The sequence below is a fragment of the Halomonas sp. JB37 genome (assembly GCF_002332255.1).
GTDB lineage: Bacteria > Pseudomonadota > Gammaproteobacteria > Pseudomonadales > Halomonadaceae > Vreelandella > Vreelandella casei.
Window position 1 is genome coordinate 3,560,745 of record NZ_NRGW01000001.1, and the last position, 113,674, is coordinate 3,674,418.

Here is a 113,674-nt window from a genome sequence, read left to right on the forward strand (position 1 = left end):
GGTCACTGTCATAAGCTATTATCCAGTTACAAGTCGTCTTCGATAATGACGAGCGATACCTGTCGCTCCTGCCAACCTTCCTGCTGAGTAAGCACCTGTTCGGTGAGATACAGTGCTTGCACGTCTATTTGTGCAATTCGCCCATCGTTAGTGCCCATGTAGTCGCCTTCTTTAACACTGGTCACGGCGCCATCGGGCGATGCAATTAACGCTACTCGGCGCCCCGCCATTGCCATCGTGCCCACCAGATGAAGCTCTTGCAGAGGAAATTGCTCTAATGGCTGCGAGGCACGCTGTGGGTTCGGCGCTTGCACACGGCCGCTGCGCTGATTGCCATCCTCAGCTGTCGCCTGTGGCACCAAAAAGGGGCTGCGCTGATTGCTATATAAGTAGTCTAACGAAGCGCTTTCAGGCTCTAGCACGCTTATTGATGGCGGCTCGCCTACCGGCGACTGTCGGATATCAGACAGCGTCTGGGCCAATGGGTCTAAATCAGGCTCCACACACCCCATCAGCAAGGCCGCTGAACTCAACAACATCACCATCGGCGCGGCATGCTTCACAAGTCGCTGCTGTTGCCTTGGCGTCATAGCACTTCGGCCCCCTCATCCAGTGGCTGAACACTGTTTTCGGGATAGCGATAGGTGCGGGCAAGGAGCGACAGCTGCAGCATATCGCCGTGCCCCTCAACGGGCGCCAAGGTGAAGTCATGCTGGGTTACCATGCGTGGCAGTAACGCGATATCGGCGATAAAACGCGCCAGCTGGTGATAGCCGCCGCGCACCTGAATATCCAGCGGCTGCTCTATATAGTGCGGCTGCTCCAACGCAGGGCGCAGCCAGATAGTGTCAATTATCAGGCGGCTATCCGCCGCGGCATCACTGATACTATCGAGCAGTGAGGGGATTTCCGCATCGCGGGGAAGCATCGTGTGAAAGTGCGCCACCTGCGCTTCTAAGACGGCCAACTGGTCACGCCGTTCCGGCAAGAAGGCGGCTTCAGACACTCGGCTGCGGTATTCACTTAACAGCCGGACTTCCTGGCGCTGCGCGGCCATGAAGGCATCGCGCTGTTCACTCACCGTTAGCCATAGCATCACGCCCAACGCCACTAGCAGCGTTACACCGCAGCTCAAAACCTTTAATAGCCACGGCCAGTTACCGGCTTCTTTGACGTCTAACCCTCGCCAGTCAATCTCGCGCAAGCGTTGCCATTCAATGGCCCAGTGGTCGCGCTGAAAACTCATAGCGCCGCCTGTTCAACGTCGAAATGAAACACGCGGCCCGCGCCGTCCTGCTCACTCTCCAGCGCCGAAAGCACTGGCACGCCCAAGCCCGATAGTGCGGCAATACGACGAAGCTGCTCGGACACCTGCCGGGCGCTGCCCGCAACCGCCGTTGCGCTGATGCTATTATCGCTTCTCGAGAGCCGCTGATAGACCACGCCGCTCACGACGCTATTCGCCACGTTATTAAACAGGTGCACGGTATCGGTGCGCGTAGACTGCAGCGCTTGAAAAACGGCTATTTGCTCGTTTAGCCGCGCAGCATCGCGCTCCACGCGCGATACGCTGTCAATATCCGCATGCAGACGCTCAATGTGGCTGCTAATAAGCGCGTTGCGCTGCTGCTGAGCGGCCAGCTTAAGCTGATAAAATTGAGAAATGAGCAGCCCAATCACCACGCCTACTAGCAGCATGACCGCCACAGCGACATAGTATTGTCGCGTTCGCCGCTCACGCTGTGCCTGCCGCCAAGGCAGCAGATTAATAGCCATCTTCACAGGCAGACTCTCATTGATTCACCCTCATCGCTAAGCCACCGGCGGTTAGCATCGTCGGCGCATCATTCATCAGGGCTTGAAGATTTAAACGTTTATTGACCTGCATGTGCTGAAAGGGATTAGCGATGGTGACCGGCGTACCGCTATGGTTAGCAATACGTTCAGCCAGGCCAGGCATGACGCTTGATACACCGGCCAAAACGATATGTTGTATTGGCTGCTGATGCGCCTTTATGTGGTAGCGCTGTAAGGCGCGCATAACCTGCTGAGCAATGGCTTCGAGTAAAGGGCTAGTTAGCGGCCTATCGTCAAACGCCGTACTGCGGCTATAGACAACATGCTGGCCATGCAAGACGTGAAAAACATGCGTTGCAGCGTCAATATCGACGACGCCAATACAGGCCACACCAGCATCGCCAGCTGAATCACCTGCGTGCGCTTGGCCACGCAATTCACCCAGCGAGCGCGCCAAAGCAAAGGTGTCAACGTCCACAACCGCAGGCTCAAGACCTACGCGCTCTAACGTCTCAGCAAGCTGGATAACGTCGCGCTGGCGACAGGCCACCAGGCCCACCTGCTGCTGCCCTTCATCAAGCGGCGCAGGGCCCTGGCATTTAAAATCAAAAGCAACGTCATTGAACGGAAAAGGAACATGGCGGTCGTATTCGGCCATAATGCGTTCTTCTATCTCGTCTTCACGCAGCTCGATAGGAAAACTCAGCGTTTTAGTGATGGCCGCACTCGCAGGAATGGCGACGGCGGCTTGACGCGTATGGGGTTGCGCATGGTCTAAAGCGCGTTTCAGCGTACTGGTAACGTCATTAATGTCACGAATACGACGTTCAATTATCGTACTTTCGCGCAGCGGTTTAACGGCATAACTGACTACTTGGTAACTACCGCGGCACTGCGCTAGCTCCAGCAGTTTTACACTCGCCGACGTAATGTCTATACCGATCAACCCTTTATCGGATTTCATAAAGCGCATAGTAGGTCAAGCTCCACCTGCTGATCACGTGAATCGAGGTTACCTTATTTTTAATTAAGACTCACGCGAACGAACTTACAACATATCAACACTGGTGGCCGCCGCCTCAGCTTCCTATAATGGCAGCCAATTACATGATGCGGCCGTTCAAACGCCGATCTTTTTATTCTCTCCAGGGTGCTCTTTGTTCATGACGTTTCTTCGAACCCTTATTGTGTCGCTATTTTTTCTCATCGTGTCATTGGTCGGCGCCACCGTGCTGGCCGTGGTGGCTGCGGCTATTTATTTTGCGCCGGGCTTACCCGACGTTCGTCAACTGCAGGACTTTGAGCTGCACACTCCGCTGAGAATCTTTACGCAAGACGGTAAGCTGATTGGCGAATTTGGTGAGGAGCGGCGCGTGGCGGTCGACTTCGATGAAATTCCGCAGGATATGGTCAATGCCTTGGTCGCTGCCGAAGACACCAACTATTTTGATCATGCCGGCGTCGACCCTCGTGGCTTAGCCCGGGCCGCAGTGGAGCTGGTTAGCAGTGGTGGGTCTATCCAGTCAGGCGGCTCGACCATCACCATGCAGGTCGCCCGTAACTACATGCTGACACTGGATCAAACCTTTACACGTAAGATTCGTGAAATTCTGCTGGCGCTGCAAATGGAGCAAGTGCTCAGCAAAGAAGAAATTTTCGAGCTTTACGTTAACAAGATTTTCTTGGGCAACCGTGCCTATGGCATCGCAGCTGCCTCTGAAACCTACTACGACAAGCCACTGGCTGAATTGACTCTCGCGCAAACGGCGATGATTGCGGGGTTACCCAAAGCGCCCTCTGCGTTCAACCCTCTGGCGAATTCAGAACGCTCGCTTATTCGACGCAACTGGATTCTCTTTCGCATGCGCGAGTTAGGCTATATCGACGAGAGCACCTATCAATCGTCGGTTCAGGATCCGGTGACTGCCCGCCGTCACTACACGCAAACCGAAGTTGATGCTGACTACGTTTCAGAAATGGCGCGTCAGTACGCGGTTGAGCGCTTTGGCGATGACGCCTATACCGGCGGCTACCGCATCTACACCACTATTAATAGCGAGCTACAGCCCTTTGCTCAAAAAGCACTCGCCGATGGTCTGACCGCCTATGACCTGCGCCATGGCTGGCGCGGGCCAGAGCAGCGTGAAATTGCTGCCAGCTTAGTCGAAGCGCAAGAGCAAACCGCAACTCAAGGCCTTGAAGAGGAGCTTTCTGAGTCACCCGAAATTCGTCAAACCGCCCGCCAGGCCGCCCAGCGTAGCCAAACGGAAGTCGAAGGGATTGATGGCGACGTCAGTAACTGGGTTCAAGTACTTGAACGCACGCCCAACTACGGCCTGCTGAAACCCGCCATCGTAGTAGAAAGCAGCGGCCGGGAAATGAAAGTACTTACCCGCAACGACGGGCTACAAACGGTCCCATGGGCGGGTTTAAGCTGGGCACAAAAGTACCTTAGCCCACGCGGCCGTGGGGCAGAACCCAGCTCGGCGGATCAAATTGCCGTCCGTGGCGACATGATTCGCGTGATTAAGAATGAAGATGGCTCACTGCGTCTTTCTCAACGCCCGGATGCCGAAGGCTCGCTGGTCGCCCAAGACCCGCGCACCGGCGCGATTCTCGCGCTTCAAGGTGGCTTTGACTTTAACGCCAGCAAGTTCAATCGCGCGGTACAGGCTCAGCGCCAGTCAGGCTCTATCTTCAAGCCATTCATTTATTTGGCGGCCCTTGAAGATGGCGAAATGAATGCCGCAAGCGTGGTCAATGACGCGCCGGTAGTACTCGACGACGGCAGCAACTCTTTATGGCGCCCGGTGAACTCTAGCCGAGACTTCCAAGGGCCGATGCGATTACGCCCTGCGCTGGCTCGTTCACGCAACCTAGTGACTATCCGCGTCCTGCAGACGATGGGCTTAGATCACACGATTAACTACTTGGAAGGCTTCGGTTTTGCGCCAGGCCGGTTGCCACACGGATTGGCTTTAGCGCTAGGCAGCGCGAGCTTAACGCCCATGGAGATGACCAACGCCTACGCCGTTCTTGCCAATGGCGGCTTCCAAGTGGCGCCCTGGTTTATTGAACGCGTTACCCGCAACGATGATCGCGAATTGATTGATGAAGCGACGCCTCAAGTGGCTTGCCCAAGCTGTGCAGAGGATCAGGAAACGGTAGAAATTGATGGCCGCGAATACCCCATCGCCAAACGGGTAGCCGACCCGGCCGCCGTTTATATTCTGCGCGACATGCTGCGTGACGTTATCACCTCGGGCACTGGCCGCGGTGCACTAAGCCTGAACCGTGAAGACATCGTGGGCAAAACGGGCAGCACGAACAGCCTGCGCGACGCATGGTTCGCGGGCTTTAACAGCGATCTCGTCACCACGGTGTGGGTCGGTAAAGACAGCAACGAAACCCTCGCTGAGTATGGTGCCGGTGCCGCCTTACCGATTTGGGTAGAGTTCATGGGTGATGCGCTGGAAGGCACGCCGCTTGCCGTGCCAGAACGCCCTGATACGATTGTGACTGCGCGCGTTGATCCGGATACTGGCCGTCGCTTAACTGACGACCAGCCAGGCGGCCTCACCGAGCTGTTCCATCGTGATCACTTGCCGGACTACCAGCAGCGCCGCATCAGTCGCGAGCTGGAAGAAGCCAGTGGCTCGCAAGGCTCAGGCACAGCAGAGTCAATCTTCTAACGCTAGCGGATAATCCCTACGCCACGGCGCAATAGCGAAAAGGCCCGGAGAGAATATCTCCGGGCCTTTTTTTATTACTTACTCAGCGTCTTTGCGGCTATCGCCATTAGTTATTAGCCATTAACGACAGGCGCTTGCGGCTGGCGCTTACTGGCCAGCCAGTTAGCGCCAATTACCACAATCATCACCACAACACCGGCAATCTCGGTCATCAGGTTAGGATAGAAAACGCCAATAATCGCCGCCGTAATCGCCAGGCGAGGTAGCCACGACATACGGGTAAACAGATACCCTTCCAAGGCCGCTGCAAAAGCACCTAATGCCAGGATGGCGATGATGCCGTTCCAGATGACAACGGGCACAGGCCCACCCATGATGATTTCCGGGTTGAACACCATAAACAGCGGAATCAGGTACAGCCCTTTGGCAAACTTCCACGCCTGGAAGCTCGTTTCCATCGGTTTACTGCCGGCTATCGCCGCCCCGGCAAAACCTGCCAAGGCGATGGGCGGCGTCACGTTAGAGTCCTGGGAGTACCAGAACACCACCAGGTGAGCGACCAGCAGCGGGATCCCAAACTCCTGGGTAAGCGCCGGGCCAACTAGCACAATCAGCACGATGTAGCTCGCCGTTACCGGCAGGCCCATGCCTAGTACTAAGCTTGCCAAGAGCACCATCAGCAGCGCGAGCAGGATATTGCCGCCAGAGAAGGCCAGCATCATCGACGAGAATTTCAGGCCTAAACCGGTTAAACCCACAACGCCAACGATAATACCGGCAACCGCGCAGGCCATTGAGACGGACACCGCGTTGCGCGCACCGAGTTCTAAACCTTCAATAAGCTTGGCAAATCCCGCGCGGATAACGTTTTTAATCGACGTCGACGTTACCGGCTGACCCTGGCTCGGCGCCACAAAGAAAAACCACAGCGCATAGCGCAGTACCGCCACGGCTACCATGGTGACCACCGCATAGTAGCCCACGCGCATAGGCGACATACTCAGCGCCAGCAGCCAGACCAGCACGGCTAGCGGCAGCAAGAAGTGCCAGCCATCTTTCAGAACTTGGCGCATCTGCGGCAGCTCTTCTTTCGGCAGCCCCTGCATGCCTTGCTTAAGAGCAATGATGTGGACAAACAGATAGACCGTCGAGAAATACATAATCGCCGGCAAAATACTGACTTTCACAATGTCCAAGTACGGCGTATTGGTGTACTCGGCAATCAAGAAAGCACCCGCTCCCATCAACGGCGGCATAATCTGCCCACCGGTTGAGGCCGCGGCTTCAATCCCCCCCGCCTGTTTGGCTTTGTAGCCCAGTTTTTTCATTAGCGGAATAGTAAACGCGCCGGTGGTAACAACGTTGGCAATCGCGCTGCCGGAAATAGACCCCATGCCCGCAGAGGCTAGCACCGCAGCCTTGGCCGGCCCGCCGCGCTGGCGACCGGTGGCGGCATACGCCATGTCTATAAAGAACTTACCCGCACCGGTACATTCCAAAAAAGCGCCAAACAGTACAAAGATAAAGATATAGGTGGCCGCCACGCCGAGCGGCAGGCCGAAGATGCCCTCTTGGCCCAAGTAAAGCTGGCCAGCCACGCGGTCAATGCTATAGCCGCGATGTTCCAGGATGCCCGGCATCCACTCGCCCAGCCACGGCAGCTCGCCCCGCGGCCCGGCAAAGGCATACACAATGGCAATCAAGCCGATCACGGTCATGCCGAAACCCACCGCGCGGCGGCTCGCTTCTAGCACCGTCACGGTCGCAATACAGGCGACCAGAATATCGGTACTGCTCCAAAAACCTGCTCGGCTGAAAATCTCATCCAGGTTGAACACTAAATAGCCGCCGGTGACGATCGCCCCGGCTAGAAATACGAGATCAACTCCCCACCCAACGACGCCACGTTTACTGGTGGGGCCAAAGGCTGGAAACATTAAAAATGCCAGCATCATGATCAATGCCAGGTGAATACTGCGCTGATAAAACAACCCTAACGGCTGGATACCTGCGGAATACAGCTGAAAAAGGGAAAGTCCCACCGCCACAATGGTGATCAACCACAGCACCATGCGGGGTTGAATCACATTACCGCCTGGTATTACGGTCGGCGGTTGATTGGATTCGTTCATGAAGTCCTCGGAAGCGTTAACTAATGTCGTTTTTATTCACGCGGGGAGGCGTGAGGAGCGGCTAGCTGAATGGTCACGCGCTGCCCAGCGGCGAGGGCGCTCAAGCTTACCTGAGGATGCTCGCCGTCTGGCCACACCACTCGATGATTGACGGCAGGCGAGCCGACTCTCAATAGATAGCGATTATTGGCGACAGGCTCGTCAATCGCATTAATCCAGTAACCACCTTCACCGTCTGAGACCTGCTCTCCACGGCCAAAGATATGCCCAAGCCCTGCAGCGAAGTCAGGTTGATGGCTACGTTCTAACTGCATCACGCCTGCCGCATTTCGATAGCAGTCAAGTACGGTGAAGTGCTCAACAGAGTGCTGCCACTTAATACACCAGCGGCCGCCAAGAGGGACCGTTTCATCCACCAAGACGTCGCCTTGTTCGGTTGTCACTGCTAATCGCATAAACGCCGTCGCCGAAGCGGGGGAAGCCCCCACTTCGGCGAATGGTAAACATGCAATCAGTAGCGCCACCAGTCGATGTTGCCACTGCATGGTGGTGTCCTTTAGCCGTTACGGACGCAAGCGATCCGGGATATCAGCGCCAACTTCTTCGAAATAACGCAGCGCACCTGGGTGTAACGGCACCGGCGTAGAGTCCATAGTGAACTGAACGGTGGTGTCATTAGCCGCAGGGTGAACAGCAATTAGCTCGTCGGTGTTTTCAAACAGCAGTTGGGTAAGCTGATACGCCAACTCTTCGTCCATATCGGCATTAACCACCAATACGTTAGGAATACCGATCGTCTGAACCGCTTCATCCATGCCGTCATACATACCAGCGGCTAGCTCATAGGGTGCAAACACCTCTTCTTCTGCCTGCGCGTTAGCGATCTCTTCGTCAGAGAAGCCAATAAGACGAATATCACGCGTGGCGGCTAGATTAAGAATTGAACTGGTGGGCGGCCCTACGCTCCAGAAACCAGCGTCGATATCGCCATCGCGAATAGCATCGGCGGTTTCATTGAAGTTAAGGCGCTGAGGCGTAAAGTCTTCATAGTCAACGCCATTGGATTCAAGCAACGCACGCACATTAAGCTCAGTGCCGCTGCCCGGTGCGCCCACAGAAACGCGCTTACCGGCCAAATCTGCAATCGATTTAATATCCGACTCTGCTAGCGTAACCAGCTGCACGGCATTGGGATACACAGAGGCCAGCGCACGGGTATTTTCGACCTGACGCCCGTCAAAGTCACCGGTACCGGTGTACGCCTGATAAACCGTATCAGCCAGCGCCAGCGCTAAATCCGCGTCGCCGCGCATGATCAGCCCCATATTCTCAACCGACGCGCCAGTAACTTCCGCCGTCGCCTGAGCCCCTTCGATATGGTTATTGATCATTTCGGCGAAACCACCGCCGATAGGGTAATACACGCCGCCGGTGCCACCGGTCGCAATTGAAAGTTGTTGGGCGCTAGCGGGTAGCGCGACCGCGAGCAACGATGCGGCAGCTGCTGTGGTGTATAGAGAGCGTAGAGTTCGCATGAGCATTTCCTCCGTCCTGCTTGGACTTATAGGTATGGTTGACGATAAAGGAGGTTTTGGAGCCCCAGCGCCTGCCGGGCAATCAAACGGCTAAGCAAACGCGGTGGAGGAGAAGTTAGCACGGCTTAAGCGTTAGATGCTAATTGGCCATTATTAACGTTTAACGACATCACAACGCCCACAACCGCGAGCAATGTCAGCATGGTCATCAGAAATAATCCGCCGACAACAATACTGAAATACGTTAGTAATCTCTTAACCTCTGCCAAATAGTTAATATTTATTGATAATAGCTGACAATCTTTCACAATGTACCGCTACTCGCTCAGGAGCCATACTGAAATGGAACCCGATAGTCAAACGCCAACCTTTAAGGAAAAAAACATTAGCGCGCCAAGCGGTCCCCGTCAAAATTTAGCCATCAGCGCTTATCGTCAGCTTAAGCATGACATTATTCGCGGCTGCTATGCGCCGGGACAAAAGCTGTTAATGACACACCTTAAAGAGCATTACGGCGCGAGCACCGGGCCGCTGCGCGAAGCGCTCTCCCAACTGGTGGCAGACCGCCTAGTGGTGGCGATTAGCCAGCGGGGCTATCGCGTGGCTCCGATGTCGCTGGCCGAGCTCAACGATATTTACGATGCCCGTGCCCAGATTGAAGGGCTGATTCTGCGCCTGGCCATAGAGCGCGGCAACGACGACTGGGAAGCCACGGTGCTGGCTACCGCTCACCTATTAGCGAAAGTCACCGACATCAACACGCCCGATGACCTTCTCGAAATCTGGGACCAGCGCCATAAAGCCTTTCACACCGCGATTGCCAGCGGCTGCAACTCCCCTCACCTGCTGCAGATGCGCAACACGCTGTTTGATCAGGTAGAGCGCTACCGCCACCTGTGGCTGCAAGAAACCGTGATGTCGCCCCAGGCGTTAGAACTTAAGCGCCAAGAGCACTCAGCGCTGGTGGATGTCATCTTAGCCCGCGACACCGCTCAGGCCGGCACCCTGATGCGCGACCACCTGATGACACCGGTTCCGATTATTACCCGCGTTCTCAAAGCGCGCGGCATCGAATAAGCATGTCGGTTTAAGCGTGTCACTTCCAAAATAAATTCTGCGTTTTAAAAAAATGTAGATATTTTAAATTAACGGCGATACATTGGCCTTATGCTACTTTGCAGCCAATCCATTGCTGTGGGCGATTTATAGCGCCTGCATAACGAATCGAGGAATTTACGCCATGACGCATTTTAACTGGGACGACCCGCTGCTACTGGAACAACAGCTGACGGACGAAGAGCGCCAGATTCGTGATGCAGCCTATGATTACTGCCAAGAAAATCTTCAGCCCCGCGTGCTAACTGCCTTCCGCGAAGAGCGCTTTGATCGTGAAATCATGAGCGAGATGGGCGAACTTGGCCTGCTTGGTGCCACCGTTTCCCCAGAGTACGGCGGCGCGGGCGTTAACCACGTCGCGTATGGTTTGATTGCTCGTGAAGTTGAGCGCGTTGACTCTGGCTACCGCTCAGCCATGAGCGTGCAGTCTTCGCTGGTGATGTACCCCATCGAAACCTACGGCTCTGAAGAACAGAAGCAAAAATTCCTGCCCAAGCTTGCCAGCGGCGAGATGATTGGCTGCTTTGGCCTGACCGAACCCGATCACGGCTCAGACCCGGGCGGCATGATTACGCGCGCAGAGAAAGTCGACGGCGGCTATCGCCTAACCGGCGCCAAAATGTGGATCACCAACAGCCCTATTGCCGATATCGCGGTGGTATGGGCCAAGTCAGCGGCTCACGACAACCAGATTAAAGGCTTTATCGTTGAGCGCGGCACTGAAGGCTTCAGTACGCCCAAAATTGAAGGCAAAGTATCGCTGCGCGCCTCGATTACCGGTGAGATCGTACTAGACAACGCCTTCGTTCCTGAAGAGAACCTGCTGCCTAACGTCAGCGGTCTGAAAGGCCCGTTTGGCTGTTTGAACAAAGCCCGCTACGGCATCGCTTGGGGCGTCATGGGCACCGCTGAGTTCTGCTGGCACGCCGCGCGTCAATACACGCTGGACCGCAAGCAGTTTGGCCGTCCGCTGGCTGCTAATCAGCTCATCCAGAAAAAACTGGCCGATATGCAGACCGAAATTACCCTGGGTCTACAGGCAGCGCTGCAGGTTGGCCGACTGATGGATAGCGGCAACTGGGCGCCGGAAATGGTCTCGCTGATCAAGCGTAACAACTGCGGCAAAGCGCTGGATATCGCTCGCCAGTCCCGTGACATGCACGGCGGCAACGGTGTTTCCGACGAGTACGGCGTCATTCGGCATATGGTCAACTTAGAGTCGGTGAATACGTACGAAGGTACTCACGACGTGCATGCCTTGATTCTAGGCCGTGCGCAGACGGGCATTCAGTCGTTCTTTTAATAGACTTAGGCTTAATAGAACTCTGAACAATAGCCTTTAATCGTCATTAGCCAAGGAAGCAGCTGTTATGAGCAAGCCTCTATTAAGCGAGCCAACCAAGCCTCTGGCCGGGATTAAAGTACTCGATATCTCTCGGGTGCTGGCCGGGCCATGGTGCGGACAAATGCTCGCGGACATGGGGGCGGATGTGATTAAGATTGAGCGCCCGGGCAGTGGTGATGATACCCGCCACTGGGGCCCTCCTTGGCTGGCTGGCACAGAAGAGTCGGCGTATTACCTGTGCGCTAACCGTGGCAAGCGCTCAGTAACCGTCGATATGGCCAAGCCCGAAGGCCAAGCGGTGATTAAGCAACTTGTCGCTCAATCGGATGTGCTGATAGAAAACTTTAAAGTGGGCGGTTTAAAGCGTTACGGCCTGGATTACGCGAGCCTGCAGGCATTAAACCCCAAACTGATTTACTGCTCAATTACCGGTTTTGGTCAGGAAAGCCCCTACGCCCACCGCGCGGGCTACGACTTTATGATCCAAGCGATGGGCGGCATAATGAGCCTGACGGGTAAGCCAGACGATGAACCCGGCGGCGGCCCGGTCAAAAGCGGCGTAGCATTTACCGACATTTTTACCGGGCTTTATGCCGCCAACGCGGTGCTTGCGGCGCTTTATCAACGCCGTGATAGCGGCGTTGGCTGCCACATTGATATGGCGCTCATGGATGTGCAGGTCGGCGTGCTCGCCAATCAGGCGCTTAACTATCTAACCTCGGGCAATGTGCCTCAGCGATTAGGTAACGCTCATCCTAATATCGTGCCCTATCAAGCCTTTGCTACCCAGGACGGCCATATTATTGTCGCTGTGGGCAATGACGAACAGTTCAAGCGCTTTTGTACCGTGCTTTCACTGCCAAGCTTGGCTGAAGACCCGCGCTTCGCGACTAACGGCGCACGGGTTAACCAGCGCGCATTGCTGGTTCCACAGCTGGAAGCGGCACTGGCCCAACGCGGCACCGATGAATGGCTCGCTGCCTTTGAAGCGGTAGGCGTACCCTGCGGCCCGATTAATACGCTAGACCGAGTATTTGACGACCCCCACGTCAAAGCTCGCGGGCTTAAGCAAACCCTGCCCCACGCCCAGGCAGGCCACGTAGATTTGGTAGCCAACCCCATTCGTTTCAACGGTAAGCAAATGAGTGCCTCAACGGCGCCACCGCACCTGGGTGAACATACCGAAAACGTATTGGATGAGCTCGGCATTACACCAGAGCAGCGCACCGCTCTTCGTGAGGCGGGCATTATTTAGCCCGCACTGATGAAATATCTTCCCCTTTGTGGCGCCTCACCAGGCGCCTTTTTTGTGTCTATTTGGGCATGCAACCATTATCGGTAAAAAAATTAATTATACTTTAATAAAAAACATATACATAGCGCATGAGTGGTGTGATTTATTGTCATGAAGTGGCTGCGTAAGATAGATTTACCGTCAATTTGCGCTACCCTATTAGTGTTGTAATGTGCTCATCAATCTATCCGTGACGAACCTATTTTTGGGCGGCGGAAAACAAGTAATATCATGCAAGGGAGAAAACATTGGCTCATTCCAATCCCTCTCGCGGTTCTGGCGGATTTTTCGCCAAATTCGTGGGGGTTATAGTTGCACTTGTCGGTCTCGCTCTTGGCGGCGGCGGGCTCTATCTGGCAATACTCGGCGGCTCCTGGTATTACCTAATCGCCGGTGCGGCAACGCTCGTAGCTGGGACTCAGCTGATCCGAGGGCACGTGTCCGGCGCTTACATTTTCGCGCTTGTCTTTATTGGCACTTTCCTTTGGGCCGCGTGGGAATCGGGACTTAACTACTGGCGCTGGATTCCCCGCCTGGATGTTGTATTGATCCTGGCCATTCTAGTTGCCTTAGTGGCCCCTTGCCTAAGAGGTGGTCCCGGGCGCAAATCCAGCTTCTCCGTTGCGGGCGTGATGGTATTGGGACTGATCATAGCCGGCGCGTTGGCATTCCTACCCGGCCGTGGTTATCAGCACTTTGCCGATGTACCCGCAATGGCAGAAGGCTCGCTGGCGACTGACATGGGCGATGCCCAACCTGCAGATGCCCCCGCTGACGAGGACTGGGTTGCCTACGGCCGTGATTCCGCTGCGACGCGCTACTCTCCGCTCGAGCAGATCAACCCTGATAACGTAGGCGATCTCGAAGTGGCCTGGGAATATCGCACTGGCGACTTACTCGACCACCGGTGGGGTGCTGAGACAACACCACTAAAAATCGGTGATAACGTCTTTCTGTGTACTTCGCGCAACATTTTGATTTCTCTTGATGCAGCCACTGGTGAAGAGAACTGGCGCTACGATCCGGTAGTTTCTGAAGACTCCATCCCCTACACCGCCGCTTGCCGGGGTGTGACCTACTACGAAGTGCCCGAAAACTACGCTGCTCCGGAGAGCGATGATAACGCTGCCAGCCAGGGTGAGCAGATCGCGGCCGGTGGCGAACAGGAAGATGGCGAAGACAACGCGCCACAGGACGAAACGCCGACTCCCGTCGCCACCAATGACGATCAGGCCTGCCGCACGCGCATTATCTCCGGCACCCTAGACGGTCGCCTGATTCAGGTCGATGCCGCTAACGGCGAGCCCTGTACAGATTTCGGTGACAACGGCCAGGTCGATATAAAGCACAATATGGGCGAGACGCCACCAGGCTACGTTGCCATAAACTCGCCGCCTGTCGTCGTCAACGATGTCCTTGTGACAGGACACCAGGTGCTCGATGGCCAGCGTCGCTACCCACCCTCCGGCGTGATTCAGGGCTATGACGTGGTGACCGGCGAGCAGCGCTGGGCCTGGGATGCAGGTCGCCCCGACCAGAGCGAACCGCTGACCGGTGATGAAATCTATACGCGCGGTTCGCCCAACATGTGGACGATCGCCGCCGGTGATAGCAGCCTAGGGTTGGTCTATCTGCCGATGGCCAATGCTGCCGGCGACTACTGGAGCAGCTCGCGCACCGAAGAAGAAAACGAGTGGGCAGCGTCCATGGTCGCTCTTGACGTGGAAACGGGCCTGCCTGCATGGCATTTCCAAACGTCTCACGTTGATGTCTGGGATTATGACCCAGGCTCCCAGCCTACAATGATCGACTTCCCCACCGACAATGGTAATGTGCCAGCGCTGGTGATGCCGACCAAGCAAGGCGAGATCTACGTCTTCAACCGCGAGACTGGTGAGCTGCTGGGCGGCGGTGCGGAAGAGCGCCCGGTACCGCAAGGTGGTGCCGAGCCCGAGATGCGCAGCGAAACGCAGCCCTTCTCGCTGTATGCTACGTTGCGTCAGCCGGATATCACCGAGAAGGACATGTGGGGCATGTCGCCCTTTGATCAGCTTTTCTGCCGCATTCAGTATCGCCAGGCAAGCTGGGAAGGTATGTACACCCCGCCGACTGCTGACCAGCCTTGGGTTCAGTACACCGGCTATAACGGTGGCTCCGACTGGGGTAGCGTTGCGATCGACCCGCGCCGGGGCGTGATCATTGCTAACTACAACGACATGCCCAACTATAACGAGCTGGTGCCGCGTGACGTTGCCAATGAGCGTGGCTGGGTTCCGCGTGAAGAGCTGGATGAAGATACCGGCGGCGCCGAAGGTGCGGGTGATCCGCAGGCCAACACGCCCTATGCGATCAACGTGAACGCTGGCTGGCGCGTGCCCTTTACGGGGATGTTGTGTAAGCAACCTCCTTATGGTCATATCCGCGCTATAGAACTTGCGACCGGTGACACGCTGTGGGATCGACCGTTCGGTACCGCGCGTGCCAATGGCCCTTGGGGCATCCGTTCCGGCCTACCGATCGACATAGGCACGCCCAATAACGGTGGCTCCGTGGTCACGGCCGGCGGTTTGATCTTCATCGCTGCGGCAACTGATGATCTTATCCGGGCAATCGATATCGAAACGGGTGAAACCGTGTGGCAAGCTGCGCTACCTGCGGGCGGCCAGGCCAACCCGATGGTTTATGAAGCCAACGGACGACAGTATCTGGTGATCGTGGCGACGGGCCACCACTTCATGGAAACCCCCACCGGCGACTACGTGATCGCCTACGCTCTGCCGGAGCAAAGCGATTCCTGATCGCTCACTTCGCTAGCGGTAACACGAGATCGCCCCGACCAAATGGCTGGGGCGATCTCTTTCATGGCAAACCTTTTTCGCCGAAAAGCGTGAACAACTACTCAACCGTGCTCAACGGCGAACAAAGAGCAAGCCTGTCGCTTTTGCATACTATATACGTGCTCTATTACCTACTATGCTGAAAGAACAACCCTCATCAACAGGAAATGAGCTATGAGCAGTAATGCCGAACTCAACGAGCTAAAACATAAATACGTTGCCGCGGGCGCCGCGAGCCCGGCGACGGCCTTTGCCGATCGTGCTGAAAATGCTGAAATCTGGGACGCTGACGGCAACCGTTTTATCGACTTTGCAGGCGGCATTGGCGTGCTCAACGTAGGCCATCGCCACCCTAAAGTGGTCGCCGCGGTTAAAGCCCAGCTTGATAAGCTAATGCACACCTGCCAGACGGTTATGCCTTATGAAGGCTACGTCAAAGTCGCCGAAAAGCTCAGCCACCTCGTTCCGGTACGTGGCCATGCCAAAGTAATGCTGGCTAACTCCGGCGCCGAAGCGCTGGAAAACGCCGTTAAAATCGCGCGCGCCGCTACCGGTCGCTCCAACGTGATTTGTTTTGACGGCGGCTACCATGGTCGCACCTTCTTCACGATGGCGATGAACGGCAAGGTGGCGCCGTATCAGAGCGACTTCGGCCCAATGCCGGGCACCGTTTTCCGCGCACCCTATCCAGTGCCTTACCACGGCGTTAGCGAAGACGAAGCCATTCGCGGCTTAAAGATGACGCTAAAAACGGACGCCAACCCCAAAGACACTGCGGCGATTGTGCTTGAACCGGTACTCGGTGAAGGCGGCTTTTATCCGGCATCCACCAGCTTTTTGACCAAGATCCGTGAAATCTGCGATGAGCACGGCATTTTAATGATCATCGATGAAGTGCAGTCGGGCTTTGGCCGCACCGGTAAGATGTTTGCCATCGAACACAGCGGCGTTGAGCCAGACATCATGACCATGGCCAAGAGTATGGCCGACGGCATGCCGATCTCTGCCATAGTGGGTACCGATAAAGTGATGGATGCCTCTGGCCCTAACTCCCTAGGCGGCACTTACACCGGCAGCCCGACTGCCTGCGCAGCCGCGCTGGCGGTGATGGAAGTGTTTGAAGAAGAGAACATTCTTGAGAAGAGCCAAGCCTTGGGCGAGAAGCTTTCAAAGCGCTTCACCGAGTGGGCAGGCAAGTTTGAATGCATCGACCACGTGCGCAACATGGGCTCAATGGCGGCGTTCGAACTGGTATCGAATAAAACAGACCACACGCCGAATGCCGAGCTGGCCGCAGCGCTGTGTAAGAAAGCCCGCGAAGAAGGCTTGATTCTGCTTTCCTGCGGCATGTACGGCAACACTATCCGCTTTTTGATGCCGGTCACTATTGAAGACGACGTACTCAACGAAGGGCTGGATATTATTGAGTCCTGCTTGGAGTCGCTGACCTAAGCGCTATTAGCGTACAAGCAAATGCCGCCCAAATCTGGCGGCATTTATTTTTTAACGCGGCCGGCGATCGCCTTCAATAAAATTCGCCGTAAATACCGCTTTACCGTGGGTCTCAAACGACCACTTCATCACCTCACCCAACGCCGTCATCACAGCATCGAACTCCCCAAATACCTGAGTGCTCATACGGTTCAGGTGTACTTCTAATCCAGTCGCTTCCAAGCGTTTGACGACTTCTTTTACTACCGGCTTAAAATCATCGGCCAGTGGGTAATAGCTAAGCTGTACGGAAAGATACATAACGCCTCCTTACGTGGCTCTTTACATAGTATGTGACGTTTGCCCGACGCTGGATAAACGCTGCCAGGCCGCCAAAATGGCGGCACGGGTTTCATCCGGATGCTCCATCGGGAACATGTGCGTACCCGAAACCTCGCTTACCGTTAGGCCCTTGCGCTTTAAACGCTTGATGCGCGACGCCGTTAACAAGTGTGACTCTGTGCCCGCCACTAATTCTATCGGCACGCCCAGCCGCTTGGGCAGCCGCGAAAGGTGGTCAGGCAGGTGGCGAAAAATTTCCACCTCAATCTCCGGATTAAACGTCAGCTCCGCGCTGCCGTCATCTAACAACCGCGTCCCTGCTTCAATGTAGTCGTTGAGCGCTTCCGGGGTAAAGCGGCGAAACAAGCCTCGGCGACCGAGTGAGCTGGCCATTATCTCGCGGCTGGGCCACGCGGTGCGCCGCCCCAGGGTTTTACCGGCAGGCGTGACTCGATCAATAAATCCAAACCGCTTGGCGGCTTTCATGGCCCAAGCATCCGTTCCGAGCATCAACGGAGGGTCGAGCATGATCACACCGCAAAAGCGCTCAGGCTGCTTATCCGCAGCCATGGCCATCAAGGTACCACCCAGCGAATGGCCCACGCCTAGCAGCGGCGTATCGCCTTCCGGCAGGTAGCTAAGCAGCTCATCCACCAAATTACCCCAGTTATGATTAACGGGGTAATCCGGATGGTGGCCCAGGCGGTCTACGGGATGAAGATCAAACGTTTCTGCCAGCGGGTCTAGCAGGCTGCGATAACTTAGCCCTGGAAAACCATTGGCATGGGCAAACACTAAACGTGGGCGTGAAGTCGTCTCAGCAGGCATGGCATGGCTCGTCGATAAGAGTAAATCAGCAATGGCTTGGCCATCTATCATATGTCTGTTTTATCCTGCCCCTCACAGAGCGTCAATCCACATAAGTGTTAACGTGCTAATTAAAATAGCGGCAGCTGATGCTCTTGACTGCTTTCCGCCAGCCGATACCCCACGCCCAGCAGGCGTACCGGGCGTTCACCGCGGGCCCAGCCAATCTTCAGTAAGGTTTCAAACTGGTCAAGATTAGGCGCTGGGTCGGCATGTTCGACGGTGGTTTGAGTGAAATCGCTAAATTTTACTTTAACGATCAGTCCTCGCACCGCCAACGGCGGGTCAAGACGTGCATAGCGCCGCTCTAAATCCTCGATCAGCGCGGGCAGCTCACGACGGCAGGCGTCGAGATTAGGCAAGTCTTGTGCGTAGGTTTGCTCGGTACTGACCGATTTACGCTCACGGTGCGTTTTCACCGGCCGCTCATCTCGCCCCCAGCTTAGCTCATGCAGGCGCCGGCCAAAGCGGCCAAAGTGTTCGACAAGTTCGGTCAGTGAGCGCGTGCGTAAATCGGTACAGGTTTGAATACCAAGCCCGGATAGCTTTTCTGCCGTGCGAGGGCCAACGCCGTGAATTTTCTTGACCGGCAGCTGCTGCACAAAGCTATCAACTTCATCCGGCGTGATCACACATAGCCCGTTGGGCTTGTTCCAATCGCTGGCGATTTTAGCCAGAAACTTATTGGGCGCTACCCCTGCCGAGACCGTAATGCCTACTTCGCGGCTAACCCGCTCGCGGATCGCTTCTGCCATGAGCGTTGCGCTACCGTGATGCAAGGTGATGTCTGAAACATCCAAAAATGCCTCATCCAAAGACAGCGGCTCAATCAGCTCAGTGACGTCGCGATAAATCGCGAAAACTTGGCGGGCAACCTCTTTATATTTGGCCATATCGCCGCGAATTACGGTCAGATGCGGGCAGCGCTTGAGCGCCTGCCCCATCGGCATGGCCGAATGGATACCAAACACGCGAGCGGGATAGTTACAGGTAGCGACCACGCCGCGCTGCTCAACGCTGCCGCCAATGGCAATCGGAATGTCTCGCAGCGCGGGGTTATCGCGCATTTCCACCGCTGCATAAAAGCAGTCACAGTCGCAGTGAATAATTTTGCGCACCGGCTACCCTTCCAACTGTAAAAAAACACAGTTTACCACAAGAAACGCCAGCTCAGGTGCCGCAAAATGTCCTGAGAACCTGCTCGTTTTCTGTGGCAGGCGCCGCTAAACGGCGGGCTTCAACCGACCCATCAAACGGCTTCGTTACCACCGCCAACAGAGTGTGGAACGGTGCAAAGTCACCGTCGTAAGCAGCATTGATCACTTCCTGAACTCGGTGGTTACGAGGAATAATGACAGGATTGGCACGCCGCATCGCGGTAAGGCGCTGGCTATCTTGGCTGGCGCTCTGCTCGGCCTGCCATGTCTCTAGCCAAGCGGTTAACTCGTTAGGCTGAGTCGTTAGCGCCAGCAGCGCCTCACGGTTCTCATTACTCAAAGAGCAAGCGTAGCGAGTAAGCGCATCAAAAGTCGCGGTCATATCCATGCGCCCCTGATGCATATGGCTTTCGAGGCCTTTCATCAGCGGCACTGCCTGCTCGCTTTCTGGTGAGAGGCCCAGTTTGTCAGCATCCAAGCGGCGCTGCTCTTGTTGAAATAGCGTATCGAAATGGCGAAGTGCGGCAGTGGCCTGCTCTACCAGCGCATCGCCCTGCTCATTCATGAGCGGCAGCAGCGTTTCAGCAAAGCGAGCCAAGTTCCACTGCGCAATCGCGGGCTGATTGGCAAACGCATAGCGCCGCCCTTGGTCGATAGAGCTATACACTTTTTGCGGATCAAACTGCTCCATAAACGCACAGGGGCCGTAGTCGATGGTTTCACCGGCAATGCTGCAGTTATCGGTATTCATCACGCCGTGGATAAAGCCGACGCTCATCCAGCGCGCAATCAGCAGCGCTTGGCGGGCGACCACCGCCTCTAATAGCGCTAGATACGGATCTTCCGCACTGGCGGCATCCGGGTAGTGGCGGGCAATGACATGATCCGCCAGCGCTTTTATTACGGCACCGTCTCGACGAGAGGCGGCAAACTGAAACGTGCCCACGCGAATATGGCTGCTCGCCACGCGAGTAAATACCGCCCCAGGTTCAGACATCTGCCGCGCCACTCGCTCGCCGCTAGCTACCGCTGCCAGTGCACGTGTGGTTGGTACGCTCATCGCCGCCATAAACTCGCTGACCAGATATTCACGCAGCACGGGGCCTAGCGGCGAACGGCCGTCGCCACCGCGGGAAAACGGCGTACGGCCGCTGCCTTTTAGCTGTACATCGCGGCGTACACCGTTCTTATCAACCACTTCTCCCAACAACAGCGCACGGCCATCGCCCAGCTGCGGCACAAAGTTGCCGAACTGATGGCCCGCATAGCCCAACGCGCCCGGCTTAGCACCGGGCATGGGCTGATTACCGCTGAACCATTGGGCTAACGTGGCAGATTCAGGCACTTCTTTAGCGCCCAGCATCTGGGCAAGTGGGGCATTAAAAGCAATCAGTTCAGGGTGAGCCACGGGCGTTGCCTGGCTTTCAATCCACAAGGGTTCAGGTAACGTAGAATAGAAATGTTCGAATGACAGCACGATAGGCTCCGCTTTTAGTGGCTGTGGTTTGCTAATACCCTAGCACTCTACTCAAGTTAACGCCGACATGAAGTTGTTAGAAAATGCCTAATGCTAAACAGAACGTGCTAACGCCGCTCACACGGGATTTTTATAACCGCGACACGCTAGAGGTCGCAAGAGACCTGCTCGGCTGCTGGCTGGTGCGTGAGATTAATGGCGAACAGATGGCCGCGAGGATTGTTGAAACCGAGGCCTATTGTGGGGCTGAGGACTCCGCCTGCCATGCCCACCGCCGCCGCTCACCGCGCACGGAAGCGATGTTCGGGCCACCCGGCCACGCCTATGTGTATCTTGTTTATGGCATGCACTGGCTGCTGAACGTGGTAACGGAGCCAGACGGCTCGCCCTGCGCGGTATTGATTCGTGCGGTTGAGCCCACCGCCAACGAGGACGCCATGCGCGCTATCCGCCAGGCAACCGGTAAGCAGCTGAGCAATGGCCCTGGCAAGCTCACGCGCGCGCTCAGCATTAATAAAGCGCTGTATGGCCATGATATGACCCAGCGCGATCAGCTCTGGATTAGCGCCGCGTCGCATCACGAGCCCGTTGCTAGCGGCCCACGCGTGGGCATTGATTACGCCAAGCCCGAGCACCGCGATGCCCCGTGGCGTTTCTGGTTGGAAGACAACCCGTGGGTGTCTAAAGCGCGCTAGCGCGCACCCGCTGACAAAGTGGGCTGCAAACAACGAACCGCCTGTTCAAGCACCGGCGTTAGCGGCGCACGCCACTGATGCGTTAACAGCGCATCGGCACGGGTGACGCCCAGTGACAGCGACGCCAGCGGCATGCCTCGTTCATGGGCGGCACGGCAGAAGCGGTAGCCGGAAAACACCATCAACGAGGTGCCCACGGCCAGCACGGCATCCGCCTTGGCCATGGCCACCTGCGCTGCCAGCCGCCGTTCGGCGGGCACCACGTCGCCATAAAACACCACGTCAGGCTTTAAGATGCCGCGACAGCGCGGGCAGTCGAAAATACGAAAAGCGCTGAAGTCCGTTTCCAGATCAGCATCGCCATCCGGCGCGTAACCCGCCTGCAGATCAGCAAACGTTGGGTTCATTCGCGCCATTTCGGCATGCATCGCGTGGCGCATCATTTGATAGTCACACGCCATGCACTTCACCATATCCGCGCGGCCATGCAGGTCGATGACGCGGCGCGAGCCTGCACGCTGATGCAAGCGGTCAACGTTTTGCGTCACCAGCTGCTGGATGTACCCTTGCGCTTCCAGCGCGGCTAGCGCCCGGTGTGCACCGCTGGTTTGCGCTTCACGTAGCGCCCTGAACCCGATCAGCGCACGCGCCCAATAGCGCTGACGCACGCCGTGAAACGTCATAAAGTCACCGTGCTGTACCGGCGGCGGTCGCTTCCACTGCCCCAGCGCATCGCGATAGTCCGGAATGCCGCTGTCGGTACTCACGCCGGCACCGGTAATCACCCACAGCTTGGGGTGCTGCTGTATAAAGTCAGCTAGCTCTTTGCCCGACTGAGCAACGTTTTCTGCAATGTCCACGGCCTGCGTCAATCCTTCACCTCTAGGCAATGTTGCTCAAATTCAACGATACTGTATAGCAACAGCGGGCCACGCAACTCGCCCTTGAACAGTTATTGTGCACCCAGGAGAGACTCTTATGCAGCACGATCATGACATTATTATTGTCGGCGGCGGCATGGTGGGCGCGGCACTGGCAGCACGCTTAGGCCATACGGGGCTAAGCGTTGGGCTTGTGGAGCAAGGCGATGCGCCCACCGCGCCCAGCGGCGACTATGACCTGCGCATCTCATCACTCAATGCGCGCTCGCTGGCCTTTATCAAGGCAAGCGGTACCGCTCTGCCGCAAGAGCGCAGCTGCCCTTTTCGCCATATTGATGTCGCCAATCAGGACGGCACCGGCCATTCGCTGTTTTCCGCTGAAGAGAGCGGCATGGAAGACTTCGGCATCTTTATCGAAAACCAAACGCTGCAGTACGCGCTATGGCAGCGGCTGGAACAGCTGCCTAGCGTTAGCTGCTACACCCACTGCGCGCCGATTAGCACAGGAACGGCCAGCAATGCCCGCACGCTGGAGCTAGATAACGGCACAACCCTTAGCGCGCGCTTAATTGTCGGTGCTGACGGTGCGAATTCTACGCTGCGTGCGCTGGCAGGCATTAGCGTGACAAGCTACGACTATCATCAGCGCGCGATGATCATTAACGTAGAAACCGAGCTACCCCAGCAAGACGTAAGCTGGCAAGTTTTCACCCCCACCGGCCCGCTCGCGATGCTGCCCTTACCCGGCCAGCGCGCCTCGTTGGTGTGGTACGACAGAGACGAAACTACCAAAGCCCGCGAACAGCTAGACGATGACGCGCTAAAAACGGCGATTGAAACGGCCTTTCCCAAACGGCTAGGCGGAATTACTCGCATCGTGGCACGGGCAAGCTTCCCCATTAAGCGCCAACACGCGCAGCGCTATATTGGCACACGCTTAGCGCTGATTGGCGATGCGGCGCACGTGGTGCATCCACTAGCGGGGCAAGGTTTAAACATCGGCCTGCACGACGCCGACACGCTGGCCGAGATCATCATCAAAGGCCGCGACGCTGGCGACTCGATCAACCTGCTCCGCTTTGAGTGCCAGCGCCGCGTGGCCAATCAAGCCATGATCGCTGCTACTGACAGCTTTCATCACCTGTTTACCGGCGCCAAGCCCCTGCGCCAACTAGGTGATTTAAGCCTGCAGATTGCCGAACGTTTCCCGCTGGCCAAGCGCATGATGATGCAGCAAGCCAACGGGCTGAATCCGTTTAAAATGCGCTAAATCGCATGGTGGAAGATTAAAAGCGCAGCCATCAATGCCTGCCTATTTCACATCGTAGGAAAAAGTCTCTATGCCACTCGAATAGCCGTCGAAGTTGGAGTGGCATGCCGCAAAATACAGCTCAGCGGCGCTTTCCATGGCACCGGGCACGGCGGTCTCGGAATTTAAGATTAATGCTTCCCCAGAAACTGACGGTGCCGTGTGTGAGCATGTCACATTGACAACCTCGGGTTCTACGTTCCAATTGATCGCGACGCCATCGGGTGACGCGGGGGAATCCTCTCCGTCCTTAAGCCTTGAGTCACCGCTAAGCAGCGTTACTTCCAGTGTTTGCTCTGTCTCTGAAGTGCTAATGGACTTAACGGAAAGCCATTTATTCCAAGCGCAGCCGCCCATTCGACAACTACTCAGCGTGACCTTTCCCTTGGGTTTAAGAAGTGGGGAATAGAGTTCGTTGACGTTGGCTGGCGAAGAGGATTCAGCCCCAGCTTGAGCACCTTCAGCCGGTGCGGAGACTTGCTGGTTGGGAGTCGATTGATTACAGCCAGCAAGTAAAACGATCAGAGCGAATGCAGCAGTTCGGATAGGGAACATATTTTTCTCTATATATAAAAGACGCTAACAATGATTATACGCAAGGCAACATAATCTCAATCAGCGTATCAGCATGCGCATTAATTGAGCTGCTGATAGGACTCTATCTCATTGTTTTAGTTCTAGGAAAATAACGTTCCGGCGGCTTCGTGCGGGCGCCGCCTTGGCCATTGCCGCCCAGTGGGGAACAGTGATTACTTGTCATCTGATGGTATTTGCAGATGATCATCTAAAAACGCACAAATCACCGGGATAATGACATTGCCATGGGTTTCCAAGGCAAAATGCCCCGTGTCGTAAAAGCGAATGTCCGCCTGAGGAATATCTCGCTTCCAGGCTTGTGCCCCCGGCGGTAGAAAGAAGGGATCATGCTTTCCCCATACCGCGAGCAAGGGCGGCTGATACTCGCGGAAGTAGGCCTGAAATTCAGGATACTTGGCAACATTGGTGGCGTAATCCAACAATAAGTCGAGCTGAATATCCGCCATCCCCGGCTGGGATATCTGAGCCCCTTCCAGCGTATAGGCATCCGGTGCTACAGCACTTGTATCGCTAACGCCCTCCACGTACTGCCATTTGATTGACGCCGGCGTCGGAAAGTCGCTAAGGGCATCACGATTCGCCTTAGAAGGATCCTTCCAATACGTCAGGATAGGCTCCCACCCTTCTGAAAGTCCCTCCTCATAAGCATTGCCGTTTTGCGAAATGATGGCAGTGATTTTTGACGGATGAGCCACCGCCAGACGCCAGCCCACAGGTGCACCATAATCGTGAACGGCAATAGCGTAGCGATCGATCTTCAACTGCTCAGTAAATTGATCAATCGTCTTGGTTAGGTTGGCAAAGGTGTACTCGTACTGTCCCCTTGGTGGTGATTGAGTGAAGCCAAAGGCGGGTAAATCCGGTGCCACTACGTGATATCGATGGGCAAGCGCCTCAATCACATCGCGCCACATATACGAGGACGCAGCGAATCCGTGCAGCAACAACACTGTCGGTGCCGCCCGATCACCCGCTTCACGATAGAAGATGTCGACATCACCCACTTTCTCGAAACGATAGTGAACCTGCCCAGCCTTGGCTGTGAGTGCTTCCTGCGTATTAGTCATATTTTCAGATGTCATGGACAACCCCCTAGATAACCATTAATAACTATTTTTGCAGGTTATCCAAAATAATAGTAACCTGTCAACATAGAAATTAAAGGTTACTAGACATGCCGTCAGAAATTGCGCCACCGTTTATCGCAAGCAATCTCGCCCTCGACTTTATGAACACGCAATTTGGCGTAGCAGACGAGCGCCAAGAATGCCTGGACGATGACAGCAGTGTCGTTGCGTGGCTTCAACAGGCGGGCGTGTTGGCCGAATACCGTGAAAGCCCACCATCGGGGATAGCGCAACTCGCTAGAGAATTACGCAACAACATGCAGGACCTTCTTACCTCTGCCCAGCAGGGCCGAGCCGCGGACCCCGCCGTGGTAAATCATGTACTGGAGCGGGGCTACCCCGTTGAGAAGATCGAATGGCAGTCAACAGCATCGGTATTTCAAAAAAAAACCTATCAGCGCAACATGGAAAGCGAGAGCCTGTTGCAGCCTGTCGCACGGGCGTTGGTTCAGCTGCTTACCGAGGCTGACTTGCAGCTCGTTAAACAGTGCGAAGCCTCGGACTGCGTTCTTCTGTTCCACGATCAAACAAAATCTCACCGGCGCCGCTGGTGCAGCATGGCGTCTTGCGGAAACAGAATGAAAGCGGCCGTGCATCGCGCTAGAAAGAGAGAGAAAGCCGACAAGAAGTAACAGATGGCACTTTGTTTAAGAAGGGAAAACCACCACGTCATCCTCCTCTTGCCATGGCTGAAACTTGGTCATGGCCTGCAGAAAGAATGCGTGCTCCAACCAGTTTTCTAACCACCGCTGTAGGTGCGGGTAAGGTAGGCTGTAAAAAACATCGCGATCCACATGGGCGAATTGGCGGACAAAAGGCATGATGCCAATATCGGCAATGGTCGCGTTATCCCCCAGAAGATAAGGCTTTTGAGTCAGCAACGTCTCTAGCACCTGTAAAAAAGCCTCACCCCGTTGCCGGTACTCCGTCTGGGTCATTTCGAGATGACGGTCGGCATATTTATAACGATCCAGCCAATGTTTAAATTCATTATCGTTTTGCTCGATCAAAGCGTTGGCCTGAGTCAAAACCTCTGCGTCTAACAGCCCCTGCGGATCTTGTTGCTCAAGCGCCCACACCATTATTTCTCGGCTTTCCTCGATTACAGCACCATCAAAAAGCTGTAAAACAGGCACAGTGCCTTTCGGACTAATCGCTAGCATCTGGGCCGGTTTGTTTTTCAATATTATTTCCCGCAGCTCCACCTGCAACTCAGCAAACAATAAGCCGAGACGGGCACGCATGGCATAGGGGCAGCGACGAAAAGAGTACAGGCGATGAAGTGAGGGCGTCATGGGTATTTTTCGCAATTGAATCGGGATCAGTAGACTCAGCATCTCTGCTCATTCTAAACATGATGATCAGCTTTGGATAACACTCAAGGCAAGCGCTAAGCTTTGCGGTAACGTAGGAGTCACGAAGCAGTGAAGAGACGGTCCGACAGCGGCGACTAGTTAAATTGCGATCGTTCATATTCCAGACCATGTCATATCCGGAGAATGATTATGGTAACCAATAACCTTGGTGAGTTTATTCGTGTACCAGGGCTTAGAGTAGAAAATTGAATTTAAGACGGCCATTCAACCACAGCAGGTACCACTACCCATGATCAAAACAGCGTTAGCCCTAAGCACAATCATACTCATCAGCGGGTGCAGCAGTGAGAGCGAACCCCCTGCATCAAGTGCCTCTACTTCAGATACTGCAACCGAGCAAAGCCAGCCCGATTATGAGACTACCGATCAATGGGTCGGCCGTTGGACTGGGGTCGAAGGGCTATTTCTGAAAATCAGCAAGGACGAGCCTGCAGACCCCGGCCATTATCTACTTGAGATGCAGTACGGCCTGGATGCCGAGCAAAGCGGAACGTTTGAAGGCCAAGCTACAGACGAAGGCATTAGCTTTAGCCGCGATGACGGTCAACAGCTGCTCCGCGCGGGGGATGGCGAAGCCACCGGCATGAAGTGGCTAGCGGAAAAAGAAGACTGCCTGGTAGTAGCAACAGGTGAAGGCTATTGCCGCGACTGATCTGTCGGCGATTCTTCAAGGGGCGGTGCGATGAAATCGATTATTCGCCCGCCACTTCAGAAAAGTGACCCGATTTATCGAGCGTGTACTCGCCAAAATCCTGCGCTAGATAAAGCGAGCCCGAATAGACGCTCTGAGCCTCCGCTCTGATGTCCTCAATGGAAGGCGACGCATGGGGGCTGGGCTGATAACGGGGGCTGAAGTGCGTCAGCACTAGGTTGGGAAGCTGTACCGTTTCAGCAAACGCGGCGACAAGCTTGGCGTAGCTATGCCCGACATCACCGGCCTTCTGGGCCATCTCTTCGGTGTAGGTGGCTTCGTGTACCAGCACCTGGGCATCTTCGCAGGCATCTACAAGCAGTTCAGGCCGGTCGTTGTCCCCAGCGATCACCACCTTCCTTGGCTTGTTCTTGAAGATTAAGTAGTCATGGCTTTTAAGCCGTTCACCCGCGAACTCAACATCAAACCCTTGCTTCAACTGCCCCCACAACGGCCCTCTCGGAATCCCCTTTTGCGCTAATTTCTCAATATCCAAGGCAGCGTCGATCTTTCGCTCCGTAAACCCATAGGCATAGGACGCCACCCGGTGTGAAAGCCTGAAGGTGGCCACCGCCATGTTCTCAAACTCAACGCTGGGCAGCTCATCCGAGGCGATAAAATCCACGGCGAAGGGCAAGCAAAGCTGCGTGACCTCACAGGTAGCCTCCAACCAGGCTTTGATGCCTGCGGGCGCCACAATGGTAAGCGGTTCTTCCCGGCCACCCATGGCCGCACTCGCCAGTATGCCCGGCAGCCCATAGCAGTGGTCGCCGTGCACATGAGTAATCAAGATGGCTTTCAGTGAATGGAACGATAGTTTCGTGTGCAACACTTGATGCTGGGTGCCTTCGCCACAATCAATTAAGTACCAGCCCTTCCCTTTACTCTCTCGCAAAGCGACGCCGGAGACGTTTCGGGCTTTAGTGGGTACACCGGCGGAGGTTCCCAGAAACAGTATGTTCATATCTTGTTTATACTCTGTTATTCGTAATCGCTTGTGCACACGCGTGGGGCCAAGGCGCTGGGCCAGTTAGCTAAGTTAACATGCACAGGCGTCAAATCATCGCAGTCGCGTCAGTGGCATAAGTGACTACACTGATCATGCAACTCATTCTATGTATAGGAAATATCTGCCATGGAAGCCACGAACGAGAAAGTCTTTATCAGCCCTGCCCGCTATGTTCAGGGTGAAGGTGTAACCGCACGCGCCGGTCACTATATCTCGGCACTCGGGAAAACGGCGCTGCTTATTGCCGACGACGTTGTCTGGAAAATTGCGGGCAAGGAGCTCAGCGCTAGCCTAGAAGGCGAAGGCGTGAGTTTCGAGCGCGCGGTGTTCGAAGGTGAGGCTTCTAACCGCGAAATCGACCGTCTCGTTGAGCTTGGCCGCAAGCAGCAGGCGAAAGTCATCATTGGCTTTGGTGGCGGTAAAACAATCGACACCGCTAAAGGCGTGGCCGAAAAGCTAGGCGCGGCCTGTGCCATACTGCCCACGACCGCCTCCACCGATGCGCCCACCAGCGCCCTATCGGTCATCTACAGCGACGATGGCGAGTTCGAATCCTATCGCTTCTACAGCAAGAACCCCGACCTGGTGCTGGTAGATACCGGCATCATCTGTAAGGCGCCGCCGCGCTTTTTGGCCTCTGGCATTGCCGATGCGATGGGCACCTGGGTCGAGGCGCGCGCCGCCATTCGCGCCAACGCCAACAACATGGCGGGCGGCAAAGCCACCCTGCTGGGCGCGACCATTGGCCAGAAGTGCGAAGAGATTCTATTCGAGCACGCCATGCTGGCCTATCAGGCCAACCAAGCACAAATCGTCACGCCCTCGTTCGAGGCGGTGGTGGAAGCCAATACCCTGCTCAGCGGTTTAGGCTTTGAAAGCGGCGGCTTGGCCGCAGCACACGCTATCCATAACGGCTTTACCGCCCTGCACGGCGAGATTCACAACCTAACCCACGGCGAAAAAGTGGCGTACGGCACGCTCGCGCAGCTGATTCTCGACCAAACGCCACAGGCGGAACTTGAAGAGTATCTGGATCTCTACCTCGCGCTGGGCCTGCCGGTGACCTTGAAAGCACTCAAACTTGACCAGGCAAGCGAAGAAGATCTTTATCGTGTAGCCGAGGCGGCACTGAAGGAAGGCGAATCAAGCCATAATCTGGCGTATGAGCTGACGCCGCGGCAGATCGTCCACGCTATTAAAGCGGTGGATGTGCATGCGCGAGCGTTTATGGAAAAAGTTGGCCTGAGCGAGTAAGGCCTGAAAGGCGGAGTGCTTCGGCGCTCCGCCCTGGTTGTACTTTCCCAGCCGCTACAAGCCACCTCAAACACATAAACCAGCGCATAGTAAAAATGCCACGCGCTTTGAATCCCTCTTAAAAGATTGTTATGTCCATGATCAAAGCTTTACTCAACATCTGGTTCCGGTAAAACAGGGGGCGTACTGTCCATATACGTTAGGAAGTCTTCCCAGATGTCATGCGTTCGCTGTTTCGTTAACCGGGTACGGCACGTAATTCCCATGACGCCTCGAATGGTCCCATCGCGCCATTGCGTATAGACAGAGCCGCAATGGGCAGCGGCATACGCCTGCCACTGCTTTTGAGCCACTTTGATAGCATCGACTAACACAGGGTCAACCGCGTTATGTTCAACGCTCGTTTCCAGATAGTGGGTGAGGTCATCCTCGGCGACCTCTAACTCGATAGCCGCGCACCGATTGGTCTCAAGCGTATTCATTATATTATTGCAATCAAGCTCCTCGTCGTCAGCAACGGCTGATAACGACATGGCAGCAAGAACTAATAGTAAACACTTTTTCATTTTTTCCCCGAAAGCACATAACGTACTGGCTAAGCTGCCGCAGCATAGCGCTACGAGAAGAACTTGTTGGGCTAATTTTTCACGTTTCCGTAGCAGTAGTCACTGTGCACATGGGTAATCAAGATGAATTTCGCCGCATTTTCGACTGGTTTGGAGCCCAGCTAAAAACCAGTCCGGCAACATGTGCTTTCCACAGCCAAAGGCTAATTATAATTTAATTATTCTGGACATGGCGTGCTTTCCCCTGGATTAAGAATGACTTCGTATTGAGTCTGGAAGTCATTGCCGCTATTCCACATTGTAGTGTGTGTTTCAAAACCTACTTTTACGACGCACCAATTCCAAAAAAACACCTCCGAACCGTGAATCATTAGAGATTCAGCGCGCCACTCCTTAATTTTTGGAAAGCTTGCCTCACCTCTATAACTGGTTTTATCCATCATCCTGCTTTGTTCAAAACCATAAGGATAAGAGCTCGATATTAAATATACCCAAGCATTCTGAATGGGCTTTCCTTCACCATCAGTTACGAGAACTTCAGCCTCCGGCTGAAGAGTTTTGTTTATTGGATAAACAACACAGCCTGATAGCAATAGAGTAATCGCTAGTATTATTAATTTCATGTGTGATTAGCTATAACGTTTTACGTAAGGGGCGACCGGAGCCGCAGGCGGAGGGAACCACAAGCGCAGCTTGTGGCCATACCTCTCAACGAAATTGTTAGGCGAGTGGGTTACCACTTATTGAACTCAGCGTTAGGTATTTGCAATGCGGACAAGGATGGCACTGACGACTGAACCAACGCAATACACTCCCTAAGCGACAAGATTGCTTGAAGTGAGCCGCTCTTGTCTTTGACAATAAAGTCGATGAGAACAGAGCCATCCCCATTGACGTAGAACTGCAAGGTTTCATCAAACTGATCAATTAGCCCGAGATGGTTTCCGGGGTGGTTCAACACTCCATTCATTAGCACCTTTATCTCAGGAAAGTCGTGATATGACTGATCTTCCGGCATCCCGAGACCGAAACCTTCGGGGCGCGTATCTTCAAAAAACAACACAAACCCGGGGCGATTTTTTTCAGGCCATTCCGCCATTACTGATGTTCCTTTCTGTCACCTAACGCCCGCATTTGCGGCTGATTTGGAGCGCAGCGGAAAAGCAGTCCGACAACATGGGCTTGTCAGGTGATTTGCCACGCTCGTAGCTACAGATATTTCCCAAAATATTCACCTACAGCCTTATGACAATATTTGTCTTCACCTCGCCAATATTCAACAAAAACCCAGTCATTCCTACCTTTAACGGGTCGATCGTAGCTGCCAGGCTTTAACACACCAATACTGGCTAAAATTTCAATTAATACCTGTCTTTCCGCTTTGCTAGACTTTACGACACCAGCCAATCTTTTTTCCAGAGCACTAGGATAATCTGATGGTTCCGAGAACTCGATGGTTTTCAATATTTCCTTGAAACAATAAATATCTTCATCATCAGGTTCAGGGATATCTGTATTTGCAAATTGGTTTAAGTCAAAGTACGTGTACAAGATATCACCATGGCGGACACCACCCCATTTAATACGCTCAAAATTCAATACGTTTATATCAGTGTCATCATAGTTCTGACGACCCACTACCCCGTATTGGCAATCCCTGCACACCCCGCAGGTATAAGAGTGTGAAGTGAGCTTCCCATCAGTATATGAAGTACCGGAGATAACTGGTATATATTTATGCACTGGTATTTTTTTGGCAATTGAATATGAAGATAAAGAAGATCTCCAGTCCAAACGGCGAGATGTCAGACTACTTAAAAAACCTTTAGCAATTTTCTCTCGTGATATTTCACTAACCAAGTTTTCAATAGCTTCTATGCACGCATCATGAGAAATTGAAATTGGATCAAACATTAAACCTTGTGACTTAGCGTACTCAAAGTTGTCACCAGATAGGACTCTATCTTTGGAGTCAATCCATCCATTCTTCCAGTAGGTGGAGAATAATATTTTCTTCGCTTTCTTATCCATACTCTATTTTTTCACCTAATGCCAAGCTAAGTGGCGCCGCTTGTGGCGTCCTTGCTTGAGCTTTTTGTTAAGGTTTTGTACGGCCAATATCGCTTAGATGATAGAAAACTAAGTACAATCGACCAGAAAATTATTGCAAGCAACAAAATGCTACCAAAAACGCCTGAAGCACCACCGCTAGGGAAAATAAGATGCATTGGCAAATAGTCGATTAGCCCCACCCCAAGAAGCCCCGGAGCGATAATTATGTACCCCGGTATTGCTAATACCATACCTATAGCATTTGCTTCATACACTGATGAAACAAATGAACCAGCTAGAACAAACAGGTAGCCAATCATTCCCAACACTATGCCGGAAGCAATTCCGATTAGAATTCGCATTTCTTCCTCGATAACGTTTGGTTAAGGGGCGGGCTTTAGCGCATCCCAGTGAGCGTAGCGAACGGCTTGAACCACTTGTTAGACGGTGCCAATTATAACCCTCACTATTTATTAGGGAAGTATTCAAGTATCTCATCGCCCGCATCATCAAATAGGCCAGTGGAACGCCAGCCTAGGTGTCGATAAAAGCCATATGAACGAGCTTTCGGGTCGGATGAGCATCCGAGGAAAAGTCTTTCAAACCCTAAAGAGCGGAAAGACTCCATCATTTTATCTAACAGTACTTTGCCAATACCTTTGCTTTCATACTCTGGTAATAGTGCCAAGACAACAATTTCTCCAGCTTCGCTATCACCGAAGCAATAGCCAATAATCCTCCCTTCACTAATACCAACGTAACCAGGTAAGGAGCCATCGCTAATTCCTGCTTTCCAGCTATCTAAAGTAATACCGAGTTCTTCCAATTGTTCGATAGAGAAAGCATTTTCTCTCGTCTTTCCTCTCAAGGCGATGCATTCGGCCGTATCCTCAGGCGTTGCTATCCTGTATGAAACATTCATTAGGGTCCCCATGTTTATTTCTTGGTTGTAGATCTAACGAGGCTGTAGAAAAACCTGATTTAGAGTCATCTCCACCGCCTGTTTCTCTAATTTTCTTCACCCTACCAATAATCTGGCTGGGGAGTATTAATATCGGCATTCAGCCACTAAAGTGCGCGCCTAACGCCAGTTAAGAGGGCTATGTTGCTCTTATGAAGCGACATATCCCGCTCCTGGCCCTTCAAGACGCAGCCAAATGACCATAATTCGCTAACCTCTCAAACTAGCGGTTGGCGTTTTCCTCGGCCACCTTACGAAGCGCATCGACAAGCACGTCAGTTGGCTGGGCACCGGAGATCAGGTAGCGACCATCGAGGATAAATGCCGGCACGGCGCTTACCCCTGCCTCCATGAATTTCTGCTCTGCCGCTCGAACGTCATCCGCGTATTGATCGGAGCGGGCGATGGCCTCGGCAGTGTCACCGTCAAGCCCAACCTCGATGGCCTTCTCACGCAAAACCGCTGGGTCGGCAGGGTTTTTCGCCTCACCGAAGTAAGCCTCGAACAGTGCCAACTGCAGCGCCGTCTCTTGATGCTGCGTTCCGGCCCACGCCAGCACGCGGTGGGCAGCAAAGGTATTGTTCGCCCGACGCTCCAGGGCACCACGGAAATTCAGCCCAAGCTCATCGGCCACCGCCATAATCTCGCGCTGGGACTGCTCCATGGTAGCCGCATCCTTGCCGTACTTGCGGCATAAGTGCTCCAAAATCGGCTCGCCTTCGGGCGGCATATCCCGGTTCAACTCAAAAGGCTGCCAGACCAGCTCAACGTCGATCTCTCCATCGAGTGTCTCTAATGCTTGCTCTAAGCGCCGATAGCCAATCGCGCACCACGGGCATGCCACATCGGACACCAGGTCGATTCTTACCTTCTGCATTTTTTACATCCCTTCGACATATCCCAGAATTCGATCACACTAAAGAAAGCATGTTACGTGTATGTAGTGAGTAACGGCAGTACTGATTAAGGAGGCCACCATGGAAAAAGCAGCTGTGTTTAAAAGCAACCGAAGTGAAGCATGGGATAGCTGGTTTGATGGCCAAAGTGTCACCGCAGACTTTATGAGTGAACGCGAGCAGCCAACCGAACAGGAGCGCGAGGGGTTTTGATGCTTAAGTACCTGCTTGACACCAATATCTGCATGTTCACCATCAAACATAAACCTCCCCATGTTCGTGAGACCTTTAACCAGCATAGCGACCAGCTCTGCATCAGCAGCGCGACTGGACGTTCTCGACTACGACCCCAGCGCCGCCTACCACAGTAGCGAGCTGGCCAAAGCGGGCACGCCCATCGGCCCATACGATCAGATGATTGCCGGGCATGCTCGTTCAAGAGGCCTGATTCTGGTAACCAATAATCTAGGTGAGTTTAGTCGCGTACCTGGCCTTAGGGTCGAGGATTGGATTTAAGCCCACTCTACATACACCACTTCCTCACTAAATCGTCATTGCTTTAAGTAACCGCCTTCCCAGCCGCAGCGTTAGGTCGAAACACGAAGAGACTACTCGCCTGCCACTTCAGAAAAGCGGCCCGCTTTATCCAAGGTGTATTCGCTAAAATCCCGCGCCTGGAAAAGCGAGCCTGAATAGGCATTCTCGGTTTCTTTGCGGATATCTTCGATGGAAGGCGATGCATGGGGGTTGAGCTGGAAACGGGGGCTAAAGTGCGTCAGCACCAAATTGGGAAGCTGTACGGTTTCGGCAAAAGCGGCGATCAGTTTGGCGTAGCTATGCCCGACATCACCGGCCTTCTGGGTCATCTCTTCGGTGTAGGTGGCTTCATGCACCAGCACCTGCGCGCCCGCACACGCCTCAAACAGCAAGTCAGGCTGGTCATTGTCCCCAGCGATCACTACTTTTCTCGGCTTGTGCTTGGATATCAGGTAGTCATGGCTTTTTAACTGCTCGCCCGCAAACTCAACATCAAATCCTTGCTTCAACTGCCCCCACAATGGCCCTCTCGGAATACCCTTTTGGGTCAACTTTTCAATGTTTAAATCGGCGTCGACCTTTGTCTCCGTAAACCCATAAGCATAGGACGGCGCTCGGTGTGAAAGCCTGAACGTGGACACCGCCATGCTCTCAAACTCAACGCTGGGCAGGCCGTCCGAGTCGATAAACTCCAAAGCGAAGGGCAAACATAGCTGCGTTGCCTCACAGGTAGCCTCCAACCATGCTTTGATACCTGCGGGCGCCACAATGGTAAGCGGCGCTTTCCGGCCACCCATTCCCGCACTCGCCAGTATGCCCGGCAGCCCATAGCAGTGGTCGCCGTGCACGTGGGTAATAAAGATGGCTTTCAATGAATGAAACGACAGCTTCGTGTGCAAAACCTGATGCTGGGTGCCCTCACCACAATCGATCAGATACCAGCCCTTCCCCTTGCTCTCTCGCAAGGCGATGCCGGAGACGTTTCTGCTTTTGGTGGGTACACCGGCGGAGGTGCCTAGGAACAATAAATTCATATCCTATTTGTACTCTCGCTTTGGGAACAAGGCGATGGATTGCCAGTCAGCTCAATTTAAACAGTCATGCTTTTACGATGATGAGTAGCCGTACCTCAATGCAGTTAAGCCCTGCCAACATCCGCCAAGCTTAGGGACGCCGCTTGCAACTAAAGTATTAGTGCATCTACTACTGGCGCGGCTTTGTAGTGTGGACGAAGCCGAAACAAAAAACCGTCGCCTTATTTACATTGTTAGGTTTTGAATCCAGGTGGGATGTCCCAAAGTTGTATCTCAATATAGAGTTCAAAGTCCGTTTCCCAATATCGCTCATAAGGAACCATCTGGTCATTGTCAGGAACTCCAAACCGGTCAAAGAGCTCACTCATCTCGCTAAGCAGAAACACTTGATTGAAGTAAGGCTTATCGTCTCGGGATAACGCAATAAAGCTATCCGGATAGGTCAAGGACGTTGTTTCAGGGTCAAGCTTCGATAGAGGTATTTTTAGCTCACTTTGGTCAGCGTTCAAATTACGAAACCAAGGAGATTCTCCAAGCACGAGATAATAGGGATGACGACGGCGCGGCTTACCTCCTCGCGCAACGAAAAGTTCACGCAGCCGTGCTTCAACCTTTGTGCGAACTTCAATTTAGTTCCTGCCGTAGCGACGTCGATAGCCGGGATCACGCTGATGACGCGTCAGAAGATCTAAGAAGATTGGATCTTCTGAGCCCGCGGGAAGTTTGGAGAGACTCCGAAATGGGCCAATCTCAGGTAAATAGTAGTGGGTAGTAATTTCTGGAAGTCTCATCTCAATATCACGCCTGACAGTGATTCTGCGCGCCACTGCAAAACTTCAATCAATGCGCCGCGCGTTTATTGAAGTTTTACATCCAATCGACGGCAGCCCATAGCAGTGGTCGCCGTGTACGTGGGTAATAAAGATGGCATTCAAGGAATGGAACGACAGCTTCGTGTGCAACACCTGATGCTGGCTGCCCTCACCACAATCGATCAGGTACCAGCCCTTCCCTTTGCTCTCTCGCAAAGCGACCCCAGAGACGTTTCTTTGCTTGGTGGGCACGCCTGCGGAGGTGCCTAAGAACAGCAAATTCATAGTTTGTTCGTAATCTATTTCGGACTTGCTTTAGGAACAAGGCGGTGGATTGCCTGTTAGTCGTTCATAAAGTATCTACGAACTCTTAGACTGGTATCTTCCGGCATTGGCGTAATGTGTAATAATCGTTAGATGCTTATCGGTAGTCAGCAAAGTTTCGATTTGACCGCTGCAATTTAACTTAATGCGGGACATAAGCGGAGGGGTGAACACCTGCCGTCACCCCGTCCGTTCAATAAACTTGCTAGCGCTATCCCACTCCAGTAAAGAAATGGACAAATAGAAGATTGGCCACGATACCTGTAACGACACTAGTAAATATGGAGACGCAAAACATTACCCAATCACGTTGCTGCTGCTCTAAGAACTTTGCCCGGTGCTTTTCTGCCTTCTTTGATAGGGTAACAAAACTATACGGTCTTTTGCTTGCCGATGACTCGACCCATCCTGCCAAGAGCATCGATACAATAAGCGCTAGAACCAAAAATCCTAGAGTAACGAAGGTGAAGCGCGTCCAAACTCCAGATACCAAAATATCCATAAGAAAGTCAATCTGGGATTGCAGGTACTCGGTGCTATCTTGATTAACAGTCCGCACATTCTGAAGATTCTCAGTCTGGCCTCTCACAAACCGAGAGGAAGCCCCAAAGGCACCGCCTATAGCCCCAAGAAAGAAAAAACTTCCTACAAAGAAACTGATACGGCGGCTATGTCGCTGAGCAAAACGAGCAAGTAAGCCCTCAACCCGCAAGAGTGATTCTACATGGCCGGAAAGAAGGGATTCGATGTCGATCCCCCAAGTGCGGTCAGTATGCCTCACTCTAAGCATGACCCCTAATTGCCCTAGCATGCGCAGCCCACTTAAAGTATCGAAGTTAACCACGATACCTCGCCGTCTGTTCATGTCGCTGATAAATGACAAATCTATGTCTTGCTTTTCGGGAGTTTTTTTTATTTTGAAACTTAATCAAGTAGGACCAAGACAAGACAACCCCAGTCGAGACGAGCGGCTTAACTTCAGTGTAATGCTCCATTTCATCCAGCCCATTCAATAACACTGACGAGCTATCCTCATATAATATTCGGATCGTGAAGTGCACTAAAGAGGCTTCATTCTGCTGCCTAACCCGTTGATCAACGAGATGAAAGGTATTAATCACATCCTGTCGCGAAACGTCGAAAGGCCCAGAAAAACCTTTTTCAATTGTTTGAGGCTTTCCAAGCAGACCCGAAACGAACTCACCGAAATCCTCAGGAGTACACGGAAGCATGATTCCGTAGCCGTTTCCCCTACCCTCTAGCTGTACGTCATGACTCATGAATATCTTACCGTCTTAGTTCTTAGGCGCTAACACTGATTATACATCTAGCGATATAACCTCAGTGAGTGCCGATACATTTATTGAGGTTATCCTGCCTTCATAACTGACTCTAACCCTCCGCTCTTAGGAAGCAAAGCATATTTTGGCAGCGTAAACAAAATTCTCTCTGTTTCTTGCTTCTAATTCCCGCAATACTTTAATTCCATCTCTAGCTAACACAGAGGAAAGACCGATTGAAACGAGCGAGGTGACAGTAACTCCACAATAAATAAAACATTAGGTAGCTAGTTTTATGGAGAAATTGCTACTGACAATTTTGTGAATGAACGCTTGCAGCCCAAACTCAATTGCTCCTAACAGAGTGCGACACACCACATCTCCCCACCAAACCACTGCTGCTTGAGCCCCCGCTGCTTTTCCAACATTAACGTCAGATACTCACGCAATGGATGAGCAGATGGCAGCGCAGCAAGGTGCTTGCGCAGCCTGCGCTGGTAAGAAAACTGTTCAGCAGGCACATGCAGCGGAGTAGCATGTTGGGTGAGCCATTTGATGTCGGGCAAGAGCAAGTGAGTAGCATTGCTGTCGAGGGCTAGCGTCACACCTTTAACATCGAAGTCACCGGCATAAATATGTGGCCTACCGGTTTTATGCCACGCATCGGCCAGCAAGGCGAAGCCGCCGCCGTAGTGGCTGTCGCCGCGGTAAACTATCAGCGGGTTAACGTAGTCGCTTAGCACTGGGCTATCGGCTGTAAACGCATAGAAGCTGTCGAGGTTTTCGACTTGAATTAAAGCGCTGAATGCGCTTAGTTTTAGCGTCTGAATATCCACATCGCGAATAGTGCTCGGCGGTTGTGCAAGCCCGTGTACGAACAACGGCGAGGCTTCCGGCGGTAGGCTGATTAATACCCGCCGTGCGCGGGGGCTTTCGCGGTTGGTTTTGTCTTCTTCTACGCCTTCTTTTGCCTGGGCGCCGCTGGCCAGGCCGCTTAGCGAGCGGCCCAGTGGCGCTATTTTTGCGCTTTCGAGTACGCCATTAATCTGTGCCAACAGCGCGGCATCAAAGCGCAGCGTTTTACCGCTTAGCCGCGCGGCTAGGTCAATATCATGCTGATGGCACCAGGCTACCATGTCGTCTACCCACTGGCGGCGCGGGCGCACTACCGTGGGCTGCTGACAGAGCAAGCGGGCGACTTCATTAAGCCCGGTGCGCGCGCGGCTGGGTAGGTTCATACCGGTACAGCCAACTGCAGTTCAACGTCATGAATCAGGCGCAGGTGATTGAAGGTACTCGCCTGGCTTTCCTGCTGTTTGAACCGAAATGCGCGCTGGTCGTTGCGCGGCAGGCCCTGGTATTCGGCAATCACCTGGAACAGCCAGATTTCATCCGGCCACTCCAGCGGGCTTTCTTGCAGATACTCAAGGGCGCTGACCGGCTCCGCCTGAGGCTGATCGATCACGCTTAGGTAGAAGTGCTCGACATCCTGTTTGAGCGCCTGCTGCCGGGCGGCGGCCATGCTAATTTGCTGGGCTTGAGCAGGGGCCGCGGCTTCTACTGACTGGGTGGTATGGCGCGGCTGGGGTAGCTGGTGCAGCAGCTCAGCCAGGGCTTGGCTGTCGAGGTTGCGGTCCAGCGCCGGGGCGGCTGCGGCGCTTAGCGGTGCGGCTTGATTCACCAGCGAGGGCACGTCGCTACGTCTTGCATAGTTGCTCGGTACAAAGCCGGGATGTTCGCGCATAAACGCCGCCATGCCGCTAATCAGGCGGCTGCGCGCCTGCTGCTTGCGAAAGCGCGCCATGAGTTCGATCAAGCGCCGCTGCACTTCACGCAGGCCGGTGTAGTGGTTACTTAACTGCTGCTGAAGCTGGCTGATCAATAGCTTGCGGAGGCTGCCGTCGCTGCCCACCAGTTCGATCAGCTCGTCGAAGTCGATCAGCGCTAGGCCATCCAGCAGGCGGGCGATCTGCTTTTGGGCGCGGTCGTTTTCACGGATTTTATCGTTGAGCTGGCTGACGAAACCGAAATCACTGTTCAGCCGCTGCCATAGGCTATCAATGGCATCGGCGAAGCGGCCGTTAAGGTCATCGACTTCCTGGCGCAGGCGCATCAGTTGCTGCTCCAACCACCAGTGCTCGCCACGGCTGCGCGCTTCGCGATAGCTGTGTACCAGGGAGCGAATCAGCTCCAGGGTTTCGGCTACATCGGCGTTGACGTGGCGGCGGGTTTCGTCGGCGAGCATCTCGGCGATCAGTTCGCGCACTTTGGGCGCTAGCTTCACGCCGCTCTGCTCATCCGGCCGCCATAGAATGCGCGCCGCCAGCAGCTTACGCAGCGCGCTGTCGCTGAGTGATTCCAGCGGCACTTCATCGCGGGTGTAGGCCTGCATCAGCGCTTCAGAATGCTTGCCCAGCAGCGCCAGCCGTTCACTGCCGGTTTTTAGCAGGCGGCTCTCTAGCTCACTCAAAGCAGCGCCTCCTGCTTGCCCTCTTCACCTTCGGCATCAATCGGCAGGTTCTCTTCATCGCGGATAAAGCGCACCAAGTCCACCAGGTAGTCGATCTTGCCGGTGACCACAAACACCTGCCGCTCTGAGTGCGGCTGGAGCAGGTAGCCGTGCTCTTTCAAGCGCTTGAAGACCTGCTTTACCTGGGCATCTAACTGGTCACTTTGCGAGCCAAAAAAGCTGTCGGTCGCCAGGCGTTCCAGGCGTTCGCGCAGGCTTTGGTTGTCTTCACACTTGGCGCTGAATTCCGCGGGTTTGAGGACATCGCCGGGGGCGGCCAGGGTATCGCGGCCCAGCGCCTCTTGAACCAGTTGCAGCCACTCCAGCAGCGGCAGCAGGCTATTGAGCGTATCGCCGAGCTGGCGCGAGAGCTGATCCCGGGAGCTGTCGTTAAGCTGCCGCCAAGCCAGAAAATAGACGCTGCCGTCTTCATTACTGGCCAAGCGGCGGTTCAAAGGGCGCAGATAGGCGTCAATCGCCTCGCGGGTCTCTTCATTGGCTAGGTGCCGATAGCCGCTTTCATCGCTCACCGGGCAGACAAACTCACCGGCCAGCAGGCGCTCAAGCAGTGGGCCATGTTCGATCATACCGTCACCTCCTGCTGACGCTCCTGAAGCCGCTCGGCCAAGCGGCTTAAGCGCGGTTCAATGCGCTTTAACACCCGCTTGTTGGGCTGGGTGTCATCGCGGTCAATCAAGTAGCGGTTGGCGAACAGCAGCAGCACGTCCGATTCAGGGTTGGGGAACGCACCTACAATGTGAATACGATTGCTGTCGCAGGCATCAAACAGCTTTTCGACGTTGTGGTACGCCAGCGTGCCAATCTCATCAATCGGCCAATGGATGGCGATTTCCGCATCACCGCGCAGCAGGCGGGTGAAGGCGAGCAGAAATTTACACAGAATCAGATACGCCATGCCGTGGCTAGAGGATTCCAACAGCTGGCGGTCGTTTTTGATAACCAGATCCGTGCCGCCTTCGTTGAGATGCAGCTCCAGGCGCAGCAGGCTTTCAAAGCTGTACTGCTGGTCGCTACGCAGCAGATCGACCACGTCCGCCAGGGTGTTTAAGTAGTCGTCGCTAGGCAGCGTTTGGCCGGATTCGCGCCATTCTTTATAGCGCTGGGCAAACAGCTTCAGCGGCTCCCAGAAGCCCAGCTCATCGATAGTCGACTGGATGCGCACTTCGGCCTTGCTGATGCCTTCCAGGCGCAGGTCATCGGCGACTTCTTCAGACAGCCGACGGCTCTGGGCGCTGATGCGGCGGTTCAAATCGCGGAACACGGTAAAGAACTTATCCAGGTCGTCGCTGAGATTGCGCCCTTCCTGAATCAGTTGCTGCTGTTGGTCTTCGAGCAGTTTGAGCATGTCGCGCAGTAGCGGTAGCTGTAGGCGCGGGTTGTCGCTTTGCAGCTTGCTGCGCTCACTTTCCAACGCTTCGGCAAAGCCGCTGCTGGCGTCTTTAATCAGCTGGCTTTCGACGTCTAAACAGCCACGGCGCAGCTGCTCAATCTGCTGGTGGCGGCTGCCTAATGCCTGTCGGGCGCGCTCAATGCGTTCTTCCACATCACCCAGCGCTTGGGTTGGCACTTGGCCGTCAGGTTCAATAGCCAGGCTTTCTAGCTGCGAGAGCAGTGGCTTCAACGCTTCCAGGCAGGCATGTTCGCTTTCACGCTGGGTTTTAAGCCCGCTTACAGCACTCTGGTGAGTTTTACGCGCGGCCTGAAAGTCGTTTTTGAGATGCTCTTTATCGCGTGCCAACTGCTGGTCGGCCTGCGCAAGTTCGGCTTCTTGGGCGACAAGCTGCGGCTTGTGCTGCCCCCACTCGACGCGCATAAAGCGCGTGTAGTCGGTGAGCTCATCCTGCCGCGCGGCGGTCGTGCGGATGCGCTCGTCCTGGCTCGCCAGGCGCTCTTTGGTGGCTTTGAGCTGGGCCGGGTCGACGCCTTGCTCGGCAAGCTCTTGGCTAAAGGCGTCCTCAAGCTCAGCGCGCTGGCGCTGGTGTTCAGCGTTAGCATCGCTAAGCTGCTGTTTATACTGACGCAGCTGGGCATCCAGGCTGTCTACCTGGCTTTGGCCGTCAGCTTTTAACTCTAACAGCTGGCTTTGCTGCGTTTCGCCAAGCGCCGCAAGTGCCTGCTGTTTTTCTTCACGCAGTGCGGCTTGCGCCTGCTCTTGGTTGGCTAACGCGGCCTGATGGGCGGCGCGGCGCTCCTGCTGGTGCTTGGTTTGACGCTCCTGCTGCTGGCGGCGCGCCTCTAGCGCAAACTCGACTTCCTGCTCGGCGCGCCGATGCGCCATGCGGGCCTGATCCTGGGCTTCATCGGCCTGCTGTACGCGCTCGTTGTGCTGCTTAAGCGCTTTTTCGGTTGCTTGACACTCTGACTGCACGCGCCGCTTGGCGGTATCCGCCGCTTCAATCGCGGCCAGCAGGCTGGCTTCATCCTGGGCGTAGCTCGGCAGGGCAATGGCAGAAAGATCTAATACCAATCCAAACAGGTCGTCGCTAGCGCCTTCGGCAAGCCGTGGGGCTAAATCGCGCCGCTCTAATAGCTCTGGGGCAACGACCTTGCCTAGCTGCTGCTCCCAGCCGGGGCGATGGTAGCGCAGAAAGTGGCGCAGGCTGCCCTGCTCGGGGTCACGCTGCTGATAAAGCGCAAAGCTGCGCTGCTCGGCGCGTTCAAGCTGTTGGCGAAGCTGCACCAGCTGCTGCTCAGCGGCGTCGCGTTCGCGCTTGCGGGTTTCAAACTCACGGCGTAGCCCGTCTAGGGTTGCGGCCGCCCCGCTGCGCTCCTGCTGGGCTTGGTCCAAGCGCGCCTGGGCAAGCTCCGCGTCGTTGGCCTCTTCCGTGGTTTGGCTGGTCAGTGAAAGCTGGGCTTTCAGCTCGGCTAGCTGCTCAACGCCTAGCTCTAGCTGGGCCTGATACTCGCCCTCAAGGCGCTGGCGCTGCTGCTGATAGCGCTCATTGAGCTTCTGCTCCGCCTCCCACTGCTGTTCGCGGCGCTGGGCTTTTTCTTCCACCAAGGCGTCGATCAGCTCCTGGGCTTCACGGGTTTGGCGAGCTAACGACTCTGAGAGTTCGCGCAGCCGGCCATCCAGTCGCGCCTGGCTCTCTTTCACCGCGCCCTGCATTTCATTTAAGTGGGCCTGCAGCTGATCGCGCTGTTCGCGCCACTGGGGCAGCGCGTTGATATCGCGCTCCAGGGCGGGCATGTCCGCGTCAGAGTAGCGCTCAAACTGGGTTTGCAGATCATTGAGACGGCGCTGGGTGTGCTGTAAATCGCTGACCACTTCGCTATGGCGGTCGTTAAGCTCATCGCGCGCCTGGGCATAGCCGCTTTCACGCTGCTGAAACTCGCGCTGATGGCGAGTAAGTTCAGCGTCCACGTCGGCCATACGCCGCTCTGCCCGCTGGCGGTCATCTTCAAGCTGAGGCTTTAGCTGCCATAGCGTGGCGTCTAAATGGGCTAGCTCGCGGTCGATACCGGCCAACCGAGCCAGCGATGCCTGCAGCGGCTCTAGCCGCATGGATTGGCGCATCTGGGCAATCCACTCGCGCGCTTTGGTATTGCGAATGCGCGTGACCGGAAGCTCAACGCCGTCTTCTTCAAAAATAGCCGCCAGCATGGTTTTGAGGGTGTCCATCTTGCCCTCTTTGGCATGCACCGCGGAAACCAGCTTTTCGATATGGCGAATGCGGCGCTCGGGTTTGACCAGGCTAAACTGCGCCGCGATTTGGCGCAGTTTGAGGCCATCGCGGCTGTTGCCATGCAGCTGGGTAAAGTCGTTTTGAATCACCGAGCGAAATTCAGAGGTCGCGCCCAGCTTGGACGACACCGGCGTGCCGCTGCGACGCAGGCCGCTGGCCCACTGGCTGTAATCCAGCGCGGCCACGCCCGCCTCGCTTTCAACCAAGTAATCTTCCGGCTGATAGGGCCCGCCAACAAAGCGGTACTCGACCCCGCCTTCGGCTTTACGCGTGAGCACCGCCTGGCAAACATTGCCCGCTTCGCGACGATATTCGTACACCAGGTAGCTATTGCGATGAGGCAAATAAAACGCATCGAACTTCATGCGGGTTTTCGGCACGACCTTATTAGGCAGTTCGCCGTAAAACACCGGCACCAACCGCTGCAGCGTGGTTTTGCCTGAGGCATTGGTGCCACAAATATTGGTGTGTCCGTCCACACTCAGTTCCACCACCCCTTCCAGGTGGCCGTGAATCATCACGATGCGTAGCAGGTGGGCCATGCCGTGTCCTTTCGTTTGCTGATCGAATCGTTTTGCTGATCAAAGAAAGCGACTATCTTGCCAGACACATTGATAGCTTGTCTTACTCTTATCGAGCGTTTGGATTCGGCATTGCCACCAGTATCAAGCGGTACCCAGCAACCCTGCAAAAAAACTCACCGCGTTGGCTTCCAACCCTTCAAGGTAATATCCGCCTTCCTGCACCACCAGCGTAGGTACATTCAAGCCGGCTACTTTACGGCCTAGCTCACAAAACCCTGGGGTTGAAACAGTCACCTTGGCTTGGGGGTCAAGCGCGTAAATGTCGAATCCCAGCGCCAGCACTATCGCATCGGGTTCAAATAGCCGAATGGCCTGGCAGGCTTGTTCCAGGCGATCAAAAAACACCGATTCCGGTGAACCGTGGGGCATCGGCAGGTTGAGGTTGTAGCCCAGCCCGGCACCCTGCCCACGCTCGTCTTCAAAGCCGGTTACTGCGGGGTAAAAGTTGGTGGTATCACCGTGAATCGAGATATACAGCACATCGTCGCGCTGGTAGAAGATTTCCTGAATACCCTGCCCATGATGCATGTCAGGGTCTAACACCACGATGCGCGGGTAGCGCGTTTTAAGATGCTGCGCGGCAATGGCGGCATTATTGAGAAAGCAAAAGCCACCGGCGGAGTCGATGCCTGCGTGATGACCCGGCGGGCGCGATAGCGCATAGGCAAACCGATCGCCCGCCAGCAAGGCCTCGGCACCGGCCACCGCGCTTTGCGCTGACCAGTAAGCCGACTGCCAAGTATGTTGCCCAACCGGTGCGCTGCCGTCTGCCAGGTAGCGTGCGGCTTCTGCCAAGATGCCGCGCAGGGCGTTGGGCGAGCGCACGAAGATATTGGAGATCACCTCTTCCCCCCAGTCTTCTTCAAGCTCATGCCAGCGCCGATAAGCACTTTTAAGAAAACGCAGATAGGCAAACGAATGGACCGCCCTTAGCGGCGCCACGCCGTAATCCAGGGGTTCCTGGACATCAAAACCAAGACGTTTAGCGGCTGCCAGTAGCTGCGTGGCGCGCTCGGGCACTTCCTGGGGCGTGCGCATTTTCCCGCGGGAGAAGTAGGTTTGCGGCTGATGGAGCAGTTGCTCAGCGTGGAAGAATGTTTTCATCAGTATGCCACCCCTATTTCGCCCACACCCTTTACTACGGAGTCGCGGGCCACGCCGATATGGTAGTCAATTGCCTCGCGGCAAGCCTCAGGGCTGCCGCTATCCAGCGCATCGAGCAGTTTGAAGTGGCTGGTCGCGATGGTGTCGGGGGCTTCATGCGTTTTGGTAATTAAGGTAATGCATAAGCGCAGCTCGTGACTCAAGTCGTTAAAGGCGCGCAGCAGCCGCTCGTTGCCCGCGTAGTGCAGCATTAAACGATGAAACTGCAGATCCTCTTCAATACGGCGCGTGCCGTCGTTACCGATGGCGGCCTCACAGAGCACCTCTACCTGTTGCTTTAGCGCGCGCTGGGCATCGGGAGTATAGCGGCCGACTAGGCAATGGATCGCATGACGCTCCAGGCACAGGCGAAAATCAAAGACATCTTCGAGTTCAACGGCATTCAACGCCCTAACAAAGAAGCCGCGCCGGGGTTTTGATATCAGCAGCCCGCGGCTTTCCAACAGGCGCGCCGCCTCTCGCACCGGTGCACGGCTAACGCCCAAGTCGCGGGAAAGCTGCACTTCTGAAAGCCGTTCACCGGGTAAAAAATGCTGCTTAACAATCGCTTGGGTCAAGTAGTCGGCAACTTGCTCGGCTAAGTTTTGCTGTTGAATAAAGGCCTTGGGAGGCACCGTTGATGAGACCATAAACGTTACTCATGGGGTATGACGCGTTTTCTTCAGTATGACGAAAAAAAACTCCTTGTCGACGAACGATTGCCGACTGTCGACAGTTTTACCACATGCTGCTATTTTCAAAGAAGGTCTCTAACAAACACTACAACTGGGCCTTAAACGCCACGCCTCGCTCGCCTAACGACTACGTAAACTCATTACGTGCTAATAACTGAGGAGCAGGAAACATGAAAAAAACTTTAGCGTTGGCTATTTCCGCTGCAGCACTCGCCTTTACCTCTGCCGCCCTGGCCGAAGACCCCAAAGCAGGGGGAACCGTTAACACGATTATTCAGCCAGAGCCGCCAGGCTTGGTGCTCGGTATGGTGCAAAATGCCCCCACGCGCACCGTAGCGGGCAATATTTACGAAGGGCTCATACGCTACTCCACTGATCTTGAGCCGATGCCGCAGCTGGCAGAGTCATGGGACGTCAGTGAGGATGGCCGGACCTATACCTTTCACCTGCGCGAAGGCGTTACCTGGCACGATGGCGAAGCCTTCACCGCAGATGACGTGGTGTTCTCTGCCGATGTATTCCACCGCGAGTTAAACCCCAGCGCGCGGGCCGTGTTACAACACGTTGAAAGCATTGAAGCCACCGACGACCACACCGTGGTCTTTACCCTGATTCAACCCTTTGGCCCGTTCCTGCTCTCGTTTGAAGCGGGCACGTTCACCATGGTGCCCGAGCACCTTTACGCCGGCACTGATTTCCGTAATAACGAGCACAACGATCACCCGATTGGCACTGGCCCGTTTAAGTTCGCTAACTGGGAACGCGGTACGGTTATCGAGCTAGTGAAAAACGAAGACTATTACGAAGACGGCCTGCCCTACCTGGACGGCATTAACTGGCACATCATTCCTGACGGCGCTTCCCGCGCAGTCTCATTCGAAAATGAGAGTATCGATGTGCTGCCTAGCGGCACCGTCGAAAACTTCGACATTCCTCGCTTAGCGCAAATGGATAATGTTTGCATGACCGAAGAGGGCCACGAGTACTTCAGCCCCTATTCGATGCTATGGATGAATAACCGCGAAGGCCCCACCGCGGATAAACGCTTCCGCCAAGCGGTGATGTATGCCATGGACCGGGAGTTCGCCCGCGATGTGCTGTGGAACGGCCTGGGCAAAGTACCGCTTTCTGCCTTTGGCTCTAACGCGCGCTTCCAGAATGAAGATTTAGAACCTTACAACTATGACCCAGACCGTGCCCGTGAGCTGCTAGAGGAAATGGGCTACGACGGCGAAGAAATCACCATTCTGCCACTGCCTTACGGTGAAACCTGGACCCGTTGGGCCGAAGCCGTGCAGCAAAACCTACGCGAAGTGGGCATTAACGTCAGCACTCAAGCCACCGACGTGGGCGGCTGGAACCAGCGCTTGGGCGACTGGGATTATGACTTGGCCTTCACTTACCTGTACCAATACGGTGACCCGGCGCTGGGCATTTCACGTACCTATCTTTCTGACAATATTGCCAAAGGGTCGCCCTGGAATAACGTAGAAGGCTACGAAAATGCACGCGTTGACGAGCTGTTTAATGAAGCAGCCACTGCTTTTCCTGACGCAGAACGCGAGGCGCTTTACCGCGAAGTTCAAGAAATCCTTCATGAAGATGTACCCGTTGGCTGGCTGATGGAGCTAGGGTTTCCGACGCTATACCGCTGTGATGTGAAAAATCTGGTGACGTCTAGCGTAGGCGTTAACGACGGCTTTAAGGATGCCTGGCTAGACCGCTAGTTTTTAGCTAATGCCTAGCCCCACCCAGGCATTGCGCGCTGGGTGGGCGTTTCAGCTACGTCAGGAATGTGCCCATGGTTTACGCTCGCTTAATACTCATGCGGCTTTTTAAAGCCGTTATTGTACTGTTTTTAATCGTTATTTTTAATTTTTTACTGATTCAGCTAGCCCCCGGTGACCCAGCATCCATTCTGGCTGGCCAAGCGGGCGCTGCAGACCAAGAGTTCCTCAATCAGCTGCGCGAGCGCTTCGGCCTCGACCAGCCGATGTATGTTCAACTCTGGCGCTACGTGTCGGGCATTGCCATGCTCGATTTCGGCTACTCCTACCGCCTGGGCGTTCCGGTGTTTGACCTGATTATGGCGCGCCTGCCCGCTACGCTACTGCTCACCGGCACGGCCTTTGTGCTTTCGTTAGTACTCGGCATTGTCGCGGGTTCGATGGCGGCAGCGCGGATTAAAAAGCCCTCTGGCTCGATCATTATGGCGCTGGCGCTGGTGTTTTATGCCACGCCGCTGTTCTGGGTCGCGCTGATGTCAGTGGTGGTGTTTTCGGTTTACTTGGGTTGGCTGCCGGCCTACGGCCTTTACACCGTTGGCGCAGGCCATACCGGCTTTGCACTGGCGCTTGATGTCGCTAAGCATCTGGTACTTCCTGCCACAACCTTAGCGCTGTTCTTTATGGCGATTTATACCCGAATGACGCGCACATCCATGCTTGATGCCGCTCAGCAGGATTACGTTAAAACCGCCCGGGCCAAGGGCTTAAAACCGAGCATTATTCAGCGCCGCCATGTGCTGCGTAATGCGCTGCTGCCGATTATCACGTTAGCAGGCCTTCAAGCGGGGCAAATGGTCGGCGGGGCGATTCTGACCGAAACCGTGTTTGCCTGGCCGGGCATTGGGCGGTTGATGTTTGAAGCGCTAGAGCAGCGCGACTACAACCTGCTGCTGGGTATTTTCTTCTTCTCGGCGGCCTTGGTCATCGTCTTCAATATCATCACTGATGTGGTGTACAGCCTGGCTGATCCACGCATCAAGAAGGGGGCCGCATGAGCTTTTTCGCACGCTTCGCGCAAAACCGTGGCGCCCTCGTCGGGCTGACTATTCTGCTGGCGATTATCGCGATGGCCATACTCGCCCCGCTGCTGTTTCCTGAATCGCCCTGGCGTATGGTGCAGCGGCCCTTTCTGCCACCGCTCTCGCAAGATGGGTTTCCGCTAGGCACCGACACCATGGGTCGCAACGTGGCTTCCGGCTTAATGCACGGCGCCTGGGTATCGCTATTGATCGGACTCGTTTCGACTAGTGTGGCGCTGCTTATTGGCGTTCCACTGGGTGCGATTGCCGGTTACTACGGCGGGTTAGTTGACGACATCCTGATGCGCTTTACCGAGTTTTTTCAGACGATTCCCAACTTCGCCCTGGCGATCGTGCTGGTAGCGATTATGCAGCCCAGCATCACCTCAATAGTGCTGGCGATTGCGATTGTCAGCTGGCCACCGGTGGCCCGCTTGGTGCGCGCTGAGTTTATGTCGCTGCGCAACCGTGAATATGTCGAAGCCGCGCGCTTAGTTGGCCAATCCAATAGCACTATTATCCTGCGCCAGATTCTGCCCAATACGCTGTCGCCAATTATCGTACTGGCGTCATTAATGGTGGCCACCGCTATCTTGTTGGAATCGGCGCTGTCGTTTCTTGGTTTGGGCGATCCTAACGTGATGTCCTGGGGCTATATGATTGGCGCGGCACGCACGGTGATTCGTCAGGCGTGGTGGCTAAGTTTCTTCCCTGGAGTCGCCATATTGCTCACCGTGCTGGCGTTAAATCTGGTCGGTGAAGGGCTAGATGATGCGCTAAACCCCAAACTTTCCCGCGAGCGCTAGGAGCTTGTTATGAATGAAGCTTCAACAGAAACCGTACTTAGTATTCGCGATCTCAATATTGCGCTACCTAAGGGTGCGGATCGTGCCCTGGCGGTTGAGAATGTTAGCTACGACGTAAAGCGCGGCGAAATCATGTGCGTGGTCGGCGAATCCGGCTCAGGCAAATCGATGGCTGCCAACGCCGTGATGGGGTTGCTGCCCAAGGGCGTCAACGCCACTCAAGGCGAGATAACGTTTGAGGGGCTGAACCTACTCACCCTGACGGAAAAACAGCACCGTGCCCTACGTGGGCTAAAAATCGGCATGATCTTCCAGGAACCCATGACCGCCCTTAATCCGCTGATGCGGGTAGGCGCACAAATTGCCGAAGTGTTTGAGGCCCACGGCCAATTCACCGCAAAAGAGCGCCAGGCGCGAGCGCTGGAGCTATTAATTGAAGTCGGCATACCCCAGCCCGAAAAAGCCATTCGCGCCTATCCGTTCGAGCTTTCCGGCGGACAGCGCCAACGGGTGATGATCGCAATGGCACTGGCGTTGGAACCGATTCTACTGATTGCCGATGAGCCCACCACGGCGCTGGATGTAACGACCCAGGCGCAGATTCTGGAACTGATTCGCGATTTGCAAAGCCAGCGCGGTATGTCGGTGATGTTTATCACCCACGACTTTGGCGTCGTCGCTGAAATAGCCAATCGCGTCTGCGTGATGCGCCACGGAAAAATAGTGGAGCTAGGTGATGCGAAAGCGGTGCTGGAGAATCCTCAAGATGCCTACACCCAGGCGCTGATCGCAGCGATTCCCAGCAATGCGGTACCGCCTCACCGCGAGACCAGCCAAGTGGCCCCGCTGCTGGAGATAAAGCAGCTCAATAAAGTGTTTCGTTCCCGGGGCGGCTGGCTTAAACCCTCCCGAGAAGTCCGTGCCCTTGAGGATGTATCGCTTACCCTGGCGCGGGGTGAAACGGTGGGTATTGTGGGCGAATCCGGCTCGGGAAAATCTACCTTGGGTCGCTGCGTGGTGCGACTTGAGAATCCTGACAGCGGCGAACTGCTGCTAGATGGCGTGAATCTTTCGCAGCTTAAAGGCGATGCGCTGCGACGCGAACGCCACCGAGTGCAGATGATTTTTCAAGACCCTTACGCCTCGCTCAATCCGCGCACCAAAGTGGGCATGGCGGTTGCCCAGGGGCCGATTGCCAACGGCACGTCAAAAGCGGCGGCGCTCAAGCAGGCAGGTGAACTGCTGGAGATGGTCGGCTTGGGCGCCGGGGCGGCAGAGCGCTATCCGCATGAATTTTCCGGGGGCCAGCGCCAGCGGATTGGCATTGCCAGAGCGCTAGCATTGAACCCAGAGTTGATCGTCGCGGACGAAGCCGTCTCAGCGTTGGACGTGTCCATTCAGGCTCAGGTGTTGGAGCTGCTGGAAGAACTGAAGCAACGCCTCTCTTTGTCGCTGCTCTTTATCACTCACGACCTGCGGGTGGCGGCGCATATTTGCGATCGTATTGTGGTGATGCAGCATGGCCGCATTGTCGAGCAAGGCAGCGCCGAGCAGATCTTTCTTGCTCCCCGCGAGGCATATACCCAGGCCCTGCTCAAAGCGATTCCAGGGCGTGTGGCTCCCGTAGCGGCTACGGCGTAGGTTTTTAAAGTGGTGTCGTTCATAATCGAATAGTTAAAAACTAATATTCAAAACACTAATGTAGTAAACCGAAAAGATGAGCTAAGGAACCCTCATGCAGATAACCCTGGAGGCGCTGCGCGCCATTGTTGGCCCGGCCCACGTATTAACGGGTGACGATGTGCATGGCCGCCGCGTGGACTGGATGACCGGCGCGCCCTGCCAGGCGGGAGCGATTATTCGCCCCGCAGACACCGAGCAGGTAGCGGCGGTCATGCGCGCTTGTTATGAGGTGCAGCAGCCGGTAGTCACTCACGGCGGATTAACCGGATTAGTACATGGCGCTGAAGCAAGCCCTGACGAGCTGGTCATTTCCCTTGAGCGCCTGACGGCTATTGAAGAGATCGACCAGATCGGCGGCACGCTCACTGTTCAAGCCGGAGCACCGCTGCAGCGGGTTCAAGAAGCAGCGCGAGAAGTCGGCCTGCAGTTTCCGCTTGATTTAGGCGCCCGAGGCAGCTGTACGATCGGCGGCAATATCGCCACCAACGCAGGCGGCGTGCGGGTGATTCGCTACGGCATGATGCGCCAGCAGGTGCTCGGCCTGGAAGCGGTGATGGCCGATGGCCGTGTGGTTAGCTCGATGAATCGCATGCTTAAAAATAATGCCGGTTTTGATTTAAAGCAGCTGTTTATCGGCAGCGAAGGCACCCTGGGCATTGTGACGCGCGCCGTGCTGCGTCTGCAGCCTCCTACACCCAGCGAGCAGACGGCGATGGTTGCCTGCCCTTCGTTTGAAGCGTTAACCGGCCTGCTCAGCCATATGGGCAAAGCGCTAGGCGGAAGCCTGGGCGCCTTTGAAGTCATGTGGCAAAACTACTACCGCCTGCTGACGGAAACCATGGGGCGCCATACGCCGCCTATTGCTACCGAACACCCTTTTTATGTGATTATTGAGTCACTGGGCAGCGATGCCGAGCGCAATGCCAGCCAGTTCAGCGAAGCACTGGAAAGTGCGCTAGAGAGTGAATTGATTGTCGATGCGGTGATCGCGCAATCCCACGCCCAGCGCGATGGGCTGTGGGCCATTCGTGAAGATATTGAAGGACTGGTTAAAGGCATGTCACCGGTTTTCACCTTTGATGTCAGTCTGCCGATTGCCGATATGCAGCGCTACACCCTCGCGCTGGAAACGCAGCTAACGCAGCGCTGGCCAGAGGCGCGGCTAGTGGTGTTTGGCCACTTAGGCGATGGCAATCTGCATATTTCCGTGAGTACGGGCAACGATGCCATCGAAATTCGCCGTGAAGTCGAAGCCATGGTTTATGAGCCGCTGACCGCACTTGGCGGGTCGGTGTCCGCTGAACACGGCATTGGCCTAGAAAAGCGCCCGTGGCTAAGCACCTGCCGTGCCAGCGCCGAGATCGAGTTGATGCAGACCCTCAAGCAAGCGTTAGACCCGCTCAATTTATTGAATCGCGGTAAAGTGCTTTAACTACACGCCCAACGCTGATCATTACGACTGTTTTTGAGACCGCTTTTAGGAACCGCTATGCCCCGCTATCCCGAACACTTAACCAGTGAAGGCCCTGTTAACCCGTTTCCTGGCATCAAGGTGTTAGAGCGCCGCATCGGAAAGGAGATTCCTCATCGATTGGGCTCTAACGAAGGCCTGGACATGCCACACCGTGCACTGCGCGAGCACTTTGGCGATGCCCTAGCCGAACACGTTTACTGCTACGGCGATGCCGAGGCGCTCGGCGTGCGCCAGCGCCTGAGTGCCCAGCATGGTATGGCACTTGAAACGCTGCTGGTCGATGCCGGCGCCGACAGCCTTATTGCCCTGGCCCTGCGCACGACCTGTGAACCCGGCGCGGCCGTCATCTGCACCGCCGGCACCTACCCCACCTTTGGCTATTTTGCGCTTGGCCAGGGATGCCGTTTGGTTGAGCCCAGCTACGTTGAGGCGCCTGGCGTGCTGGCGCCCGACCTCGAAGCGATGGTCGCTGCAGCGCATAAAGAAGATGCACGACTGGTGTACTTAGCCAATCCCGACAACCCCAGCGGCCACTTACACAGCGACAGCGCGATCGTGCAGCTGCGTGAAGCGCTGCCCGATACTTGCTGGCTGTTGCTAGATGAAGCCTATGGGGATTTTCGCGACGATGCTAACAGCGAGTTTGCTGCCCAAGCGCTGCCCGGCGTGATACGCCTGCGGACGCTCTCCAAGGCCCATGGCCTGGCTGGCATGCGCATTGGCTACGCCATCGCTGACCCTGACGTGCTGGCGATGATGATGAAAGTGCGCATTCACTATGCGGTGTCGTCGTTAACACTAGTGGCCGCGGAAGTGGTGCTCGACCATCCTGACGAAGTCGACCACCACGTGGCCGATGTGAAAGCGCGCCGCGAGCAGTTGGCAGCGCACTTTCGCGCGCTGGGTGCCGACGTACTGCCCAGCGCCACGAACTTTGTTGGCATCCGCCTACCCAGCGCCGAACTCGCCGCAAAGGTGCACCAGCAGCTACTCGCCGAAGGCGTGTTAGTGGCTCGATTGGCACACCCGGCGCTTGCCAACATCATTCGTATTACCGCCGTGCAAGCAGCGCTGAAACCAGGGAGACTAGCGGCATTAGAGGCTGCGATTAACGCTTAAGCCTGCGTTAGCCAATGACCAAACTCATCCAGCTCGCCACGCACCGCCTGACGGTATAAGCCTTGCAGCTGAGCCGTCACGCTGTCTGGATGGATGGGTTCATTGGCCGGTGGCGCCCCAGCGCGGGCGCCAATACGCCGCCCATCCAACTCGCGCAGCGGCAGTATCTCAGCGGCGGTGCCGGTTAAGAACGCTTCATCAGCGGTATATAGCTCATCGCGGGTAATCCGCCGCTCACGCACTTCAATGCCCAGCACTTTTTGCGCTAACTGAATCACGCTATCCCGAGTAATGCCCTGCAGGCACGACGTCACTTCCGGCGTGTGCAGTACGCCATCGCGCAGCAAAAAGACGTTAGCCGCCGAGGCCTCGGCCACATAGCCTTCTGGGTCAAGCATAATAGTTTCATCAAACCCGGCTTTCACGGCGGTATTGAGCGCAAGCATCGAGTTAACGTAGTGCCCGCTGGTCTTGGCCCGGCATAGGCTGATATTGACGTGGTGACGCGCCCAGGAAGAGGTAAGCGCCCGCAGCCCATGGGTGGCCGCCTGAGGTGAAATGTACGGGCCTAAATCCCACGCTGCCACCATCAGGTGAGTGCTGAGCCCCTGAGCACGCAGACCCAAGCCTTCTGAGCCTAAAAACACGGTGGGCTTTAGATAGGCGTTAGTTAGGCTATTTTTGCTCAGGCACTCGCGCTGAGCAGTGATGATGTCTGCCTCGCTAAACGGCAGGGGAATGTCCAACGCATGCGCGCTTTCTGCCAGGCGGCGCGTGTGTTCAGCGACGCGAAACAGATGCGTGCCCGTAGCGCCTGCATAAGCACGCACACCTTCAAAACAGCCCATGCCGTAGTGCAGGGTATGAGTAAACAGGTGAACCTTAGCGTCGCGCCACTCACGCCATTCGCCGTCTAGCCAAATCCAGCCATCGCGATCATCAAGCGGTGTCATCGTTTTGCGTGCTCCCACTGTTGGCACCAGCCTTCAATTAAGGCCTGCTGGTGCGGTTGCAGGGCCTGGTAACCCCACGCGGCAATTTCTTCGTTTTGCGGATCGGGTACGGTCGTCGTACTGCCCGCCAGGGTTTGGATAACCGCGTGACCGCATAGCGGCACGTAGCCCTCCGAGTAGCCGCCTTCGTGTATCACGACAAGCTTGCCTTCGCAGCAGCGCTCGGCCAGTGCTTTCAGCTGAGCCGTCATGCGGGCGAACGCTTCGCTATTGAGCAGCATTTTACCTAGCGGGTCTTTGGCGCAGGCGTCATAGCCGCAGGCCACCACGATCAATTCAGGCGCAAAGGCTTCCAGCGCAGGCAGTACCAGCGTTTCCATGGCGTGCGCGTAGGCGCCCAAGCCACAGCCCGGCGGCAGCGGTAAGTTAAGGTTGGCGCCGAGGCCGGGGCCTTCGCCCTGCTCGTCAAAGCTACCGGTATCCAGCGGGTAGTTAGCCGCTTGATGGAGCGACACCGTGAACACGTCAGGCTCGCTGTAAAAGGCGGCCTGCTGTCCGTTGCCGTGGTGAACATCCCAATCAAGTATCGCCACGCGCTTCATCTGCCCTAAGGCGCGGGCGCGCATCACCGCCACGGGAATGTTGCCCAGCAGGCAAAAACCGCGGCCTTGATCAGCTTCTGCGTGGTGGCCAGGCGGGCGGCATAGCGCGTAAGCGTTGCTTACGTCGCCCAGCGCTACCGCCTCAACAGCCGCCACCGCCAACCCCGCCGACTGAGTAGCCGCCGCCCAGCTGCCGGGCATAAAGGGCGCACAGTCGCCACCGTTACCGCCTTGGCTTTTGTCGCCCGCCTGAAGCATATTTAAATAGCGCGGGGTGTGAAAACGCAGCAGATCGTCAAACGTCGCCGCCGGTGGTTTCACGACGTGAAGTTCGTCAATCAGCCCGCTGGCTTCAAGAATATTTTTTAGCCGGCGTTTGCTCTCAGGGCTTTCAGACGCTGCCTGGGGCTGTAAAAACTCACCGGGTGCGGAAAACACGCCTATGGCCCCTTGGTCATGCCAAAAGCAGCGCTCATGCCAGTAAAAGCCGGTTGCCTTCATGGCGCAAAGCCCTGCATAAAGGCGGCTAAGTTGACGCTTAAATGCTCGGTAGGGTAGCCACCTTCCTGAATAATCACCGTGGGCAGCGACAGTTCGGCTAAGCGCTTGCCCACATCGACAAAGGCGTCGGTTTCCACGTTCAGGCCGGCTAACGGGTCGTCTTTATGGGCATCTAACCCCAGCGCCACTACCACTGCATCGGGTGCATAGCTCTGAAGATGATCAATTAACACCGCCAACGCATCTAGAAAGACCTCGCCATCGCTTCCGACGGGCAAGGGCAAATTGACGTTGGCGTCTAAGCCCTCGCCACAGCCCTCTTCATCGGCGCCGCCCCAAAAGAACGGATAGAAATCGCTGGGGTCGGCGTGCAGCGAACCGGTCCACACGTCACTGCGGGCATAAAAAATATCCTGAGTACCGTTGCCGTGATGAAGATCCACATCAATGATCGCCACCTTGGCAAAGCGCTCACGCAGCACCGTGGCTGCCAGCGCGGCGTTATTGAGTAGGCAAAAGCCACCGGCGCGCTCAGGCCCAGCGTGATGGCCCGGCGGGCGGCAAAGCGCGTAGGCAGTAGGCGCGCCGTTAAGCACTTCTTCTGCAGCAGCTTCAGCCGTCGCGGCGGAGGCCAGCGCGCCCTGAAAGCTTGTGGCACTGAGCGGGCAGGCCATATCGTGCAAATGCCAGCCCGCTTGGCCAATCGGATGGCGCGGGTAATGGTGGCCGCCCCCGCAGGGGTGAATATTCGGCGCAACAAACTCCGCTGCATTGGGCAGCGCCTGCCAGCGCGTGTAAATGGTCTCCAAAAACTGCAGGTAGCGCGGCGTATGAATCTGCTCTAAGCGCTTACGCAGCCGAGGAGAATCCGCTGCGCTAGGCGTTGTCAGCGTAAGCCCTACACTAGCCAAACCTTGCGAGAGCAGCTCCGCGCGCACCGGGCCTTCCGGTGACGGCGCGGGCTGCCCGCGCAGTAAAAACGTTGGCGGTGCATGAGAGGCTTGGTCGGGATGGTAAAAGCATTTCATGATTAAGTTCGCAATCCTTAGGTTCTTGACGAGAACGACCTGAACTCGCTGACGCTTCGTACAACCCCTGGTAGCCGATTAGAGTAAAGAAGGAATCCAGGTGGAAAGCGCTGGAAATGCGGCTAGTAGCACAATCACCACCAGAAACGAGACGTAGAACGGTAGCGAGGCAATAATTGCCCGCTCGTAAGGCACTTCGGCTATTCGCGCGGCGGTCATTAGCGTCATCCCTACCGGCGGCGTCACATTGGCGATATTCAGCACCACAATCATCAAGATAGCGAAGTGCAGCGGATCAAAGCCAAGCTGAATCATCGCTGGGACTAACACCGGGGCGATCACGACTAACGCAGGCAATACATCCATCACCGTGCCAATGATTAACAGTAGCAGGCATACCAGCATTAGTTGCACAAAGGCCATATCGCTAAAGGTGGTAATCAAGCTTGCGGCGTCTCGGGCAATACCCGAGCGCGTGACAAACCAGCCCAGCACCGCAGACGTTGCCAATAGAAAAAACACTACGCCTGAAAAGCGCACGGTGGTCACCAGCGAGTCCCATATTTTTCGCCAAGTAAGATTGCGATAGAACACGGTGCCAATGATGATCGCATAAACGGCCGCAAAGCCCGAGGCTTCCGTAATCGTTGTAAGCCCGGAGAGAATACCGCCCATGATAATCAGCGGCACTACCATCGCCGGAAGTGCGACCAATAGAGCGATCATTGCGGCCTTAAACGGCGTCGGGGCCTGCTTAGGATAGTTACGTTTCCAGGCTAGAAAAAAGCTCATTCCTAGCAGAGCTAATGCCATTAACAGCCCAGGAATAATCCCCCCCGCAAACAGGTCAATCACCGAAATATCCCGCAGCAGCGTGGCGTACACCACCATAACAACGCTGGGGGGAATGATTGGCCCAATGATCGATGAACAGGCGGTGACGGCAGCAGCATATTCGGCGTCGTAACCCTGCTTTTTCATCTCAGGGATCATGATTTTACCAATCGCCACGGTATCCGTGACGGCGGCGCCGGTCAGGCCAGCAAAAAACACCGACACTGAAATATTCACATGGGAAAGCGATCCGCGCACACGGCCGAATAAGGCATTGTTAAACGCGATCAGCTTATGGGTTAGCCCGCCTTGGTTCATCAGTTCAGCGGTAAAGATAAAATAGGGAATGGCAATCAATAGAAACCCAGAAACGCCCGAGAACATACGGTCGGCAATAATGCCCAGCATGCGTTCACCGCCTAGCGCGAAACCACCCGCTAGCCCCGACATCGCCATCACCACCGCAACGGGCGCACCAATAAATAACAGCAATACGAATACTAAAATCGCGGGCGTCATGAGCGGCTCTCCCCGTCATTGATTTCAATGAGTTCGTCAATCATCTCGCTCTCATCCAAAAAGTGCTCTAGCAAGGAGAAGCCATGCACCAAGTGGAGCAGCATAATGACGCCGCTAATCGGCACCACAATGGCGGTCACCTTACTGGGGATACGGATTTGGTCGGAGACCATGTAAACCTGGGTGGCGTTAGTGAAGTAGCCCCAGCCATACCAAACCAGCATTAGTGCAAACAAACCAATCACCGCCAGGCAAAGCCCCGCTCCAATTTGCACTAGGATTTTTGGCAGGCTGCGTATCAGCAGCGTCATGGCCACATGCTCGCCATAGCGCAGCGAAATGGTCATGGAAAGAAAACCGATCCACGGTAGAAATAGGCGTGCCAGCGAGTAGGTCCAGCTCAGCGTGCTGCCCGTTGCTAGCTTATAAAGAAAGGCGGTAAACGAGATCCCCAACATTGCCAGGATACAGCCCACACAGACCACAATGGCCACCTGATTGATGCTATCGCTTAGGCGGCGCAAAGGTTTTAATACACCCATCACCATCCCTCACGCTAGAGCGCATAACAGCCGCTCCAGCGTTGGTTAAGAATTAGCCGTTAATGACCCAGCGGTTATTGACCATAAATGCGGTAGTCATCGTCAGCCACTTGCTGGCCGACACGCGCGACTTCATCAAGCAGGCCCTGCACGCGGGTCTCGTCCATACCAAAGTCATCGACGATCCACGTTTGCCATGCCGGGCGGGCAATATCGGCCATGCGTTCACGCTCTGAATCAGGCATTAAGTAGCATTCGACGAAGCGTTCACAGGATTCCACCCAGCTCGTTGTTGCCAGCGCTCCTGACATACCGTGACTCAGCTGAATGGCTTCGCGCGCAGAGCTAATCAGCACCTGCTGGTAGTCTTCAGGCAACGACTGATACCAGGACTCGCTGACGACCCACGGGGCGCTGTTATACACATGCCCGGTAAGCGTGGTGTAGTCGGTGACGGCATCAAAGTTAAACGTGGTGTTGAGCACCGGCGCATTGAACTGGCCATCGGCAAGACCGGTTTCCAGCGCAGTGATCAGCTCGCCCCAAGGCAGTGGCGTTGCAGAGGCGCCTAGCGAGCGCATAATCGCGACGTGGGCGGGGTTTTCTTCGGTGCGAATATTCAGCCCTTCTAAATCTTCGACGGTCTTAATCAAGTGCACGTTATTGGTAAAGGCGACGAAACCACCACCGTCATCAAAGGTGCCCAGGTAACGCATATTGGCCGCTTCAATCGTGCCGGACATAAAGTCAGCGAACCACTCGCTGTCAAAAAAGGTCCATGCTTGGCGCCAGTTAGTAAACAGGAACGGCGCCGTGACCATTTGATAGTCTTCGTAAAATGATGACATCGCGCCTGCGGTAATAATCGTCGACTGCAGTGTGCGCCCGCCCTGCACTTCCGAACCGTTCTCAACTTCTGAACCTAGCTGACCGCCGCCGAAGATATTGACCTCAAGGTCGCCGTCGGTACGTGCTTCCACCAGGTTTTTAAAATGCATCAGTGCCGGATAGATTTCGTTGTTACTCATATCTTCCGGAATCTGAGTGGCAATCACCATTTCATAGGACTGCGCTTGGGCATTGACGCTGGCAATGGCCAAGGGCAGTGCTGCCAGGGCGGCAATTAGTAAGGATTGATTCGTTTTCATAACACACCTCGTTTTGGTTATTAGTCGGTCTTCGTTATGACTGGCGTTGTGACGTAACAGGCTGTTATATCTAGCGTCTTATTATCAGCATCAGCCCGTTACGTTATTTATGCAGCGTTATTCGGGCAGTGATTCCCATACCTCAATAGCCGCAGCTAAATCTTCAAGTGAGGCACCCACCGATTTGAATAACGTGATGGCGGCCTGATCAGAGCGTCCCGGCTTTGTGCCGGACAGCACTTCGGCAAGTTCAGCCTTAATATCGTTAAAGCGAAAAGCGCCTTCTTCTATCGCTTGAAGGATATCGCCCGCCTCGCCTTTAGCACCGGCATAGGTATCCACAAATACCTGTGCACGGCGCACACACTCAGCGTCGGTTTCACGCATCTGTGGGCGAAAAGCGCCGATCAAATCAAGATGCGTCCCCGGCGTGAGCCACTCGCCTTTGATAATCGGCTGAGTCGAAAGCGTGACGCAGCTCACGATGTCAGCTTGCGCGACGGCTGAGGCCAAGTCTTCAACTACCTGTGTTTCAAAGCGCCCAGCGTATTCGTCGGCAATCGCCGCCGCCTTGCTAAGGTTGCGCCCCCAAATCATCACGCGCTTGATCGGGCGCACGCTGGTGTGGGCCTCAATCACCATGGGTGCCAGCTTGCCGGTGCCCACGACCAGCAGCGTTTCTGCCGACGCATTCGCCAGCGCTTTAACCGCCAGTGCAGACGCTGCCGCGGTACGGCGACGCGTTAGCTCGCTACCATCAATACAGGCCAACGGCTGCCCGTGTTTACCTTCGCTGAGCAGGTAAAGCCCCGAAATAGCAGGAATACCGTGATCGGCGTTTTGTGGAAACACGTTGACCATTTTAACGCCGATATAGCCCGCTGTTTCCCAAGCGGGCATGAGTAGCATCGTGGCTTCGCCGTCAGGACGGTGCATCGCATGATGATGACGGGGAGGAGACTCAATGCCCTCTACAAACGTCGTTTGCAGCCGCTTGATCAAGCCATCCCAGGTTAGATGGCGGGCGACCTCCTCGGCAGAGATGACCCGCATATTAGGCCTCCGGCAGTGCGGCAATGACCATAATTTCGACCTTCCACTCAGGCTTAGCGAGGTTCGCTTCAAGCGCGGCGCGCACGGGTGGGCGGCCGGGAACGACCCACGCATCCCACGCGGCATTCATTTGATCGAATTCAGCCATGCTGGTCACCCAGATCTGCGCTGAGATCAAGTGTTCTTTAGAAGTGCCGGCTTGAGCGAGCAGCTGGTCGATGCGCGCCAACACTTGCTCAGTCTGGCCGCGCATATCCGCAGTAGCATCGGGGGGAACCTGGCCAGCAAGGTAGACGGTGCCGTTATGAATGGCGACTTGGCTCATGCGCGCATTGCTGTCTTGGTAAGTAACGCTCATCGGGTCTCTCCGGTAAAATAAGGTCTTAAGAGACTAAAGCGCTACTGGGAAAATTACTTGCCCGACACTGCGATAGATTTGCCCGCAAGTCATGCAAACAAGACAAAACGCGGCAAGCAGTGGGGATTAACGATCAGAGGAAGGGCCTAACGATCTGAAGAAGGAGAAAGTTCAAAGTAGCGGCGATAGGCGCGGGAGAAACTGCCCTGATCACGAAAGCCCACTAGCATGGCGATATGCCCAAGACTCAGCGTGCTATGCCGCACTAGGTTTCGGGCATGCTCTAAACGCCTACGCTGCACGTATGCCAGCGGCGTGACGCCGGTAAGCTCACGAAAACAGCTGTGAAAATGCCCCGGACTCAAAGCGCATAAAGAAGCCAGTTGATCCACACGGACGTCATCGGCCAAGTGCTGGTCCAACCACGCATCTAAGCGCGCGAGATCCAGGCGTTCACTAATGCAGTGCTGCCCCAACTGCGCGACGGCCGTCGGCGTAGCATCCTGCAAATACATATAAAGCGCGCGCAGTAACAAGATCGCGATTTCATTTTGTAATGCAGGGCACTGTTCCAACTGGTGCGCCAAGGCGTGGGTCAGCTGATTTAGCGCCGGCGGAACGCTGAAAAAACGCGGCTTATCGAAAAGGCGCTCAATTTCGCCGCCTTGTTCGATTAGCGCCAAGTGCGCAACGGGAATATCCAACACAAGCGTACGATTGCTGCCATCGCCTTGAAATTCATGATGGCGCGAAGAGGGAATCAGGCAGCCTCGGCGGGCAGTTACCCGCTCCCCCTGCCCTTCCATCGAAAGCTCAGTCACGCCGCAGGTCGCCAGGATAAGCTGATGAAAATCGTGAGTATGAGCCACCTGCTCTTGGGCGAGATTGCGGCTATACAGCTCAAAAAGGGCCATGGCGAGAGTCCGTCTTTCATCGAATGCGATTCATTCACTATAAAACGGCTAGGCAGGAAAAAGCGAACAAATGCATTGTCTCAGACGAGAAAACGCAAATGGCGGGCACTAACAAATTGAAACCACTAAAAAGGGCCTAGCGATGAACGCTAAGCCCTTAGTATTTGGTGCCGGTAGCCAGACTCGAACTGGCACACCCGTAAAGGCGGCGGATTTTGAATCCGCTGCGTCTACCAATTCCGCCATACCGGCAATGGATGCGCATTATACGTAAAAATTGAGGTAGGTCAATCGCATCGACTGACTTTATCCAGCCAAAGCGCTATCCTATGTCGCCTGTTTGATCAACGTTAAGAGTCATACGCCATGCAGCGCGCGGATTTTCATTACGAGCTACCCGACGAGTTAATTGCTCGCTACCCTTCTGAGCAGCGTAGCGACTGCCGTCTGCTGTGCGTGGATGGGCAAAGCAGCGCGCTAGAGCATCGTCGTTTTCCTGATTTGCTGGCACTTCTGGAACCTGGCGACCTGCTGGTGTTCAACGATACTCGCGTGATTCCCGCGCGCCTGCACGGCCACAAGGCAAGCGGCGGAAAAATAGAAATGCTGCTTGAACGCCCGCTGGATGCTCACCGCGGCTTGGCGCATATTCGCTCTAGTAAATCACCTAAGCCCGGAACGGAATTGATTTTTGAAGGTGATGTTCACGCTATCGTAGAAGGCCGCCGCGACGCGCTGTTCGAACTGCGATTTTTAGGCGACACGCCGATGATTGCGCTGCTTGAAAAACACGGCCATATGCCGCTGCCGCCGTATATTACCCGGAAAGATGAGATCAGCGACCGTGAGCGCTACCAGACCGTGTACGCCCGGCGTGACGGTGCAGTAGCGGCACCCACCGCAGGGCTGCACTTTGACCAGCCGCTGCTGGACGCCCTCGCTGACAAAGGCGTTAATCGTGCCTTTGTGACGCTGCATGTGGGCGCCGGTACGTTTCAGCCAGTGCGCGTGGATAATATCCTTGAGCATCACATGCACAGCGAGTGGATTGAAGTCTCTGAGGCTACCTGCCAACAGGTGCGTGACACCCTGGCGGCTGGCAAGCGGGTTGTGGCCGTGGGGACGACGAGCGTGCGCTGCCTGGAAAGCGCCTGCCAAAAAAGCAGCGATGGGCAGATCGCGTCGTACAGCGGCGATACCGACATTTTTATCTATCCCGGTTATCAATGGCGCTGTGTGGATGCTTTAATTACCAACTTCCATTTGCCTGAATCCACCCTGCTGATGCTGGTCTCTTCCTTTGTAGGCTACGACACCATCATGCACGCCTATCAGCAGGCGGTGGCCGAGCGCTATGCATTTTTTAGCTACGGCGACGCCATGCTATTGACCCGTTAGTAATTGCTTTATCAACCTTGCACAAGCCGCGCCAAACGAACGAGATTAACGAGTTATTTTTATGCGAAACGAATGTTTTATGCGCTTTGAGCGCCTGGCTGAGGATGGCCGCGCACGCCGCGGTCGCCTGCACTTCCCCCGCGGCACGGTTGAAACACCTGCGTTTATGCCGGTCGGCACTTACGGAACGGTAAAAGGCATGACGCCCGACTCGATTAAAGAGACCGGCGCTGAAATCATCCTGGGCAATACCTTTCACCTGTGGCTGCGCCCCGGCACGGAGGTGATTGAAGCCCACGGTGACCTGCACGATTTCGCCCAGTGGGACAAGCCGATTCTCACCGACTCCGGCGGCTTCCAAGTCTTTTCGCTGGGCAAAACGCGTAAAATTACCGAGCAGGGCGTGCACTTCCGCTCGCCGGTCGATGGCAGCAAAGTCTTTATGGGGCCGGAAGAGTCCATGGCTGTTCAGCGCTCGCTGGGTTCCGATGTGGTCATGATTTTTGACGAATGCACGCCCTACCCGGCGACCTTTGAGGAAGCCGAAAAGTCCATGGAGCTATCGCTGCGCTGGGCCAAGCGTTCACGTGATGCCCACGGCGAGTCACCTTCTGCTCTGTTTGGCATTATTCAAGGCGGCATGCATCCCGAGCTTCGCGAACGTTCGCTGAAAGGGTTGCTGGAAATCGGCTTTGACGGTTTAGCGATTGGCGGGCTTTCCGTCGGCGAACCTAAAGAAGAGATGATCAAGGTTCTCGACTACCTGCCCACCTGGATGCCCGATGACAAGCCCCGCTACTTAATGGGCGTCGGCAAGCCTGAAGACCTCGTGGAAGGCGTGCGCCGCGGCGTGGATATGTTCGATTGCGTCATGCCTACCCGCAATGCGCGTAACGGCCACTTGTTCACGTCAGACGGCACGGTCAAAATTCGTAACGCCAAGCACCGCTTTGACACGCGTCCGCTTGATGAAGAGTGCGATTGCCATACCTGCCAGCATTTCTCACGGGGCTATTTGCACCACTTAGACCGCTGCAATGAAATGCTCGGCTCAATGCTAAACACCATTCACAACTTACGTTACTACCAGCGTGTAATGGCTGATTTGCGCGCGGCAATTGAAGCGGGTACATTGACGGCCTTTGTGGAAGGTTTCTATGCTCGGCGCGGCCTGCCGGTGCCTCCCCTAGCGTAAATTTAACGAATTAATCGCCACGTGCCTTGGCGCGTGGTTTAAACTGTTTGGCTATATTTTTCTAAACCATGTTTTTTAGACCCATGTTTTCTAAACCTAAGCTTTTCTAAACCTAAGCTTTTAAACCACGCTTTTCTAACTCAGGAGTTCTCTGCAATGCTGGATTTCTTCATCTCACCAGCCCATGCCCAAGAAGCCGCCGGTGGCGGTGGTATTGCGCAAATCGTCATGCTGGTCGGCTTCGTACTGATTTTCTACTTCCTGCTGTGGCGCCCGCAAGCCAAACGTGCCAAGCAGCACAAGCAGCTGGTCACTAATTTGGACAAAGGTGATGAAATTGTCATCGGCGGCGGATTGGTGGGTCGTATCTCTAAAGTGAGCGACGAATTCCTGACCATCGAGATCTCTGAAGGCACCGAAGTTAACGTGCAGAAAAATGCCGTTGCTGCCGTACTGCCTAAAGGCACTATCAAGTCCATCTAATGCTTTCAACACCCCTGCCGACACAGTGCCAGCCACCCCGGCAGGGGTGACATGGTATGAATGATGGTGAACTTTGCTGTGCACGGCATGTCTGTGCACAGCATTCCGTTTGTAATTGAAGGCAGGGCTTGCATGCTCAACCGTTACCCCCTGTGGAAGTATCTGCTGATACTCGTCGTCCTGGCGGTCGGCCTTATCTACTCGCTTCCCAATCTATTCCCCGAAGATCCCGCCGTCCAAATCAGCAGCGCCCAAGGCGACTCGCTGGACGAACGTCAGATTAACCTTGTTGAAGCCGCGTTAACTGAAAGCGACATTGACATCAAGGCGATCGAAGAAGAAAACGGGCAGTGGCTCATTCGTCTACGCCATGACGATGACCAGCTCAACGCTCGCGATATTGCCACTGACGTACTCGGCAGTGATGCCACCGTGGCATTAAATCTCGCTGAAGCGACCCCGAGCTGGCTGCAGTCATTTTCTGCTTCGCCTATGACGCTAGGCCTGGATCTACGTGGCGGCGTGCACTTCTTGCTTGAAGTGGACATGGAGGCTGCACTAACCCAGCGCCTTGAAGTCAACGCCAGCGCCATGCGCGAGCTGCTGCGCAGTGAGCGTATCCGCTACCGCAATACCGACGTAGAAGATCGCTCACTCTCGATCGACTTTGCCAGCGCTGAAGACCGTGATACGGCACGCCGACTGATCACTCGCGACTTTCCTGACTTTGAGTATTCCAATGCAGGCGATGGCCGCGCATCTAGCCTAGTCATGACATTAAGCGATCAATCTGTCAGCAGCATCCAGGACTACGCGATTAACCAGAACTTGACCACCTTGCGCAATCGGGTCAACGAACTGGGCGTTGCGGAGCCTATGGTACAGCGCCAAGGCCCCAATCAAATTGTGGTTGAACTGCCTGGCGTTCAGGATACCGTTGCTGCGAAACGCATTGTCGGTGCAACCGCCAACCTAGAGTTTCGCTTAGAGGCGCGTAACGACACGCCGGTTAACGAAACAGAAACGCTGACGTTTCGGAATGATTCAGCACGCAGCGCTGAGCTAATGCGTGATGTCATCATTACTGGTGACAGTGTTTCCAGCGCTAGCAACAGCTTTGATGAAAATGGCCGCCCCCAGGTCAACATCAACCTAGACGGCACCGGCGGCACGCTGATGAACCGCGCCACGCGCACCAACATTGGTCGCAATATGGCGGTGCTGTTCATTGAGCATAAAAGCGAAGATACCGTGGTGGTCGACCCGGAAACGGGCGAAGAAACGCTTGAGCGCGAGCCTTACGTTGAGCGCGGCCTGATTAGCTTAGCCACGATTCAAAGCGCGCTAGGCAACAGCTTTCGTATCACCGGCTTAGACTCACCAACGGAAGCTTCCGAGCTTGCGCTGCTGTTGCGTTCTGGCTCGCTAGCAGCACCCATCTACTTTGTGCAAGAGCGCACGATTGGACCAAGCCTGGGCGCTGAAAACATTGAGCGAGGCCTGCTGTCGGTTCAGATCGGCCTGCTGCTGATCGTGATCTTTATGCTGGTACGCTACAAAGTCTTTGGCGTGTTCGCCAACATTGCCCTGGCGCTGAACTTAACGCTGCTGGTTGCGGTAATGTCGATGCTGGGCGCGACGCTGACACTGCCAGGCATTGCCGGCATAGTGTTGACGCTGGGCATGGCGGTGGATGCCAACGTGCTAATTTTTGAGCGAATACGTGAAGAGCTGCGTAACGGCTTATCGGTTCAGCAGGCGATTCAAGCAGGCTATGAACGCGCGTTTACCTCGATCGTGGACGCCAACATCACCACGCTGCTTGTGGCTATCATCCTATTTTCGATTGGCTCCGGCCCGGTTAAAGGATTTGCGGTCACGCTTTCTATCGGTATTTTGACATCGCTGTTCACCGCGCTAATGGTGACTCGCGCCATGGTCAACCTGGCTTATGGCAGCAAACCCGTCAAAAAGCTGTGGATTTGAAAAGCATGGATTTAATTCGTGTGCTTAGCCCAGAACTTAAGAGGTGGTAATGAAACCCCTATCACACCTGCGAATCGACTTTATGGGACGGCGCAACATCGCGTTTGCCGTTTCCGCCCTGCTATTAATTGTGTCGATTGGCGCCATCCTATTCCAGCAGCTCAACCTGGGATTGGACTTTACCGGCGGCACGCTGATTGAGGTGCGCTACGGCGCAGCGCCCTCACTCGATGCAATTCGCGTGCTGCTCGAACAAAGCGGCTTTCAAGATGTTTCCGTGCAGACGTTTGGCGGATCGACAGAAATTTTGATTCGCCTACAGCAAGCGTTTGACGCTGACGTAGGTGCCGAAGTCGTTAACCTACTGCGAGCGAGTGGCGATAGCGTGAACCTTGTTCGCGCTGAATTCGTTGGCTCACAGGTAGGCGACCAGCTACGCGACCAAAGCGGCCTAGGCCTACTGGTAGCGCTGGGCGTCGTCATGGTCTACGTGGCGCTGCGCTTTCAGTATAAGTTTGCGATTGGCGCTTTGCTGGCCCTACTACACGATGTCGTGATCGTAGTGGGCGTTTTTGCCCTCTTTCAGCTCGAGTTCGACCTTACCGTACTGGCGGCCATTTTGGCGGTGATCGGTTACTCGCTGAACGACACGATCGTGGTTTATGACCGCATTCGCGAGATGATCCGAACCTCTCGAATCGATGATATGCCGCAGATCTTTAACGAAGCGATTAACGCCACGCTTTCCCGCACACTGGCAACATCGGGCACCACCATTTTGGTACTGCTCGCTCTGCTGCTACTGGGCGGGGATATGATCGAAAACTTTGCCATCGCGCTGCTGGTTGGCATCGGGGTTGGCACGTTCTCTTCTATCTACATTGCCGCGGCGCTACTGCTACCGTTGAAGCTGTCACGAGAAGACCTGATACCGACCAAAAAAGAGACCGACGAAGAAGAGGAAGAGCTGCCTTAACGGCACCCTTTCTTAACTGAGTATCTCGAGCCTACAAAAAGGCCCCTGCTGGTTTCCCAGCAGGGGCCTTTTTTATTCGATGCACTGACATGATTCGCAGCGCCTAACTTATTCGAAGTGCTTAACTTATTCGAAGTGCTTAGCTGGGCAGTGCGCTTTAAAAGTGCGGCGTCAACTGCTTAACCAGCGCCTTATAAAGGCGTGGACCAGCGGCCATCAGCAGCCCTTCTACTTTTACCGTCGGCTGGCCGTCAGGTGTACCCATTAGGGCGCCGGCTTCTTTCAAGAACAGTGTACCCACCTGCATATCCTGCTCTTCCAGACCCAGCACGAAGGCGCTGTCAACGCGGCCACAGGCGAGTTCACACAAATCCAAGAGACCGCTTCCCGTCGCCAGCAATGTTTCTACCTGCGGGGCGAGCTGCTGGCTAACGGTTAAGTAAGCAGGTAAATGACGAGTGCGCAGCCAGGCTTCCGGTAGGCTCATCGCCATGCGCGTACCCGTAATGGCAGTGGGCTTGCTAACGCGCATGCGTTTGTCATTGTGCTGAGCGCCGCGACCGCGGCTGGCGATATATTCATCGTCGCCGAACGGGGAAATAATCACCGCGTGCTCGGGACGACCTTTGATAAGACACACCACTGACAGTGCAAAGCCCGTACCGGCAACGGCTAAATTGGAATAGCCGTGCATTGGTTCAATTTTCCAGACGACATCCGCACCTTCGCCTTCACCCGCTCTATGCGGTGTAAAGCGGCCGGTAACACCGTGCTGGGGATAACCGCGTTCCAACTGCTGAACAATCGTTGCTTCGGCCTTGCGCGCCGTCTCATCGAGCAGGCGATCAAGGTTAAATTCTTCGTGAGCGTTTTCAATACGTTCGCGTACACGCATAAAATGTTCAACAGCGCCGCGTGCAGCACGCAGCGTAAATTGGACCATAGGATTCATGATCGGGCCTTGTGACAGTGATGTTAAAGAACGGGGTGTAAAGCAAACAACAGAGCGCTAAGCGCAGGCGCGTATAGTCGCCTTTGGGGCGCAATTCTAGCAGACCGTTCTCGGGCATGCCATCGACTCATGCTAGACTGCGCGTTTTACACCTTATTGATCACCGAGCACTATTTACCGGGCCCTATCATGCTTGAGCGCATTCGCATTGTTCTAATTGGCACTAGCCATCCTGGCAACATCGGCGGCGTGGCACGCGCCATGCACAACATGGGCTTAGCAGATTTAGCTCTCGTCGCCCCCCGCTGTGAGGTACTGACTCAGGACAGTATTTCCCGCGCATCAGGGGCTGATCACCTGCTTCATCAAGTGCGCGTACATACAACGCTAGAAGAAGCGGTGGCTGACTGCACCTTAGCCGTTGGCGCCAGCGCACGCTCGCGTACGCTGCCCTGGCCAATGCTCTCTCCGCGAGAATTAGCGGGCCGACTGCCCGCAGAGTGTCAGCCCGAGGGTGCCCGCATCGCGCTGGTCTTTGGGCGCGAAGACAGCGGCCTTACCAATGCTGAGCTGCAGCGGTGCCATGCCCATGTGCATATCCCCACCAATGCTGATTTTAGCTCACTCAATTTGGCAGCGGCGGTTCAAGTGCTGGCTTATGAGTGTCGTATGGCGTGGCTTGGCCAAGCCGATACGCCGCCCGCGGCAGCTGTCGATGAAGAAGAGCTGGCAACGCATGCAGAAATTGAGCACTATTTTGAGCATTTAGAACGTACGCTAGTTGACATTGATTTTCATGACCCGGCCCAACCGCGACAGCTAATGGCGAGACTGCGCCGCTTATACTTGCGCGCTCGCCCTGAGCGCATGGAAATCAATATTTTGCGTGGAATCCTATCGGCTACCGACAAAGCCGCCGGCAATCCACGGCGTTAGCGCTAACCGACGTAGCTTGAAGTCATCGGCAGACGCCCCAACATCGCAGTATCCTCTAAAATTCGTTGTCGCACCCAAGGACTTCTTATGTTTCAACGCCTGCGTGAAGACATCAACAGTGTATTTGAGCGCGACCCCGCCGCACGCAACTTTCTTGAGGTGCTGACCAACTACCCTGGCCTGCACGCGCTGCTGCTACATCGTTGCAGCCACTGGCTGTGGAAGAAAAATCTCAAATGGCTGTCACGGACGCTATCAACCTTCTCGCGCTGGCTGACCGGCATTGAGATTCATCCAGGCGCTACCATTGGGCGACGCTTTTTTATCGACCACGGCATGGGCGTGGTGATTGGTGAAACCGCTCTAGTCGGCAATAACGTGACGCTGTATCAAGGCGTCACGCTCGGCGGCACCAGTTGGAACAAAGGCAAACGCCATCCAACGCTTGAGGATGGCGTTATTGTCGGTGCTGGCGCCAAGATACTCGGCCCCTTTATCGTGGGTGCCGGGGCCAAGATTGGCTCTAACGCAGTGGTCACCAAAGAAGTTCCCCCTGGCGCTACGGTCGTCGGCATTCCGGGCAAGATTGTTAAGCGCGCCGACCCCGATGTAGAAGAAGCCCTGGACGTCGACCCGGCTCGCCGTGAAGCCATCTGCCAGAAATTTGGCTTTGATGCGTACGGCGTTAGCCAGGACATGCCAGACCCCGTTGCACGCTCGATGCAGGCGATGCTTGATCATATGCATGCGGTGGATGAACGCATCGAACATATGTGTTCGACCTTGCGCAAACTAGACGGCGACTACCGCGAAGGTCGTTTGCCTGCGCTACGCAACGAAGATTTTGCCGACATTCTGGATGAACATGATAGCGCCTGCTCTAGCGTCGAAAAGCGCTCAACGGCGCCCTCTGTTAACGATTTAGGCAGCGGGCCAACAGCGCCGCCACCGAGTAATAGTTGACCAAAGCACTCAGGCTTTCCCATAATGGCGACACATTTGCCGTTAGCGCTGAGGGTTCAGCGTCGAGGTGCTTGCCATGCGCTTGACCACCAAAGGCCGTTACGCCGTTACCGCCATGCTCGACTTAGCGCTGCATGCCCATAACGGCCCGACCAGCCTAAGCGATATTTCCCAACGCCAAGAAATATCGCTCTCCTATTTAGAGCAGCTGTTTGCTCGCTTGCGCCGCGCTGGCTTGGTTGACAGCGTGCGCGGGCCGGGCGGCGGCTACTTGCTGTCGCAGCCGCCAACAGCGATTAGCGTATCGAACGTCATTGACGCGGTAAATGAAAGCGTTGATGCCACACGCTGCCGAGGGCTTTCAGACTGCCAGCAGGGCGACACTTGCCTGACCCACCATTTATGGTGCGAGCTGTCTATTCAGATTCGTCACTTTCTTGACGAAATGACCCTGGCACAACTGATGCTGCGTCCTGATGTCATAAAGATAGCAGCGCGACAGGATCAGCGCGCTGACGCCGGCATTCTGGTCTCATCGCCTTAGCGCCAGCCATTCATTAGCGCTTCTTGTGTCGTTATTATTAATAAACCGCCGGTACCTTAACCATGACCACGCCTACGCTGCCAATCTACTTAGATTATGCCTCCACCGCGCCGGTTGACGTGCGCGTGGTAGAGGTCATGCAGCGCTACCTAACGGTTGACCAGCTGTTTGCCAACCCCGCATCGCGCAGCCACATGCTCGGCTGGCAGGCGGAACAGGTGGTCGAGCAGGCGCGCCGCCAGGTGGCCGATGCCATTGGTGCCGATCCTAGAGAGATTGTTTGGACCAGCGGTGCCACGGAAGCGAACAATTTAGCGCTGACTGGCTTTATGCGCGCTAATCGCGAGCGCGGCATGCACCTAGCAACCTCTACAATCGAGCACAAAGCGGTGGTTGATACCGCTGCCGCGCTTGAAAAAGAAGGCTTTGAGGTGACATGGCTAACGCCAGGGCGCGATGGCTGCATTCAGCCTGAGCAGCTGCGCGCTGCCATGCGTGACGACACCACGCTGGTCTCGTTAATGGCCGTAAATAACGAGCTGGGCAGCATTAATGATATCGCCGCGCTGGCGGGCGTCGCCCATGAATTTGGCGCCGCGTTCCATACCGATGCGGCGCAAGCAACGGGGCGCATCTCGCTCGACGTGGTGGCTCAGCAAATTGACTTGATGTCGCTTTCTGGGCACAAAACCTACGGCCCGAAAGGCGTAGGGGCGCTCTATGTTAAGCGCCATCCGGATATTCGCATTGAGGCACTCATTCACGGCGGCGGCCACGAGCGCGGCATGCGCTCCGGAACGCTGCCGACCCATCAAATTGCGGGAATGGGTGAAGCGCTTGCCTTAATGCAGCAACAGTTCGATGACGACAACGCGCATATCCGCCGTTTGCAGCAGCGCTTTTTAGCCGGACTACAAGGCGTAGAGGGCATTTTTGCCAATACGCCGCTCGATAGCGCTGTGCCTAACATTCTCAACTTGGCGTTTGAAGGGGTCGACGGTGAATCGCTGCTGATGGCGCTGCGTGACGTCGCTGTATCCACCGGCTCAGCATGCAACTCGGCCAGCGTCGATCCTTCCTACGTATTGCTTGGCATCGGCACGCCACGCTCGCTTGCGCTTTCATCGCTGCGCTTTAGCTTTGGCCGCTTCACCACCGAAGCCGACATTGATCATGCGCTAACGCTCATTCGCCACGCGGTGAGCAGTTTACGTGCACCGCCACGTTAAGCGGCTGACACTTTTTAAGGAGGACGCCCCATGGCAACACTTAACATTACACCGGCTGCCGCACAGCAGATCCGCCATGTGCTTGACGAGCGCGGCCAAGGCCTGGGCCTGCGGGTTTCGGTCAAACCTAGCGGCTGCTCAGGCTTTAGCTACGTGCTCGACTTCGCCGATACAATCAGTGAAGAAGAAGTGCATTTTGAAGCCCACGGCGCCAGCGTGTACGTTGCGCCCGATGCTGTAGAGATGCTCAACGGCAGTGAAGTGGATTACGTTAGCGAAGGACTCAACCGCTTCTTCCGGTTTAATAACCCTAACGTAAAAGATGAATGCGGCTGCGGCGAGAGCTTTACCGTTTAAGCTATGTGCAGCGAGGTTTCATCACCGGTATTCATCCCCCGGCTTAAGCGCTATAATCGCGCCCCTGGATATCTGAGTTCAGGCAGCCGGGGCATTCCCGTGCGCATTTTAAATGCGCTTACTGCTGAACCACATTAGCCAAATCATTTTGTCTTGGCCGCCCTGGGTTTCTGAGGCGGCAATTTTTGCTTAATTCTTTTTCAAGAACTCAAGGAGACCATTCGCATGGCTACTGAACGCACTCTTTCTATTATCAAGCCTGACGCCGTTGCCAAAAATGCTATCGGTGAGATCATCGCTCGCTTTGAAAAAGCCGGCCTGAACGTAGTAGCGGCCAAAATGGTACACCTTTCTGAAGAGAAAGCTGGCGGATTTTACGCCGAGCACAAAGAGCGTCCTTTCTTTAAAGACCTCGTTGGCTTCATGACCTCTGGCCCGGTTGTGGTTCAAGTACTTGAAGGCGAAGGCGCCATCGCTAAAAATCGCGACTTGATGGGTGCCACTAACCCGAAAGACGCCGCTGCTGGCACAATTCGCGCCGATTTCGCGGAAACAATCGACGCCAACGCTGTCCATGGTTCTGATTCTGCAGAAAGCGCTAAGCGCGAAATTAGCTACTTCTTCGGCAACGACGAAATTTGCCCGCGCTAAGTCTGACTTTTAGCGCCGCCGTATCGACTTTCGTTGCCGGCCATTTTGCGGAGGCTACGCCTCCGCCCTTCTCTTTAACGCTGACCGCCATGACCACCACTGTAGCCCAACATACGCCCGCTCCTCGTTCTGATGCCGCCAGCACACCTGCTGTCAAAGCGTCACCTGAACGCCACAACCTGCTCGGCATGTCCCGCGAGCAGATGGAAACGTTCTTTTTGTCGATTGGCGAAAAGAAATTCCGTGCTGCGCAGCTAATGAAGTGGATTCATCAAGAGGGTAGCGATGATTTTGCTGCCATGACGAATCTCTCCAAACCGCTGCGTGAAAAACTGGCGCGGGTAGCAGAAATTCGTGGCCCTGGGGTAGTCTATGAAGGCACTTCCAGCGACGGCACCCGCAAGTGGGTACTGGAAGTAGAAGATGGCAGCTACGTAGAAACGGTATTGATTCCGGCTGAGAACGGCAAGCGCCGTACGCTCTGCGTCTCTTCTCAGGTCGGCTGCTCGCTGGATTGCAGCTTCTGCTCCACCGGCAAGCAAGGGTTTCAGCGCAACTTAACCGCGGCTGAAATCATTGGCCAGGTGTGGGTCGCTCAGCGTAGCGTTGGCCCGCGCCGTGATACGGCTAATCGCCCGGTAACCAACGTCGTCATGATGGGAATGGGCGAGCCATTGCTCAACTTTGATAACGTTGTGCCGGCCATGAAGCTGATGCTTGACGATAACGGCTATGGCCTGTCTAAGCGCCGCGTGACACTGTCGACCTCCGGCGTTGTGCCGATGATCGACAAGCTCGGCGATGAAATAGACGTTAGTCTGGCCATTTCGCTGCACGCCTCAACGGACGAGCTGCGCAATACGCTGGTACCCATCAATCGCAAATATAACATTCGCGCGTTGCTGGATGCCTGCCATCGCTACCTGTCCAAAGGCCCAGACAATCGGCAGATCACCATAGAGTATACGCTGATCAAAGACATCAATGATCAGCAGGAGCACGCAGAGCAGCTCGCCGCTTTGCTTAAAGAGCTGCCGTGTAAGATTAACCTGATTCCGTTTAATCCGTTCCCTAATTCCGGGTACGAAAAACCGTCGCGCAACCAGGTTATGCGCTTTCAGCAGTGGCTTTACGATGAAGGCTACAATGCAACGGTGAGAACAACTCGCGGTGAAGATATTGATGCCGCCTGCGGCCAGTTAGTTGGGCTCGTGAAAGACCGTACTAAACGCAGCGCGCGCCATATCCAGTCGGTACAGCTTGATGCCGACTAACGCAACGGGTACAAAACAGGGCTTGGCTTGACTTCCGCCTAGCGCGGCGCTTTGATGGTCACGGTTTTTATTGTCACGGCGTTATGCTCTATTTGCACTGTTATTAGTCGTTGGACGTTCACCACGAGAGGATTGATATGATCGCTCACCGCAAGCGCCAACACCCAATTCGGGTGCACCTGCTGACCGTGCTTATCGGCAGCCTGTGGCTTGCTGGCTGTGCTTCATCCAATACGGTTTCACCCCAAGCTAACCCAGCAGCAGCCGATGCCTATACGCAGCTTGGCGTCGCTTATCTGGAGCGCGACAATCTTCCCCGCGCGCTTAATGCACTGGACCGGGCGCTCGATATTGCCCCTCACCATGCAGAAGCGTTGCAAGCGCTAGCATTGGTTTACCAGCACCAGGGCGAAAATGCACTGGCCAACGACTATTTTCAACAAGCGGTTAACGCTGAACCTGACTTTACACGCGCCCGTAACAACTATGCGGCGTTCTTGTATGGCCAGGGCCAGTTTGACCCCGCCTGTGAACAGCTAGAAACTGCATCCCAGGATGCCCAGTACGCCAACCGGTCCCAGCTATTTACCAACCTGGGGCAGTGTTATGTGGCGCTGGAAGAATTTGATGATGCACGCGCCAGGTTGCAGCGTGCGCAAAGTATTGATCCGCGCAATGCGCGCGGTTATTTAATGTTAGCTGAACTCGAATATTCGCAGGGCAATTACGCTCAGGCCTGGGCACCGCTGCAATCTTATTTACAGCTCGCTGAGCCCGACCAAGCGGCGCTAGAAATGGCGGTTGATATCGCCCATGCCCGCGGCGACCATAGCGTCGCCGCCGACTACCAGCGCCAGCTTGGCACCGACTGATTGACGCCCTGATCACCGCTTATTTAATGAAGGATGCTCAGCCATGAGCGATACACAGTCACAAGAAAGCGTCATTAATAGCACCAACACCGTTTCTCCCGGTGAGCTTCTCTCCCGCCAGCGAGAACAGCTTGGCGTGCCGCTCGCCGATGCCGCCCGCGCACTGAACCTGCGCCCGGCCGTGGTCAACGGGCTAGAGCAAGATAACTACCAAGAAATCCCCGTAGCCGCCTATCGCCGCGGCTACCTGCGCGCCTACGCAAAATATCTCGGCATGGATGACCGTCTCGTGCTTGAGGCTTATCAGGCCCGCCATGGCAGTATCGATGCTGAGCGCAAGGTCATCCCGGTGTCGACTACCCGGCCGCCTTCCCGCATTGGCGCCTGGCTGTTCAAACTCGTTACTCTGCTGGTCATTGTTGGACTAATCGCGGTAACGGTAATGTGGTGGCAAAGCCGTGGTGGCAATGAACCGCCCGGCCTTGGTTCTTCGTCCACAGAAGAGACGGTGAATGCGCCAGCAGAGCCGCCGGAAGCAGAAAGTGCCGCCGTCGAGCCCAGCATTACCAGCGGCGATGAAAACGCAGCACCGGCTTCCCAAGAGCAAGCGGGCGGCGCCGATACCGTCGCGGTTATCGACCCGCCGACGCTGGTCGATACCGATGACGCGCCGCCGGCAGAAACCGCAGCGGTAGAAAGTGATCCTGAGGACACCGCCGACGCAACAGCCACGACGAACGCCAACGCTCTTGAACTAACGTTCAACGAGCAGTCGTGGACCGAAATTTTTGACGCCACCAATCAGCGCATTTTTGTTGGCCTGCAAACGCCCGGCACGTCCACCAGCGTCGAAGGCCAGCCCCCGTTTCGTTTAACGATAGGCAATGCCACCGGTGTTGAACTGCGCTACCAGGGTGAGGAAGTTGACCTTCCCGCCCAAGCCGGTGCCAATAACGTAGCCCGATTTACCCTGGGAGAGTGACCCGCCCTATGCACGCCCCTTCTCCGATTAAACGCCGTTTTTCCCGCCAGATTCACGTTGGTAACGTAGCGGTTGGCGGTGATGCGCCGATTTCTGTCCAGAGCATGACCAATACAAACACGCTTGATGTCGCCGCCACGGTGGCACAAATCCAGCAGCTGGAAAAAGCCGGTGCGGATATTGTGCGCGTCTCAGTGCCTGACATGGACGCTGCGGAAACCTTTGGCCAAATCAAAAAACTCGTCAACTTGCCGCTTGTTGCCGATATTCACTTTGATTACAAAATCGCCCTGCGCGTTGCTGAGCTTGGCGTAGACTGCCTGCGCATTAACCCTGGCAACATTGGTCGGGAAGATCGCGTGCGGGCAGTGGTTAGCGCAGCCCGGGATAACGGCATTCCCATTCGCATTGGCGTTAACGCCGGTTCTTTGGAAAAAGACCTGCAGAAAAAGTACGGCGAACCGACGCCGGCCGCGCTGGTTGAATCGGCCATGCGCCATATTGATCATCTCGATCGTCTCGACTTTCAAGAATTTAAAGTCAGCGTAAAAGCCTCGGATGTGTTTATGGCGGTAGCCGCCTATCGCGACCTTGCTGCACGCATTGAGCAACCGCTGCATCTGGGCATTACCGAAGCGGGTGGGCTGCGCTCAGGCACCGTCAAATCATCGATTGGCCTAGGCATGCTGTTAATGGATGGCATTGGCGACACCATCCGCGTCTCGCTGGCGGCCGACCCGGTAGAAGAGATCAAGGTCGGCTTTGACATGCTCAGAAGCCTCAAGCTGCGCGCTAAAGGCATCAACTTTATTGCCTGCCCCAGCTGTTCGCGCCAGAACTTTGACGTTATCGACACCATGAACCAGCTGGAAGAGCGGCTGGAAGACGTCATGACGCCGCTCAATGTATCGGTGATTGGCTGTGTGGTTAATGGCCCAGGCGAGGCCAAAGAGACCGATATTGGCCTTACCGGCGGCAGCCCCGCTAACTTGGTTTATATCGATGGAAAACCGGCCAGCAAGCTACGCAATGACCATCTGGTAGATGATTTAGAGCGACTGATTCGCGACAAAGTACGCGAAAAACAGCAGCAGCAAGATGACATGATTGCCCGCAGCACTTAAGCGCTGGGGTGTACTGCCAAGCCCGCCAGAATGAGTTTCACACCAAGACTCTGAACGCGCGGCGCCTAAAGGCAGACTAAGGAGTTTTCATTGAGCAAGACTGGCGTTAAAAAGATTCAAGCCATTCGTGGCATGAACGATCTGTTACCCAGCGATAGCCCGCGCTGGCAATTTTTTGAAACCAAAGTGCGCCAGCTCATGCTGCGTTACGGCTTCAACGAAATTCGCACGCCTATTGTTGAGCAAACGGCGCTGTTTGCACGCTCTATCGGTGAAGTGACCGACATCGTTGAAAAAGAGATGTACACCTTCGACGATCGCAACAGCGAGAGCTTGACCCTGCGCCCGGAAGGCACCGCCAGCTGCGTGCGCGCGGCGATGGAACATGGCCTGCTATATAACCAAACCCAGCGGCTGTGGTACCAGGGGCCCATGTTTCGCTACGAGCGCCCGCAAAAAGGCCGCTATCGTCAATTTCATCAAATTGGCGTCGAAACCTTTGGCTTTGACGGCCCTGATATAGATGCCGAAGTGATTCTTCTCTCTGCCCGCCTATGGCAAGAGCTGGGCCTGATGGAACACGTCACCTTAGAGCTCAACTCGCTGGGTTCATCTGAGGCGCGCGCGGCCTATAGAGACACGCTGGTTGCCTATTTTGAGCAGCACCGCGACGTTCTGGATGAAGACTCTTTGCGCCGGTTGACCAGTAATCCGCTGCGTATTCTGGATTCTAAAAATCCGGCAATGGCCGACATGCTGAATGCGGCACCGCAGTTGATGGATCACCTGGATACTGAATCACGCGAACATTTTGAGCAGCTCACTAAGATACTTGAGGCGGCGGGCATTCCCTACGTCATCAATCCACGCCTTGTGCGCGGGCTTGATTACTACTGCCGCACCGTATTTGAGTGGACCACCACAGCGCTGGGCAGCCAGGGCACCGTGTGTGCAGGTGGGCGCTATGACGGCCTCGTCGAACAGCTAGGCGGCAAACCGACCCCCGCGGTAGGCTTTGCCATGGGCATTGAGCGGCTAATTCTGCTGCTTGAAACCCTGCAGTTAATTCCCGACGATGCGCTTGGCGGCTGTGACGTCTTCTTACTGCCAATGGATGATAACGCCACTCTGGCGGCAATCACCCTGGCCGAGCAGCTGCGTAGTGAGCTTCCCACACTTCGCCTGCAGCTTCACTGCGGCGGCGGTAGCTTTAAAAGCCGTATGAAGAAAGCCGATAAAAGTAACGCCACCATGGCCATACTGCTCGGCGAAGATGAAATTGCTGAGCAGTCGGCGACGCTCAAATTTCTACGCGATGACCGCGAACAGCAGCGAGCGTCTTTTGCAGCGCTAGGCGATACGCTACGCGAACTGTTAGCCATTAATGCTTAACGCCCAGCAGGCACAGGGTGCCTGTTCGTGCATACCCACTAAAATAGGAGGCCGCCCGTGGCGGAGCTGAGAAGCGACGAAGAGCAGCTAGACGCAGTCAAGCGCTGGTGGAAAGAAAATGGAATCTCCTTGGTAGCAGGCGCGGTCCTCGCGGGAGCGGGCGTATTCGGTTGGCATGCTTGGCAAAATTATCAGCAGGGCCAGTCAGAAGCCGCATCCATGCTCTACCAGCAGATCGTTAACATGACCACGAACAATGAGCTTGCCGATGACGACGTGGCCAGCGTACGTGAGATGGTCAGTGAGCTGAATGAAGAGCATGGCAATACGCTGTATGCCGAACTTGCCTTGTTGCTCGATGCGCGTTTAGCCGTGCAGCAAGATGATTTGGAGGGCGCCAAAGCCTCCTTAGAAAGCGTTGCCAATGACTCCTCTCGCCGCTACGTGCAGAGTCTTGCTTGGCTGCGCTTAGCGCGAGTAGAGCTTGCCGACGGCAACCCCGATGAAGCGCTCACGCTGCTAGAAAAGCCGATTAGCGATGCGCTGGCTGCTCAGCGAGCAAACGTGCGCGGTGATGCGTTCGTTGCCAAAGGCGACACTGATGCTGCTCGCGATGCATGGGAAAACGCCATGGAGCTTGCCCAAACGCAAGACCAGCCGCTTTACGGCGTGCAGTTCAAGCTTGACGATCTCGGCGCTGAGGAGGCGACACAATGATTACCAAACACATGATGCGAGCTGGTTTAGGCGCTCTGACGTTGGCCCTGCTAGTTGGTTGTGCCAGTAAAGGCGAGCCTGCCTACACGCCGAAAGAACTGCGCAGTTTCAATGAAACCGCGTCGCTGGACACCCAGTGGCGGCGCAACATTGGCGATGGTTTAGGCCATGCACGCTACCCTATTGCGCCTGCTCGTGAAGGCGACAGCGTCTTTGCCGCTGACGCCAACGGTGTTGTGATGGCAATGAATGCAGACAGCGGCGACGTTGAGTGGAAAATAGATATTGAAACGCCTATTTCCAGCGCGCTAACGGCGATTGCTGGCCAGGTTTATTTAGCCGGCAACGGTGAAGTGATCGCGCTGGATCAGCGTGATGGTAGTGAAAGCTGGCGCGCTCGGGTATCCAGTGAAGTGCTGGCCGCGCCACAGGCTAACCAGCAGCTGCTGATCGTGCAAAGCGTTGATGGTCAAATCACCGCGCTGGACCGCGCCACGGGCGCAGAGCGCTGGGCATACACTAGCTCACAGCCGTCGCTAACGCTGCGCGGCACCGGTACGCCGATGGTGATTGATCCTGTCAGCTTTATCGGTTTAGCGAATGGCCGCTTAGCGACGTTGGATAACCGCACCGGCCAGCCACTTTGGGAGCTGCAGGTCGCCACTCCGCGTGGGCGTAGCGAAGTAGAGCGTCTGGTAGATCTTTCCGGCCAGCCGATTATCACCCCCGATGGTCGCCTGTTTGTTACCAGCTATAACGGCCGCGTCGTCGCACTGGAAGCCACCCAAGGCGACCTGCTTTGGGAAGCAAACCTTTCCAGCCGCCATACGCCGCTGCTGGTCGGTAACTTGCTTTATATCGTCACCGATGACAGCAACGTTGTAGCGCTAGATGCAGACAATGGCCAAGAAGTTTGGCGCAACGAAGATTTAGAAGATCGCTGGCTAACCGCTCCTGCGTTTGCCGGTGGCCGCATTGTGGTCGGTGATTTTGAAGGCTACCTTCACTTGATCGATGCACGCGAAGGCGACATTGTCGGACGTACGCGCGTGCACAAATCAGGCATTAGCGTGCGCCCCGTCACTGAAGGCAGCACCATTCATGTCCAGGCCAACAATGGTCGCCTGGAAACCCTGGAAGTCACTCCATGACACCCGTCATTGCTTTAGTCGGTCGCCCCAATGTGGGCAAATCGACGTTGTTTAACCGCCTAACGCGTTCGCGTGATGCACTCGTGGCCGATTTTCCGGGCCTCACCCGCGATCGCAAATATGGCAACGGCATGCTGGGCGATAAAGTCTATACGGTGATTGATACCGGCGGCATCAGCGGTGACGAAGAGGGAATCGACGCCGCGATGGCGGAGCAGTCACTCGCGGCTATTGATGAAGCCGATATTGTGCTGTTTATGGTCGACGCGCGCGCCGGCCTCATGCCCGCAGACCAAGCGATTGCTAACCACCTGCGGGTTAATCAGAAAAAAACCTGGCTGGTAGTGAATAAAACCGACGGCCTAGAAGAACATTCGGCCATGGGCGACTTCTGGTCATTAGGGCTTGGCGACCCATGGCCGATTGCCGCCGCACACGGGCGCAATGTTTCTACGTTAATCGACGTGGTGCTTGAACCGTTTCCCGAGCGCGATGCCAGCATTCCTGCCGACACCGGCAGCAAGGGCGTTCGCATTGGTGTGATTGGCCGACCTAACGTCGGCAAATCAACCCTCGTCAATCGTCTGCTCGGTGAAGACCGGGTGGTGGTTTTTGATGAGGCTGGCACGACCCGTGACTCTATCGAAATTCCTTTTGAACGCCGCGGCAAGCCCTATGTATTGATTGACACGGCGGGCATTCGGCGGCGCAAGAACGTCCGCGAAATCACCGAAAAATTTTCTATCATCAAAACCCTAGATGCGATCAAAGAATCGCATGTAGTGATCATGGTATTGGACGGTTCCAGCGGCTTGGTTGAGCAGGATTTGCACCTACTCGACTATGTATTGACCACCGGGCGCGCGCTGGTACTGGCGGTGAATAAGTGGGATGGTCTAGAGAGCGAAGCCAAGGAGAAAATGCGCGTTGAGATCAAGCGCCGCCTAGGTTTTGCTGACTACGCAGAGCTGCACTTTATCTCCGCTCTGCACGGCACTGCGGTGGGTGATCTTTACCCCTCGATTGACCGTGCCTTTGACGCGGCCAATGCCCACTGGTCGACCAATCGCCTAACGACCCTGCTGCAGGATGCGGTAAGCCAAAACCCACCCCCGATGGTACAGGGGCGACGGATTAAACTTCGTATGGCGCACCAGGGCGGCAGTAATCCGCCGATTATCGTGGTACATGGCAATCAAACTGAGTCCGTGCCAGAAGCCTATCGCCGCTACCTCACCAACACTTTCCGTAAAGTGCTGAAGGTTCGCGGAACGCCGATTCGCTTTGAGTTTCGTTCGGGCAGCAACCCGTTCGACCACATGGCGGGGGCCAGTGACAAAGAGAAGGCCAAGAAACGCGAGCTTAATCGCACCAAAGAGGCGCGCAAGAGCCGTCGCTAATGCGCTAACGTTTTACCTTGTGATTCACATTCGCCCGCTTGCATCGTCAAGCGGGCGTTTTGCCTTACTCGCCTTACGAGGAATGTTATGTTTAATGCTGCTCTGCGCTTTCGCTGGTTAGTCATGCTGGGCCTTGCCAGCCTGCTGGCCGGCTGTCTTGCCCTACCCCAAACAGGGCTATTTGCGTTTCGTTTGGCGATAAATTCGCTGGGCATTGAAGATGTGCGCATTGGCCCATACAACATCAAAGCAGGGCTAGATACCAGTGATCTAACCAGCCTGATCGCCTCTAGTCTCGGTGCGGGAAGCCTACCCATACAAGCCACCGTTGCCATGGGCCTGGGGTTGCCCGCGGGCATGCCACCGGTCGAAATGTCAGGCTTTCGCTGGACGCTAGATATGCCCGGCGTTGACCCTGTTCAGGGCCAATATAAGCAAGACGTTACGCTGACCTCCGGCGACGATGCTAACTTACGCCTGCCAGTTGCCTTTGACGTGCTAGCCACCGACACTCAGCGCATGGCCCCCATGCTTGAGCTTGCCAGCCAATTAGCCACTCAAGGCGAGCTACCAGCCGGCAGCCAGTTGGCGATTACGCCAGGGGATCTACGCGGGCTAGGTATGCGGCTTCCCGCAGGGTTATTGACTCCGACCATTCGTCTGAACGTGGGCGCTGATGGTCAGCTAATACCGCAAGGATAAGCTATTTCAGTCAAGGGCCTTACGTGGCGATGCCGTTCAGCATCAATACTTACCCTTTAGGTAGGTTATGATAGCAAGGATTGATTGACTGCTTTCAGCGGCTATCTTATGAACAAGAAACTCATTCGTCTAAAAGGAAAACGTCTTATGCGCTGGCTTCGCCCTTTTACTATGACCGCTTTATGTGTGTCTATCGCTGCTTGTACCACCTCGCCCACAGGACGTTCGCAGCTGCTATTGATGTCTGACAGCGAACTTAACGAAATGGGCAGTCAGGCGTTTGCTCAGTACCAGCAAGAGCTTCCCGCTGCCAATCAAACTAGCCAACGCTACGTGCAGTGTATTGCCGATGCTGTTATCGCTGCACTCCCCGCCGAGCAGCAGCAGTTAGACTGGCAAACCCGCGTATTTAAATCCGAACAGCCCAACGCCTTTGCATTGCCCGGCGGCTATATCGGCGTGAATACAGGCATGCTGGACGTGGCCACTAGCCAGGATCAACTGGCATCGGTCATTGGGCATGAAGTCGGCCACGTGCTGGCAAGCCACGCTAATGAGCGCGCCTCCACTCAGAACGCCACATCGCTAGGCTTATCGGCTATTTCCAGTGCATCAGGCATGCAGTCCGCCGGCGGCCAACAGCTGATGGGCGTACTGGGCATGGGTGCCCAGTACGGTATCGTGCTGCCATTCTCTCGGGCGCATGAAAGTGAAGCCGACGTGATTGGTTTGGATCTGATGGCGCAAGCGGGCTTTGACCCACGTCAAAGCGTGACGCTATGGGAAAACATGCAGGCCGCCACCGGCGGCGGCGCGCCCCCTGAGTGGATGTCGACTCACCCCGGCCAAGGTAATCGGATTGAAGGCCTACAAGCCAATATGGATCAGGCTCTGGCTACCTATGAGCAAGCCCGCAGCAATGGCCGTAAGCCCAACTGCCCGCGCCCTTGATAGCCTGCGTTTAAAAAAGCGGGGCCGGATTAGTTATCCGGCCCCGCTTTTTTTATAGCCCATTAACGACGCGTGCTAAACCTTATTGAAACGATTTATCACCTGGGCTGCTTGTAACGTAAACTATGTATAGTTGAGCGATTGGCGCAGCCTTTCACGCACGGGAGCCGTATCCGGACGCACGTTTCGCCACAAAAAAAATGACTCTGCGGCCTGCTCGACCAGCATGCCTAAGCCGTCTAACAGCTTAGCGCCACGTGGCCCAGCCCATTGCAAAAATACCGTCGGCTCTGCACCGTACATCATGTCGTAGGCCCAGGCATGGGTATTAAACAACGCATCAGGTAGCGGCGGTAAAGCGCCTGTAAGGCTAGCGCTGGTGCCGTTAATCACTACATCAAACGTCCCGGCAATCGTGTCAAAACTACCGCCAGTGATAGGTCCCAGATCAGCAAAATCGCGGGCCAACTGTTCAGCCTTGGCGGCGGTACGGTTGACCACAATGACTTCGCTGGGCTGTTCGGCAAGCAGAGGTTCAAGTATGCCGCGCACAGCACCGCCTGCCCCCATGACCAAAATCCGCTTTCCCGCTAACGCCACCCGGTGATAGGCCAGATCACGTACTAGCCCGATGCCATCGGTGGTGTCGCCGTAGGTGCGACCATTGTTTTCCACTATTAGCGTATTCACCGCTCCGGCTCGGGCGGCTCGATGGCTCAGCGTATCGCATAGTTCAAAAGCATCGCCTTTGAACGGCACGGTAACGTTGGCACCGCGCCCTCCCACCTCAACAAATGCTTGCCAGGCACCCGCAAAACCATCGATTGGCGCCTCTTGGGCAGTGTACTCAACCGCTTGCTGCGTTTGGTGAGCAAACTCGGCGTGAATCAGCGGCGACTTGGAGTGTTTGACTGGATTTCCAAACACGCAGTAGTAATCGGTCATAACGGCGCTTCAATAGAGTTTCGGTGAGGCACGCCCTCGGCGGCTTCGTTTAGCCAGTCCCGGGGGTGTAAGAAGTTTTGCAGATCAGCTTCAGCGCTGCCTGGCTCGGGCGTAAAGGCGTATTCCCAGCGTGCGAGCGGCGGCATCGACATCAAAATAGATTCTGTGCGCCCACCGCTTTGTAGGCCAAACAGCGTGCCGCGGTCCCACACTAAGTTAAACTCCACGTAGCGACCGCGCCGATAGAGCTGAAAATCACGCTCGCGCTCACCCCAGGCATCCTGCTTACGGCGCTCTACAATAGGCAAATAAGCATCTAGGAAGCTGTCACCCACCGCTTGCTGAATGGCAAAGCATTCTGCGAAATCGCCTTCGTTTAGGTCGTCGAAAAACAGCCCGCCCACGCCGCGCGTTTCATCACGATGCTTCAAGTAGAAGTACTCATCGCACCATGCTTTGTAGCGTGGATAAACATCGTTTCCGAACGGGTCGCAGGCCGCTTTGGCGACGCGATGCCAATGCTGTACGTCTTCCACCACCGGGTAAAAGGGCGTCAGATCGAAGCCGCCACCAAACCACCAGACCGGCGGCTCTCCGGCTTTCTCAGCGATAAAAAAGCGTACGTTGCCATGGCTAGTAGGCACATGTGGGTTTTCAGGATGCAGCACCCAGGAAACGCCCAGCGCATGAAAGCTGCGCCCGGCAAGCTCAGGCCGCGCGGCGGTGGCCGACGGCGGAAGCTGGGCACCGTAAACATGCGAGAAATTGACGCCGCCCTTTTCAAACACGCCACCGTTCGTTAACACCCGGGAACGGCCACCGCCGCCCTCTTCACGATTCCAGCTATCTTCTTTGAACTGACCCTCGCCATCGGCTTGAGCTAAGCCTGCACAGAGCCGACCCTGCAAATCCAGAAGATAGCGTTTAACGTCATCAAGATGCTCGTGGGCCACGGTAACTCCTGGGTAGTGAATAGTGATTGGAGAATAGTAAGTAGTGGGAGCGCCGGTTAAGAACGCATGATTTTACCGGTGGCTAAGTCTCTAATGGTACTGGGCTTGGCATTGCCACCTAGCTCGCCTTGCACCAAATGGGCCACTTCAGCACCAAAGATGCTGGTGATCTCAGCGGCGCTCATCGCAGGCGGCTCTCCCGAGCGGTTGGCCGAGGTTGACACCAGCGGGCCACCAAAGGCTTCGCACAGCGCTTTCATCACCGGGTGGTCGGTCACGCGGAGCGCTACCCGCGTATGGGCGCCACGCACGAGCCCATGACTACGACCGCTATCAGGCACTAACCAGGTATTAGGTCCAGGCCAGCTAGCGGCCAGAGGCGCGTGCATAGTAAGCGGCAGCTGGCTTAACCAAGGCTGAAACTGTTGGATACTGGCGGCAACAAGGATGAGACCTTTTGCGGGGTCGCGCTCTTTCATGCGCATAAGATGCGCCAAGGCTTCGTCATTTCCAGGGTCGCAGCTAAGCCCCCAGACAGCTTCCGTAGGGCATGCAATCACGCCCCCGACACGCAGCGCGCTAATCGCAGGGGTTAGATCGGTCGCCAGGCTCATGGTCTCTCCTCACCGTCAGGGCTAACGTGCCTTTAATGGCTTTATCCTATCATGGGCGCGGCAGCCGTACCCAGCCTCCGGCTTGCTGGGTTACCCAGCCGTCTAACTCCAGCATCAGCAACCTTTGCTGGCAATCGCTGACCGTCACACCGGTTGCGTGCACCAGTAAATCAATAGGCGTTGGCGTAGCCGACAGCGCCTCTAGTAGCGTATCCGGTAGCGCCTCCGCGCTAGTCGGGTTACCTTCCAACGCCCCCAAGCCCGGTTGAATGGCATCCGGCTCAGGGATAAACGCCCCCGCCCAGTGGCCAAGATCAGCGATGATATCGTCAACGCTACAGGCCAACGAGGCACTTCCCTGGCGCAATAGCGCAAGGCAACCGCTTGCCTGCACGTTATGCAGTGAACCGGGTAGCACGAATAATTCACGATTCTGCTCTAACGTGAGCCGCGCACTGACCAGCGAGCCGCTTTTTTCGGTTGCCTCGACCACCAGCGTGCCGAGGGCAAGGCCGGTGACGATTCTATTGCGACGAGGAAAGAACGCTGGCCGCGCTACCGTGCCAGGCGGGTGTTCCGACAGCAGCAGCCCGCCAGGTACCTGGCTGAGCTGTTCGTGCAGGTCACGATGTGAGGCGGGATAAATCACATCAACGCCGCAGCCCAGTACGGCGATCGTGCTGCCGCCCGCCTTCAGTGCTGCACGCTGAGCAACCCCGTCCACGCCGAGCGCCATGCCGCTGACCACGCACCAGCCACGACGCACTAAGTCACGGGCAAACGTTTGTGCATTGTGGCTGCCTTCGCCGGTCGGGCGGCGGGTTCCCACGATGGCAAGCTTAGGCCCTTCCAGTGCGTCAAGGTCGCCCTGGGCCCACAGCACCACCGGCGGATCGGCGACTTCATTCAACAGTGCCGGCCACGCGGGGTGGTCGCGGTGCAGCACATGCCGATTAGGGGTGTTTTTCTGCCATGCCAGCGTGTCATCAACCACCTTTTGCAGCGGGCTACGAGCAGGATGCTCAAGCCACACACGCAGCTCTTTGGCTGCGCGGCTCGGCAGCGCTGCCAGCCAGCCTTCCGGCCACTGAGGCTGACGGGCAACCAACTGCGCAATCCGCAGTGCGCCCATACCAGGCAGCGCATTGATAACCAGCCATTGCTGCGTTTTCATACCTCCTCCTTACTCACCAACGTTGCTGCTTCCCGCCTAATTAACGAACCGATGAAGAGACGTGATCACCGACTTCCAGCACGCGCGATGCCTGCATTACCAGCCCATAGCTGACGTGATCAAAGGGCTTAAACACCAAAACGCTGCCCGCCTCGGTACTGGGCAGCTGAATCATCTCCTCGCTTCGCGGATCGCTAACCCGCTCACCCTGCTGCTCAACCTGCAGCACGTGGCCTGGCTGCAGACCATCAAGGCGGCCCAGATCCAGCGTAACGATTTGCAGGCGCCCAATAAAGCGCACGCCATCAGGCACGGCAATGATGCGCCCTTCCACTGACGTTAATGGCGCACGCGGGATCAGCTCAGTACTCAGCGCAGGCTCTGGTAGCGGTAAAACAAGATCGTTAACCCGCACTTCCTGATGGGAGCTAAGCACTTCAAGCTGCACAATGTCGCCGTCATCGCTCACATGCCGAGCAATGCCGACGTTAATAAGTTCGATGCCTAAGGGCGCGCCATCCAGCGTTTGATAAGGCGCTGACTGGCGGTAAATTCCCACTTGAGCGTGGCGTGGGACGTCGCCTCTCACATAGAGCTTATCGCCCGCGCCACTCATCAAGCGGCGATCCTCACCGGCGACAACGTAGGCCAGCTCGTTGATGTCTTCAGCGCTATTGACCACGCGATGCTGTCGTAAAAAGGCTTGCGCTACGTCTATCGAAACAGGCACCTGAGGTGAAAGCGTCACTACCCGCTGGCCATTCTCAGCGGCACAAGCAACGCCTACTAGCAACGCGGCACTCAGCGACAGTGCGCCAAAAGCGCGACGAGAAAGGTGTTGTTTTATCGCCATCCTGCTCTCCCCGGTGCGATGATGATGTAGATGATGAAACGCTGTGAGCAGTGGGCGCGCATGCCCAGAAACGTTGACAGCATGGTATAGTGGCCCATCATAAAGTACTTAGGCTGGACGACGCTGCTCACGGCCTAGTTTGACTTAATTTAGACTCAGCATAACGGTGATTGTAACGCCATGGCCAAACTTCCTATTCTTGAATTCCCCGATGAGCGCCTGCGCACCAAGGCCGCTGAGGTGGAAACCGTCGACGATGAGGTACGTACGCTTGTCGACGATATGCTGGAGACCATGTATGACGCTCGTGGTATCGGTCTAGCCGCCACTCAGATCGATGTCCACCGCCGTGTCGTTGTCATGGATGTCAGCGACGATAACTCCCAGCCGCTGGTGCTCATTAACCCGCGCTACACCCCGATAGGCGACGTGAAAGAGCCGCTGTCGGAAGGCTGCCTGTCGATCCCGGAATATTACGCCGAAGTGCCGCGCTATCTTAAAGTGCAGCTCAACGCGCTGGATCGCAACGGCGATGCCTACGAGTTAGAGGCAGAAGGCCTGCTGGCACACTGCATTCAGCACGAATATGACCATCTTGAAGGCGTGCTGTTTGTTGACTACCTGTCGCCACTTAAGCGTGATCGCATCCTCAAAAAAATGCAGAAACGCCATAAGCAAATGCAGGACGCCTAACGTTTTCTACTGATACTTTACATAAGCTAGGTAACCTCCTCTTTATGTCACGATTGCGCGTTGTTTTTGCCGGCACGCCTGAATTCGCCGCTTCAAGTCTTGCAACGCTGCTGGAAAGCCAGCATGACGTGGTGGCGGTTTATACGCAGCCCGACCGCCCTGCCGGGCGTGGTCGCAAACTCACGCCCAGCCCGGTGAAACAGCTGGCGTTGGAGCACGACCTGCCGGTGTATCAGCCTCAGAGCCTAAAAGAGCCCGAGCCTCAAACCGAACTGGCCGCGCTTAATGCAGACATCATGGTGGTGGTCGCCTATGGGCTGCTGCTTCCTCAAGCGGTGCTGGATATACCACGATTAGGCTGCATCAATGTGCACGCTTCGCTGCTCCCCCGCTGGCGCGGCGCGGCGCCCATTCAGCGGGCCATTGAAGCGGGTGATAGCGCCTCCGGCGTGACCATCATGCAGATGGATGCTGGCCTGGATACTGGCGCGATGTTGTCAGAAGTGCGCACGTCTATCACGTCGCACACCACGGGTGGTGATTTACACGACCGCCTCGCGACTCAAGGCGCGAACGCCCTTATGCACGTGCTGGACTCCCTGACCACCGATAGCGTTCATGCCACACCACAGCCTGCAGATGGCGTCACCTATGCCGCCAAACTGAGCAAGGCCGAAGCGGAGCTCGATTTTGCTCAGCCGGCTCAGCTGCTAGCCCGCAAAATCCGCGCGTTCAACCCCTGGCCTGTGGCCTGGTGTGCCCTGGGAGATGAACGCCTTCGGCTGCTGATGGCGAGCGTGGAAGAAGGCGACCATGCCGCCCATGCCCCAGGCACCCTGCTAGACCACGGCGATGATCACCTGAGGATTGCCTGCGGTGTCGAAGGTCGCGAGGTGCTATGCGTGAGCAGCGCGCAGCTGCCCGGCGGTAAAGCCATGGCCGTACGCGACTTATTGAATGCGCGCCACGCGCGTCTTGCCACCGGCACTCGCCTCGGCGCTCGTATTGACACTCGTTTTGGTAAACCAGCAGCACAGTCCAGCGAAGGAAACTCACGATGAACCAAAAGCGCTCCCCACAAAGCGGCGGCAGTGGCCAAGAAGTACGCGCCGCTGCAGCGCGCGCGCTGGCCCCGGTGCTCAGCGACCAAGGCTCACTGGCTGGATTAGATGATCACAGCGTAGTGGCTCGCGATCGCGGGCTGCTAAAAGAACTTTGCTTTGGCACCTGTCGCCGCTTACCGCGTTTGGAAGCCTTAGCCAGCGTGCTGCTTAAGCAGCCGTTTAAGAAGCGCGACAGCGATGTTCAAGCGCTGCTACTGATCGGTATTTATCAACTGCTGTACATGCGCATTCCGGCCCATGCGGCCGTCGGTGAGACAGCGGGCGCTGCACGCCTACTCAACAAAGAGTGGGCCACTCGCGTTTTAAATGGCTGCTTACGCCGCCTGCAGCGCGAGTCCGAAGCGCTCCAGGCGCAGGTAGACCAGGATGAGAACGTCGCGCTAGAACATCCGCCTTGGCTGCTCAATGCGCTGCGTCAGGCATGGCCTGAGCAGTGGCGCGACATCATTGAGGCCAACAACCACGCAGGCCCGATGACATTAAGGGTGAATCAGCATCACAATGACCGTGAAGCCTATTTAGCCCTACTGACCGAACAAGGCCTGACGGGTCAGCTATGCCTGCATGCCCCCGACGCTATCACTCTGGAAACGCCCTGCGACGTCACGGTACTGCCCGGTTTTGAAGACGGCCACGTTAGCGTTCAAGATGAAGCGGCCCAGCTGTCGGCGGCGTTACTGGGGCCCGCGCTTGCGCCACGCCCCGGCGCTCGCGTGTTGGATGCTTGCTGTGCACCCGGCGGTAAAACAGCCCATTTGCTTGAGCAGTTTGATATTCAGCTGACCGCAATTGATAGCGATAACCAGCGCCTAGCGCGCGTGGAAGATACGCTAAGCCGTTTAGGCGTTGAAGCCGTGCTGCAACATGCCGATGCCACCGAGCGCGAGTGGTGGAGCGGCACACCGTTTGATGCCATTTTGCTCGATGCGCCTTGCTCGGGCACTGGCGTTATCCGACGCCATCCGGATATCAAAAAACTGCGCCGTAAGGACGATATCCGCTCGCTGGCCAAGCTTCAGCGTCAGCTGCTAGACAATCTTTGGCCCATGCTGCGCGAAGGCGGCACGCTGCTGTACGCCACCTGTTCTGTGCTGCCGGAAGAAAACGCTGAACAGATTGAGGCGTTTCTTGCTCGCACCCCCGATGCCCACGTTACGACGCCTAACGACGTCGCCTGGGGCATTGTCAGCGGTGCAGGTCGTCAATTGTTTCCTGCCGTGAGCAGTCACGATGGCTTTTTTTATGCCAGACTAGAAAAGCGCACTGCCTAGCCGTGGCTACGTTGTTATCGCCCTAGCCTGAGCAGTGAATTTATGACAAGGAAGGAGATATCATGAGTCATCATACCTACAAGCATGTAGAGCTAACCGGGTCTTCCGAGAAAGGCATCGAGGAAGCAGTACAAAACGCTCTGGCCAAAGCATCGCAGACGATTGAACATATGCGCTGGCTAGAAGTGATTGATACCCGTGGCCACATTGAAGACGGCCAGGTAGCGCACTGGCAGGTCACGGTGAAGGTCGGCTTCACGCTAGAGTAATACCCACCTGCTTTTCAGCGGCGGCTAGTTTACACTGGCCGCCGTCTTTATTGCAGCGCATGATAGACGCCCTGGCCCAAAGCACTCGTTCATAAACGCCAGGGTTTTGAAGGAAGGAGTCAAAAGGCCGCCTCTCGGTCTTTCGACATCGCGCTGGTGCTTTTAACGGAACCGATGCTCAGCAATGAAAATCATCATTCTTGGCGCCGGCCAGGTCGGCGGCACCTTAGCAGAACACCTCGCTCGCGAAGAAAACGACATCACCGTCGTCGACACTGATGCCAAAAAACTGCGCGAGCTACATACCAAACTCGACATCCGTACCATCACGGGGCCGGGTTCTTATCCTATAGTGCTGCGCCAGGCGGGCTGTGAAGACGCCGATATGTTGATCGCCGTGACGAACAGCGACGAGATCAACATGATCGCCTGCCAGGTAGCGCACACGCTGTTTCGTACGCCCACCAAAATCGCCCGGGTACGGGCCACGGCGTACTTGACCCGCAAAGGGCTTTTTGCCCACGAAGCCATTCCCATTGATGTACTGATCAGCCCAGAGCAGGTGGTCACCGACCACGTACGCCGTTTGATTGAGCATCCAGGGGCGCTGCAGGTACTGGAGTTTGCCGGTGGGTTGGTTCAGCTGGTGGCGGTTAAGGCCTTTTACGGCGGCCCGCTGGTGGGTCAGGATCTCGCCTTTCTGCGCCACCACATGCCCAATGTAGACACCCGCGTAGCCGCTATTTACCGACGTAACCGGCCGATCATTCCGCGTGGTGATACCGTGATTGAAGCCGACGACGAAGTGTTTTTCCTGGCCGCCCGCCGCGACATTCGCGCGGTAATGAGCGAGCTGCGCCGAGTCGAACGCGACTTTCGCCGCGTCGTCATCGCCGGTGGCGGCAATATCGGCGAGCGGCTGGCAGAGCACTTAGAGCACAGCCACCAAGTCAAGATCATCGAGCACAACCTGGAGCGCTGCACCACGCTTTCGGAACGTCTGGACCGTACCGTCGTACTGCACGGCAGCGCCACCAGCAAGCGCCTGCTGGAAGAAGAGAACATTGAAGAGTGCGATATCTTCTGCGCGCTGACCAACGATGACGAGGTCAATATCATGTCATCGCTGCTCGCCAAGCGCCTAGGGGCGAAAAAAGTGCTCACGCTGATTAACAACGCGGCGTACGTGGATTTGGTCCAAGGCGGCGAAATCGATATTGCAATCTCCCCTCAGCAGGCCACCATCGGCAGCCTGCTCACCCACGTACGTCGCGGCGACATCGTTAACGTGCACTCGCTGCGTCGCGGAGCGGCCGAAGCAATTGAAGCCATCGCCCATGGCGACAAGCAGTCTTCCAAAGTAGTCGGACGTGCCATTCGTGACATCGACCTACCCGATGGCACCACCATCGGCGCAATTGTACGCGGCAAAGAGGTCATTATTGCCCACGGCGATGTCATGGTAGAGAGCGGCGACCACGTGATTCTGTTCGTGATCGATAAGCGGCGTATCCGCGATGTAGAGCGCCTGTTCCAAGTTGGTTTAACATTCTTTTGATAACCCCAGCATCACTGCCACCCAGAACGAATAACAGGAGCATGCGACAACCATGAGTCTGCGGGTTATTTTGCGCATTTTGGGGCTGCTGCTGATGCTCTTCAGCCTTACCATGCTGCCTCCCACGCTGATGTCACTATGGTTTCGCGACGGCGTGTGGAGTGCCTTTATCATCGGCATTGCGATTTCGGTCGCCACGGGGCTATTGCTGTATTTACCCAACCGGCACTCTCAAAAAGAGCTGCGGATCCGTGATGGTTTTATTATCGCCGTGATGTTTTGGACGGTGCTGGCGCTGTTTGGCTCGCTGCCGCTGATGCTGTTTGGAGATGGCTCGTTAAGCATTACCGACGCGGTGTTTGAGTCGTTCTCCGGCTTAACCACCACCGGGGCAACGGTAATTACCGGCATCGACTTCTTACCCGAATCGATTCTTTATTATCGTCAGCAGCTCCAGTGGCTAGGCGGCATGGGGATTGTGGTATTGGCGGTGGCTATTTTGCCCACCCTTGGCATTGGCGGCATGGCGCTTTATCGTACCGAGATCCCGGGGCCGCTCAAAGACTCCAAACTCACCCCCCGCATCACCGAAACAGCGAAAGCCCTGTGGTACATCTACGCCACGCTGACGATCGCCTGCATGATTGCGTATATGCTGGCGGGCATGAGCTGGTTTGATGCGCTGAGCCACAGCTTTTCCACCGTTGCCAACGGTGGTTTTTCTACGCATGACGCCAGTATCGGCTATTTCGATAGCGCAACGATTGAAATGATCTGTGTCGTCTTTATGCTGATATCAGCCTTTAGCTTTAGCCTGCATTTTATCGCTTGGCGTGAAAAAAGCCTGCTGCACTACTTCCATGATCCGGAAGCACGCTTTTTAATGCTCTTCCTGCTCGCCCTGGCGGTGATCACGGTGCTGTCGCTCTGGCTGACAAATACCTACGAAACGGAGCGCGGTTTACGGCACGGGATTTTCCAGGTGGTGTCTGTCGCCACGACCGCCGGTTATAGCGTCGCCGACTTCTCGATGTGGCCCGGCGCGCTGCCGTTTTTACTCTTTGTCGCAGCCTTTGTGGGCGGCTGTTCCGGCTCGACGGCGGGCGGCATGAAAGTCATACGGATTATTTTGATCCTTAAGCAGGGCATGCGTGAAATCATGCGGCTGATTCACCCCAACGCGGTGATTGCGGTGAAAGTCGGTAAAGTCAGCGTTCCCGACGGCATTGCCCAAGCCGTGTGGGGTTTCTTTTCCGTTTACGTCCTGCTGTTCTTTTTAATGCTGGTAGGAGTAATGGCGACCGGCGTAGATCAAGTGACGGCTTGGTCGACGGTTGGGTCAGCGCTCAACAATCTTGGCCCCGCACTGGGTGAAGCCAGCACTAACTATGGCGACTTGCCTAGCCTCGCAAAATGGATATTGGTGATGGCCATGCTGCTAGGACGTCTGGAAATTTTTACGGTACTGGTGCTTTTTACTCCCGCCTTCTGGCGACGTTAAATATCACACATCAGGCCTACTTATTTGATCGACTTGAGAGCCGTTAATGAATCACGAAGACACGTTCCCTGAAGAAGCGTCTGGTAACGATACGCCGGACACACAGACACCACCGCTGGAAGCAGCGCCGGCCTCACTCCCGGCCACCAGCGGGCCGCTAAAAACAATTGCCATTGGCGATACCCGCTATACGCTGCTGGGCACTGCCCACGTATCAGCAGAGAGCGCGGACGACGTGCGCAAGCTGCTGGACAGCGGCGCGTTTGATGCCGTGGCTATTGAGCTCTGTGATGCCCGCCATCACAGCATGTCCAACCCAGATGCCATGGGCGAGCAGGACCTGTTCCAAGTATTTAAAGAAGGCAAAGCGGGCATGGTGGCCGCAAGCCTTGCGCTGGGCGCTTTTCAGCAGCGCATTGCCGATCAGTCCGGCATTCAGCCTGGGGCAGAAATGCGCGCGGCGGTGGAAGAAGCTAGCCGGCTGCAGCTACCGCTTCTGCTGGTTGACCGCGATGTGGGCCTGACGCTAAAACGCATTTATCGCAACGTGCCGTGGTGGCAGCGCTTCTCGCTATTTTCAGGCCTTATCGGCAGCGTGCTATCACGTCAGGATGTTTCCAAAGAGGATATCGAAAAGCTCAAAGAAGGCGATATGCTTGAGGCAACGTTCAATGAGTTTGCCGCCGAATCTGAAGCGCTTTATGCGCCGCTTATTCGCGAGCGTGACCGCTATATGGCGCTACGCTTGGCAGAAGATGCCCCTCCGGGGCGCTACCAGCATGTGCTGGTGGTCATCGGCGCAGGCCACCTGAAAGGTACCGTTGAGCATCTTGAAGCGCCGCTGCCCGCTGACCCTAAGGTTGAGCGCGAATCACTTGAAGCGACCCCGGCGCCAACGAAACTCTGGAAAATTCTGCCGTGGCTGATTACCGCGCTGGTGTTAACAGGCTTTGCCGTCGGCTTCTCGCGCAACACCGGCCTTGGCTGGCAGCTGGTTCTTGAGTGGTTCTTGATTAACGGGATTCTTGCGGGCGGTGCGACCATTATCGCTTTAGCACACCCGGTGACCGTGATCGCCACCTTCTTCGCCGCCCCGCTGACATCACTGAATCCGACGATTGGCGCAGGCTTCGTGGCTGCGGGTGTTGAGCTTTACATGCGTAAACCCAAAGTGCGCGACTTCTCAACGTTGCGCCACGATGTCACGCAGCTAAAAGGCTGGTGGAAGAACCGCGTATCGCGCACCTTGCTAGTCTTTATTCTCGCCACTCTCGGCTCAGCAATAGGCACCTGGGTGGCAGGCTTTAGAATTGCCGGTGCGTTATTTGGCAGTGCGTAAAAGCGCTCTTCGTAGCGCTCACTCCTCTGTGAGCGCTACGTCTCGCTGTGCAGAAAGACGCCGCATGGCGGCGGTCGGCGGGTCTATTTTGTGATGCAGTCGGCTCGCCGCATAGCTATCGTTAAACACATCAAAATAATCATCTAACCTATCCGCAGCGGCGATATCACCGCCCTGGCGCAGCAGCTCGATGGCCACTTCTGCCGTACACAGATGCGCTTTAGACGCGGGCTTTCTTAACCGATAGCGGGTTTCACGCTCGGTATGTAACGGCAGAATCGGCAATTTATCCAAATAGACGCTTCTGCGAAACATGCGCCGCGCCTGACGCCAAGTGCCGTCTAAAATAATAAACACCGGAATGCGCGCCTGGCTTTTAGCTTCTTCAACCGCCTCCAGCCCCACTACTCTATCGGCGTAATCTGCCTGATCGTCTGGAAAAATCAAAAAAGGCGCATAGCGCGGATCTTCCAGCAGTGCCAGCAAGCATGCATCTGGCGCCATCCTATACCAGGTAAACACCTGCGTCGTCGTCAGCACATCGCGTATCAAACGCCCGGTGTTAGTCGGCTTAAAATGTTCGAGTGGGTGGGTCAATAGCCATACCTGCGCGTGGCTCTCAGCCTTCACCTGGTACGGGCACAAACAGTTCATAACGGGAAGCTGGCAAGCCTCACAGCGCGTCACAAAACTGCCGCGCGCTTTGAACTCACGCCGAGGTGGACGCGGATATTCGGCAACGGAGCCGTCGCCATGTCCAGAAAAACCAGGCCCAGAAGAATCAGTATCAACGGGGCGATCAAAAGCAGACATCCGCGCTCTCAAGTGTGGAAAAGGGCGCAGAGTATAAAGGAGCGCGCGCTATCTTGACGAATATTTCCATCGCCACCGTAAACCTAAAAACTTTCCAACGTTGACACATAAAGCGCAACGCCGCTAAAGTCTCGTCAACTATTAAAACCCAAAAGGTTTACATCATGTCATTAGCCCGCGAAAAACGCCTTAGTCAGCGTCACGACTGGACGCTGGATGAAATCAACGCGCTTTTCGCGCTACCGTTTAACGACCTACTGTTTCAAGCCCAGCAGGTTCATCGTGCCCACTTTGACGCTAACGCGGTGCAGATTTCGACGCTACTATCGATTAAAACCGGCGCCTGCCCAGAAGACTGCAAATACTGCCCCCAGTCCGGCCACTACAATACCCAGCTTGAAAAAGAGAAACTGCTGGAAATCGAGAAAGTCGTCGAACAAGCCAAAGCGGCTAAAGAAGCCGGTGCGAGCCGTTTTTGCATGGGAGCAGCGTGGCGAAGCCCGCGCGATAAGGATCTATTGTTAGTCGAAGAGATGGTGCGTCAGGTCAAGGCGGTCGGTCTGGAAACCTGCATGACGCTGGGAATGGTGGACGGTGAGCAAGCTAGCCGGCTTGCCACGGCGGGCCTTGATTACTACAACCACAACCTGGATACCTCGCCGGATTACTACGCTGAAATCATCACCACCCGCACCTACAGCGACCGCCTGGAAACGCTGTCTAACGTCCGCGACGCGGGCATGAAGGTTTGCTCCGGCGGTATTCTTGGCATGGGCGAAGAGGCCAACGACCGCAGCGCCCTGCTGCAACAGCTGGCCAAGCTGTCGCCGCATCCGGAGTCCGTACCGATCAACATGTTGGTCAAAGTGCCCGGCACGCCGCTGGAAAACGTCGAAGATTTAGATCCCATTGTATTTATCCGCGCTATTGCGGTCGCCCGCATTATGATGCCGCAAAGCCACGTGCGGCTATCCGCCGGCCGTGAGCAGATGAACGAGTCGACCCAGGCGCTGGCATTTTTGGCCGGGGCCAACTCGATCTTCTACGGCGACAAGCTGCTGACGACCAGCAACCCTCAGGCGAATCGCGATCGTGCGCTGTTTACTAAGCTTGGCCTTCACCCTGAAACACGCGACACCTGTGAAAGCGACGCTATCCACGCCGCCCGTCTCGCTCAGCAAGCGCAGCAGCAGGTGCACGCCGAACGCGTGGCAGAGTTAGCGGTGGATGTCAGTGCTTGATGCCTGGCAACAACGGCTAGACGATGCACGCACGGATCGTCAGCGGCAACACCGTTGGCGAACGCGCCAAGCACTGGCGCGTGACACGCTCGACTTTGCAGGTAACGACTACTTGGGTCTTGCCCACGATCCACGTGTCAGCGAGGCCCAGGCCGAAGGCGCACGGCGTTTCGGGGCAGGGGCCGGTGCCTCCCATTTGGTCAGCGGTCACTTGGATGTTCACGATGCGCTGGAAGAAGCCTTGGCAAGCTGGACGGGGCGGCAGCGGGCGCTGCTTTTTTCCACTGGCTATATGGCGAATATTGGCGTGCTGCAAGCACTGGCGGATAGCCACACGGCTATCTTTCAAGACCGCCTCAACCACGCGTCATTACTGGATGGAGCCACCTTAAGCGGCGCGCGCTCCAGGCGCTATCATCATCGCAATATGAACGACCTGGAAAATCTGCTGAAGCGCAGCGATAGCGTGCATAAGCTCGTCATCAGCGATGGAGTCTTCAGCATGGACGGCCATATCGCCGATATTGGGGCGCTAGTAACAGTAAGCCAACGCCATAACGCCTGGCTGATGATCGACGATGCCCACGGCGTAGGAATACTCGGCGACGAAGGAAGTGGCTGTGTGGGCAGCACCTGGCGTAGTGACGATGTGCCGGTTTTGGTCGGCACGCTAGGCAAAGCATTGGGCACTGCAGGAGCATTTGTGGCCGGGGATGCCGCGTTAATCGATCATCTGATTCAGTTTTCACGCAGCTACATCTACACCACCGCTCAGCCCCCGGCCATTGCCAACGCAACCCTCAAAGCGCTGGAGATCGTTCAGCAGGAACCAGAACACCGTGCCCATCTGAACGCTAACATCGCTTACTTTCGCCATGAGGCGTTGCACTTGGGGCTATCGCTCAGCGATTCGTCCACCCCTATTCAGCCACTAATATTAGCAGACGAGTCGCGCACGCTGCGTTGGGCCGCTCAGTTACGAGAACAAGGTATACATGTAGGTGCGATTCGACCACCCACGGTGCCTAAGGGCGAAGCCCGGCTACGTATTACTCTTAGCGCACGCCATCAGCACGAGGATATTGATCGACTGCTGGCGGCACTTCACGACTGCCAGCAGCAGGAATCGCTATGAAACGCCTGCGCTTAATACTGCTTTCAGGCTGGGGAGTTGATAGCCGTATATGGCGACCGCTACAAGCTTACTGGCCAGACTCTTTTGAGATTAAGGCTATTGAGTGGCCTGGCTATGGCGATACCCCTGAGATAAAAAATCATGCAACGCTGACACAGTTAGCCGACGCTATGGTATCGGCATTATCCAGCAATGCGGTATGGGTCGGCTGGTCATTAGGCGGGCTACTGGCAACGGCGCTACTTGAACACCTTCCCCCACCACGCGGCCTAATTCTGCTCGGTACGGGCGATACTTTCTGTTCCCGAGGCGAAGACAGTGCCAGCGGCGGTGTCGCTACTAGCGAGCTAAATGCGTTCCAACGTGCCTTTCAGCGCGAACCTATCGCGACGTGGCAACACTTTTTGCGCTGGCAGGCGCAAGGAGAGCCCAACCCTCGGCAGGCATATCGGCAACTACGTGGCTTGCTGGGCGATACGCCACCCGCCGACAACACCACCCTTGCTACCGGCCTGCAGTGGCTGGCGTCGATTGATAATCGCTCACGCTTAGCGGCATCCCCCTGCCCGGCTGTACGCCTCACCGGCGAATATGATCCCTTCATTAGCCGCGCTCAGCACCGTATAAGCGAAACGCTAAGCGGTGTCGGACATTGCCCTATGCTCTCCCAGCCGCAGGCTCTCGCGGCGTCGATTATCCGCCATGCGACCCAGATAGCTCATGCCAACATGGCGATTTTATGATAGATCTAACGCTGAACAGCGAAGTTCACTGGCAGGCGCGAGTCGCCCACGCTTTCTCCCGAGCCGCTCCTCGCTACGATGCGCTAGCCACTGCGCAGCACCAAATAGGCGAGATACTTTGGGGTTCGTTACCTACCCATGCTTTTAACGTGTTGGATATGGGGTGCGGCACCGGCTACTGGGCCCAGCGATTGGCAACCCGTTACTCCCGCGCGCATATCACTGGATTAGATTTAGCGCCCGGCATGCTGGAACAGGCCCGCCAGCGCCACGGTGAAAGCATCGACTGGCAACCAGGCGACGCTGCCGCCCAGCCATTTGATGAGCGTTCATTTGATCTGGTATTTTCCAATCTAGCGGTGCAGTGGTGTCCCGATATTGGCGCCGTCATGAATGAACTCTACCGCGTGTTACAGCCTGGTGGGCAAGCGCATATCACGACACTACTGCCAGGAACGTTGAAAGAAGTTGCCCAAGCCTGGCAGAGACCCGAAGCACTGCTAAAAACGCCTGATCAGGCAAGTGTCGTGCAGGCCATCGCTAAAAGCCGCTTAACGATTATTCAGCAGACTGCGTCGACTGAGCGTTTCTACTATCCCGACCTAACGGCCGTCATGGCGTCCATTAAAGGTGTGGGAGCACAGCTTGCCCGATCGCACACCCCTCTTACGCGAGCTGACATCGCCACCGCACAAGCGCGCTTTGAGCAACTGCGCGAGCGGATGGGTCTGCCGGTGAGCTATCGCTGTTTAACCCTGCATTTGGAAAAACCGCTATGAACGTCTGGTTTGTTACGGGCACCGATACCGATGCGGGTAAAACATTGGTGACCAGCGCGTTGCTATATGCCGCCCACCAGCAGCAATTGAGCACGCTGGGCCTTAAGCCGGTGGCCTCCGGCAGTAAGCAGACAAGCGATGGCTTGCGTAACGATGATGCTTTGGCACTACAGCGACAGAGCGTGCCCTCAGTCGACTACGCCACGGTGAACACCATCACTTTTGCGCCCGCTATAGCGCCTCATCTCGCTGCGATAGAAACAGGCCAACCGCTGAAAGCCAGCGCCATTACTCACTTACTGCGCAAAACGTTTACCCAAACACCGAGAGACTTCACGTTGATTGAAGGCGCAGGCGGTTGGCGGGTCCCATTAAACGCCCAGGAAGATTTCGCCGACCTGGCAATCGCCCTCAAGCTGCCGGTGATTCTGGTCGTCGGCTTGAAGCTAGGCTGTTTGAATCATGCCCGCTTAACGGCAGAAGCCATTCGTGCCAATGGCCTGCAGCTCGCAGGTTGGGCAGGCAGCGTGGTCGACCCCGCCTTTGCCGCCGACTCAACTCGCTTTGAGGCCAATATTGCCCACTTAAAAACGAGGCTAGCGGCCCCCTGCTTAGGCATTATCCCCCACCTTGATGCCCCCGAGGCCGCGACTGCCGCCCCCTATCTCTCCCTGGAGCCGTTATGAATACGCCGGTTTGGCATCCTTATTCACATCTAAAAACACAAGCACCCGCGCCCAAGGTGGTTGGCGGTGAAAGCGCTCACTTTGTGCTTGAAAGCGGTGAACGCCTGCTGGATGCCACCTGTTCCTGGTGGTGCATGATCCACGGCTACGGCCACCCGCGCTTGGTGGCGGCTATTCGTGAGCAGGCCGGCGAGCTGTGCCATGTCATGCTTGGCGGCTTAATCCATGAGCCCGCCGACCAGTTGGCTCGGGAACTAGTGCGCATTACGCCCGCTGGGCTGAATCACGTTTTCTATTCGGACAGTGGTTCGGTGGGCATGGAAGTGGCGATGAAAATGGCCCTCCAGTATCAAGTGCTCACCGGCAACCCTGGCAAGGCAAAGATGCTTTCGCTGATGAAGGCGTACCACGGCGACACCACCGGCTGCATGGCGGTCTGCGACCCAGAAGAAGGCATGCACAGCCTTTTTTCAGGCCTGCTGCCACAGCATCATTTTGCCCCGGCACCTACGGCTCCTTTTGATGCCACCGCAGAGCAGGTTGAACACGATCTTCATGCTCTGCGAGGTGTGCTTGAGCAATATCATCACGAGATCGCAGCGCTATTGATGGAACCGTTACTGCAGGCTGCTGGCGGGCTCAACATGACGTCACCGGGCTATGTTGCTGGCGCCAGGGCACTGTGCGATGAGTTTGGCGTGCTACTGATTTTCGATGAGGTAGCTACCGGCTTTGGCCGCACCGGCAAGCTGTTTGCTGCTGACCACGCGAACGTCACGCCGGATATTATGGTGCTCTCCAAAGGCTTAACCGGCGGCTATCTGGGTCACGCCGCCACTCTGGCGACGGATCGCGTCCACAACGCTTTTATCGGTGACAGCCCTCAGCATGCTTTTATGCACGGCCCCACGTTTATGGGCAATCCGCTCGCCTGTCGCGTGGCGCTGGAGAGTCTGCGTGTATTTGAGGAAGAGAATTACCTGGGCAAAATCGCGAGACTCAGCCAGCAGCTGCAACATGAACTACTGGAAGACCAAGCGCTAAACGCACATCCAGCCGTTGCCGACGTTCGAGTACTCGGTGCCACCGCTGTGATCGAGGCGCACTCTGCAGAGACGCTAAAAGGCGTAGGAGACTTTGCCCGCGCAAGCGGCGTTTGGCTGCGCCCTATTGGTCGCTGGCTGTATACCATGCCCGCCTATATCACCTCTGAAGCGGAAATCACCCAGATTACCGACGTCATGAAAGCGTGGTTTTTAAGGGCTTAATAAAGCCAAAGGCTGTACCGATTCACTTGCGTCTCAAATTTTCAAGACAGTCGTAAATTACCTTGCTGCTTCCAGCGATTGACCAGCGCGGGAACACCCTCGCCCGCGGTGGCATTGATCGCCAAGACGCCCGGCGGGCTGAGTATATCGGCCTCTGGGTCGACCAGCGCGCAGGGCGTCTCGTAATCAATGTACGAGAGCAGCGAAGCGGCAGGCATCACCGCCAGCGAGGTACCCACCACCAATAGAAAATCAGCCTTACTGACAAGTTCACAGGCCTCGGCAAATAGCGGCACCGACTCGCCAAACCAAACCACATCAGGGCGTAGCTGGCTGCCTTTGTCGCAAACCTGGCCCAGTTCGATGCCCCCTTTAGGTTGCGGATAGCGCATGCGGTCATCAATCGATGAGCGCGCCTTTAAAATCTCACCATGTAAGTGCAGCACATGACGCGAACCTGCCCGCTCGTGAAGATCGTCGATATTCTGGGTAATGATGCTGACGTCAAACCCATCCTGCTCAAGGGCTGCCAGGGCTTTATGCGCCGCATTGGGCTTAGCTCGGCGGATCTGCTCGCGGCGCTGATTATAAAAATCCAACACCTGCTGTGGGTTACGCTGCCACGCCCGTGGTGTGGCGACGTCTTCAATCGGATAGTCCTCCCAAAGGCCGTCGCTGGCACGAAACGTTTTGATGCCACTCTCGGCGCTGATTCCCGATCCGGTAAACACCACTAAATGCGGCCTTGCTGTCATGATTCCCTCATTACTTATATTCCAGTGCATGCCCATAGAGTCGCTAGCTAGCCTGAGTAGAACAGGTCATCAGCGTTAGTCGATGGACTCAATACGTTGGACCTGTAGGCAGAATGGCCCAGCGGTGCGATCAGCAATCAAGAAACCCAGCATGTGAATATCACTAGGCGTTATCGCAGGTGCATCGCGGAGTAGCGTGCCACGCCGCACTGCTTCAAAGTCGCCCCACGTGAAGCTCAGCGTCTTCCAGGTGTCGATGGAGGGCGTAAATTTCACCCGATACGCCGATGCATCGCCGAGCGCGGTGCTTTTCAGGCGTAATTGATAGGTGCGGCCATCGCCTAGAACGGTAACAGCGATGCCCTCGGCTCCCGCTAGCGTGGATTCAAAATCACTAGGCTCACGGCGCACAGAGGCAAAGCCGCCGCCGTTTTCGAGCGACACCTCACCCTGAAAACGACCTTCACCGTCGGTGACGCTAAACCTGCTTTGGGAAACACCGCCCATGACACCATCATCCACTGCATACCAGCGCTGCTGCTCGTCAGGATTATTAAAGGTCAGCGTCATAAGGCCACCTCGCCATGGCTCATAGATAGAAAAAAAATAGATAGGCAAAATAACTAAGAAAAAGCCCCCGACATCATACCGTCAGGGGCTTACCACAGTAGCCTAATCGCTGGCTCGCTTACAGCTTAGCGGCAGTTGATACGGGTTCGCTCTTATCCAGATCCTCAGGTGAGGCGGACACTAGCGCAAACTCTTCTTCGGCGGTTTTCGCCACCAGATGATGTTTGCTGTAGAGAAAGAAGTAGGCTGCCCCCGCGATAAACAGCACGATGGTGTAGTTAAACGCGCGTGGATCAAACGCGTATACGCCGGTTAAGGCTATTAAGGCCAGCACCAGCGCGATCGATGAGGTCACAATGCCCCCCGGCGTTTTATAGGGTCGTGGCAAATCAGGCTGTTTTAAACGCAGTAAAATATGGCTTAGCGCCATCAGCGCATAGGAAATAGTGGCCCCTACCACGGCCATTGCTAGCATCAGGTCGCCTTCCCCGCTTAGCGATGCCAGAAAGCCAAACACACCGGGTACAATCAGCGCCAGATAAGGCACTTTACGCCCGCTGGTCAGCGATAGGCGCTTAGGCAAATAGCCCCCGCGTGAAAGCGCAAACACCAACCGGCTATAGCCATAAATAATCGAAAAGAACGAGGCAATTAGCCCAGCCAAGCCCAGCACGTTAACCGTGGTCGCCAGCATCGGGTTGCCGGTCGCATTAAGCGCATCAACCAGCGGCACGCCGCTTTGGCCGATCATCTCAGCCCCGGCAGCACCGGCTAACAGCACAACCACCAGCAGCGCGGTGAACAGCAAAAACAGCATCGCAGCGATAATACCTTTAGGCATATCGCGTGCGGGGTCTTTAGCTTCTTCAGCGGCCAGCGGTACGCCTTCGACCGCCAGAAACAGCCACATCCCAAACGGTAGCGCCGCCCAAACGCCGTACCAACCAAACGGCATAAACGTGCTCGCGCCCGCTGCATCGGTGGGGGCTATATCAAATAGATTGGCCGCGTCAAAACTGCCAATCAGCGCCACAGCGGTCGCTAAGATGGCAAATACCGCCAGGCCGCTAATGACCATCATGACTTTAAGCGCTTCACCCACGCCAGCCAGATGAATGCCGATAAACACCGCGTAGAAAATCAGGTAAACCAATGGCCCATTGATGCCTAGCAATGACTCAACCGCTGCGCCAATAAAAATCACAATCGCGGCGGGCGCTAAGGCGTACTCGATCAATACCGCAAGCCCGGTTAAGTACCCGCCTGCCGGCCCCATCGCTTGGCGAGCAAAGCTGTAGCCACCGCCCGCGGCAGGTATCGCCGCCGACATCTCCGCCAGCGATAGCACCAAAGCTAGGTACATTAGCGCCATTAAGCAGGCGGCAATCGCAAAGCCGCCCCATCCCGCTTCGGCGATACCAAAGTTCCAACCGGCAAAATCTCCGGAAATCACGTAGGAAACGCCCAGTCCTGCTAGCAGCATCCACCCAGCAGTACCTTTACGCAGCTGGCGCTTTGCCAGATACGCCTGATCAATCGAGGGTTGTGTCATCGTTGCGGCCTTTTCATGTGGAACGAAAGAGTTGTCAGCGGCGTGCCGTTCCTCGTTTCAAGTACTGATTACGACGTTCCATATTGTTGTTAGAAGATGTTGATTTGATCGATCTAGAAGGCTCTTTTCAGAGTGCAACTTGCATGGATTAACCGCTTTAATCGGCAACCAAAAAGTTACGCGTGGAGCCGCTTGCAGAGGCATCGCCTTCGAGCACATCGTCTTCGCTGCGGTCTTTCAACGTAACGCCTGACAACTTGCGCTGGCGGGCCTCCTTTAACAGTAAAAAAAAGCGCCTGGCGGCTTCTTCGACCTGCAAGCCTGCCGGGCGCACGTTAGAAATACAGTTGCGGCTATCGTCCTTAAGCCCTGGCTGCGGCGCCCAGGTCATATACAGCCCCAGGCTATCTGGCGAGCTCAACCCGGGCCGTTCACCGATCATAACCAGCACGGCATCGGCATTCAGCAGTGCGCCTATCTCGTCGCCAATCGCGACCCGCCCCTGCTCAACAATCGTGAGCGGCGCTAGCTGCCAATCGACTCTATCGTTTTTGAACAGTTGATAAAGTGCGCTGAGAAACGCTGCACTGTTCTGCTGCACAGCCAGTGCCGACAACCCATCGGCAATCACCACCGACAGGTCAAAGCGCTGCTGAGATGTGGCGGCTTGCTGCAATTGCTCGCGGGTTTCGTCGTTAAGCCGTCGGCCGTAATCGGGCCGCTGAAGATACGTCGCACGGTCTTGAGCATGGCTATGCAGGCGCAGGGGTAGTTGAGACAACTCAAGAGCCTGAGCAAGCTCATCGGCCAGTTTTTCGACGTCTAGCGGGCAGTGGACCGCATCTTGCGCCTGAGCATGGGCCAGCTGGAATGCCAGCAGCTTGCTGGTCGGCAGGCTGATGCCCGCTCTCCCTAAGCCAATGCGTGCATCGGTAAAGGCACTGAGGCGCTCCCAGGGGTTCTCCACCACGATAGGCGATGATCCGTTATATGCCATGGCGAGGCTCCTTAGGTAGATGACGCAGACTATTCGCAAAGGCAGCGGGCAGCTGGTCATTAAGCCGATAGGTACTCACATCCTGGAAAATCTGCATTTCTTCAAGCCATCGCTCAAATTCTGGCGCCGCTTTCAGCCCCAGCACTCGGCGCGCATAAAGCGCATCGTGAAAAGAGGTGGTTTGATAGTTGAGCATGATGTCGTCAGAACCGGGGATGCCCATGATGAAGTTGCAGCCCGCCACGCCAAGTAGCGTCAGCAGATTATCCATATCATTTTGATCGGCTTCAGCGTGGTTGGTGTAGCAAACATCGCACCCCATGGGCACGCCCAACAGCTTGCCGCAGAAGTGGTCTTCAAGCCCGGCGCGGGTGATCTCCTTACCGTCAAACAAATACTCGGGGCCGATAAAGCCCACCACGGTATTCACCAGCAGAGGGTTGAACTTACGCGCCACGGCATAGGCACGCGCCTCGCAGGTTTGCTGGTCGAGCCCGTGATGAGCATCGGCGGAAAGCGAGCTGCCTTGGCCGGTTTCAAAGTACATCACGTTGCGCCCCACCGTGCCGCGATTAAGCGACTGCGCCGCAGCTTCGGCTTCCGCCAGCGTGCTCAAGTCAAAGCCGAAGCTGCGGTTAGTCGCCTCCGTTCCACCGATGGATTGAAAGACCAAATCCACAGGGGCGCCCTGCTCTATCGCTTCCAGCGTGTTGGTCACATGCGTGAGCACGCACGATTGGGTGGGAATTTGATATTTCTGGATCACATCGTCCATTAAGCGCATCAGCTTAACGCTTTGGGCGACGTTATCAGTGGCTGGGTTGATGCCAATCACTGCATCGCCGCTACCGTAGAGCAGGCCGTCGAGAATACTGGCGGCAATGCCGGTTACGTCATCGGTAGGATGATTAGGCTGTAAGCGCGTGGAGAGCCGCCCAGGTAGGCCAATAGTATTGCGAAAGGCGGTAATGACCCGGCACTTTTTAGCCACCAAGATGAGATCCTGGTTGCGCATTAGCTTACTCACCGCGGCGGCCATTTCAGGCGTAACGCCTGCGCGTATGGCGGTAAGCGCCTCGCTAGACGCATGATCCGAAAGCAGCCAGTTACGAAAATCACCCACCGTGAGATGTCGAATGGGGGCAAAAGCGTCGGCGTCATGATCATCCATAATCAGCCGGGTGATCTCATCGTCTTCGTAAGGAATTAACGCGTCATTTAAAAAGGTGGTGAGAGGAAGCTCAGCCAGCATCATTTGGGCGACCACGCGCTCTTCAGCGCTTTCTGCCATCACTCCAGCCAAGCGGTCACCCGAACGGGGCGGCGTGGCTTTTGCCATTAGCTCAGCTAGGTTTGCGAAGCGGTAGCTGCGACTTCCCACCGTGGTGTGATAGGTATGGGCCATAGTGCTTTCCTTTTTCTTTTTCTTTCGCTCTTACTTTTTCTCAATGCGGCCTTGCAGCGGCCACTTTAATCATACTGACAGATCATTGAGATTTGAAAAGTGGCGCGTTTCAACTGTCGCTCCATAAACTATCGCTCCATAAACTATAGCTCCATCAATCATAGCGCTATCAATCAATATGGGTAGCAAGTTTTGGCAAACGACGAGCGCGGCATTGAATGGCAATAGAAGAGAAGAGAAGAGAAGAGAAGAGAATCAAGCCAGCCTTTCAGCCAGCTTGATTAGTCGTTATAAAACGCTTATTTAAACGTAGGCAGGTGTTTGGAGTCGCGCCCTGGCAGGCCATAGCCAAACCAGCTTTGATGCGCGTTGCTATCGTTCCACACGTGGTAGTGCAACTGCGACATCATCACCGGATCATCTAGAAAGTCTAAACGCTCCAACTGACTCATTGCCGCCGGGCCCATCCTGACCGCGCGTGAAACCCGCTCGTCTCGACGCCTGCGCACGGGCTCAGCATCTGAATGCCGTGAAGCGCCTAACGCAGTGGCCAGCGCATTAGGGACGGGGTCCACCACCACCTGGGCAAAGGACGGTGCGGCCATTCCTGCGTTCATCTGGGAAAGCAATTTCACCATACGCCGCAGCACCCGCGGCGGCTGCGTCTCTTCAGGAATCCTGAACAGCCGCTTTTGAAAGCTTAAGCGCCCTAGCGAGACTCGGCTCGACAGTACCGATACCGGGATAGACACCATCAGGGAAACCACTATAGGCGATAGCCACCAAAGAAACGTCGGTTCAAGCACGTAAACGCCTGCGGCCCACACGGCGCCTATCAGCGTTTGGCTCCAATGGTTGCGTATCCCATCGCCCCAGGTGGTGTCGCTATTTTCACGCGAGGGTGATCGCCACTGAACCTCCCAGCCCATCACGGATGCCAGTACAAAGCGGGTGTGAAACAGCATTCTTACCGGCGCTAGTAGCATCGAAAAAAGCGACTCGAGCACCATGCTGGCCAACACTTTGAGCGGCCCACCAAATTGGCGGCTACCGTTGATCCACACCAGCAGCACGCTAAGAAACTTAGGCAAGAACAACAGTAGCGCGGTCACACCGAACAGCCCCACGGCTAAGGTTGGATTCCACTGCGGCCACACGGGAAACAGCATTCCCGGCTCTGGGAAGTAGTTAGGCGTGCCAAAGGTATGCACGGCTAGTAGCGCGGTAGACAGCACTAAGAACAAACACCATAGCGGCGCTGAGAGATAAGACATTAAGCCCGTCAGGAACACGGCACGGTGTACGGGATGAATGCCTTTCGAGAAAAACAGCCGAAAGTTCATCAAGTTGCCGTGGCACCAGCGCCTGTCGCGGTTGAGCTCATCGAGTAAGTTAGGCGGCATTTCTTCATAGCTGCCTTCCAACCGATAGGCAATCCACACCCCCCAGCCGGCGCTGCGCATCAATGCCGCTTCAACGAAATCGTGGGATAAAATCTCGCCCGACATCGACCCCTTGCCAGGCAACGGTGCGAGCATGCAATGACGCATAAAAGGGGCCAAGCGAATGATCGCGTTGTGGCCCCAATAATGCGACTCACCAAGCTGCCAAAAGTGCAGCCCCGCGGTAAACAGCGGCCCGTAAACCCGTGTTGCAAACTGCTGCATGCGCGCATACAAATTGAGCCGCCCGGAGGCCCGTGGCGCGGTTTGAATAATGCCCGCTTTGGAATGCACCTCCATCATTTGCACCAAGCGAGTCAGGCATTTACCGCTCATCACGCTGTCAGCATCCAGCACCAGCATATAGCGGTAAAGCGCGCCCCAGCGGCGACAAAAATCGTCAAGATTGCCGCTTTTACGTTTTACACGGCGCTGTCGGCGGCGGTAAAAAACCTGCCCGAAAGCCTCCAGATCGCGGCACATCGCAAGCCAAGCGTAGCTTTCCTGAATAGCAATGTCGGCATCAAAGGTATCGCTCAGAATAAAGATGTCAAAATGCTGATCATTGCCCGTGCTGCGTAGCGATTCCAACGTGGCGCGCACGCCGGCAAACACTCGGGCAACATCTTCATTACAAATCGGCACCAGCAGCGCTGTGCGCGCTTCGGCGTGAATCGGCTCGTCACCGACTTCGCTATCAATGGCGTAGCGATCATTGCCGCGTAATAGCTGGAAGAACCCCATCAGCGCCGTCCAAAACCCTGCGGATACCCAGGCAAACAGCAGCACAAACAGTGACAGGATAGTTATCTCAAGCCACTGCTGCCCTTGAGAGGGAAGCACGGTACGCATCTGATTGGCCGCGATGATGCTTTGGCCGAAAATCAGCACCAGCAAAATCCAGCGACGCCTGGTGGCCACCCATCGCCAGGCCGCAGGCGAATGATATTCTCTTTTGCGCCGGCGGCTCCAACCGCGGTTAGCCCAGTTCTTAAGGCGCCGACCGGTATTCACAATAGGATTGGTCGACCACTGCTCCGGTGCCAGCGGCGTTCGCTTGATGGGAAGCGACGTGCGCAATCGAGTAATGCCTGACGCGTCGGTTGAAAGCACCTCAGGTGGCGCTAGCGGCGGCTCTGCATAGGCCAGCGCCAAGCGCCGGCCAACGGATGACGCGGCCGGATCACTGTCGTCGCTATATTCCTCGCTGTGCCCGCCTAACGTAGCATGCAACGACGCCATGTCGTGTTGATCAAGATCACCGACTAATAGCTTACGCCGCTCATCGCGATCCTGAGTCTCGAGCGCCAAGCGCTCAAGGTAACGATTAGTCGGCGCAGGCGTCCTGGAAGCACTCATATCAGCCATTCGCAGGCAGCCTATAGTACCAAGTTTCAGAGATCGGCTTGCCATCGCGCATTAGCTGCGCCCTTATATCTAGCGGCTGGCTGGTATTCTCGCGCTTCACGTTGATAAACACGCGCCAGCCACCGCTAACCGGATTAGGTACAGCGCGGCTAGACGCTAAGTTGCCATTATCCCCCACGCTTGCCTGAACGCTGATGTTGGCATTGCTGCCAATACCATCAAGCGCGGGCCCAACAAAGTCGATAACGAACGCGAGCGTACCGTCGGCCTCACGAACGAGGTTATCCCTAACCACCTCGCCACGCGAGCGTCTGGTTTCATCAACCCAGGCAAGCTGCGGATCCAGATGACGCTCTTCATCGACGGAGGTCGTCATACGGTAATCAAAGGCCAGTGGCGTACCCGGCTCATACATTTCATTAGGCAACCACATCGATACGATGTTGTCGTTGGTTTCATTACTGGTGGGAATTTGAATCAGCTCAACGCTACCGGCACCCCAGTCATTAAGCGGCTCGACCCAGGCGCTTGGACGCAGGTCATAGCGCGCATCAAGATCCTGATAGTCGCTAAAGTTGTGGCCGCGCTGCATCAACCCATAACCGCCTAACTCAGGCGTTTCTTGTCGATTCATCATCAGCCTGGCCGGATTCACCAGCGGGCGCCAGGTTCGGCCATTCTGCTCATCGTTGATGAGCAAGCCATTAGAATCATGGATGGCGGGCACATAGTTAAGCGTCGATGAAGGCTGCTCTGGGCCGTAAAGGTACATACTCGTTAACGGTGCTATCCCCAGTTTTTCGACCGAGCGGCGCAAATAAAGGCGCGACTGTACATCGACCAAGGTTTCGTCACCAGGGCGCAGCACAAAGCGATAGGCACCGGTCACACTAGGTGAATCGAGCAATGCAAAAATGGTTAAATATTGGCTTTCTTGGCTAGGTTCGACAATCCACATTTCTTTAAAGCGTGGGAACTCCTCACCCGATG

The 113,674-nt window shown here is 55.7% G+C and carries 107 protein-coding genes, 1 tRNA gene and 1 pseudogene (1 of these 109 running past the window's edge); 53 read left to right on the top strand and 56 right to left on the bottom strand.

Features of this window, described 5'->3' with window-relative positions; genetic code table 11:
- Nucleotides 1-26: 26 nt before the first annotated feature.
- The 4 genes from CIK78_RS16520 to pilM are packed head-to-tail and all read right to left on the bottom strand — an operon-like array spanning nucleotide 27 to nucleotide 2,770.
- Complete coding sequence (locus CIK78_RS16520) at nucleotides 27-590, bottom strand: pilus assembly protein PilP (protein ID WP_096281999.1); 564 nt, start codon at nucleotides 588-590, stop codon at nucleotides 27-29.
- A complete protein-coding gene (gene pilO, locus CIK78_RS16525; protein WP_096282000.1) occupies nucleotides 587-1,246 on the bottom strand; it encodes a type 4a pilus biogenesis protein PilO in 660 nt (219 codons plus the stop codon). The genes CIK78_RS16520 and pilO overlap by 4 nt, the downstream gene beginning before the upstream one ends.
- Nucleotides 1,243-1,776 (bottom strand): fimbrial assembly protein, encoded by a 534-nt coding sequence (locus tag CIK78_RS16530; RefSeq protein WP_225734354.1) that lies wholly within the window; start codon nucleotides 1,774-1,776, stop codon nucleotides 1,243-1,245. The genes pilO and CIK78_RS16530 overlap by 4 nt, the downstream gene beginning before the upstream one ends.
- Before the next feature lie 16 nt (nucleotides 1,777-1,792).
- On the bottom strand, nucleotides 1,793-2,770 hold the full coding sequence (pilM, locus tag CIK78_RS16535; RefSeq protein ID WP_096282002.1) for a type IV pilus assembly protein PilM: 978 nt from the start codon (nucleotides 2,768-2,770) through the stop codon (nucleotides 1,793-1,795).
- Nucleotides 2,771-2,960: 190 nt separating this feature from the next.
- Between pilM and CIK78_RS16540 the strand changes: the two genes are divergently transcribed.
- Nucleotides 2,961-5,489: a PBP1A family penicillin-binding protein gene (locus CIK78_RS16540; protein ID WP_096282003.1), complete on the top strand. Its 2,529-nt coding sequence runs from the start codon at nucleotides 2,961-2,963 to the stop codon at nucleotides 5,487-5,489.
- A gap of 113 nt (nucleotides 5,490-5,602) precedes the next feature.
- Here CIK78_RS16540 and CIK78_RS16545 read toward each other — a convergent pair whose 3' ends face one another.
- The 3 genes from CIK78_RS16545 to CIK78_RS16555 are packed head-to-tail and all read right to left on the bottom strand — an operon-like array spanning nucleotide 5,603 to nucleotide 9,156.
- Nucleotides 5,603-7,621 (bottom strand): TRAP transporter permease, encoded by a 2,019-nt coding sequence (locus tag CIK78_RS16545; protein ID WP_096282004.1) that lies wholly within the window; start codon nucleotides 7,619-7,621, stop codon nucleotides 5,603-5,605.
- A 32-nt stretch (nucleotides 7,622-7,653) separates the two neighbouring features.
- Nucleotides 7,654-8,166, bottom strand: coding sequence for a DUF1850 domain-containing protein (locus tag CIK78_RS16550; protein WP_096282005.1), 513 nt, complete (start codon nucleotides 8,164-8,166; stop codon nucleotides 7,654-7,656).
- An 18-nt stretch (nucleotides 8,167-8,184) separates the two neighbouring features.
- On the bottom strand, nucleotides 8,185-9,156 hold the full coding sequence (locus CIK78_RS16555) for a TAXI family TRAP transporter solute-binding subunit (protein WP_096282006.1): 972 nt from the start codon (nucleotides 9,154-9,156) through the stop codon (nucleotides 8,185-8,187).
- Between the two features lie 342 nt (nucleotides 9,157-9,498).
- On the opposite strand from CIK78_RS16555, the gene csiR reads away from it, so the two are divergent.
- From csiR to gabT, 5 genes are all read left to right on the top strand, one after another.
- Entirely contained in the window at nucleotides 9,499-10,233 is a 735-nt protein-coding gene (gene csiR / locus CIK78_RS16560) for a DNA-binding transcriptional regulator CsiR (RefSeq protein ID WP_096282007.1), read from the top strand.
- 163 nt (nucleotides 10,234-10,396) lie between these two features.
- Complete coding sequence (locus CIK78_RS16565; RefSeq protein WP_096282008.1) at nucleotides 10,397-11,575, top strand: acyl-CoA dehydrogenase; 1,179 nt, start codon at nucleotides 10,397-10,399, stop codon at nucleotides 11,573-11,575.
- 67 nt (nucleotides 11,576-11,642) lie between these two features.
- Nucleotides 11,643-12,872 carry a CaiB/BaiF CoA-transferase family protein gene (locus tag CIK78_RS16570; RefSeq protein WP_096282009.1) on the top strand — a complete coding sequence of 410 codons (1,230 nt, stop codon included), beginning with the start codon at nucleotides 11,643-11,645 and terminating at the stop codon, nucleotides 12,870-12,872.
- Between the two features lie 287 nt (nucleotides 12,873-13,159).
- Nucleotides 13,160-15,709 (top strand): membrane-bound PQQ-dependent dehydrogenase, glucose/quinate/shikimate family, encoded by a 2,550-nt coding sequence (locus tag CIK78_RS16575; protein WP_096282010.1) that lies wholly within the window; start codon nucleotides 13,160-13,162, stop codon nucleotides 15,707-15,709.
- Between the two features lie 213 nt (nucleotides 15,710-15,922).
- Nucleotides 15,923-17,200, top strand: coding sequence for a 4-aminobutyrate--2-oxoglutarate transaminase (gene gabT / locus CIK78_RS16580; protein ID WP_096282011.1), 1,278 nt, complete (start codon nucleotides 15,923-15,925; stop codon nucleotides 17,198-17,200).
- A 51-nt stretch (nucleotides 17,201-17,251) separates the two neighbouring features.
- Here the strand turns inward: gabT and CIK78_RS16585 are convergent, their stop codons facing one another.
- From CIK78_RS16585 to CIK78_RS16600, 4 genes are all read right to left on the bottom strand, one after another.
- Nucleotides 17,252-17,500, bottom strand: a complete 249-nt coding sequence (locus tag CIK78_RS16585; RefSeq protein WP_096282012.1) for a YkoF family thiamine/hydroxymethylpyrimidine-binding protein — start codon at nucleotides 17,498-17,500, stop codon at nucleotides 17,252-17,254.
- A gap of 21 nt (nucleotides 17,501-17,521) precedes the next feature.
- On the bottom strand, nucleotides 17,522-18,349 hold the full coding sequence (locus CIK78_RS16590; RefSeq protein ID WP_096282427.1) for an alpha/beta hydrolase: 828 nt from the start codon (nucleotides 18,347-18,349) through the stop codon (nucleotides 17,522-17,524).
- A gap of 110 nt (nucleotides 18,350-18,459) precedes the next feature.
- Nucleotides 18,460-19,506 (bottom strand): DNA polymerase IV, encoded by a 1,047-nt coding sequence (gene dinB / locus CIK78_RS16595; protein WP_096282013.1) that lies wholly within the window; start codon nucleotides 19,504-19,506, stop codon nucleotides 18,460-18,462.
- Nucleotides 19,507-19,558: 52 nt separating this feature from the next.
- Complete coding sequence (locus CIK78_RS16600) at nucleotides 19,559-21,022, bottom strand: YdiU family protein (protein ID WP_096282014.1); 1,464 nt, start codon at nucleotides 21,020-21,022, stop codon at nucleotides 19,559-19,561.
- 83 nt (nucleotides 21,023-21,105) lie between these two features.
- Between CIK78_RS16600 and CIK78_RS16605 the strand changes: the two genes are divergently transcribed.
- The gene (locus CIK78_RS16605; RefSeq protein ID WP_096282015.1) at nucleotides 21,106-21,717 is read left to right on the top strand and encodes a DNA-3-methyladenine glycosylase; all 612 of its coding nucleotides are present in this window, start codon (nucleotides 21,106-21,108) and stop codon (nucleotides 21,715-21,717) included.
- Here CIK78_RS16605 and CIK78_RS16610 read toward each other — a convergent pair.
- Nucleotides 21,714-22,589 (bottom strand): NAD-dependent protein deacetylase, encoded by an 876-nt coding sequence (locus CIK78_RS16610; RefSeq protein ID WP_096282016.1) that lies wholly within the window; start codon nucleotides 22,587-22,589, stop codon nucleotides 21,714-21,716. The two genes, CIK78_RS16605 and CIK78_RS16610, sit on opposite strands and share 4 nt — an antisense overlap.
- A gap of 106 nt (nucleotides 22,590-22,695) precedes the next feature.
- On the opposite strand from CIK78_RS16610, the gene CIK78_RS16615 reads away from it, so the two are divergent.
- The gene (locus tag CIK78_RS16615; RefSeq protein ID WP_096282017.1) at nucleotides 22,696-23,868 is read left to right on the top strand and encodes a UbiH/UbiF/VisC/COQ6 family ubiquinone biosynthesis hydroxylase; all 1,173 of its coding nucleotides are present in this window, start codon (nucleotides 22,696-22,698) and stop codon (nucleotides 23,866-23,868) included.
- 42 nt (nucleotides 23,869-23,910) lie between these two features.
- On the opposite strand, the gene CIK78_RS16620 is transcribed toward CIK78_RS16615, so the two are convergent.
- Together CIK78_RS16620 and CIK78_RS16625 are read right to left on the bottom strand one after the other, a co-directional pair.
- A complete protein-coding gene (locus CIK78_RS16620; protein ID WP_096282018.1) occupies nucleotides 23,911-24,462 on the bottom strand; it encodes a hypothetical protein in 552 nt (183 codons plus the stop codon).
- 194 nt (nucleotides 24,463-24,656) lie between these two features.
- Nucleotides 24,657-25,586 (bottom strand): alpha/beta hydrolase, encoded by a 930-nt coding sequence (locus tag CIK78_RS16625; protein WP_096282019.1) that lies wholly within the window; start codon nucleotides 25,584-25,586, stop codon nucleotides 24,657-24,659.
- 92 nt (nucleotides 25,587-25,678) lie between these two features.
- Between CIK78_RS16625 and CIK78_RS16630 the strand changes: the two genes are divergently transcribed.
- The gene (locus tag CIK78_RS16630; protein ID WP_096282020.1) at nucleotides 25,679-26,263 is read left to right on the top strand and encodes an ABATE domain-containing protein; all 585 of its coding nucleotides are present in this window, start codon (nucleotides 25,679-25,681) and stop codon (nucleotides 26,261-26,263) included.
- 15 nt (nucleotides 26,264-26,278) lie between these two features.
- Here CIK78_RS16630 and CIK78_RS16635 read toward each other — a convergent pair whose 3' ends face one another.
- Nucleotides 26,279-26,968, bottom strand: coding sequence for a glutathione S-transferase (locus tag CIK78_RS16635; protein ID WP_096282021.1), 690 nt, complete (start codon nucleotides 26,966-26,968; stop codon nucleotides 26,279-26,281).
- A 268-nt stretch (nucleotides 26,969-27,236) separates the two neighbouring features.
- On the opposite strand from CIK78_RS16635, the gene CIK78_RS16640 reads away from it, so the two are divergent.
- Nucleotides 27,237-27,659, top strand: a complete 423-nt coding sequence (locus tag CIK78_RS16640; RefSeq protein ID WP_096282022.1) for a hypothetical protein — start codon at nucleotides 27,237-27,239, stop codon at nucleotides 27,657-27,659.
- 40 nt (nucleotides 27,660-27,699) lie between these two features.
- Here CIK78_RS16640 and CIK78_RS16645 read toward each other — a convergent pair whose 3' ends face one another.
- A complete protein-coding gene (locus CIK78_RS16645; protein WP_096282023.1) occupies nucleotides 27,700-28,662 on the bottom strand; it encodes a ribonuclease Z in 963 nt (320 codons plus the stop codon).
- A 171-nt stretch (nucleotides 28,663-28,833) separates the two neighbouring features.
- Here CIK78_RS16645 and CIK78_RS16650 point away from each other — a divergent pair, with 171 nt between their 5' ends.
- Entirely contained in the window at nucleotides 28,834-29,961 is a 1,128-nt protein-coding gene (locus tag CIK78_RS16650; RefSeq protein ID WP_096282024.1) for a glycerol dehydrogenase, read from the top strand.
- 149 nt (nucleotides 29,962-30,110) lie between these two features.
- Here the strand turns inward: CIK78_RS16650 and CIK78_RS16655 are convergent, their stop codons facing one another.
- The 7 genes from CIK78_RS16655 to CIK78_RS16680 all read right to left on the bottom strand — a co-directional run bounded on the left by CIK78_RS16655 (nucleotide 30,111) and on the right by CIK78_RS16680 (nucleotide 34,417).
- Entirely contained in the window at nucleotides 30,111-30,527 is a 417-nt protein-coding gene (locus CIK78_RS16655; protein WP_096282025.1) for a lysozyme inhibitor LprI family protein, read from the bottom strand.
- A 218-nt stretch (nucleotides 30,528-30,745) separates the two neighbouring features.
- On the bottom strand, nucleotides 30,746-31,150 hold the full coding sequence (locus CIK78_RS17820) for a carboxypeptidase regulatory-like domain-containing protein (RefSeq protein ID WP_141393051.1): 405 nt from the start codon (nucleotides 31,148-31,150) through the stop codon (nucleotides 30,746-30,748).
- Between the two features lie 110 nt (nucleotides 31,151-31,260).
- Complete coding sequence (locus CIK78_RS16660; RefSeq protein WP_096282026.1) at nucleotides 31,261-31,626, bottom strand: hypothetical protein; 366 nt, start codon at nucleotides 31,624-31,626, stop codon at nucleotides 31,261-31,263.
- A 110-nt stretch (nucleotides 31,627-31,736) separates the two neighbouring features.
- Nucleotides 31,737-32,558: a hypothetical protein gene (locus tag CIK78_RS16665; protein ID WP_096282027.1), complete on the bottom strand. Its 822-nt coding sequence runs from the start codon at nucleotides 32,556-32,558 to the stop codon at nucleotides 31,737-31,739.
- A 26-nt stretch (nucleotides 32,559-32,584) separates the two neighbouring features.
- Entirely contained in the window at nucleotides 32,585-32,941 is a 357-nt protein-coding gene (locus tag CIK78_RS16670) for a hypothetical protein (RefSeq protein WP_096282028.1), read from the bottom strand.
- 104 nt (nucleotides 32,942-33,045) lie between these two features.
- A complete protein-coding gene (locus CIK78_RS16675; RefSeq protein ID WP_096282428.1) occupies nucleotides 33,046-33,501 on the bottom strand; it encodes a GNAT family N-acetyltransferase in 456 nt (151 codons plus the stop codon).
- 262 nt (nucleotides 33,502-33,763) lie between these two features.
- Nucleotides 33,764-34,417 carry a DsbA family oxidoreductase gene (locus tag CIK78_RS16680; protein WP_096282029.1) on the bottom strand — a complete coding sequence of 218 codons (654 nt, stop codon included), beginning with the start codon at nucleotides 34,415-34,417 and terminating at the stop codon, nucleotides 33,764-33,766.
- 100 nt (nucleotides 34,418-34,517) lie between these two features.
- On the opposite strand from CIK78_RS16680, the gene CIK78_RS18130 reads away from it, so the two are divergent.
- Both CIK78_RS18130 and CIK78_RS16690 read left to right on the top strand, forming a co-directional pair.
- Nucleotides 34,518-34,649 carry a virulence-associated protein MvpT gene (locus CIK78_RS18130; protein WP_096282030.1) on the top strand — a complete coding sequence of 44 codons (132 nt, stop codon included), beginning with the start codon at nucleotides 34,518-34,520 and terminating at the stop codon, nucleotides 34,647-34,649.
- Between the two features lie 60 nt (nucleotides 34,650-34,709).
- The gene (locus CIK78_RS16690) at nucleotides 34,710-34,952 is read left to right on the top strand and encodes a PIN domain-containing protein (protein ID WP_343218233.1); all 243 of its coding nucleotides are present in this window, start codon (nucleotides 34,710-34,712) and stop codon (nucleotides 34,950-34,952) included.
- 92 nt (nucleotides 34,953-35,044) lie between these two features.
- Here CIK78_RS16690 and CIK78_RS16695 read toward each other — a convergent pair whose 3' ends face one another.
- The 9 genes and pseudogenes from CIK78_RS16695 to CIK78_RS16745 all read right to left on the bottom strand — a co-directional run bounded on the left by CIK78_RS16695 (nucleotide 35,045) and on the right by CIK78_RS16745 (nucleotide 47,016).
- Complete coding sequence (locus tag CIK78_RS16695; protein WP_096282031.1) at nucleotides 35,045-36,007, bottom strand: ribonuclease Z; 963 nt, start codon at nucleotides 36,005-36,007, stop codon at nucleotides 35,045-35,047.
- A gap of 881 nt (nucleotides 36,008-36,888) precedes the next feature.
- Nucleotides 36,889-37,104: pseudogene (locus CIK78_RS16705) on the bottom strand (MBL fold metallo-hydrolase); the annotation flags it as partial.
- A gap of 250 nt (nucleotides 37,105-37,354) precedes the next feature.
- Nucleotides 37,355-37,987, bottom strand: a complete 633-nt coding sequence (locus CIK78_RS16710; protein WP_141393052.1) for a hypothetical protein — start codon at nucleotides 37,985-37,987, stop codon at nucleotides 37,355-37,357.
- Nucleotides 37,988-38,779: 792 nt separating this feature from the next.
- Entirely contained in the window at nucleotides 38,780-39,661 is an 882-nt protein-coding gene (locus tag CIK78_RS16720; RefSeq protein WP_096282035.1) for a hypothetical protein, read from the bottom strand.
- On the bottom strand, nucleotides 39,658-40,893 hold the full coding sequence (locus CIK78_RS16725) for a hypothetical protein (protein ID WP_096282036.1): 1,236 nt from the start codon (nucleotides 40,891-40,893) through the stop codon (nucleotides 39,658-39,660). The genes CIK78_RS16720 and CIK78_RS16725 overlap by 4 nt, the downstream gene beginning before the upstream one ends.
- A complete protein-coding gene (locus CIK78_RS16730) occupies nucleotides 40,890-41,519 on the bottom strand; it encodes a hypothetical protein (protein ID WP_096282037.1) in 630 nt (209 codons plus the stop codon). Before CIK78_RS16730 ends, CIK78_RS16725 begins: the two co-directional genes overlap by 4 nt.
- Complete coding sequence (locus CIK78_RS16735; RefSeq protein ID WP_096282038.1) at nucleotides 41,516-45,181, bottom strand: ATP-binding protein; 3,666 nt, start codon at nucleotides 45,179-45,181, stop codon at nucleotides 41,516-41,518. Before CIK78_RS16735 ends, CIK78_RS16730 begins: the two co-directional genes overlap by 4 nt.
- A gap of 123 nt (nucleotides 45,182-45,304) precedes the next feature.
- Nucleotides 45,305-46,327, bottom strand: coding sequence for a histone deacetylase family protein (locus tag CIK78_RS16740; protein ID WP_096282039.1), 1,023 nt, complete (start codon nucleotides 46,325-46,327; stop codon nucleotides 45,305-45,307).
- Nucleotides 46,327-47,016, bottom strand: coding sequence for a GntR family transcriptional regulator (locus CIK78_RS16745; RefSeq protein WP_096282040.1), 690 nt, complete (start codon nucleotides 47,014-47,016; stop codon nucleotides 46,327-46,329). Before CIK78_RS16745 ends, CIK78_RS16740 begins: the two co-directional genes overlap by 1 nt.
- A gap of 215 nt (nucleotides 47,017-47,231) precedes the next feature.
- On the opposite strand from CIK78_RS16745, the gene CIK78_RS16750 reads away from it, so the two are divergent.
- From CIK78_RS16750 to CIK78_RS16775, 6 genes are all read left to right on the top strand, one after another.
- The gene (locus CIK78_RS16750) at nucleotides 47,232-48,788 is read left to right on the top strand and encodes an ABC transporter substrate-binding protein (RefSeq protein WP_096282041.1); all 1,557 of its coding nucleotides are present in this window, start codon (nucleotides 47,232-47,234) and stop codon (nucleotides 48,786-48,788) included.
- Between the two features lie 74 nt (nucleotides 48,789-48,862).
- Nucleotides 48,863-49,843, top strand: a complete 981-nt coding sequence (locus CIK78_RS16755; protein ID WP_096282042.1) for an ABC transporter permease — start codon at nucleotides 48,863-48,865, stop codon at nucleotides 49,841-49,843.
- On the top strand, nucleotides 49,840-50,673 hold the full coding sequence (locus CIK78_RS16760) for an ABC transporter permease (protein ID WP_096282043.1): 834 nt from the start codon (nucleotides 49,840-49,842) through the stop codon (nucleotides 50,671-50,673). Before CIK78_RS16755 ends, CIK78_RS16760 begins: the two co-directional genes overlap by 4 nt.
- A 9-nt stretch (nucleotides 50,674-50,682) precedes the next feature.
- Nucleotides 50,683-52,314 (top strand): ABC transporter ATP-binding protein, encoded by a 1,632-nt coding sequence (locus tag CIK78_RS16765; RefSeq protein WP_096282044.1) that lies wholly within the window; start codon nucleotides 50,683-50,685, stop codon nucleotides 52,312-52,314.
- Between the two features lie 94 nt (nucleotides 52,315-52,408).
- Entirely contained in the window at nucleotides 52,409-53,788 is a 1,380-nt protein-coding gene (locus CIK78_RS16770) for an FAD-binding oxidoreductase (RefSeq protein ID WP_096282045.1), read from the top strand.
- 57 nt (nucleotides 53,789-53,845) lie between these two features.
- Complete coding sequence (locus CIK78_RS16775) at nucleotides 53,846-54,949, top strand: aminotransferase class I/II-fold pyridoxal phosphate-dependent enzyme (protein WP_096282046.1); 1,104 nt, start codon at nucleotides 53,846-53,848, stop codon at nucleotides 54,947-54,949.
- Here CIK78_RS16775 and CIK78_RS16780 read toward each other — a convergent pair.
- From CIK78_RS16780 to CIK78_RS16825, 10 genes are all read right to left on the bottom strand, one after another.
- Nucleotides 54,946-55,902, bottom strand: a complete 957-nt coding sequence (locus tag CIK78_RS16780; protein WP_096282047.1) for a branched-chain amino acid transaminase — start codon at nucleotides 55,900-55,902, stop codon at nucleotides 54,946-54,948. The genes CIK78_RS16775 and CIK78_RS16780 overlap by 4 nt on opposite strands.
- Nucleotides 55,899-57,005: a class II histone deacetylase gene (locus tag CIK78_RS16785; RefSeq protein ID WP_096282048.1), complete on the bottom strand. Its 1,107-nt coding sequence runs from the start codon at nucleotides 57,003-57,005 to the stop codon at nucleotides 55,899-55,901. Before CIK78_RS16785 ends, CIK78_RS16780 begins: the two co-directional genes overlap by 4 nt.
- Entirely contained in the window at nucleotides 57,002-58,033 is a 1,032-nt protein-coding gene (locus CIK78_RS16790; protein WP_096282049.1) for a histone deacetylase family protein, read from the bottom strand. Before CIK78_RS16790 ends, CIK78_RS16785 begins: the two co-directional genes overlap by 4 nt.
- Before the next feature lie 78 nt (nucleotides 58,034-58,111).
- Nucleotides 58,112-59,386 (bottom strand): TRAP transporter large permease, encoded by a 1,275-nt coding sequence (locus tag CIK78_RS16795; protein ID WP_096282050.1) that lies wholly within the window; start codon nucleotides 59,384-59,386, stop codon nucleotides 58,112-58,114.
- The gene (locus CIK78_RS16800) at nucleotides 59,383-59,928 is read right to left on the bottom strand and encodes a TRAP transporter small permease subunit (protein WP_096282429.1); all 546 of its coding nucleotides are present in this window, start codon (nucleotides 59,926-59,928) and stop codon (nucleotides 59,383-59,385) included. The genes CIK78_RS16795 and CIK78_RS16800 overlap by 4 nt, the downstream gene beginning before the upstream one ends.
- 74 nt (nucleotides 59,929-60,002) lie before the next feature.
- Nucleotides 60,003-61,076, bottom strand: coding sequence for a TRAP transporter substrate-binding protein DctP (gene dctP / locus CIK78_RS16805; protein ID WP_096282051.1), 1,074 nt, complete (start codon nucleotides 61,074-61,076; stop codon nucleotides 60,003-60,005).
- A gap of 117 nt (nucleotides 61,077-61,193) precedes the next feature.
- Nucleotides 61,194-62,129, bottom strand: coding sequence for an ornithine cyclodeaminase family protein (locus tag CIK78_RS16810; protein ID WP_096282052.1), 936 nt, complete (start codon nucleotides 62,127-62,129; stop codon nucleotides 61,194-61,196).
- A 1-nt stretch (nucleotide 62,130) separates the two neighbouring features.
- Nucleotides 62,131-62,487 (bottom strand): RidA family protein, encoded by a 357-nt coding sequence (locus CIK78_RS16815; RefSeq protein WP_096282053.1) that lies wholly within the window; start codon nucleotides 62,485-62,487, stop codon nucleotides 62,131-62,133.
- Nucleotides 62,488-62,633: 146 nt separating this feature from the next.
- Nucleotides 62,634-63,401: an AraC family transcriptional regulator gene (locus CIK78_RS16820; protein WP_096282054.1), complete on the bottom strand. Its 768-nt coding sequence runs from the start codon at nucleotides 63,399-63,401 to the stop codon at nucleotides 62,634-62,636.
- 165 nt (nucleotides 63,402-63,566) lie between these two features.
- Nucleotides 63,567-63,653, bottom strand: a tRNA-Leu gene (locus tag CIK78_RS16825).
- Between the two features lie 114 nt (nucleotides 63,654-63,767).
- On the opposite strand from CIK78_RS16825, the gene queA reads away from it, so the two are divergent.
- From queA to secF, 5 genes are all read left to right on the top strand, one after another.
- A complete protein-coding gene (gene queA / locus CIK78_RS16830; protein ID WP_096282055.1) occupies nucleotides 63,768-64,799 on the top strand; it encodes a tRNA preQ1(34) S-adenosylmethionine ribosyltransferase-isomerase QueA in 1,032 nt (343 codons plus the stop codon).
- Nucleotides 64,800-64,860: 61 nt separating this feature from the next.
- Nucleotides 64,861-65,994 carry a tRNA guanosine(34) transglycosylase Tgt gene (gene tgt, locus CIK78_RS16835; protein ID WP_176483419.1) on the top strand — a complete coding sequence of 378 codons (1,134 nt, stop codon included), beginning with the start codon at nucleotides 64,861-64,863 and terminating at the stop codon, nucleotides 65,992-65,994.
- A gap of 156 nt (nucleotides 65,995-66,150) precedes the next feature.
- Nucleotides 66,151-66,477 carry a preprotein translocase subunit YajC gene (gene yajC, locus CIK78_RS16840; protein ID WP_096282056.1) on the top strand — a complete coding sequence of 109 codons (327 nt, stop codon included), beginning with the start codon at nucleotides 66,151-66,153 and terminating at the stop codon, nucleotides 66,475-66,477.
- 132 nt (nucleotides 66,478-66,609) lie between these two features.
- Entirely contained in the window at nucleotides 66,610-68,463 is a 1,854-nt protein-coding gene (gene secD / locus CIK78_RS16845; protein WP_096282431.1) for a protein translocase subunit SecD, read from the top strand.
- 49 nt (nucleotides 68,464-68,512) lie between these two features.
- Nucleotides 68,513-69,439 carry a protein translocase subunit SecF gene (secF, locus tag CIK78_RS16850; RefSeq protein WP_096282057.1) on the top strand — a complete coding sequence of 309 codons (927 nt, stop codon included), beginning with the start codon at nucleotides 68,513-68,515 and terminating at the stop codon, nucleotides 69,437-69,439.
- Between the two features lie 157 nt (nucleotides 69,440-69,596).
- Here the strand turns inward: secF and CIK78_RS16855 are convergent, their stop codons facing one another.
- Nucleotides 69,597-70,391 carry an inositol monophosphatase family protein gene (locus tag CIK78_RS16855; RefSeq protein ID WP_096282058.1) on the bottom strand — a complete coding sequence of 265 codons (795 nt, stop codon included), beginning with the start codon at nucleotides 70,389-70,391 and terminating at the stop codon, nucleotides 69,597-69,599.
- 189 nt (nucleotides 70,392-70,580) lie between these two features.
- On the opposite strand from CIK78_RS16855, the gene CIK78_RS16860 reads away from it, so the two are divergent.
- From CIK78_RS16860 to CIK78_RS16935, 16 genes are all read left to right on the top strand, one after another.
- On the top strand, nucleotides 70,581-71,327 hold the full coding sequence (locus tag CIK78_RS16860) for an RNA methyltransferase (protein WP_096282432.1): 747 nt from the start codon (nucleotides 70,581-70,583) through the stop codon (nucleotides 71,325-71,327).
- 87 nt (nucleotides 71,328-71,414) lie between these two features.
- On the top strand, nucleotides 71,415-72,290 hold the full coding sequence (gene cysE / locus CIK78_RS16865; protein ID WP_096282059.1) for a serine O-acetyltransferase: 876 nt from the start codon (nucleotides 71,415-71,417) through the stop codon (nucleotides 72,288-72,290).
- Between the two features lie 76 nt (nucleotides 72,291-72,366).
- Complete coding sequence (locus tag CIK78_RS16870; protein WP_096282060.1) at nucleotides 72,367-72,834, top strand: Fe-S cluster assembly transcription factor; 468 nt, start codon at nucleotides 72,367-72,369, stop codon at nucleotides 72,832-72,834.
- A 62-nt stretch (nucleotides 72,835-72,896) separates the two neighbouring features.
- Entirely contained in the window at nucleotides 72,897-74,063 is a 1,167-nt protein-coding gene (locus CIK78_RS16875; protein WP_096282061.1) for an aminotransferase class V-fold PLP-dependent enzyme, read from the top strand.
- Between the two features lie 30 nt (nucleotides 74,064-74,093).
- On the top strand, nucleotides 74,094-74,420 hold the full coding sequence (locus CIK78_RS16880; RefSeq protein ID WP_096282062.1) for an iron-sulfur cluster assembly accessory protein: 327 nt from the start codon (nucleotides 74,094-74,096) through the stop codon (nucleotides 74,418-74,420).
- A 225-nt stretch (nucleotides 74,421-74,645) separates the two neighbouring features.
- Complete coding sequence (ndk, locus tag CIK78_RS16885; protein ID WP_096282063.1) at nucleotides 74,646-75,071, top strand: nucleoside-diphosphate kinase; 426 nt, start codon at nucleotides 74,646-74,648, stop codon at nucleotides 75,069-75,071.
- Nucleotides 75,072-75,160: 89 nt separating this feature from the next.
- Entirely contained in the window at nucleotides 75,161-76,345 is a 1,185-nt protein-coding gene (gene rlmN / locus CIK78_RS16890) for a 23S rRNA (adenine(2503)-C(2))-methyltransferase RlmN (RefSeq protein WP_096282433.1), read from the top strand.
- Nucleotides 76,346-76,482: 137 nt separating this feature from the next.
- Entirely contained in the window at nucleotides 76,483-77,217 is a 735-nt protein-coding gene (gene pilW / locus CIK78_RS16895) for a type IV pilus biogenesis/stability protein PilW (protein WP_096282064.1), read from the top strand.
- Nucleotides 77,218-77,260: 43 nt separating this feature from the next.
- Nucleotides 77,261-78,199 carry a RodZ domain-containing protein gene (locus CIK78_RS16900; protein ID WP_096282065.1) on the top strand — a complete coding sequence of 313 codons (939 nt, stop codon included), beginning with the start codon at nucleotides 77,261-77,263 and terminating at the stop codon, nucleotides 78,197-78,199.
- Between the two features lie 8 nt (nucleotides 78,200-78,207).
- Nucleotides 78,208-79,323 (top strand): flavodoxin-dependent (E)-4-hydroxy-3-methylbut-2-enyl-diphosphate synthase, encoded by a 1,116-nt coding sequence (gene ispG / locus CIK78_RS16905; RefSeq protein ID WP_096282066.1) that lies wholly within the window; start codon nucleotides 78,208-78,210, stop codon nucleotides 79,321-79,323.
- A gap of 90 nt (nucleotides 79,324-79,413) precedes the next feature.
- On the top strand, nucleotides 79,414-80,715 hold the full coding sequence (gene hisS, locus CIK78_RS16910) for a histidine--tRNA ligase (protein WP_096282067.1): 1,302 nt from the start codon (nucleotides 79,414-79,416) through the stop codon (nucleotides 80,713-80,715).
- 57 nt (nucleotides 80,716-80,772) lie between these two features.
- Nucleotides 80,773-81,432 carry a tetratricopeptide repeat protein gene (locus tag CIK78_RS16915; protein ID WP_096282068.1) on the top strand — a complete coding sequence of 220 codons (660 nt, stop codon included), beginning with the start codon at nucleotides 80,773-80,775 and terminating at the stop codon, nucleotides 81,430-81,432.
- Nucleotides 81,429-82,583 (top strand): outer membrane protein assembly factor BamB, encoded by a 1,155-nt coding sequence (gene bamB / locus CIK78_RS16920; protein WP_096282069.1) that lies wholly within the window; start codon nucleotides 81,429-81,431, stop codon nucleotides 82,581-82,583. The genes CIK78_RS16915 and bamB overlap by 4 nt, the downstream gene beginning before the upstream one ends.
- A complete protein-coding gene (der, locus tag CIK78_RS16925; RefSeq protein ID WP_096282070.1) occupies nucleotides 82,580-83,983 on the top strand; it encodes a ribosome biogenesis GTPase Der in 1,404 nt (467 codons plus the stop codon). The genes bamB and der overlap by 4 nt, the downstream gene beginning before the upstream one ends.
- Before the next feature lie 87 nt (nucleotides 83,984-84,070).
- Nucleotides 84,071-84,685, top strand: coding sequence for a hypothetical protein (locus CIK78_RS16930; RefSeq protein ID WP_096282071.1), 615 nt, complete (start codon nucleotides 84,071-84,073; stop codon nucleotides 84,683-84,685).
- A gap of 147 nt (nucleotides 84,686-84,832) precedes the next feature.
- Complete coding sequence (locus CIK78_RS16935) at nucleotides 84,833-85,636, top strand: M48 family metallopeptidase (RefSeq protein WP_096282072.1); 804 nt, start codon at nucleotides 84,833-84,835, stop codon at nucleotides 85,634-85,636.
- Between the two features lie 123 nt (nucleotides 85,637-85,759).
- On the opposite strand, the gene aroE is transcribed toward CIK78_RS16935, so the two are convergent.
- The 5 genes from aroE to CIK78_RS16960 are packed head-to-tail and all read right to left on the bottom strand — an operon-like array spanning nucleotide 85,760 to nucleotide 90,175.
- Entirely contained in the window at nucleotides 85,760-86,581 is an 822-nt protein-coding gene (gene aroE, locus CIK78_RS16940; RefSeq protein WP_096282073.1) for a shikimate dehydrogenase, read from the bottom strand.
- Entirely contained in the window at nucleotides 86,578-87,534 is a 957-nt protein-coding gene (gene hemF, locus CIK78_RS16945) for an oxygen-dependent coproporphyrinogen oxidase (RefSeq protein WP_096282074.1), read from the bottom strand. The genes aroE and hemF overlap by 4 nt, the downstream gene beginning before the upstream one ends.
- Before the next feature lie 56 nt (nucleotides 87,535-87,590).
- Complete coding sequence (locus CIK78_RS16950) at nucleotides 87,591-88,148, bottom strand: L-threonylcarbamoyladenylate synthase (protein ID WP_096282075.1); 558 nt, start codon at nucleotides 88,146-88,148, stop codon at nucleotides 87,591-87,593.
- Nucleotides 88,149-88,197: 49 nt separating this feature from the next.
- Nucleotides 88,198-89,322 carry a DNA-processing protein DprA gene (dprA, locus tag CIK78_RS16955; protein ID WP_096282076.1) on the bottom strand — a complete coding sequence of 375 codons (1,125 nt, stop codon included), beginning with the start codon at nucleotides 89,320-89,322 and terminating at the stop codon, nucleotides 88,198-88,200.
- Nucleotides 89,323-89,362: 40 nt separating this feature from the next.
- Nucleotides 89,363-90,175, bottom strand: a complete 813-nt coding sequence (locus CIK78_RS16960) for a peptidoglycan-binding protein (RefSeq protein ID WP_096282077.1) — start codon at nucleotides 90,173-90,175, stop codon at nucleotides 89,363-89,365.
- A gap of 180 nt (nucleotides 90,176-90,355) precedes the next feature.
- On the opposite strand from CIK78_RS16960, the gene def reads away from it, so the two are divergent.
- The 7 genes from def (at nucleotide 90,356) to CIK78_RS16995 (ending at nucleotide 97,930) form a co-directional block, all read left to right on the top strand.
- A complete protein-coding gene (gene def, locus CIK78_RS16965; protein ID WP_096282078.1) occupies nucleotides 90,356-90,868 on the top strand; it encodes a peptide deformylase in 513 nt (170 codons plus the stop codon).
- Nucleotides 90,869-90,912: 44 nt separating this feature from the next.
- Nucleotides 90,913-91,929 (top strand): methionyl-tRNA formyltransferase, encoded by a 1,017-nt coding sequence (fmt, locus tag CIK78_RS16970; RefSeq protein WP_096282079.1) that lies wholly within the window; start codon nucleotides 90,913-90,915, stop codon nucleotides 91,927-91,929.
- Nucleotides 91,926-93,263: a 16S rRNA (cytosine(967)-C(5))-methyltransferase RsmB gene (gene rsmB / locus CIK78_RS16975; protein WP_096282080.1), complete on the top strand. Its 1,338-nt coding sequence runs from the start codon at nucleotides 91,926-91,928 to the stop codon at nucleotides 93,261-93,263. The genes fmt and rsmB overlap by 4 nt, the downstream gene beginning before the upstream one ends.
- A 62-nt stretch (nucleotides 93,264-93,325) precedes the next feature.
- The gene (locus CIK78_RS16980; RefSeq protein ID WP_096282081.1) at nucleotides 93,326-93,532 is read left to right on the top strand and encodes a dodecin; all 207 of its coding nucleotides are present in this window, start codon (nucleotides 93,326-93,328) and stop codon (nucleotides 93,530-93,532) included.
- A 184-nt stretch (nucleotides 93,533-93,716) separates the two neighbouring features.
- On the top strand, nucleotides 93,717-95,090 hold the full coding sequence (gene trkA / locus CIK78_RS16985) for a Trk system potassium transporter TrkA (protein WP_096282082.1): 1,374 nt from the start codon (nucleotides 93,717-93,719) through the stop codon (nucleotides 95,088-95,090).
- 52 nt (nucleotides 95,091-95,142) lie between these two features.
- Nucleotides 95,143-96,591: a TrkH family potassium uptake protein gene (locus CIK78_RS16990; protein ID WP_096282083.1), complete on the top strand. Its 1,449-nt coding sequence runs from the start codon at nucleotides 95,143-95,145 to the stop codon at nucleotides 96,589-96,591.
- A 46-nt stretch (nucleotides 96,592-96,637) separates the two neighbouring features.
- Entirely contained in the window at nucleotides 96,638-97,930 is a 1,293-nt protein-coding gene (locus tag CIK78_RS16995; protein ID WP_096282084.1) for a TraB/GumN family protein, read from the top strand.
- Nucleotides 97,931-97,948: 18 nt separating this feature from the next.
- On the opposite strand, the gene CIK78_RS17000 is transcribed toward CIK78_RS16995, so the two are convergent.
- Nucleotides 97,949-98,743, bottom strand: a complete 795-nt coding sequence (locus CIK78_RS17000; RefSeq protein WP_096282085.1) for a tRNA-uridine aminocarboxypropyltransferase — start codon at nucleotides 98,741-98,743, stop codon at nucleotides 97,949-97,951.
- Between the two features lie 164 nt (nucleotides 98,744-98,907).
- Here CIK78_RS17000 and bioB point away from each other — a divergent pair, with 164 nt between their 5' ends.
- Genes bioB through bioA form a run of 6 tightly spaced genes read left to right on the top strand, consistent with a single transcriptional unit; the run spans nucleotide 98,908 to nucleotide 104,595 of the window.
- Nucleotides 98,908-99,984, top strand: a complete 1,077-nt coding sequence (gene bioB / locus CIK78_RS17005) for a biotin synthase BioB (protein ID WP_096282086.1) — start codon at nucleotides 98,908-98,910, stop codon at nucleotides 99,982-99,984.
- Complete coding sequence (gene bioF / locus CIK78_RS17010) at nucleotides 99,971-101,119, top strand: 8-amino-7-oxononanoate synthase (protein ID WP_096282087.1); 1,149 nt, start codon at nucleotides 99,971-99,973, stop codon at nucleotides 101,117-101,119. Before bioB ends, bioF begins: the two co-directional genes overlap by 14 nt.
- The gene (locus CIK78_RS17015; protein WP_096282088.1) at nucleotides 101,116-101,862 is read left to right on the top strand and encodes an alpha/beta fold hydrolase; all 747 of its coding nucleotides are present in this window, start codon (nucleotides 101,116-101,118) and stop codon (nucleotides 101,860-101,862) included. The genes bioF and CIK78_RS17015 overlap by 4 nt, the downstream gene beginning before the upstream one ends.
- Nucleotides 101,859-102,641: a methyltransferase domain-containing protein gene (locus tag CIK78_RS17020; protein ID WP_096282089.1), complete on the top strand. Its 783-nt coding sequence runs from the start codon at nucleotides 101,859-101,861 to the stop codon at nucleotides 102,639-102,641. The genes CIK78_RS17015 and CIK78_RS17020 overlap by 4 nt, the downstream gene beginning before the upstream one ends.
- A complete protein-coding gene (bioD, locus tag CIK78_RS17025; RefSeq protein ID WP_096282090.1) occupies nucleotides 102,638-103,327 on the top strand; it encodes a dethiobiotin synthase in 690 nt (229 codons plus the stop codon). The genes CIK78_RS17020 and bioD overlap by 4 nt, the downstream gene beginning before the upstream one ends.
- Nucleotides 103,324-104,595: an adenosylmethionine--8-amino-7-oxononanoate transaminase gene (gene bioA, locus CIK78_RS17030; protein ID WP_096282091.1), complete on the top strand. Its 1,272-nt coding sequence runs from the start codon at nucleotides 103,324-103,326 to the stop codon at nucleotides 104,593-104,595. The genes bioD and bioA overlap by 4 nt, the downstream gene beginning before the upstream one ends.
- Nucleotides 104,596-104,636: 41 nt before the next feature.
- On the opposite strand, the gene CIK78_RS17035 is transcribed toward bioA, so the two are convergent.
- From CIK78_RS17035 to CIK78_RS17065, 7 genes are all read right to left on the bottom strand, one after another.
- Nucleotides 104,637-105,350: an NAD-dependent deacylase gene (locus CIK78_RS17035; RefSeq protein ID WP_096282092.1), complete on the bottom strand. Its 714-nt coding sequence runs from the start codon at nucleotides 105,348-105,350 to the stop codon at nucleotides 104,637-104,639.
- 75 nt (nucleotides 105,351-105,425) lie between these two features.
- Nucleotides 105,426-105,920, bottom strand: coding sequence for a CIA30 family protein (locus tag CIK78_RS17040; protein WP_096282093.1), 495 nt, complete (start codon nucleotides 105,918-105,920; stop codon nucleotides 105,426-105,428).
- Nucleotides 105,921-106,038: 118 nt separating this feature from the next.
- Nucleotides 106,039-107,472, bottom strand: a complete 1,434-nt coding sequence (eat, locus tag CIK78_RS17045; RefSeq protein WP_096282094.1) for an ethanolamine permease — start codon at nucleotides 107,470-107,472, stop codon at nucleotides 106,039-106,041.
- Nucleotides 107,473-107,629: 157 nt separating this feature from the next.
- Nucleotides 107,630-108,469 (bottom strand): ethanolamine ammonia-lyase subunit EutC, encoded by an 840-nt coding sequence (eutC, locus tag CIK78_RS17050; RefSeq protein WP_096282095.1) that lies wholly within the window; start codon nucleotides 108,467-108,469, stop codon nucleotides 107,630-107,632.
- Nucleotides 108,459-109,874 carry an ethanolamine ammonia-lyase subunit EutB gene (locus CIK78_RS17055; RefSeq protein WP_096282096.1) on the bottom strand — a complete coding sequence of 472 codons (1,416 nt, stop codon included), beginning with the start codon at nucleotides 109,872-109,874 and terminating at the stop codon, nucleotides 108,459-108,461. Before CIK78_RS17055 ends, eutC begins: the two co-directional genes overlap by 11 nt.
- A 299-nt stretch (nucleotides 109,875-110,173) precedes the next feature.
- Nucleotides 110,174-112,675: a glucans biosynthesis glucosyltransferase MdoH gene (gene mdoH / locus CIK78_RS17060; protein ID WP_096282434.1), complete on the bottom strand. Its 2,502-nt coding sequence runs from the start codon at nucleotides 112,673-112,675 to the stop codon at nucleotides 110,174-110,176.
- A 1-nt stretch (nucleotide 112,676) separates the two neighbouring features.
- A protein-coding gene (locus CIK78_RS17065) for a glucan biosynthesis protein G (RefSeq protein ID WP_096282097.1) crosses the window boundary here: on the bottom strand, nucleotides 112,677-113,674 show its 3' portion. 586 nt of this gene lie beyond the right edge of the window; the window shows 998 of its 1,584 coding nt (coding positions 587-1,584); the start codon falls outside the window, past its right edge — the gene reads right to left on this strand; the stop codon is at nucleotides 112,677-112,679.

What these genes read in the sequence shown, in the direction of transcription:
- CIK78_RS16520 (WP_096281999.1), bottom strand. Translation starts at nt 590, where the DNA reads ATGACGCCAAGGCAACAGCAGCGACTTGTGAAGCATGCCGCGCCGATG.
- pilO (WP_096282000.1), bottom strand. Translation starts at nt 1,246, where the DNA reads ATGAGTTTTCAGCGCGACCACTGGGCCATTGAATGGCAACGCTTGCGC.
- CIK78_RS16530 (WP_225734354.1), bottom strand. Translation starts at nt 1,776, where the DNA reads ATGGCTATTAATCTGCTGCCTTGGCGGCAGGCACAGCGTGAGCGGCGA.
- pilM (WP_096282002.1), bottom strand. Translation starts at nt 2,770, where the DNA reads ATGCGCTTTATGAAATCCGATAAAGGGTTGATCGGTATAGACATTACG.
- CIK78_RS16540 (WP_096282003.1), top strand. Translation starts at nt 2,961, where the DNA reads ATGACGTTTCTTCGAACCCTTATTGTGTCGCTATTTTTTCTCATCGTG.
- CIK78_RS16545 (WP_096282004.1), bottom strand. Translation starts at nt 7,621, where the DNA reads ATGAACGAATCCAATCAACCGCCGACCGTAATACCAGGCGGTAATGTG.
- CIK78_RS16550 (WP_096282005.1), bottom strand. Translation starts at nt 8,166, where the DNA reads ATGCAGTGGCAACATCGACTGGTGGCGCTACTGATTGCATGTTTACCA.
- CIK78_RS16555 (WP_096282006.1), bottom strand. Translation starts at nt 9,156, where the DNA reads ATGCGAACTCTACGCTCTCTATACACCACAGCAGCTGCCGCATCGTTG.
- csiR (WP_096282007.1), top strand. Translation starts at nt 9,499, where the DNA reads ATGGAACCCGATAGTCAAACGCCAACCTTTAAGGAAAAAAACATTAGC.
- CIK78_RS16565 (WP_096282008.1), top strand. Translation starts at nt 10,397, where the DNA reads ATGACGCATTTTAACTGGGACGACCCGCTGCTACTGGAACAACAGCTG.
- CIK78_RS16570 (WP_096282009.1), top strand. Translation starts at nt 11,643, where the DNA reads ATGAGCAAGCCTCTATTAAGCGAGCCAACCAAGCCTCTGGCCGGGATT.
- gabT (WP_096282011.1), top strand. Translation starts at nt 15,923, where the DNA reads ATGAGCAGTAATGCCGAACTCAACGAGCTAAAACATAAATACGTTGCC.
- CIK78_RS16585 (WP_096282012.1), bottom strand. Translation starts at nt 17,500, where the DNA reads ATGTATCTTTCCGTACAGCTTAGCTATTACCCACTGGCCGATGATTTT.
- CIK78_RS16590 (WP_096282427.1), bottom strand. Translation starts at nt 18,349, where the DNA reads ATGCCTGCTGAGACGACTTCACGCCCACGTTTAGTGTTTGCCCATGCC.
- CIK78_RS16605 (WP_096282015.1), top strand. Translation starts at nt 21,106, where the DNA reads ATGCCTAATGCTAAACAGAACGTGCTAACGCCGCTCACACGGGATTTT.
- CIK78_RS16615 (WP_096282017.1), top strand. Translation starts at nt 22,696, where the DNA reads ATGCAGCACGATCATGACATTATTATTGTCGGCGGCGGCATGGTGGGC.
- CIK78_RS16620 (WP_096282018.1), bottom strand. Translation starts at nt 24,462, where the DNA reads ATGTTCCCTATCCGAACTGCTGCATTCGCTCTGATCGTTTTACTTGCT.
- CIK78_RS16625 (WP_096282019.1), bottom strand. Translation starts at nt 25,586, where the DNA reads ATGACATCTGAAAATATGACTAATACGCAGGAAGCACTCACAGCCAAG.
- CIK78_RS16630 (WP_096282020.1), top strand. Translation starts at nt 25,679, where the DNA reads ATGCCGTCAGAAATTGCGCCACCGTTTATCGCAAGCAATCTCGCCCTC.
- CIK78_RS16635 (WP_096282021.1), bottom strand. Translation starts at nt 26,968, where the DNA reads ATGCTGAGTCTACTGATCCCGATTCAATTGCGAAAAATACCCATGACG.
- CIK78_RS16640 (WP_096282022.1), top strand. Translation starts at nt 27,237, where the DNA reads ATGATCAAAACAGCGTTAGCCCTAAGCACAATCATACTCATCAGCGGG.
- CIK78_RS16645 (WP_096282023.1), bottom strand. Translation starts at nt 28,662, where the DNA reads ATGAACATACTGTTTCTGGGAACCTCCGCCGGTGTACCCACTAAAGCC.
- CIK78_RS16650 (WP_096282024.1), top strand. Translation starts at nt 28,834, where the DNA reads ATGGAAGCCACGAACGAGAAAGTCTTTATCAGCCCTGCCCGCTATGTT.
- CIK78_RS16655 (WP_096282025.1), bottom strand. Translation starts at nt 30,527, where the DNA reads ATGAAAAAGTGTTTACTATTAGTTCTTGCTGCCATGTCGTTATCAGCC.
- CIK78_RS17820 (WP_141393051.1), bottom strand. Translation starts at nt 31,150, where the DNA reads ATGAAATTAATAATACTAGCGATTACTCTATTGCTATCAGGCTGTGTT.
- CIK78_RS16660 (WP_096282026.1), bottom strand. Translation starts at nt 31,626, where the DNA reads ATGGCGGAATGGCCTGAAAAAAATCGCCCCGGGTTTGTGTTGTTTTTT.
- CIK78_RS16665 (WP_096282027.1), bottom strand. Translation starts at nt 32,558, where the DNA reads ATGGATAAGAAAGCGAAGAAAATATTATTCTCCACCTACTGGAAGAAT.
- CIK78_RS16670 (WP_096282028.1), bottom strand. Translation starts at nt 32,941, where the DNA reads ATGCGAATTCTAATCGGAATTGCTTCCGGCATAGTGTTGGGAATGATT.
- CIK78_RS16675 (WP_096282428.1), bottom strand. Translation starts at nt 33,501, where the DNA reads ATGAATGTTTCATACAGGATAGCAACGCCTGAGGATACGGCCGAATGC.
- CIK78_RS16680 (WP_096282029.1), bottom strand. Translation starts at nt 34,417, where the DNA reads ATGCAGAAGGTAAGAATCGACCTGGTGTCCGATGTGGCATGCCCGTGG.
- CIK78_RS18130 (WP_096282030.1), top strand. Translation starts at nt 34,518, where the DNA reads ATGGAAAAAGCAGCTGTGTTTAAAAGCAACCGAAGTGAAGCATGGGAT.
- CIK78_RS16690 (WP_343218233.1), top strand. Translation starts at nt 34,710, where the DNA reads ATGTTCGTGAGACCTTTAACCAGCATAGCGACCAGCTCTGCATCAGCA.
- CIK78_RS16695 (WP_096282031.1), bottom strand. Translation starts at nt 36,007, where the DNA reads ATGAATTTATTGTTCCTAGGCACCTCCGCCGGTGTACCCACCAAAAGC.
- CIK78_RS16720 (WP_096282035.1), bottom strand. Translation starts at nt 39,661, where the DNA reads ATGAACCTACCCAGCCGCGCGCGCACCGGGCTTAATGAAGTCGCCCGC.
- CIK78_RS16730 (WP_096282037.1), bottom strand. Translation starts at nt 41,519, where the DNA reads ATGATCGAACATGGCCCACTGCTTGAGCGCCTGCTGGCCGGTGAGTTT.
- CIK78_RS16735 (WP_096282038.1), bottom strand. Translation starts at nt 45,181, where the DNA reads ATGGCCCACCTGCTACGCATCGTGATGATTCACGGCCACCTGGAAGGG.
- CIK78_RS16740 (WP_096282039.1), bottom strand. Translation starts at nt 46,327, where the DNA reads ATGAAAACATTCTTCCACGCTGAGCAACTGCTCCATCAGCCGCAAACC.
- CIK78_RS16745 (WP_096282040.1), bottom strand. Translation starts at nt 47,016, where the DNA reads ATGGTCTCATCAACGGTGCCTCCCAAGGCCTTTATTCAACAGCAAAAC.
- CIK78_RS16750 (WP_096282041.1), top strand. Translation starts at nt 47,232, where the DNA reads ATGAAAAAAACTTTAGCGTTGGCTATTTCCGCTGCAGCACTCGCCTTT.
- CIK78_RS16755 (WP_096282042.1), top strand. Translation starts at nt 48,863, where the DNA reads ATGGTTTACGCTCGCTTAATACTCATGCGGCTTTTTAAAGCCGTTATT.
- CIK78_RS16760 (WP_096282043.1), top strand. Translation starts at nt 49,840, where the DNA reads ATGAGCTTTTTCGCACGCTTCGCGCAAAACCGTGGCGCCCTCGTCGGG.
- CIK78_RS16765 (WP_096282044.1), top strand. Translation starts at nt 50,683, where the DNA reads ATGAATGAAGCTTCAACAGAAACCGTACTTAGTATTCGCGATCTCAAT.
- CIK78_RS16770 (WP_096282045.1), top strand. Translation starts at nt 52,409, where the DNA reads ATGCAGATAACCCTGGAGGCGCTGCGCGCCATTGTTGGCCCGGCCCAC.
- CIK78_RS16775 (WP_096282046.1), top strand. Translation starts at nt 53,846, where the DNA reads ATGCCCCGCTATCCCGAACACTTAACCAGTGAAGGCCCTGTTAACCCG.
- CIK78_RS16780 (WP_096282047.1), bottom strand. Translation starts at nt 55,902, where the DNA reads ATGACACCGCTTGATGATCGCGATGGCTGGATTTGGCTAGACGGCGAA.
- CIK78_RS16785 (WP_096282048.1), bottom strand. Translation starts at nt 57,005, where the DNA reads ATGAAGGCAACCGGCTTTTACTGGCATGAGCGCTGCTTTTGGCATGAC.
- CIK78_RS16790 (WP_096282049.1), bottom strand. Translation starts at nt 58,033, where the DNA reads ATGAAATGCTTTTACCATCCCGACCAAGCCTCTCATGCACCGCCAACG.
- CIK78_RS16795 (WP_096282050.1), bottom strand. Translation starts at nt 59,386, where the DNA reads ATGACGCCCGCGATTTTAGTATTCGTATTGCTGTTATTTATTGGTGCG.
- CIK78_RS16800 (WP_096282429.1), bottom strand. Translation starts at nt 59,928, where the DNA reads ATGGGTGTATTAAAACCTTTGCGCCGCCTAAGCGATAGCATCAATCAG.
- dctP (WP_096282051.1), bottom strand. Translation starts at nt 61,076, where the DNA reads ATGAAAACGAATCAATCCTTACTAATTGCCGCCCTGGCAGCACTGCCC.
- CIK78_RS16810 (WP_096282052.1), bottom strand. Translation starts at nt 62,129, where the DNA reads ATGCGGGTCATCTCTGCCGAGGAGGTCGCCCGCCATCTAACCTGGGAT.
- CIK78_RS16815 (WP_096282053.1), bottom strand. Translation starts at nt 62,487, where the DNA reads ATGAGCGTTACTTACCAAGACAGCAATGCGCGCATGAGCCAAGTCGCC.
- CIK78_RS16820 (WP_096282054.1), bottom strand. Translation starts at nt 63,401, where the DNA reads ATGGCCCTTTTTGAGCTGTATAGCCGCAATCTCGCCCAAGAGCAGGTG.
- queA (WP_096282055.1), top strand. Translation starts at nt 63,768, where the DNA reads ATGCAGCGCGCGGATTTTCATTACGAGCTACCCGACGAGTTAATTGCT.
- tgt (WP_176483419.1), top strand. Translation starts at nt 64,861, where the DNA reads ATGCGAAACGAATGTTTTATGCGCTTTGAGCGCCTGGCTGAGGATGGC.
- yajC (WP_096282056.1), top strand. Translation starts at nt 66,151, where the DNA reads ATGCTGGATTTCTTCATCTCACCAGCCCATGCCCAAGAAGCCGCCGGT.
- secD (WP_096282431.1), top strand. Translation starts at nt 66,610, where the DNA reads ATGCTCAACCGTTACCCCCTGTGGAAGTATCTGCTGATACTCGTCGTC.
- secF (WP_096282057.1), top strand. Translation starts at nt 68,513, where the DNA reads ATGAAACCCCTATCACACCTGCGAATCGACTTTATGGGACGGCGCAAC.
- CIK78_RS16855 (WP_096282058.1), bottom strand. Translation starts at nt 70,391, where the DNA reads ATGAATCCTATGGTCCAATTTACGCTGCGTGCTGCACGCGGCGCTGTT.
- CIK78_RS16860 (WP_096282432.1), top strand. Translation starts at nt 70,581, where the DNA reads ATGCTTGAGCGCATTCGCATTGTTCTAATTGGCACTAGCCATCCTGGC.
- cysE (WP_096282059.1), top strand. Translation starts at nt 71,415, where the DNA reads ATGTTTCAACGCCTGCGTGAAGACATCAACAGTGTATTTGAGCGCGAC.
- CIK78_RS16870 (WP_096282060.1), top strand. Translation starts at nt 72,367, where the DNA reads ATGCGCTTGACCACCAAAGGCCGTTACGCCGTTACCGCCATGCTCGAC.
- CIK78_RS16875 (WP_096282061.1), top strand. Translation starts at nt 72,897, where the DNA reads ATGACCACGCCTACGCTGCCAATCTACTTAGATTATGCCTCCACCGCG.
- CIK78_RS16880 (WP_096282062.1), top strand. Translation starts at nt 74,094, where the DNA reads ATGGCAACACTTAACATTACACCGGCTGCCGCACAGCAGATCCGCCAT.
- ndk (WP_096282063.1), top strand. Translation starts at nt 74,646, where the DNA reads ATGGCTACTGAACGCACTCTTTCTATTATCAAGCCTGACGCCGTTGCC.
- rlmN (WP_096282433.1), top strand. Translation starts at nt 75,161, where the DNA reads ATGACCACCACTGTAGCCCAACATACGCCCGCTCCTCGTTCTGATGCC.
- pilW (WP_096282064.1), top strand. Translation starts at nt 76,483, where the DNA reads ATGATCGCTCACCGCAAGCGCCAACACCCAATTCGGGTGCACCTGCTG.
- CIK78_RS16900 (WP_096282065.1), top strand. Translation starts at nt 77,261, where the DNA reads ATGAGCGATACACAGTCACAAGAAAGCGTCATTAATAGCACCAACACC.
- ispG (WP_096282066.1), top strand. Translation starts at nt 78,208, where the DNA reads ATGCACGCCCCTTCTCCGATTAAACGCCGTTTTTCCCGCCAGATTCAC.
- bamB (WP_096282069.1), top strand. Translation starts at nt 81,429, where the DNA reads ATGATTACCAAACACATGATGCGAGCTGGTTTAGGCGCTCTGACGTTG.
- der (WP_096282070.1), top strand. Translation starts at nt 82,580, where the DNA reads ATGACACCCGTCATTGCTTTAGTCGGTCGCCCCAATGTGGGCAAATCG.
- CIK78_RS16930 (WP_096282071.1), top strand. Translation starts at nt 84,071, where the DNA reads ATGTTTAATGCTGCTCTGCGCTTTCGCTGGTTAGTCATGCTGGGCCTT.
- CIK78_RS16935 (WP_096282072.1), top strand. Translation starts at nt 84,833, where the DNA reads ATGCGCTGGCTTCGCCCTTTTACTATGACCGCTTTATGTGTGTCTATC.
- aroE (WP_096282073.1), bottom strand. Translation starts at nt 86,581, where the DNA reads ATGACCGATTACTACTGCGTGTTTGGAAATCCAGTCAAACACTCCAAG.
- CIK78_RS16950 (WP_096282075.1), bottom strand. Translation starts at nt 88,148, where the DNA reads ATGAGCCTGGCGACCGATCTAACCCCTGCGATTAGCGCGCTGCGTGTC.
- dprA (WP_096282076.1), bottom strand. Translation starts at nt 89,322, where the DNA reads ATGAAAACGCAGCAATGGCTGGTTATCAATGCGCTGCCTGGTATGGGC.
- CIK78_RS16960 (WP_096282077.1), bottom strand. Translation starts at nt 90,175, where the DNA reads ATGGCGATAAAACAACACCTTTCTCGTCGCGCTTTTGGCGCACTGTCG.
- def (WP_096282078.1), top strand. Translation starts at nt 90,356, where the DNA reads ATGGCCAAACTTCCTATTCTTGAATTCCCCGATGAGCGCCTGCGCACC.
- fmt (WP_096282079.1), top strand. Translation starts at nt 90,913, where the DNA reads ATGTCACGATTGCGCGTTGTTTTTGCCGGCACGCCTGAATTCGCCGCT.
- rsmB (WP_096282080.1), top strand. Translation starts at nt 91,926, where the DNA reads ATGAACCAAAAGCGCTCCCCACAAAGCGGCGGCAGTGGCCAAGAAGTA.
- CIK78_RS16980 (WP_096282081.1), top strand. Translation starts at nt 93,326, where the DNA reads ATGAGTCATCATACCTACAAGCATGTAGAGCTAACCGGGTCTTCCGAG.
- trkA (WP_096282082.1), top strand. Translation starts at nt 93,717, where the DNA reads ATGAAAATCATCATTCTTGGCGCCGGCCAGGTCGGCGGCACCTTAGCA.
- CIK78_RS16990 (WP_096282083.1), top strand. Translation starts at nt 95,143, where the DNA reads ATGAGTCTGCGGGTTATTTTGCGCATTTTGGGGCTGCTGCTGATGCTC.
- CIK78_RS16995 (WP_096282084.1), top strand. Translation starts at nt 96,638, where the DNA reads ATGAATCACGAAGACACGTTCCCTGAAGAAGCGTCTGGTAACGATACG.
- CIK78_RS17000 (WP_096282085.1), bottom strand. Translation starts at nt 98,743, where the DNA reads ATGTCTGCTTTTGATCGCCCCGTTGATACTGATTCTTCTGGGCCTGGT.
- bioB (WP_096282086.1), top strand. Translation starts at nt 98,908, where the DNA reads ATGTCATTAGCCCGCGAAAAACGCCTTAGTCAGCGTCACGACTGGACG.
- bioF (WP_096282087.1), top strand. Translation starts at nt 99,971, where the DNA reads ATGTCAGTGCTTGATGCCTGGCAACAACGGCTAGACGATGCACGCACG.
- CIK78_RS17015 (WP_096282088.1), top strand. Translation starts at nt 101,116, where the DNA reads ATGAAACGCCTGCGCTTAATACTGCTTTCAGGCTGGGGAGTTGATAGC.
- CIK78_RS17020 (WP_096282089.1), top strand. Translation starts at nt 101,859, where the DNA reads ATGATAGATCTAACGCTGAACAGCGAAGTTCACTGGCAGGCGCGAGTC.
- bioD (WP_096282090.1), top strand. Translation starts at nt 102,638, where the DNA reads ATGAACGTCTGGTTTGTTACGGGCACCGATACCGATGCGGGTAAAACA.
- bioA (WP_096282091.1), top strand. Translation starts at nt 103,324, where the DNA reads ATGAATACGCCGGTTTGGCATCCTTATTCACATCTAAAAACACAAGCA.
- CIK78_RS17035 (WP_096282092.1), bottom strand. Translation starts at nt 105,350, where the DNA reads ATGACAGCAAGGCCGCATTTAGTGGTGTTTACCGGATCGGGAATCAGC.
- CIK78_RS17040 (WP_096282093.1), bottom strand. Translation starts at nt 105,920, where the DNA reads ATGACGCTGACCTTTAATAATCCTGACGAGCAGCAGCGCTGGTATGCA.
- eat (WP_096282094.1), bottom strand. Translation starts at nt 107,472, where the DNA reads ATGACACAACCCTCGATTGATCAGGCGTATCTGGCAAAGCGCCAGCTG.
- eutC (WP_096282095.1), bottom strand. Translation starts at nt 108,469, where the DNA reads ATGGCATATAACGGATCATCGCCTATCGTGGTGGAGAACCCCTGGGAG.
- CIK78_RS17055 (WP_096282096.1), bottom strand. Translation starts at nt 109,874, where the DNA reads ATGGCCCATACCTATCACACCACGGTGGGAAGTCGCAGCTACCGCTTC.
- mdoH (WP_096282434.1), bottom strand. Translation starts at nt 112,675, where the DNA reads ATGAGTGCTTCCAGGACGCCTGCGCCGACTAATCGTTACCTTGAGCGC.